Origin of the sequence: Paraburkholderia sp. RCC_158 (assembly GCF_041355255.1) — a bacterium.
Classification (GTDB): domain Bacteria; phylum Pseudomonadota; class Gammaproteobacteria; order Burkholderiales; family Burkholderiaceae; genus Paraburkholderia; species Paraburkholderia graminis.
In genome coordinates, this window is record NZ_JBFUPM010000007.1 from 112,433 (window position 1) to 225,813 (window position 113,381).

Consider the following 113,381-nt stretch of genomic DNA (forward strand, 5'->3'; position numbering starts at 1 on the left):
AGGCGATCATGAGCGGCCAGGGCTAAAGAGTGCAGGCAAAGCGCCGACGGTTCCTGCCGGCACGAAGAGTGGCAGAAGAATATCGCCGCTCGGCGACGCCGGACAATTCATTTTTGCGGTACGGCTATTCGCGTTTGGTATAGTCAGCCGTCCTAGTCGATTGGATTTCCTCTACATGACGCGGCCATTGAACTTCCAGCAGATTCAGGCGTTCCGCGCCGTCATGCAGATGGGTACGACGACCGGCGCCGCTGCGGCGCTCAATACGACTCAGCCGTCCGTCAGTCGCCGCCTCGCTGAACTGCAAAGCTCTTCGGGCCTGAAACTGTTCGAGATGCACCACGGCAGGTTGAGACCGACAAGCGAAGGACAACTGCTGTACAAGACGGTGCAGAAGCATTTCAACGGTCTGGAGAACATCGAGTCCGTGGTCTCGATTCTGCGCAATTCGGGTACGGGCGCACTGCATATCGGCTGCACGCCGACGCTCGGCAGCGGCCTTTTGCCGCAGGTCATCCGCGAGTTCCGCTCGCGTTTTCCGCAAACGTATCTGAACTTGCAGACGGCCGCTACGCCGCAATTGATCGATCTGCTGCGTCAGGATCTGTTCGATCTGATACTGACTACCGGCAAGCTCGACGAACTCGACTTCGAGACCGAGATCATCAAGACGGTGCCGGCCGTATGCGTGCTGCCGCCTGGTCATCGGTTGAAAGATCAGTCCACGGTTCATGTGGAGGCGCTGCGCGGCGAGCCCTTGCTCTCGCTTGGAGAGATGGACGACCTGACCATCGCGATCAAGGCGGTGCTGGCTGCGCACGATATGCCGGTCGACTTTGCGATCCAGACCACGTCGTCCATCACCATCTGTGCGCTCGTGAGCGCGGGCATTGGCGTGGCAATCGTCAATCCGTATGTGGCGAGCACCTATGCCGGTCAGTTGCTGGTGAAACCGTTCGAGCCGACGATCGATGTGCCGGTGCGCATGGCGATGCCCGCGCACACTGCGCCATCGCTATTGAGCCGGCATTTCATCGATGTTCTGCGCGCGCATCTGGACACGATCGCCGGGTCCGCGCTCGACGTCTCCGCACGCCGATAAACTTTCTCGTTGTTCCGTTTCATTGGACCTATGATGTTTTCACCGCTGTCTTTGCGACAGCGGTTGACACGTCGCGTGCAAACTTCGGAGACGATCAATGCCGTGGTGAGCGCAGAGCCATTACGAATCGAACAACAGGAGTGCTGTCATGAGCAATCAGCCTGCGATCTTGCTGGTCCACGGTTTTTGGGGAGGAGCCGCCCATTGGAGCAAAGTCATCGTCGAGCTTGCGCGTCAAGGTCACGAATCGATTCGCGCCGTTGAATTGCCGCTGACCTCGCTTGCTGACGACGTCGAACGAACCAGCAAGATGATCGCCCAGATCGGCGGACCGGTCTTGTTGGTCGGTCATTCGTATGGAGGCGCGGTCATCACGCAGGCGGGCAATCATCCGAACGTGACGGGGCTCGTGTATATCGCGGCGTTCGCGCCGGATACGGGGGAGAGTCCGGGCGGCATCACGCAGCAGCGTCCGCCAGAGGCGGCCCGCCAATCTCGAGCCGGACAGCGACGGTTACCTGTGGATCAAGCCGGAGAAATTCCGTCAAAGCTTCTGTCAGGACCTGAGCGCCGATGAGGCGCTTGTCATGGCCGTCACGCAGAAGGCGCCATTAGCGGGAACGTTCGGAGACCCAATCACTTCGGCGGCATGGGCGCGGAAACCATCGTGGTATCAGATTTCCAGCGAAGACCGAATGATTCATCCGGAGAACCAGAAGATGATGTCCGCGCGGCTCAACGCAAGAAAGATCGTGACGCTTGCGGCTAGTCACGCGTCGCTCGCGTCGCGGCCCACGGAGGTCGCGGCGCTGATTCACGAGGCCGCGACGCAGCCGACAAGCTGAGTTTACGGACGAGTCTTGCGGCCACGCGGTTCTGTCCACGCCGACTACGCGACAGGACCGCGTGTGTGCAAGCGACTATGCGCGCAGTGCTACTTTTGCGCGCTTCGCTTGAACGTCTTGCCCGAGCAGCGCACCGATATGCGGCGCCATGATGCGCGCCACTTCCTGCATGACCGGCACCACCACGCTGTTGCCGAACTGACGATACGCCTGGGTGTCGCTCACGGGAATCACGAAGTCGTCGGGAAAGCCCATCAGACGGGCGCACTCGCGCGGCGTCAAGCGGCGCGGCCGTTCGCCCTGGCCTTGCGCGAGAAGAATCTCGGAGCCGTCCTTGTGGTAACGCGCCGACAGCGTGCGTGTGACGCTTTGCGGTGTGACCAACCCGAAGCCGAACCCGTTGCCAGCGGCGCGATGTTTGTCGGCGTAGGCCTGCAAGTACGCCCACAGATTCGGCGTCAACGTGTACTTCGGCTGAACCTTGCGCTGAACGTGATCGAAGAAACGCTCGCCGTCGTGCGGCAACAGCGGCTCGCTGCCGTCGGTCTTGTGCAGGATCGACGCGAGGCGCGGCCCGATTGCGGGCAAGCGCAGGTCGTCGAAAGAAAATTCGGTGTCCGAACGAAACCCGATAATCACGATTCGCTCGCGATGCTGCGGCGTGAAATGCTGCCCGTCGATGACCTTATAGTGCACGTCGTATTTCAACTCGTCGCGCAATACTTCGAGAATCGTTCGAAACGTATTGCCCTTATCGTGCGACATGAGGTTCTTGACGTTCTCGAGCACGAACGCGGCCGGACGTTTTGCATCGATAATGCGTGCGACGTCATAGAAGAGCGTGCCTTGCGTCGTGCATTCGAAACCATGCGGGCGGCCGAGCGAATTCTTCTTGCTCACGCCCGCGATGCTGAACGGCTGGCATGGAAAGCCGGCGAGCAGCACGTCGTGCGGCGGAATCTCGTCTTCCGCGAACGAAACGATGTCGCCGACGAACTGATGCGAGTCGTCGGCGTCGCGATGATTCTGCTGATACGTCTTCTTCGAGAACTCGTTCCATTCGCTCGTGAAGACGCACTGACCGCCATGTGCTTCAAAGCCGCGCCGAATCCCGCCGATGCCGGCAAAGAGATCGATGAAGCGAAAAGCCGGCGCGCCTTGCGCGAGCCCGCTGCGTGATTTCGTTCGCAGCATTTCACGCAACGCCGCTTGCGCAATCCGCGGGCAACTCTGATCGGTCTTCCAGCGGCGAATGGTTCGAACGTTTTTTCCGCAGCGTGCCGCGATTTCGGCCTGGCTATAGACCTGCAACGCTTGAGTGAGCAGGTCGTGGCTCGTCGCCAGGGTCATGTCGCGTGTCATGTGTTTTTCGCTGGGAATTTTGGCGGACATTTTGACCGTTCGATAACCGCCTGTCCAGGAATTTTGGGGCGCGATGTGGCGCGCCGGAACGTCGGCGGCGAAATGCGCTTGTCACGGTTGGATGTGTACGCTAGCAGCGTGACGCGAAGTCCCTGCGTTGCGACGTGTTCAGGCCGCGGCATGGTTCGCGGCCGTTTTTTTAGGGCGAGAAGGTCGTCGGCGACGGCGCATCGCCGTCGTTCGCGCGGCGGGCCGCGTCAGGCCGGCTGCGCTAGGCCGGGCCGCGTGAGGCAAGCGCGATGAAGCGGCGGCTAGACGGGGTGCCCCGCGCCGGATTCGTGCGTCGGCGGAAAGAGCGCCGCGGTCGCGGGCGCGAGTTCGTCCCACGGGACGGGCGGCTCGGCCTCGAACTGGTCGAGTTGGAGCAGGAGGCTGTCGACTGCGCAGAGCTGCGGGTGCGTGAGGCTGCCCGTATCGAGCAGCTTGTAGAGGCGCTCGCGCCAGTAGGCCGGCGCCAGGATCGGTCCGGCGAGGTCGCCTTGCAGCGACAGTCGCATGACACGCGCGATGTGCGTGATGTCGCCGTCGATCAGCGCGGCTTTCGACGATGCCGACAGGTTGATGGGTGTGCGGTCCATGGCTCCTCCATGGCCGCTATTACGGCCGGCTGAAGGGAAACTTTAGGGCTTCCGCGAAAAATATTCCTGCGGTTGGCGGCGCGCGGGCATTTCGCCCGCTTATGCGTGGCCGTTTCGGTCCGAAGAATGGCGGGCATGGCCGTTGCTCGATCCGGTTACTGGCGCAATATCGCGTCGGCATTGCTTTCAACCGGAGTCGAAGATGAACAAGGACCAGGTAAAAGGGGTAGGCGAACAGGTGAAGGGCAAGATCAACGAAGCCGTGGGCAAGGCAACCGATAACCCCGGCAAGGAACTCAAGGGCGATCTCCAGCAGGGCGCGGGCAAGGTTCAGCAGAGCTACGGCGACGCGAAGGAAGACGCCAAGGACGCCAGGGACGAAGCCAAGCGCAACAACCCGTAATCCCGTGTGATGCGGTTTGACGAAAGGGCGCCTCGGCGCCTTTTCTCTTTGCAGCGCAGATCCGGCCTGGGAGTAACCCGGCTTTGGCGCGCAGAGCGCGCCGCGCAGGCTGCGTCGCCTTTAGACTGAATGCATCCAACACGGAGGCCGCGCCAATGACACCGGAAAAAGTCCTTTCGATGTTCGAACGCCAGTATCTGGAGGGCAAAGCGCCCGTCGACCTCGAGGAAACCTGCGCGAATTTCGCGGCCTGGGTCGCGTCGACGTGGGAGCAGCTCGACGCCGGGCACAGGTCGCTGCTGGTGACGGTGGGCGCCGCGTTGTGGCGCGAGGGCTATAACGTGCGCGCGGGCAGCGCGACGAAAGATTTGTGGTGAGCGTCGGCTGACGTCGGGGGCCTGCCGGCTTCCGCACACGTTGCGCCGACTCGGTTTATATTTGGCCGTCGCCGGATCGGGACGATGCATTGAGGCCGCGCATTACGCATTGCGTGCTGGGCGCCGTATCAGCGCCGGCCGTGCCGCCATGCCGCCGAACTGGCTCTGTCGATCGTCCCGATACCGTTTTCATCCGCCATTCCCGCACAGGGCTACACCATCACATGACAGATCTGTCCGCATTCCCGATCACGAAGAAATGGCCCGCCGCGCATCCCGAGCGCCTGCAGCTCTATTCGCTGCCGACGCCCAACGGCGTGAAAGTGTCGATCATGCTCGAGGAAACCGGCTTGCCGTATGAGCCGCATCTGGTGCGCTTCGACACCAACGATCAGTTGACGCCCGAGTTCATGTCGCTCAACCCGAACAACAAGATTCCGGCGATCATCGATCCGAACGGGCCGGACGGCAAGCCGCTGCCGCTCTTCGAATCGGGCGCGATCCTGATCTATCTCGCGGACAAGACCGGGCAGTTGATTCCGCAGGACGCCGCCGGCCGTTACGAGGCCATTCAGTGGGTCATGTTCCAGATGGGCGGCATCGGTCCGATGTTCGGCCAGCTCGGCTTCTTCCACAAATTCGCGGGCAAGGAGTACGAGGACAAGCGTCCGCGCGATCGCTACGTCGCCGAATCGAAGCGCTTGCTCGGCGTGCTGGAGCAGCGTCTGGAGGGACGCGAGTGGATTCTCGGCGATCAGTACTCGATTGCCGATATTGCGACGTTTCCGTGGGTGCGCAATCTGATCGGTTTCTATGAAGCCGGCGAGCTCGTCGCGATTCAGGACTTTCCCAACGTTCAGCGCGCGCTGGCCGCGTTCGTCGCTCGGCCGGCGGTGGTTCGCGGGCTGGATAGTCCGAAGCGGGGTTAGCGGGGAGCGGGCGGGCGCTGCGCTGCGGGCCGCGGTTTTTGGTCGATGCCAGGATTCTCCGCGGCGAGGCGCTTGGACTGGCCAAGACCCGTGCGATAGCAGAGTTGGCAGGAAAAGCGGCGGACTGTCTGGGATCAAACGGCAGCAATGCTTTGCCGAGCGGACCTGCGATTGATGAAGTCAATTGGGAGGAGTTGGAAGCGCTTTACCGGGCAGGTGTTCTACCCCGTAAGGCGCCCCAGGACGTTGCGGACAAGACCAGGTCTCACTTCGTAATGAATGCCTTGAGCGACATACTGCGAATGTCGACGGTTACATTCGAAGACGCTCAGATTCGATAACGAGTGAGTTGCGCGTCGGTCAGAGGTTGATCCGCCGAAGTTCATCCGGATCGTCAGCCAGGTGAGCGGTGAGTGGCGCAGCGATGCCCATGTTTGGTCACGGTCCATCCGATCACAAACGACGTTAGCTAGACGTGCAGGAAAACGTTAGTTCCGCTTCCTGCGGTGTCCATCCGCGGACGCCATGCGTCTGCATATCGACCTGATGCATCTGCTGACCCTGCTGGCGGCAATATTCGTCGGCGCGTTTGAGGCTCGATGCCTTTACTTCGCCCCACGGCGTCATGCCGCCGCGAACCTGCGTAGTGACGATGTAGCGACCGTTGCCGGCCGGCGTAACGTCGGATATGGTGGTGCACGCGGCAAGCATGGTCAACGCTGCCAAGGCGGTCTTCATTTTCATTGTCGTCATCCCCGTGGGCTGCAATTGTGCAACCAACAGCGCGCTGGGGCAACATCCCTGGATCGTGCCGGAGGTTCGCCGGCACAGTGCGACCGAAGGCGAACGCGGCGACGCAAATACTGGAAGGGTAGTTGGTCCCCCTGGCAGGAATCGAACCTGCATCTAGCGCTTAGGAGGCACTTGTTCTATCCATTGAACTACAGGGAGCGGATAGCTACAACGGGGCGGACCGGACCCCTGATCTGTGATTGCCGCGCCGAAATGACGCCGCAAGCGCTTGCGTTTTCAGCCATGCAAGCGAGGGCAAGAGTATAGCAAAACCGTCCGAAACGACGTCACGCCCAACCTCAAAACTCCACCACCGCGAACTCCGCCTTGCCGACGTCGCACAGCGGGCAGCGCCAGTCCTCGGGAATCGCGGCAAAGCGGGTGCCGGGGGCGATGCCTTCTTCGGGCAAACCTTCTTCTTCGTTATAGATCCAGCCGCAAATCAGGCAAACCCAGCTCTTGTACTCAGTCACTTCCGTTACTTCGCTCACGACGTACTCTTCTCTCTTCAATGCAATGATCCCGCGCAGTCTGCCCCTTTTTCGGGCATCCGCGGAGAGCCGCAATATTACCGGAATTCGTCAACGGCATCGGCAATCGGATCTGATGCAGGCACGCACCAGCTCCGTCACGCACCGCGTGTATGCTGCTGACTCGCAGCGGCGCTGCGCATCGTGCGTGGCTCACGTTTCTAACAAGGAGAAAACGATGTTCAAAACCAGATGGTTGACCGGCGCGGCACTGGCTGGATTGCTGGCGGCGTCCGGCGCGGCGCAGGCGGCAAGCGTGTCCTTCGTGCAGCCGACGGACGGCGCGACCGTCAGCAATCCCGTCCACGTGGTATTCGCCGTCGACGGCATGAAGATCGCCCCGGCCGGCACGATGACGGACGGCACGGGCCATCATCATCTGCTGGTGGATGGCAAGCCGCTGCCGAAAGGCGAGGTGATTCCCGCCAACGACAAATCGCTGCACTTCGGCAAGGGTCAGACGGAAACGGACCTGACACTGCCGCCGGGCGACCATACACTGACGCTGCAATTCGGCGACGGCGCACATCGCTCTTATGGTCCCGGACTCAGCAAGACCATCACCGTGCATGTGAAATAGCGCGCGCCGCCGGATCGCAAATGGCCGGGCGCGCGTCGGCATCGCCCGGCAGCCGCTTCATGCGCGCGTTCGCACGCTCGCAAGGAGATAAGAGCCGACGCAAGCCACCCGAGCCGACCGTCGACGCCAGGCATCGCGACGCGGCGCGTTCGTCCTATATCTTCCTGCATACAGGCACCCGCTCGCGCGCCCGGTACAATGAGCAGTTCCGAATCCTCGCTGTCTTCTCCAATTTCCCATGTCGCTTTACACCATTACCGGAGCGCAACTGGCGTTCGGTCACGTCGCGTTGCTCGATCACGCGGACTTCTCTCTCGAACCGGGCGAGCGGGTCGGTCTGATCGGCCGCAACGGCGCGGGCAAGTCGTCGCTGCTGAAGATCGTCGCCGATCTCGCGAAGCCCGACGACGGCCTCGTCACGCGCCAGCAGAGTCTGACCACGGTGTACGTGCCGCAGGAGCCGGAGTTCGATACCGACGACACCGTCTTCGAAGCCGTCGCGGCCGGCCTCACGCACGCCCGCGCGCTGCTCGACGAATACGACGCGGTCGCCAACCAGCTCGCGGATGAACCGGAAGGCGCGCAGCACGACGCGCTGATGGCGCGCATGAACACGCTGCAATCGTCGCTGGACACCACGAACGCCTGGAATTGGAGCACGCGCGTCGCCACCACGCTGCAGCAGATCGGCCTGAACGGCGAGGCGCGCGTGGGTTCGCTGTCGGGCGGCATGCAAAAGCGCGTCGCGCTGGCTCGCGCGCTGGTCGTGCAGCCGGACGTGCTGCTGCTCGACGAGCCGACCAACCACCTGGATTTCGACGGCATCCGCTGGTTGGAAGATCTGCTGGTGTCGCAGCGCGCGGCGCTCCTCTTCATCACCCACGACCGCGCGTTTCTCGACCGCGTCGCCACGCGCATCGTCGAACTGGATCGCGGGCGTCTGCTGTCGTATCCGGGCAACTTTTCGGCTTATCAGACGCGCAAGGCGCAGCAACTGGAAATCGAGCGCGTCGAAAACGAAAAGGCCGACAAGCTGCTCGCACAGGAAGAAGTCTGGATTCGCAAGGGTGTCGAGGCGCGGCGCACGCGCAGCGTCGGCCGCATCGCGCGGCTCGTCGAAATGCGCAACCAGCGCGCGGAACGCCGCAACGTCCAAGGCAACGTCAAGCTCGACGTCGGGCAGGGCGAGAAGTCGGGCAAGATCGTCGCGGAACTGACGGATGTCACGAAGCGCTACGGCTCGCGCACGGTGATCGACCGCTTCACCGGGACCGTCATGCGCGGCGACAAGATCGGCTTTGTCGGTCCGAACGGCGCGGGCAAGACCACGCTGCTGAAGATCATCCTCGGCGAATTGAAGCCGGACGAGGGCACGGTGCGCGTCGGCACCAATCTGCAGGTCGCGTATTTCGACCAGATGCGCGCGCAACTGGACCTGGACAAAAGTCTCGCCGACACCATCAGCCCCGGCAGCGAATGGGTCGAGGTCAACGGCCAGAAAAAGCACGTCATGAGCTATCTCGGCGACTTTCTGTTCGCGCCGGAGCGAGCGCGTTCGCCGGTCAAGTCGCTGTCGGGCGGCGAGCGCAACCGGCTGCTGCTCGCGCGTCTCTTCGCGCGGCCGGCCAATGTGCTGGTGCTCGACGAGCCGACCAACGACCTCGATATTCCCACGCTCGAACTGCTTGAAGAACTGCTCACGGACTATGACGGCACCGTGCTGCTCGTGAGCCACGACCGCGCGTTTCTGGATAACGTCGCGACGTCGGTGATCGCGTCGGAGGGCGGCGGCAAGTGGCGCGAGTATGTGGGCGGCTTCACCGACTGGCAGTTGCAAAGCGAGCGCTCGCAGCAGTTGGCGCAGGAAGCACAGAAAGAGGCGAGCAGGGACGCGGCTAAGGACACAACTAAGGACACAACGAAAGACGCGGCTAAAGACGCCAATAAAGACACAGCCAAAGACGCCTCCGCCAACGACAACACAGCCGGCCGCAATCCGCAGCGCGCGGCCAAGCTGTCGTTCAAGGAGCAGCGCGAACTCGAGGCATTGCCGCAGAAAATCGCCGCGCTGGAGGCCGAGCAGAAAACCATCGGCGCCCAGCTTGAAGAAGGCTCGATCTTCGCGAAGGACCCACAGGAAGGCACGCGTCTTTCCGAACGCTATGCCGCCATCGACGAAGAACTGCTGGTCGCGCTCGAGCGCTGGGACGAACTCGAAAACCGTCGCAAATGAGGCGGCAAGCGCCGGCGTCTTTCGTCGTCGGCGCTTTCGCTTGCATGTGGACCGCGCCTTGTCCGAATGGCCAATCGTGTGCGCCGTGAATTGCCGCCAGGTTCGAAATCAGTAAAATACCCCGCGAACAAGGCATCCCCGGCGTTTTCACCAGCGGTGGCGCTGGGCCGCGATGCAGCGCCCAATCAGGGGAATGCTGTAAATGCGCACGAACGCCGCGCGCTCATCACGCGGCGAACGAGCGCAACCCATGCGACAAACAGCTTGCCCGCATCGCGGGCATCCCACCTAACCACGTTGTTTCGTTTCGCTTTTTTTGAAAACTCAACGCATTGTCCACGGACTTATCAACCGGACCTGTGGACAACGATGAACCGACGCACCCGAGTCAACCATGTCCACGAAAAAGCCAAACGCCGCGTATAGCGAAGCGTCGATCAAGGTGTTGAAGGGTCTCGAGCCGGTCAAGCAACGGCCCGGCATGTATACCCGCACCGAGAATCCGCTGCACATCATTCAGGAAGTCATCGACAACGCGTCGGACGAAGCCCTCGGCGGCTACGGCCGGCAAATCACGGTCACGCTGCACGCGGATCATTCGGTGTCGGTCGAAGACGACGGCCGCGGCATCCCCTTCGGCCTGCATCCGGAAGAAGGCGTGCCGGTCGTCGAAATCGTGTTCACGCGCCTGCACGCGGGCGGCAAATTCGATAAAGCCGCTGGCGGCGCGTACACGTTTTCGGGCGGCCTGCACGGCGTCGGCGTGTCGGTCACCAACGCGCTGTCCACGCGCCTCGACGTCACCGTATGGCGTGACGGCAAGGTCGCCGCGCTCAGCTTCGCCAACGGCGACGTCGCCAAGCCGCTCGAAGTGCGCGCCGCAGCCAGGGGCGAAAAGAAGTCGGGCACGCGCGTGACCGCATGGGCGAATCCGAAGTACTTCGATTCGCCGAATCTGCCGCTCGGCGAACTGCAGCGTCTGCTGCGCTCGAAAGCGGTCTTGTTGCCGGGCGTCGAAGTCACACTCGTCAACGAGCGAACCGGCGAACAGCAAAGCTGGAAATACGAAGACGGCTTGCGCGGCTATCTGCTCGAAGGCATGAGCGGCAGCGACCTGCTGATTCCGCTTTTCGAAGGCGAGCGTTACGCCGAAAACTCGCGCGCGAACGAAGAGACGTTTGCCGAAGGCGAGGGCGCGGCGTGGGTCGTCGCGTGGAGCGAGGAAGGGCCGCTCACGCGTGAGTCGTACGTCAATCTGATTCCGACGCCCGCGGGCGGCACGCACGAATCCGGCTTGCGCGAAGGCTTGTTCCAGGCGGTCAAGAGTTTCGTCGAGTTGCACAACCTGCAGCCGAAGGGCGTGAAGCTGCTCGCCGAAGACGTGTTCGCGCGCGTGTCGTTCGTGCTGTCGGCGAAAGTGTTGGACCCGCAGTTCCAGGGGCAAATCAAGGAACGCCTGAATAGCCGCGACGCGGTGAAGCTCGTGTCGTCGTTCGCGCGTCCCGCGCTCGAATTGTGGCTCAACCAGCACGTCGAGCACGGCAAGAAGCTCGCGGACCTCGTCATCAAGCAGGCGCAGGCGCGCACGCGTGCCGGGCAAAAGGTCGAGAAGCGCAAGAGTTCGGGCGTGGCCGTGCTGCCCGGCAAGCTGACCGATTGCGAATCGACGGAAATCGGCCGCAACGAGTTGTTCCTCGTCGAGGGCGATTCGGCGGGCGGCTCCGCGAAAATGGGCCGCGACAAGGAGTTCCAGGCGATCCTGCCGCTGCGCGGCAAGGTGCTGAACACGTGGGAAACCGAGCGCGACCGTCTCTTTGCGAACAACGAAGTGCACGACATTTCGGTGGCGATCGGCGTCGATCCGCACAGCCCCGACGACAAGATCGATCTGTCAAATCTGCGCTACGGCAAGATCTGCATTCTGTCGGACGCGGACGTGGACGGCTCGCACATCCAGGTGTTGCTGCTCACGCTGTTCTTCAAGCACTTCCCGCAACTGATCGAACGCGGTCATGTGTGCATCGCGCGTCCGCCGCTCTTTCGCGTCGACGCACCCGCGCGCGGCAAGAAGCCCGCGCAGAAGCTGTACGCACTCGACCAAGGCGAGCTCGAGGCGATTCTCGACAAGCTGCGCAAGGACGGCGTGCGCGACACGCAATGGTCGATCAGCCGCTTCAAGGGGCTGGGTGAAATGAGCGCCGAACAACTATGGGATACGACGATGAACCCGGACACGCGGCGTCTCACGCCGGTGGCGCTCGGCGAGCTCGACTACGACGCCACGGTCGCGCGCATGACCATGCTGATGGGCAAGGGCGAAGCGGCGTCGCGCCGCAACTGGCTCGAAGAAAAGGGCAATGAAGTCGAAGCGGATATCTGAGCGGTGCAAGCCAGCGCTCCCGCACGAAACCTCACGCCAAACACGATACGGATTCTAGATGGACGACGATAACACTCTCGACCTTTTCACCGAGCCGCCGCCGCCCGAAGGCGACTTCCTGACGCTCGGCAATTACGCGGAGCGCGCGTATCTCGACTATGCGGTGAGCGTGGTCAAGGGCCGCGCGCTGCCGGATGTCTGCGACGGCCAGAAGCCGGTGCAACGCCGCATCCTGTTCGCGATGAACGACATGGGTCTGTCCGACAACGCCAAGCCGGTGAAGTCGGCGCGCGTGGTCGGCGACGTGCTCGGTAAGTATCACCCGCACGGCGACCAGTCGGCGTACGACGCGCTCGTGCGTCTCGCGCAGGATTTTTCGATGCGCTATCCGCTGATCGACGGCCAGGGCAACTTCGGCTCTCGCGACGGCGACGGCGCGGCGGCGATGCGGTACACGGAAGCGCGCCTGACGCCGATCGCGAAGCTGCTGCTCGCCGAAATCGACCAGGGCACCGTCGACTTCATGAAGAACTACGACGGCGAGTTCGACGAGCCGCGGCTCTTGCCCGTGCGTCTGCCGTTCGTTTTGCTGAACGGCGCGTCGGGCATCGCGGTCGGTCTCGCGACTGAAATTCCGTCGCACAATCTGCGCGAAGTCGCGGCTGCCACGGTCGCGATGATCCGCAATCCGAAGATCACGCACGCGGAGTTGATGGAGCATGTGCCGGGGCCGGACTTCCCAGGCGGCGGCCAGATCATTTCGAGCGAAGCAGAAATCTCGGCGGCGTATGAAACGGGCCGCGGCAGTCTGAAGGTGCGCGCCCGCTGGAAGATCGAGGACCTCGCGCGCGGCCAGTGGCAACTGGTCATCACCGAATTGCCGCCGAACACGGCCGCGCAGAAGGTGCTCGAGGAAATCGAGGAGCAGACCAATCCGAAGATCAAGCTCGGCAAGAAGGCGCTCACGCCGGAACAGTTGCAGGGCAAGCAGACCATGCTCGGCCTGCTCGACGCCGTGCGCGACGAGTCGGGCAAGGACGCGCCCGTGCGCCTCGTATTCGAGCCGAAGTCGAGCCGCATCGATCAGACGGAGTTCGTCAACACGCTGCTCGCGCATACGAGCCTGGAGTCGAACGCGTCGCTGAATATGGTGATGGTGGGCGGCGACGGCCGGCCGCGTCAGAAGGGCTTGAGCGAAATCCTGCACGAGTGGATCGCGTTCCGTTTCGCGACGGTCACGCGCCGCACGCGTCATCGTTTGACGAAGGTGGACGACCGGATTCACATCCTCGAAGGCCGGATGATCGTCTTCCTGAACATCGACGAAGTGATCCGCATCATTCGCGAGTCGGACGAGCCGAAGGTCGCGTTGATGGCCGCCTTTGGCTTGTCCGACCGGCAGGCCGAAGACATCCTCGAAATCCGGCTGCGTCAGTTGGCGCGGCTCGAGAAGATCAAGATCGAGAAGGAACTCGCGGAACTGCGCGACGAGAAGGCGAAGCTCGAAGAACTGCTCGGCAGCGAATCGGCGATGAAGCGTCTGCTCATCAAGGAAGTTGAAGCCGACGCGAAGCAATACGGCGACGAGCGCCGCACGCTGATCCAGCAGGAAAAGCGCGCGACGTACGAAGCCCGCGTGGTCGACGAACCGGTCACGGTCGTGGTCTCGCAAAAGGGCTGGGTACGCGCGCTGAAGGGCCACGGGCTCGACACCGCGGGCTTCACGTTCAAGGCCGGCGACAGTCTCTACGCGGCGTTCCAGTGCCGCACGCCGGACACGCTCATCGCGTGGGGCAGCAACGGGCGCGTCTATTCGGTCGCGGTGGCGTCGCTGCCGGGCGGCCGCGGCGACGGCGTGCCGGTCACGTCGCTGATCGAAATGGAGTCGGGCAGCCATCTGATGCATTACTACGCGGCGTCGGCGGATCAGGCGTTGCTGCTCGCGTCGAGCAACGGCTTCGGCTTCATCGCGAAGGTCGGCGACATGGTGAGCCGCGTGAAGGCAGGCAAGTCGTTCATGACGATCGACGCAGGCGCCGCGCCGCTCGCGCCCATGCCGATGCTGCCGGACGCGACGCAGGTTGCGTGTCTGTCGTCGGCGGGTCGCCTGCTGGTGTTCGGCATCGACGAAATGAAGACGCTGTCGGGCGGCGGCCGCGGCGTCACGCTGATGGCGCTCGACGACAAGGAAACGCTGGTGCAGGCGCTCGCCATCAACGCGGCCGGCGTGATGCTGATCGGCGCGCGCCGCGGCGGTCGGCTGGACGAAGAAAAGCTGAGCGGCGCCGCGCTCGCCGCGCATGTCGGCAAGCGGGCACGCAAGGGCCGTGCGCCGGAGAGCAAGCTCAAGCTCGAAGGCATGCGTCCGGTGCCGGTTGCCTGACGAAGATTCATGTTGAAAGCGGCCGACGTCTGCTAGCATGCAAGGCGCTGGCCGTGCAAGTCATTGCAGTACAGCGCATTGCAGTACAGCGCATTGCAGTACAGCGCGCGGCAAATTCGGGGGCGGCGTCGCGGTATCGAGTCGAAGTACCAGCGAAGTAGCAGGTCGCGGTACTTCGTCGAGACATCAGCCGCGCTGCAATAACAACAAGAAAAACGACGCAAGCCACGGGCGTTTTGGAACTGCACGCAGGGCGTGCGGTCGAACGCGCTCAATAGCCGCTGCTCATATCATTCGGCATAAGCGGTGTGGCGTCGTCGGAGAGGAATACAACATGAACAAGGCTATCGAACTCGCGCTCTTTCTACATCTGCTCGCAGTCGCGGTGTGGGTGGGCGGGATGATCTTCGCGCACTTCTGCTTGCGCCCCGCCATAGCCGATCTCTCGCCGCAATTGCGCTTGCCGTTGTGGGAATCGGTGTTTGGCCGCTTCTTCAATTGGGTGGCGGCTTCGGTGCTCGTCATTCTGCTGACGGGCGGTTTCCTGCTGATGCAATTCGGCGGCGGTCACGCCACCTGGCCGTTGCATGCAATGGCCGGCCTCGGCATCGTCATGATGCTGATCTTCGGGCATATCCGGTTCGCCGTATTTCCGCGCATTCGCCGCGCAGTGCAGGCGCAGAAGTGGCCTGACGGCGCGCAGGCGGTCGGCACGATCCGGCGTCTCGTGCTGATCAACATCGTGCTCGGTGTCGTGACGGTCGGCTTCGCGGTGCTGTCACGCGGATTCTGATCGCGCTAAGCCCACGCGCCATACGCAAGCCACAGCCCGCACGCAATCGCCACGGTGCCGTACACCGCATATACGGGCAGCTTGAGCTTCGCGAAGCACATCGCCGAGAACACGGCGGTCAGCAGATAGACCGGTTGCAGCGGCACATGTCCGGCGATACGCAGCACGGCCACCGCGAGGAACGCGGTGGTGACGGCGCGCAGAATCCGCATGCCATGCTCGAATCGCGGATTCATTTTCAACTGATGCAGATGCCGCTGCGCCAGCACGACGAGGCATCCCGACGGCACGAACAGCGCGAGCGTGGCGAGCAGCGCGCCCGCCCAGCCGTCGACGAGATAGCCGAAGAACGGCACCACGTTCAGCAGCGGTCCGGGCGAGATCGGCGACAACGAAAAAGCCAGCGTGAAGTCGTTGTCGGAGACGCCGATGGTCGGCGTGACGAACAGCGTCTTGAGCACCGGCAACGCGGAAAAGCCGCCGCCGAAGAGCGTCATGCCCGCGCCGGCGAGCCGCGGCCATAGCAGCGCGAGATCGTAGCGATGCGGCAGCGGCAGCGCGAAAAGCAGCACGAATACGCACAGCATGGCGAGTATCTGCCAGTCGCCTCGCGAGAACGACACGACAAAGCGCGTGTTGCGCACGGGGCTCACCACCCAGCCGGCGCCGAATGCCGCGCTCAGCATCAGCACATAAGCCGCCGGGCTGTGTGCATAGAAGAGCGCGAAGCAGCCGACCACCGCCGCCGTCCATTCGAGTTTGCCGCGCACGAGCGCGCGCGTCTGCTTGTACCAGGTGATGCCGATCAGCGTGGCGAGCACCACGCTAAAGTGATTCAGCAAGGTCTGCGACGCGAAGGTGCGCACGAGCGGCGTGCGGTAAAAGATCGCGAAGAGCGTCATCAGCATGAAGAAGGGCAGCACGCTCGCGATGCCCGCGACCCATGCGCCGGCACGTCCGCGCAGCGCGTGTCCGAGCTGCACGGCAACGTTGCAGCCCACCGGCCCCGGCACCATCCACGCAAGCGCGATCAGATCGGAGAACGCGACGCGCGAGAGCCGGGCCTCGCGCTCGACGTAGTGATTCTCGAGCTGCGCCATTAGCGCGAGGCCGCCCCATGACAACGCCGACAGGCCGAGCACGACCTTGAACAGCGTCCATAGCGGTTCCCGCTCCCCTCGTCTTGCAGCTTCGTGGCTTGTTATCGTGTGCATGGCGCCACGGGCGTCCGCGAGGCGGGCGCCCGTCCTGTGATCCTTTGATGTTGCGCGCGGCCGGCCGGTCCGACGGCATCGCGCGAGAACGCAATACAGCGAGAATGTAGCCGGTTTTGCGCGGCCGCGGTATGGATGGGCTTGCAAAGCCGCAGCGTTAGATGAAGCCCTCGGCGCGCGCCTTCTGCACCCTGTCTAACCGTTCGTGCTGGTGCTCGTGCTGTTTGCTTCCTGAACCGGGCGCCGGCCGGCCATGCCGCACACGCCGAAACGTTCGAGCAGCGCGGGAATCGCGTCGACCGGAACGGGGCGCGAAAACAGAAAACCTTGCGCTTCGATATGGCCGAGCGCGGCGAGCCACGCAATCTGCTCTTCGGTTTCCGTTCCTTCGACCACCACCGTGAGCCCGAGCGAGCGCGCCAGATTGACGATCGCGGTGACCATCACGCAGACGCTGCGGTCGCCCGGAATAGCCTGGACGAACGAGCGGTCCACCTTCAGCGTGTCCACCGAAAAACGGTTCAGATACGAGAGCGACGAATAGCCGGTGCCGAAGTCGTCGAGTGCAATGCGCACGCCGAGACGCTTGAGCGCAAAGATTTTTTCGGAGACGAGTTCGGGATACTCCATCATCGCCGTCTCCGTGATTTCGAGTTCGAGGCGGCGCGCGGAAATGCCGCTTTCCTCGATGGCGTGCGAGATCGTCTCGTACAGATCGCCGCGCCAGAACTGCACCGCCGAAATGTTCACCGCGAGCGACAGCGTGTCGTAGCCTTGCTGCTGCCAGACCGCGAGTTGCCGGCACGCGGTCTCGATCACGAAGTCGCCGATCGGCACGATCAGTCCCGTGGACTCCGCGACGGGAATGAACTCGTTGGCCGGAATCAGACCGTGCTGCGGATGATTCCAGCGCACCAGCGCCTCGAAGCCGGTGATGCAGCGGCGCGTCAGATCGATCTTCGGCTGATAGGCGAGAAAGAGTTGCCCTTCGGCGAGCGCCACGCGCAACTGCTGCTCCCACTTCATCAGATGGTCCGCGCGATGCGAGAGTTGCGGCGAATAGAACTGGTAGCAGTTCTTGCCCGCGTCTTTCGCGCTGTACATCGCGAGGTCGGCTTTTTTCAGCAGATCGATCTCGCTTTCGTTCGCCACCGAATAAAGCGCGATGCCGATGCTCGCATGCAGCACGAAGGAACTGCCGCGCACTTCGAACGGTTTCGCGAACGCTTCAGCCGCTGCTTCGGCAAGCGCCACCGCGCGCTTTTCCACGTCCTCGCCCTTGATCACGACCACGAACTCGTCGCCGCCGATGCGGCTCAACGTGCCGCCGTCCGCGACCGCCGTGGCGAGACGCGAGGCCGTCATTTGCAGCACGATGTCGCCGGCGTTGTGGCCGAGCGTGTCGTTGACCGTCTTGAAGTTATCGAGGTCGATAAAGAGAATCGCGAGATGGCCGAGGTTGTGCGGCTGCGCCACTTCCTGGCGCAGGGTGCGCAAGGTCGAATAGCGATTGCGCAGGCCGGTCAGCAGATCGTATTCGACCAGATGCGTCATTTCGCGCTCGCGGCCGAGCAGTTTGCCGATCAGACCGGTTGCGACCGCGAAGAAGCTCAGCATGGCGAGCGAGATGAAACCCGCCATCAGCAGATAGACGTTGCGCGTGTGGTTGTAGTCGGCGAATTCCTCGGCTTGCGACAGGCCCACGAGCACGCCGAGCGGATAGCCGTCGATATGCCGGTACGACACGATGCGCGTGACGTTGTCGAGCGAATCGACGTAGGTGCCCGACACGTGTTCCGAAGTCGGATACGAGCCGCTTGCCGAAAACGTGCCGCTCGCGTTCACGACGCTGCCGGTGCGCCGCGCGAGCACGGTGCCGTTGTCGGAGATCACCGCGATCACGCCTTCACGGCCGATTGCCGCGTTGTTGTAGAAGTCGCTCGTGAAATAGCTCGGGTCTTCCGACACGACCACGACGCCCGCGAACGAGCCGTCCGGATGATTCAGACGCCGCGTCATCTGCAAGGTCCAGTGGCCGGATACGCGGCCGAGCACGGGCTTGCTGATATACAACTGGTCGTCGTTTTCGTGCTCGTGAACCTTGAAGTGCTCGCGATCCGACAGATCGATACGCTTGGGATTGAGTTCGGCGGTGTTGGCGATGAGTTGGCCGTGCTCGTCGATCAACGACACCTGTACGAGCGTCTCGCTTTGCACGACGCCTTTTTCCACCGTGCTGGCAAGGTCGAAACGCCCCGGCGTTTTCTCGAACTCGTATTTGACGAAGCGCGTGATCTGATCGACCTGGTGAATCGCCTTGATCGTATGCTGTTCGAGCGCCGCTGAGAGAATTGCGGCAGACGCCATCGCTTCGCGATTGGTGGCTTCTTTTTCGACCGAAAGACGCGCGAAGATCACAGTCCACAGCAGGATCAAGACGAGCACGCCGAGCGCGGGAATGGCAAGCAGCGCGCGACGGCGCGATACAGCGGGATCGCGGCGGCTTCGGGCTTCGCGCTGATCGGAGAAGCGGGGTTTGCTCATCAGGCGGCCCGTGCCCAGCTGCCGGCCGGTTGCGAACGCGCGAGCGTGGACTGCGCTGTTTTCATGGGTGGCTGCATGGAGTTGCCGGAACTGCTGCGCAAGAAGAAACGGCGTGGTTTCGCGCCTGATCGTCTGCACCGGGCCGGGTACGTTTCGATATTACTTAATGCCACTGGATTAAGGAAGGGTCCCGGCATCGGGTATACGCGGGCGCGGTCCGCGGCCGTATAAGGGCTATTTTGCGGGCTGTTTTGCGCTTCGCTTATAGGTTTGCTTATAGGCTCGCTTTCAGGTTCGCTTTCGAATCCGCTCCATGCCCGGGCGGCCCGCGAATCCGGGCACGCGCGGGATCGGATGCTGGCGGTCGTTGTATTCGGATGATCCATCGGGATTCGGCGCTCCGGCATGGCGGCTTGTACCTGCGTGATCTTTTGGGCGGTTTGGTTATCCGTGCCGCATCGCGCGAGCGCGGCAAACGGCTTTTTGTGGCTAAACGTGCTTAAGCGTGGCTAAAAGAGGTGAGTCGCGTACGGCTTATCGTCACCGACTTGCAGCGGCATCGCCGTTGCTTTAGCTGGGCTCGCGGGAAGCCAGCAAACGACGGGCCGCTCACGGCATACGGAACGTGCCGTCGACGACCGTCACCGACGACCCGCCGATCCACGTCTTGCCGTTTGCGTCGTCGTAGCGCACGAACACCTGGCCGGCGCGTCCGAGCGCGGTGCCCTGGCGCGCGGTATAACTCGCGCCCGGCCGCAAATTCTGCGCGCTCAACAGACCCGCGAGCGCCGCATTGGCACTGCCGGTAACAGGGTCTTCGCCGACGCCGAACGCGCCGCCCACCATCAGGCAACGCACTTCGAAGGTGGCGGGGCCACCGGCATCGTGCGGACCGTACGCAGCGACGCCGTGTGCGCCGACCGCGCGGACGATTTGCGCGAGCGCGGCCGCGTCGGGCTCGAGCGCCAGACAATCGCGCGCCGAATTCATTCGCACGATGAGCCACGGCGCGCCGTTATCGACGGCAGACGGCGCGGCGCTGAAATCAATCGCGTTGCTGCGCATCGCCGCGGAAAGCGCGGCGTACTGCTGTTCGGGCAACGGCACGACGCGCGCGGGCGGCGCGGCGAACGCCCACGCGCCGTGCGCCTCGCCCGGACCTTCGCTGTCGGATTGCAACTCGACGAGCCCAACGCCGCATTGCTGGATGAGCTTGCCTGGCTGCTTCGGCTGATAGCCGCTTTCGAGCAGCGCGTGCGCGGTGCCGAGCGTCGGATGACCGGCAAAGGGCAATTCGCCGTGCGTCGTGAAGATGCGCACGCGATAGTCGGCGGCCGGGTCAGTCGGCTTCGACAGGAAAGTTGTTTCGGACAGATTGGTCCAGTGCGCGATCGCCTGCATCTGAGCGGCGCTGAGCGCGTCGGCGTCGAATACGACGGCGAGCGGATTGCCTTTGAACGGCACTGACGTGAATACGTCGACCTGCTTGAAACGAACTGTGTTGGCGGGCATCGGGCGTGGTCCGTCGATCCTGCGGTTGGTATGGTTCGCGGATTCTATCTGCTGCCGCCGGAACGATCCACCTCGCCACAAATGCAAAACGCGCCGCGGGTGCCTGACACCTCGCGACGCGTTCTGTCGAGCGCCCGGCCGAACCGCGCCTCGCGCTCGTAACGCTGCGTGAACTTATGCGACGCCGCGTTACTCGACTTCCGCGATCATCTCGATCTCGACGCATGCGCCGAGCGGAATCTGCGCGACGCCGAACGCCGAGCGCGCATGCTTGCCGCGCTCGCCGAACACGTCGGCGATCAGTTCGGACGCGCCGTTCGTGACCAGATGCTGCTCGGTGAAGTCGAGCGTGGAGTTGACGAGACTCATCAGCTTGACGATGCGCTTGACGCGGTTCAGGTCGCCCACGTGCGCGTGCAGGGTCGCGAGCAGGTCGATGGCGATCGAGCGCGCGGCCACTTTGCCTTCTTCAGTGCCGATGTCGGCGCCGAGCTTGCCCGCCCACACCTTGCCGTCTTTCTTCGCGATGTGGCCGGACAGGTACACCGTATTGCCGCTTTGCGCGCTCATCACATAAGCGGCGGCCGGCGCGCCGGCGTTGGGCAGTTCGATGCCCAGTTCCTTGAGCTTGTCGTACACATTCGTTTGAGCCATGTTGTCCTCGGTCGGTAGTGAAAAAACGGAAGAAGCGGAAGCGGGCGAAAACGCAAAAGCGGGCGATGGCCCGCTTGCCTTTATAGCTTCGCGCGGATCAGCGCCGCGAGACGCGCCACGCCTTCGTCGATCTTTGCCGGCGGCACCGTGACGAACGACAGACGCAGCGTGTTGTGCTGCGCCTCGTTCGCGAAGAACGGACCGCCCGGCACGAACGCGACATTCTGCGCGACGGCTTCCGCGAGCAGCTTCATGCTGTCGATCTGCGCGGGCAGATTCACCCACACGAACATGCCGCCTTCCGGCCGATTCCACGTCACGCCTTCGGGCATGTAGCGTTCGAGCGAGTTCAGCATGGCCGCGCACTGGTCGCGATACAGCTCGCGAATGGTCGGCACGTGCGTGTCCAGAAAGCCGTCCTTGATCACTTCATGGACGATGCGCTGCGTGAAGCTCGGCGTATGCAGATCGGTGGCCTGTTTCGCCTGCACGAGTTTGAAGATCAGCTCTTCGGGCGCGATGATGTAGCCGACCCGCAGACCCGGCGCCAGCACCTTCGAGAACGAACCGAGGTGGACGATGTGATCGGGCGCCATCGACAGCATGGTCGGCAGCGGTTCGCCCGCGTAATCGAGCGCGCCGTAGGGGTCGTCTTCGATCACCGGGAACGGCGCGGTTTTCGCGAACGCGGCGAGCGCGCGGCGGCGCTCGACCGGCAGGCGGCGGCCCGTCGGATTCTGAAAATTCGGTTGTGCGTACAACAGGCGCGCGCCGGCGGTGAGCTCGGGCGTGAGTGTTTCGGGGATCAGCCCGTGTTCGTCGGTCGGCACCTGGACGTAGCGCGGCTCGTACATCGAGAACGATTGCAGCGCGCCGAGATACGTAGGCGTTTCGACCAGCACGGGGCTTTCCGGACACACCAGCACCTTGCCGAGCAGATCGAGCGCCTGTTGCGAGCCGGTCGTGATCAGCACCTGACTGGCGCGGATCTGTGCGCCGTTCACCGAATAGCGCGCCGCGACCCATTCGCGCAGCGGCGCGTACCCTTCGGTCGCGCTGTACTGGAGCGCCGCGGCGGGCGCGTCGCGCAGAATGCGGTCGGACGCTTCGCGCATGCGTTCAGCCGGGAACGTGGCCGGCGAGGGCAGGCCGCCCGCGAACGAAATGACTTCAGGCCGTTCCGTGACCTTCAGAATCTCGCGGATCGCCGAGCTCGTGAGCTTGCGTGCGCGTTCGGACAATTGCCACGTGGGGGCTTTCAGGTCGCTTTGGTCCATGGTCTCCTCTGCTGGTGTCTCTGGAACCGGTCAAAACTTCGATTATCGCGCGAGTCGGCGACCCGCGCGCGCTGCTTATTTAAGGGTCCGTAGACCGCTCGGTGTTTCGAATTCGGCGACGAGCGCGGCGGGGCCGTCGGTGGCCTGCACGTCGATCAGATGCGCGGCGCCCAGCCACTGCAATTGCGCCGCCACCGTATCGGCTTGCGGATGCACGCCTTTGAGCGCTTTGAGCGCGATGCCGGTCTCGGGCAATACCGTCGACGGATGCCGCGCCGTGTCCCACTGGATCAGCGACGGCAGCACGCCGTCGCCGGCGCCTTGCCAGGCGGGGAAGGCGCCGTCTTCCGGCACCGACAGGCCCCACGCGAAGTCGCCGCGCGTGAGCGGCACGATCGGCGGAATGCGCTGCGGATATTGCGCCTGCCACGTCGGCAGATGCTTCGGCCGGTCGACGCGGGCCACCCAATGCGACAGATACGGGCCGTTTTCGAGGCGAGCGTGGGTCGCCGGGGCGTCGAGCGCGAAGAGGCGCGGGCGGGGCGCGGCGGTTTCCGTGGCTTCGCGGGCGACGTCGGCATGCGGGTCGGCGGCGATTACTTCCAGATACGCGCCGCCCCACAGGTTCAGCAGCCGGTTGTGCGTGCGCATTAACGGATGCGCGCCGCCGCCGGCCGGTTCGACCCCGAGGATATCGGCGACGTACTGCACGCCTTCGTCGAGCGTGCGGGCGGAAACGACGAGATGATCGAGACGTAGCGGATGTGCGGTCATTGCGGATCGGGAAACGGGTTTCTACGGTAGGTCTGGCCTGCGCCGCGTGCCGGTTGCGGCGTGCCGGTTGCGCGGGCGCCGGGGTCGTAAGCATAACCGTTCGCGGGCGCGGCGCATCGGCGGATTGGGCGATGGGCGGGCTGCGTGGGTTGCGCGGGTGAATTTCGCGCTGGCTTTGGTGGTTTGAGGTGCGTGCAGGCTCGGTTGTTTGCTTGCGCGCTCGTCGGCACTGTCTGCTGGTTGCTGACTCGCGCCCATGACGTTCCGGTGAGCGGATCGCCGACCTGATGCACGGTCCGCCAGGCGCTTTCGGTATGCTGATCGCCACCCAGCCTCACGCACCGCCCGCCAGCCGCTTACCGCCAGCCCGACCGCCTTCTGTCTCAAATGTACCGGCGACGACCTGCACAGTAACGGTACAATCGATTCGATACCGTTCGGTACAGTTGGAGCCCGTCATGTCCGTCCCGCTTACGCAGATTCCCGCCCCGCACGACACGGCGTCGCTGACGCTTGTCGAGCAGCTCGTGCAGTGGGCGCGCCGCCGCATCGAGGAGCGCGTGTTCCGTCCCGGCATGCGCATGCCGTCGATCCGCAAGCTCGCGCTCGACAAAGGCGTGTCGCGCTTCACCGTGGTCGAGGCGTATGAACGGCTCGTCGCGCAGGGTTACCTGGAGTCGCGGCGCGGCTCCGGTTTCTTCGTGCGCGAGCGATTGGCGGGCACGCCAGGCGCGGCGGTCGCGGACATTCGCCCGGCCGCGCACGCGAGCGCGCCGGCCACCATCGACGTCGTCTGGCTGCTGCGCAACATGCTGCACACCGGCGCGCGCCCGGAGCGCAGTCCGGGGCTCGGCTATCTGCCGGCGCGCTGGCTCGACGGCGAGCTGATCACCAACGCGCTGCGCACGCTCGGCCGGCAAAGCGGCGCGCAGATGCTCGGCATCGGCACGCCGCTCGGTTTTCTGCCGCTGCGCCAGCAATTGCAGACGCGTCTCGAGGAACTGGAGATCGGCGCATCGCCCGATCAGATCGTGATGGTGTCCGGCGTCACGCAGGCAATCGACCTGATCTCCCGCATTTATGTGAAGGCGGGCGACGCGGTGATCGTCGGCGATCCGGCGTGGTTCCAGATGTTCGGGCGCTTTGCGTCGCAGGGCGCGCGGCTCGTCGGCATGCCGTACACGCCGGACGGCCCCGATCTCGACGCGCTCGAATCGCTCGTGCAAACGTGGCGGCCCAAGATGCTGGTGATCAACTCGGTGCTGCAGAATCCGACCGGCACCTCGCTGACGGCCGCGCAGGCGTTTCGCATTTTGCGACTGGCGGAGGCTTACGATTTCATCGTCGTCGAAGACGATATTTACGGCGATCTATGCCCGCCGGGCTATGCGGGCACGCGGCTCGCGAGCCTCGATCAGCTAAAGCGCGTGATCTACCTGGGCAGTTTCTCTAAGACGCTCGCGCCGAATCTGCGCGTCGGTTTTATCGCGTGCGCGCCCGAGGTGGCCAAGGCCGTCAGCGACCAGAAGATGCTGGTCGGCATGACGAGTCCCGAGTTGAACGAGCGCGTGCTGTACAAGATTCTGACCGAAGGACACTACCGGCGCCATGTCGAGCGGCTGCGGGCGCGGCTTGACGGCGTGCGCGAAAAATCCGCGCGGATGCTGGAAAAGACGGGCCTCCGGCTGTTTCTAACGCCGACGGCGGGCATGTTCGTGTGGGCCGACACCGGAGTCGACGCCGACGGACTCGCCGCGGCCGGCCACGAAGCCGGCTTTCTGCTCACGCCCGGCAGCCTTTTTTCGCCGCAACAATCGCCGACCACGTGGATGCGCTTCAACATTGCCAATTGCGGCGATCCGGAACTGGCGACATTTTTATGCCGCTATCTCGACGGCGTTGCGCGCCGCGCCTCTTGAAACCGCGCGGATTGTCCTTATTTAGGCGGACAATCCGGCGGCATTCGCAAGAACCGATTGGCAAAAACCCGATTCGCAACAGAGAGGAAGTCCGACCATGGCACAAGAAACCATGAGCTTTCAGGCGGAAGTGAAACAGCTTCTGCACCTGATGATCCATTCGCTGTACAGCAACAAGGAAATCTTTTTGCGCGAGCTGATTTCCAATGCGTCCGACGCGGCCGACAAGCTGCGCTTCGAAGCCATTGAAAACAGCGGGTTGTACGAGAGCGATCCGAATCTGCGCATTCGCGTGTCGTACGACAAAGAGGCGCGCACCATCACGATCGACGACAACGGCATCGGCATGAGCCGCGACGAGGCGATCGCGAATCTCGGCACGATCGCGCGCTCGGGCACCAAGGAATTCTTCGGCAAGCTGTCGGGCGACCAGCAGAAAGACGCTGCGCTGATCGGCCAGTTCGGCGTGGGCTTTTATTCGGGCTTTATCGTTGCCGACAAGATCACCGTCGAGACGCGCCGTGCCGGCTTGCCGGCGTCCGAAGGCGTGCGCTGGGAAAGCGCGGGCGAGGGCGACTTCGCCGTCGACCAAATCGAGCGCGCCGCGCGCGGCACGACCATCACGCTGCATCTGCGTGCGGATGAAGACGAACTGCTGTCGTCGCATCGGCTGAAGTCGATCATTCAGCGCTATTCGGATCACGTCGCGCTGCCCATTCTGATGAAGAAGGAAGAGTGGGACGCCGAAAAGAGCGCGATGGTCACGAAGGACGAAGACGAGACCGTCAATCAGGCAAGCGCGCTGTGGACCCGCGCGAAGAACGACATCACGGACGAGCAGTACAAGCAGTTCTATCAGCACCTGTCGCACGATCACCAGGACCCGCTGACGTGGACGCACAACCGCGTGGAAGGCCGCAGCGAGTACACGCAATTGCTGTACGTGCCGACGCACGCGCCGTTCGACCTGTGGAACCGCGATCATCGCGGCGGCCTCAAGCTGTATGTGAAGCGCGTGTTCATCATGGACGACGCCGAGCAACTGCTGCCGTCGTATCTGCGCTTCGTGAAGGGCGTGGTCGATTCGAGCGATCTGCCGCTGAACGTATCGCGCGAAATTCTGCAGGAAAGCCGTGACGTCAAGGCGATCCGCGAGGGCGTGACCAAGCGCGCGCTGTCGATGCTCGAAGAGTTGGCCAACTCGGAGAACGAAGCCGATCGCGAGAAGTACGCCGGTTTCTGGAAGGAATTCGGCCAGGTGCTGAAGGAAGGCATCGGCGAAGACTTCGCGAATCGCGAGCGCATTGCCAAGCTCGTGCGCTTTGCCTCCACGCATACGGAGACGCCCGAGCAGACCGTGTCGCTCGCCGACTACGTGGCGCGCATGAAGCCCGAGCAGTCGAAGATCTACTACGTGACTGCCGACACCTGGCAGGCGGCAACGCACAGCCCGCACCTCGAAGTGTTCCGCAAGAAGGGCGTGGAAGTGCTGCTGCTGACCGACCGCGTGGACGAATGGATGCTGTCGTTCCTGAACGAATTCGACGGCAAGCCGTTGCAAAGCGTGGCGCGTGGCGACCTCGATCTCGGCGCGCTGAACGACGAGGAAAAACAGGCACAGGAAAAGGTCAGCGAAGAACTCAAGCCGCTCGTCGAGAAGATGAAGGACGCGTTGAAGGACAAGGCCAAGGATGTGCGCCTCACGTTCCGCCTAACCGATTCGCCGTCGTGCCTCGTTGCCGACGACGGCGAAATGAGCGGCTACCTGCAGCGCATGCTCAAGGCTGCGGGTCAGCAGGCGCCGTCGTTCCACCCGATTCTCGAAGTGAATCCGGAACACGCGCTCGTGAAGGGCTTGCACGCGGACAGCGCCAACTTCGACGACTGGTGTCATCTGCTGTTCGACCAGGCGTTGCTCGCCGAAGGCGGCGCGCTCGAAGATCCGGCCAGCTTTGTGAAGCGCACCAACACGTTGTTGCTCGCGCGCGCGAATGCCGCCTGATTGGGCGATGATTGCATAGCGTCGCGCAGACGCTTTATGTCCTCGCGACTCGGAATGCGCTGCTTCGGCAGCGCATTTTTTTCGCCTTCTCATTCGTGCGCGTGTTTTAACGCTCCAGTGTCAGCGCGTGCAAATGCCGCACTTGCGCAAGCACACTGCCGGCCAATTCCTTAGCCTCGAAACTCGAGTGGTGATCGGCGAGCACTTTTGCCGCGAGGCTGCCAATGGCTGCGCTGCTTTGCTTCGACGTGTGGTGCTGCGCGAGCGCCGAGCCGGCTAGCTCTTTCTCGATATGCGTGGCGCCCGGACGATGCAATACGACCGACGCAAGATGCGCGATCCGGTCAGATGTTTCCTTCGCGTTTGTAGTATTCAATCTGCCTCCCTGCTGCTAGTTGTTGATTTGCTGGACGCCCCTCGCCGTCTTCGACACAGGGCGGAATTCATTATGGTTAACTAACTAAAATTTATCAACGACCATAAATTGAGATTGGTTTATGAGATGCCGCGCGCGGCATTATCTTGGGAATCGCGCTTCGAACCGGAGGCTTGAAGAACCACCTTGGTTCCTTCGGGCCGCTTTGTGTACCTGGCCGCGCGCGTCGAATGTGGAATGTGTTTTGTGACTCAAGCGCATACACCTGCGCAGCGCGGCATCTTGTAAATTTTTATGTCCGATTCCGCTGTGGCCGCCCCGGCCGTTATGGTCAATGTGACAACGCGTCTGGAGACCGTGCATCTTCTGTGGTCGATACTGCGCGAAGAGGGTTTCGAGCCCGCCATATCGCGTGCCGCCGAGCTGGCCGCCGCGGGCGTGACGCCTCAATTGCACGCCGACCTGCACGCGAGCGCGGGGAATTTCGAGCTGGCGTATCACAGCGCATCGCAAGCACAAGCGGGCGAGAACGGCGCGCGCCATGCCCGCGTTGCGTTGTTCGCCGACGCACTCGGGCGCGGCGAAGTCGCGCGGCATCACAGTGAGATGGCAGTCGCCGCGCAGGCACCCGCCGTGACGCTTGAATGGGCCGCCTGGCTCATCAACGATTGCGGCGCGCATTCCGCGGCGGCGCACATGTTGCGCGCGTATCGGCAGCGCAAACCGGAGGACGCGCACGGGCCGTGGTGGCTTGCTATTTCGCTTGGCGCGCTAAGCGGCCCCGGTGTGCGCGACGAGCGGCGCGTGGCGCTCGCGCAAGCTTATACGCTCGACCCCGCTGTCGACCCCGCGTTGCCCTTGCAACTTGCATTGGCTTTGCGCGAGGCGCGCGACTGGGCCGCGCTCGAACATCTCTCCCGCGACATGCTGACGCGCAATCCCGCTGATGCGGAAATGGCCTGGCAGCTCAGTCACGCGCAATGGCAATGCAACGACGCGGCGGCCGCCGAGGCGACCATGCGCGCCGCTAACGCCGCTTCGCCTGGTAACGCAGACGTACTCGCCGCGATCGGCTTCTATCTGTGCGAGCAGGCGCGCTACGAGGAAAGCGAGGCCATGCTGCATCAAGCCCTCGCGGCGAACCCCCACGCGGTGACGCCCGCGGTCGATCTCGCCGATCTCGAACTGCGGCGCGGCTCCTGGACAAGCGGCTGGAAGCGTTTCGAGGCACGCCTCGCGCGCGACGACCGCGAGCCGAACAACATCGTTTCGGTCATGGCGCGCCTCTGTCCGCGTCGGCGCGGCGAGACGCTCGCGGGCAAGACGCTCGTGGTGCACAGCGAACTGGGCAATGGCGATGACATCCACATGGTCCGCTATGTGCCGCAACTCGCTGCACACGTGCGCGCGGAGGGCGGGCGGCTCGTGCTGTGCGTGCGCAAATCGTTGCAACCGCTGCTTGGTCGTTTCTACGAGGACTGCGTATCGATCGAGGACGGCCCGCTCGGCGCGCCCGATTACAGCCTGCCGATGATGAGCTTGCCGCTCGTTTTGAATTTGCAGCCACAGCAGGTGCGCGGCGGTGCCTATCTTCGCGCCGATCCGGGCAAGGCGGCGCTCTGGCGCGAGCGGCTTCGCGCGCACGCGCCGCACGCGCGGCTGCATGTGGGCCTCGTGTGGGCGGGCAGCCCGACGCATCGCCGCGATGACAAGCGCTCGATTGCGCGCGCTGCGCTCGAGCCGCTGCTGTCGCTCGCCGATGTCGCGTTCTATTCGCTTACGCCAGGACGCGCAGCCGACGTCGCTGTGATGACCGCGCAGGGGCATCGCGTGTTCGACATGACGGCGGATTATCAGACCGGCCTGGATGATGTCGCGGCTCACCTTATGGCGCTCGATGCGCTCGTCACGATCGACAGCGCGCCGCTGCATCTCGGCGGGGCGCTCGGGCGGCCGGTGTTGGGCATGCTCGATCACATGTCGCATTGGGCGTGGGGCAACGCGGAGACGCAAGCCTGGTACGACTCGCTGGAACTTTTCAGGCAGCCGCAGCCTGGGCAATGGGCGCCGGTGGTCGAACGCGTGACGGCGCGTCTGCAAACGCTGATGGCTGAGGACGCAAGCAAAGCTGTTTCTGGCGCCGTCGCGCATCCCGTTGCGAACGGTTGATGGCGAGCCAGTCATGAGTAGTCCAGCATCAGCGGGTTCGTCCCCGAGCCAGAAGCTGTCAGACGATGCCGACGCATTGCATCAACTCGGTCTTGCGTCTTTCCGCGACGGCGCGCTCGAGCTAGCCTGCGAGCAACTCGATCGCGCATTGAATGCCGCACCGGAGCGAGCCGACATCTGGGAGCACCGCGGGCTGCTTGCGGCGCTGCGCGGCGACCGGATTGCGGCCGAGGCGTTCTATTATCGGGCGCTCGGCATGAGCGGCGGCAGTGCCAGTCTGCATCGGAATCTCGCGGACTGCCTGAAGGTTTCTGCACGCCTCGGCGAGGCGCGCCGGCACTATGTGAGCGCGCTCAGTTTCGAGCCGACGCTGCATCATGCGGTTCGCGCACTCGCGGAAATCTGCACGCAGCGAGAGCAGCATGCCGAGGCAGCGGACTTTTGGCTGCGTGCCTGGGCGCTCGATGCGTCGAACGTTGCAGACGCGTCGGCGCTGGTCGAAGCATTATCCAAAGCTCAGCGTGATCCGGAACTCGACGCGCTATTGCCCGCGCTGCGCGCACGTTGTTCTGCCGATTCCGCGGCGCTTCGTCAACTCGCGTTCGCTTTGAACAGCGCGCAGCGTTTTGCCGATGCGCTCAGCGTCGCGAGGCAGGGCATCGGCGTCGATCCGCACGACGGCTGGCTGCATCACAACGCATCATTTGCACTCAACATGCTGGGCGAGTTCGAGCAGATGCACAGGCATAGCGCGGAGGCCGCACGCCTGATGCCCGGCAATGCGCTGATGCAGTTCAACCTCGCCGCGGCACAGCTTCGCGCGGGCGATTTCGGGCAAGGTTGGAAGCAGTATCGTTGGCATGACGAACTGCCCGAAAACCACAGTCTGGTTCGGCCGGCTTATCCGCAGTGGCAAGGCGAGCGGTTGCTCGGCTGCCGGTTTCTGCTGGTCGGCGAACAGGGACTGGGCGATCAGATCCAGTTTCTGCGCATGGCCGACTGGCTGCATCGGCGAGGCACGCAAGTGGACGTCTGGGTCGACGAGCCGCTCGGCGAAGTAGCGCGCCGCGCGGCCGGCGTGCATGCCGCGTGGACCACTGCGCCGCCTGGCCCATACGATTACTGGTGCCGCATGCTGCAGATGCCCGCGCGTATGGACCTGGAACTGTGCATGTTGCCGCTCGCCACGGCGTACCTGCAAGCGGAGCCCGCGAAGCTGCAGTTCTGGCGTAACCGAGTGCAGGCGCTAAGTACCGGGCAGGCGCATCGGCCATTGAGAAAGCGCGTGGGCATCGTATGGGCAGGCAATCCTGGATATGAACTCGATCGCTATCGGTCGATTCCGGTTCGGCAGTGGCGGACGCTTCTCGAGCAGGCTGGCGTGCGTTGGTTTTCGTTACAGAAGGGCGACGTGCAACACGACCCGGCGGTTGGGCCAGAGGGTATAGAGATACATATGTTCGGCCCTGAGATTCAAAGCTTCGCGGACACGCTCGCAATCATTCAATCTCTGGATCTCGTCATCACCGTGGATACAGCGGTTGCGCATCTGGCGGGCGCGTGCGGCACGCCGGTCTGGGTGCTGGTGCCCACATTCACGGATTGGCGCTGGATGGTCGCGCGCGACGATAGTCCGTGGTATCCGTCAATGCGCCTTTTCAGACAGCGCGAGTTGAACCAGTGGGACGCAGTGCTGGCTGATGTCGCGCAAGCGCTGCGGGAGTATGTCGGGGAATGAGCCGGATGCATGCGGCGCATCCGGCTTCAGATTTTCGACCCGGCGCGATGCCCCCGGTTCCGGGCGGCCGGGCCGAAGACGATGCCTTTACTTCTTGCCCATCAACGTTTCCATCGTCTCGCCGCGCACGACAATTTCCGTGCGACGGTTGAGCGCGCGTCCTTCCGGCGTGTCGTTGCTCGCGATCGGATTGTTGTACGCATTGCCCTTCGTGCGGACACGCTCCATCGGCACACCGCGTCCGACAAGCGCGTAACCCACGGCGACCGCTCGCGCTTCCGAGAGTTGCTGGTTGTATTCGAGCGTGCCGACATTGTCCGTATAACCTTCGACGATGATCGGCTTCTTGCTGCGCTTGAGCAGCACCGCGGAACGGTCGACGACCGCGCTCGCATCGGCGCGCACTGCCGACTTGTCGAAGTCGAACAGCGCTTTCTCGGGCAGCTTGACGGCGACGCCGTCCGCGACGGGCGCGACCTCGATGCCCGCGGCCCGGTTCAACGACGTCTCGGTGTCGCGGTTCAGCGGCGCGCTGCAACCTGCCATCAACAGTACCGACATTGCGCAGGCGCTGGCAGCCAGAAGTTTTTTCATGTTTGTCCTCTCGTTCGTTTGCGGATCAGGGGCGAGTCCGTCGACAGTGGGCGAATCGCCGGTTCGTAAAGCACGGAGGTTGTATCGTGCGTCGCGGTCGGCAGAGAATCGGACCTTTCCGAAATCGAGGGCATGATTCAGCGGTTTGATGCTTATGCGGCCGTTACCGCTGATTGGCGGAAAATGCGCGTGCGCGCTAGGGAATGGTCCGACAGGCGCGCCGTTATAATCCGAACCCATGTCTATCCGTTTCGATGCCGCCGACGCGCACTGGCGCGTCGCTCCCTTGCCTGGCTTTAGCGCTGCGCAGAAAGACTGGTTGACCCGCGGCGGTTCGTTGACCGCGCATCTGCGCGCGCTCGACGCGGTCGCGGTGCGCGTCACGCGTGAAGGCGTGGCCTTGCCGTGGGCCGACGAGCACGCCGCGCTGGGTCTTCGCATGCGCTCGCCGGTGTGGTTGCGCGAGGTCGTGTTGTCGGTCGATGCCGTGCCGTTCGTCGCCGCGCACAGCGTCGCGCCTCTCGCCGCGAGCGTCGGCGTGTGGCAGGCCACGCGGCGCTTGCGCACGCGGCCGCTCGCCGAACTGCTGTACAGCGATAGCGGGGTCGCGCGTTCGGCGCTGGTCAGCCGGCGCGTGACAGCGCGACATCCGCTGTACCGGCTCGCCGCGCGTGAAGTCGACGGGATGCCGCCGCATGCGTTGGTCGCGCGCCGCTCCGTGTTCGAGCGGCATGGCGCGCCGCTGATGGTCACCGAATGTTTTTTGCCGGCGCTGTGGGCGCATGTCGCCGCGCTCTCGAAGCGCGAGCGCGAGGTCCGTCCCGATTTGAACGCCACCGATGCGGCCCACGTGATTAACGCAGGCCATCCGCGCTGGCGCGAACACGGCCGCCCGCTCGAGCACACGGCTTCGCGCGCGCATCCCGCGACGCGTGCGGCCGGCGAACGGAGCCGCTGAATGTTGCGCGGCTTTCCTCCCGTCGTCGCGGCCGACACGCACACGCTGATTCTCGGCAGCTTTCCCGGCGAGGCGTCGCTTGCGGCGACGCAGTACTACGCGCATCCGCGCAATCAGTTCTGGCGCCTGCTTGGCGCGGTACTCGACGAGCCGCTCGCCGAACTCGCCTACGAAGAGCGGCTGCGGCGGCTCTTGTCGCACGGCATCGGCGTCTGGGACGTGCTCGCCGCGTGTCATCGCGAGGGCAGTCTCGATGCGGCGATCCGCAACGCGCAGCCGAACGACTTTGCTTCGCTGCGCGAGCACTCGCCGACGCTGCGCAAAGTCTGCTTCAACGGCAAGACCGCCGGCCGCTTCGCGCCCGTGATCGGCGCGGCGGGTTACACGACGCTCGTGCTGCCTTCGTCGAGTCCCGCGAATGCTATGCTCTCGTTCGATCAAAAATTGCGCCTGTGGCGCGACATCCTTACATGACGAAACTCATCAAGCGCGCGTCGGCTGAAGCGCGTGCATTCCGCAATCGCAACGCCGATGGCGCGGGCAAACACGCAACGGCGCGCAACAAGAAACGCGCGTCGCATAACAACGATCTGCGCGACGACCTCCACGACGCGCCGCAAATCGAAGCGCCGCGCAAGCCGCGCTTTGCGCCGGTCACGTTCTCGGAAGAGGGCGGCGTGCGCTATCTGCACTTCGGCACGGAATGGGTGCAAGGCGCGATGCGTCTGCGCAAGCCCGACCACATCGAGCTCGAATACGCGCAGCAAATGATGGCGTGGCTGCTCTTCATCCAAACGCCGAAGCGCATCGTGCAACTGGGGCTCGGCGCCGCAGCGCTGACCAAGTTCGCGCACCGCTTCCTGAAGCGCGCGAAGGTCGAGGCGGTCGAAGTGAACCCGGCCGTCGTAATCGCCGCGCGCACGATGTTCGAGCTGCCGCAAGACGACGCGCGCCTCACCGTGCACAAGACGGACGCGTGGGACTTCGTCAACGACCGCGCGAACCACGGCACGATCGGCGCGTTGCAGATCGACATTTACGATGCGACGGCGCGCGGTCCCGTGCTCGACAGCGTCGGCTTTTACCGTGCGGCGCGCGCGTGTCTGACCGATGCGGGCGTGGTCACGGTCAATCTGTTCGGCGATCATCCGAGCTTCGTGCGCAATATGAAACGCCTGAACGAAGCGTTCGACGGCCGCGTGGTCGCGCTGCCCGAAGTGCACGACGGCAACCGCATCGCGATCGCGTTCTCCGGTCCCGCGCTCGACGTGCCGTTCACGGCGCTGCAAGCGCGCGCGAAGCTGATCGAAGCCGAGCTCGGCTTGCCGGCGCGCAAGTGGATCAAGGGGCTGCAGGAGTCGACGGGACAGACGGGCGCGTCGTTCGCCATCTGATCCCGGCCAGTCGCAGGGAAGTGCCGGACCGCGAAGGTCCGGCATCGTAACCAGCCAACCGTCGCATTCCAGCGACACTTTGCGGGCCCGCCATCCATCGCGCATCGAAGCGGCGCGGGACTCGTTCGAAGATTCGGGGAAGGTCGCGAGAACCACCGGCGCAACCGCGCAAACCACGAGCGTTCGACCACGGCGCCGTGCATCGGCGTCGGCTGCTTCAGTTGTTTCCCCCTCCGCACCGGAATCCGCAGCGCCATCCGCCTCCGCTAAAACACCACCCCACGCACTCCAGCACCCGCGCCTTCGCCTCGGGGTCGTCCCTGCTTGACCGCACGTTCGCGGCTCCTATACTCTTTCGAAGCTTTCGGGGCACTCGTGTCCCATGCGGGGCGATCCTCCGCGGGCGTGCTACCGCGAGGCGGCTCTCCGCTTTGGGGGTTCACCACCCGTCGAACACGGGCCAACATTTCAATAATAGGGAAGAGGAGACGTCATGGCTCACGACGCCGACGCGAACAAGGCCAGCAAGCACTGGCTCTGGTTGTTGCTGTTGCCCTGGATCGCCATGGTCTGGGTGCCGTCGTATAACAAGGTCGAACCGGTGCTGTTCGATTTTCCGTTCTTCTACTGGTATCAGCTCCTCTGGGTGCTGATCAGCGCGGTCATCACGGCGATCGTGTACTTCAAGACCAAGACGCGCTCGGCGGGCCGTCCGCAAGGGGACGCACGATAATGAACGCCATCGCAACTTTCGTCTTCGTTCTGTTTTTCATCGGGGTCACGATTCTCGGCTTCGTCGCGGCGCACTGGCGGCGCGGCGATCTCGCTCATCTCGAAGAGTGGGGCCTGGGCGGCCGGCGCTTCGGCACCATCGTCACCTGGTTCCTGCTGGGCGGCGACCTGTACACCGCGTATACGTTCATCGCCGTGCCGGCGCTGGTATTCGGTGCGGGCGCAACGGGTTTTTTCGCGCTGCCGTACACGATCCTGATCTATCCGTTCGCGTTCGTCGTGTTTCCGAAGTTGTGGAGCATCGCGAAACGTCAGGGCTACGTGACGTCGGCGGACTTCGTGTCGGCTCGCTACGGCAGCCGCATGCTCGCGCTCGCAATCGCCGTGACCGGCATCGTCGCCACGATGCCGTACATCGCGCTCCAGCTGGTCGGCATCGAAGTGGTGATCGGCGCGCTCGGCTTCGATACGAAGGGCTTTGTCGGCGACCTGCCGCTGATCATCGCCTTCGCGATTCTTGCCGCCTACACGTACACGTCGGGCCTGCGTGCGCCGGCAATGATCGCGGTCGTCAAGGACGTCCTGATCTACATCACGATCTTCGCCGCGATCATCGTGATTCCGCCGCAACTGGGCGGCTTCAGCCACATCTTCGGCTCGGTGCCGCCGGCCAAGCTGCTGCTGAAAGCGCCGGACGTGTCGAGTCTGAACGGCTATAGCGCGTACGCGACGCTCGCGGTCGGTTCGGCGCTCGCGCTGTTCCTGTATCCGCACTCGATCACGGCGGTGCTGTCGTCGAAATCAGGCAACACGATCCGCCGCAACATGGCGATGCTGCCGGCTTACTCGCTGGTGCTCGGCCTGCTCGCGCTGCTCGGCTTCATGGCGCTCGCTTCGGGCGTGAAGGACATGCCGGAATTCGCGCCGTACTTCAAGGCGTTCGGCCCGAACTTCGCGGTGCCGGCGCTGTTCCTGCACTTCTTCCCGTCGTGGTTCGTCGGCGTGGCGTTTGCGGCGATCGGCATCGGCGCGCTGGTGCCGGCGGCGATCATGTCGATTGCGGCAGCGAACCTGTACACGCGCAACATCCACAAGGAGTTCGTGAACCGCAACATGACGCACGAGCAGGAGACCAACGTCGCGAAGCTGGTCTCGCTGATCGTCAAGGTCGGCGCGGTCGCGTTCATTCTGGCTTTGCCGCTCACGTACGCAATCCAGTTGCAGCTGCTCGGCGGTATCTGGATCATCCAGACGCTGCCGGCCATCGTGCTCGGACTGTACACGCGCGTGCTCGACTATCGCGGCTTGCTGATCGGCTGGGCAGTCGGCATCGCAACGGGTACGTGGATGGCGATTTCGCTGAAGCTCGCCGGCTCGATCTTCACGATTCACCTGTTCGGCATGGCGATTCCGGGCTATGCGGCGGTGTGGTCGCTGATCGTGAATCTGGTCGTGGCCGTGGTGGTGAGCCTGCTGGTGCGCGCGTTCGGCATGCAGCGCGCCGAAGACCGCACGCGTCCGGAAGACTATCTGGACGTCGTGGAAAGCTAAGACCCGACGCAACCTAACCCAGGCGCCCGCGGACGAAACTCCGCGGGCGTTTGTATTTGCGGCGCAGTCCAGGGCAGGATAGCGGAACTACCTTTGAAAGCGCTGCCGCTCCCGCCATGGCTTCTGCCGATTCCCGCACCGTCGTTCCGCGCCGCTCGGCGGTGAGCCGCATGGTTCGCGCGGTCACGTCGCCGTATTACCGCTACCGGCACGCAAAAGTGCTGCACAGTCTGCGCGTGGGACTGGCGATGCTGTTCTCGATTCTCGCGACCACCGGTATCGACATTCCGCACGGCATCTGGTCGTCGGTGACGTTGCTGGTCGTGATCGGCGGATTGCAGCATCACGGCAATATCCGCAAGAAGGCCGCGGAGCGCGCGGCGGGTACGCTGCTGGGCGCGTCGATCGGCTTGCTGCTGATCGTGCAGCAGAATCTCATCGGCTCGTTGCCGCTGACGTACGTGCTGATGTCGATCGTCGCCGCGATCTGCGCATGGTTCGCTATCGGCGCGTCGGGATATATCGGCCTATTGACGGCCATCACCATGTGCATCGTCGCGGGTCATGGCGACAATGTGATCGACGTCGGCCTGTGGCGCACGCTGAACGTGCTGATCGGCATCGTGATCGCGCTCGCCTTTTCGTTCGCGTTGCCGCTGCACGCGACGTATTCCTGGCGCTACGGGATCGCGGCCAATCTGCGCGAATGCGCGCGCATCTATACGCGTTTGCTGGAAGGCGAAACCATCGGCGACGAAGAGCAGGTCAAGCGCTTTCTCGAGATCAACCGGCGGCTCGTGCAACTGCGCTCGCTGATGCCTTCGGTGGCGAAGGAAATCGATGTGCCGCAGGCGAAGCTCGAGGAGATTCAGCGCTTGCATCGCTCGGTGCTCAGTTCGCTGGAGCTGCTCGCGACCGGTCCGCTGATGCAGGCCGACGCCGCCGCGCGCGCCGCGTATGCGCAGCGATGCGGCGCGGAAGTGCGGGCCGTGCGTACGATTTTGCTGGCGATTGCGCGCGGCCTGCGCTTTGGCCGCGCGACGCACTTTGGGATTCCGGTGAGTGGTACGTCGGCAAGCGGCGCTGCGTTGACCGATAGTGCGTCCGCGTCGCCGCCCGGCTCACCGCCCGCGCCGACGACGGGCAACGCGGCGCTCGCCTTGCCGCCCGATCTGCAAGGACCGTATTGGCTCGGGCAGCGGCTCGCGGAACAGATCGAGCGCTTACGCGCGGCGCTCCTCGAGACCGAGCCGAACTGGAACATCGAGCGGCACTCGCGGATTCTGCAGAAGACCTAGGCGATGGCGGCCGACGCTAGCGCACACCGCCGCTCACCGCGGTCTACCACCGCTCACTCATGCGGCGGCAGCGTCACCATCCACATCAGACCGAAGCGGTCCACCGCCATGCCGAAGCCCTTGCTCCAGAACGTTTCGCCCCAGGGCATGACGATCTGGCCGCCGTCGGCGAGCGCGTTGAAGTACTTTTGCGCCGACGCGGTATCGTCCGCGGTCAGCGACAGACTGAAGCCGCTCATCGGCTTCGCGTCCTGATCGCAGTTGCCGTCGGACGCCATCCATTGAGTCGAGCCCATCTGCACGTTCGCATGCATGATCTTTTCTTCGACGCCGGGGCGCGGCGTGTTCTGCGGGTCGGGCGGCGCGTCCTTGAAACGCATCATGAACGTGACTTCGGCGCCCAGATGCTGGCGGTAGTAATCGAGCGCTTCTTCGCAACGCCCGTTGAAGAATACGTACGGTTGGACTTCCATCGTTGCCTCCAGAAATAAGGATGTGAATGCCCGCGCTGCCAGACGGCAAAGGAAACTGCGGAAACCGCGGGCGTGCAGACCATTTTAGGCAACGGCGCTCGGGCGTTTGTGACTTTGTGTCGTGCGGAAAAGACGACTCGCACGATCACCGCGCTGCACAAAAAAACGAGTGAATCAGCCGATAAAACGACCGGCCGTAAACAGCAAACGGCCCCGAACCGCAAGGTTCGGGGCCGCATGATTGAATCGCACGATGGATGGCGGCGACTATGCCGCCCAGCGCCTTAACGCAGCGCTTCGATCAGCTTTTCCAGCTTGACTGCGTCCGCCGCAAACGCGCGGATGCCTTCGGCCAGCTTTTCGGTTGCCATCGCCTCGTCGTTGACGAGGAAGCGGAACGACGATTCGTCGACCGGCACGCGCTCGATATTGGCGTCCTGCGAGCTTTCCGGCGAGAGCTTGCGCTCCACCTTGTCCGTGCTTTCATGCAGCTTTTGCAGCAGATCCGGACTGATGGTCAGCAGATCGCAGCCGGCCAGTTCGAGAATCTGCCCCGTGGTGCGGAAGCTCGCGCCCATCACCTCGGTCTTGTAGCCGAACTTCTTGTAGTAGCCGTAAATGCGGCGCACCGACTGAACGCCCGGATCGTTCGCACCGCCGTCTTTCGCTTCGTCCCACGCGCTGCCGGCATTTTTCTTATACCAGTCGTAAATGCGTCCGACGAACGGCGAGATCAGCTTCGCGCCCGCTTCGGCACAGGCCGCAGCCTGGGCGAGCGAGAACAGCAGCGTCATGTTGCAGTTGATGCCTTCCTTTTGCAGCACTTCGGCGGCGCGCACGCCTTCCCACGTGGAAGCCAGCTTGATCAGCACGCGCTCGCGGTCGATGCCGTGGTCCTTGTACAGCGCGATCAGTTCGCGGCCCTTGGCGATCGAGGCCTGTACGTCGAACGAAAGACGCGCATCCACTTCGGTCGACACGCGGCCCGGGATGATCTTCAGGATCTCGGTGCCGAAGGCGATCAGCAACTGGTCGATGATCGCGCCCATCGGCTTCGACGCGTGATCTTTCACCGTCTTTTCGAGCAGCGGACGATAGTCGTCTTTCTGCACGGCTTTCAGAATCAGCGACGGATTGGTGGTCGCGTCCTGCGGCTTGTATTGCGCGAGCTGCTGGAAGTCGCCGGTATCGGCCACGACGGTCGTGTACTGCTTGAGTTGATCGAGTGCGGTTGTCATATTCGTGCCTTCAGGGCGCATGCGCCGTGGTTCAGGGGGAATGAGTCGCCGCCGGATTGAAAGACCGCTTCAGGCCGGCGGCCGCGAGTCACGCTGCAACGCTCACCCGATGTTGCCGGGAAACGCTGCCGGATGCTTCTATTTTATGGCGGATCGCCTGATGCAGTATTGACAGTGTGCGCCGCCGATCCGTTCACGGCTATTTCAGCGACCGTGCGCCGCGGCGCCGCACGGCTTGCGCCGCCGCGTGCTGCCGCCTGCCGCCTGCCGCCGTCTTGCGTCAGGCACGCCGCGCATTCAACACGATCTGCGTCACCACGCCCGCGACCAGGCCCCAGAACGCGGAGCCGATGGACAGCAGCGTCAGTCCCGACGCCGTCACCATGAAGGTCACGAGCGCCGCTTCGCGCTGCCTCGCGTCCTGCATCGCGTTGGTCAGGCCGCTCATAATCGAGCCGAAGAGTGCCAGCGCCGCCACGGAAACGACCAGCTCGCGCGGGAACGCCGCGAACAGCGCCGCAATCGTCGCCCCGAAAATGCCGGCGATCAGATAGAAAATGCCGCACCAGACCGCGGCCGTGTAGCGTTTGTCGCGGTTCTCGTGCGCTTCGCGGCCGGTGCAGATGGCCGCCGTGATCGCGGCAAGATTGATGCCGTGCGAGCCGAACGGCGCGAGCAGCAGCGACGCGATGCCGGTCGTCGAAATCAGCGGCGCCGAGGGCGTCGTGTAGCCGTCCGCGCGCAGCACGGCGATGCCGGGCACGTTCTGCGAAGCCATCGCGACCACGAAAAGCGGAATGCCGATGCTGATGCTCGCCGCCACCGAAAACGCCGGCATTGTGAACACGGGATGCGCGAGCGCGATCTGAAAGTGGCTGAAATCGAGCAGGCCGAACGCGCCCGCGGCAACGGTGCCGGCGATCAGCGTCGCCGGAATCGCATAGCGCGGCGTGACGCGTTTGACGATCAGGTAGGTCAGAAACATCGTCAGCACGAGCGCGGTCTGGAACTGCGCGGCGCGAAATATCTCAATGCCGATCTCGAACAGGATGCCCGCCAGCAAGGCCGACGCGATGCCCGCCGGAATTTTCTTCATCAGCGTATCGAACCATCCTGTCAGACCAACGACGGTCAGCAGCAACGCGCAGACGATAAACGCGCCGATCGCCTCCGCGTAAGGCACATGCGGCAGCGACGAGACGAGCAGCGCCGCGCCGGGCGTCGACCATGCAATGACGATCGGCGCGCGAAAGCGCAGCGACAGCCCGATGGTGCAAACCGCCATGCCGATCGACAACGCCCAGATCCACGAGGAAATCTGCGCGTTGCTCAGGTGCGCGGCCTGGCCCGCCTGAAACATCAGCACGAGCGAACTCGTGTAGCCCGTCATCATCGCGACGAAGCCGGCGACGATGGCCGATAGGGAGGTGTCGGCGAACGGATTGAAGCGACGCGGCGCGATGCCGGAGTTGGCCAGTTCAGGCGATGACGAGCGGTTCATGCCAATGCTTTCTTGTCGTTGAGAGTGGGGCGGGTGGGGCGGGTGCGTCTCGGTGGGTCTATTTGCTCAGCATGCGCATCGCGGACTCGAGGCCCGCGAGCGTGAGCGGATACATGCGGTGGCCGAGCACGTCGCGAATCGCGCTGACCGACTGGCGATACGCCCACAAGCCTTCCGGCTCGGGATTGAGCCACGCGTGATGCGGGAAATGATCGGCGAGACGGCGCAGCCACACGGCGCCGGCCTCGGTGTTGTTGTATTCGACGGAGCCGCCCGGTTGCAGTACTTCGTAAGGGCTCATGGTCGCGTCCCCGACGAAGATCAGCTTGTAGTCGGACGTGAACTTGTGCAGCACGTCCCACGTCGGCGTGCGCTCGGCGTGACGGCGGCGGTTGTTCTTCCACAGAAAGTCGTACACGCAGTTGTGGAAGTAATAAAACTCGAGGTGCTTGAACTCGGCCTTCGCGGCGGAAAAGAGCTCCTCGGTGCGCTTGATGTGATCGTCCATCGAGCCGCCGACGTCGAGCAGCATCAGCACCTTCACCTTGTTGTGCCGCTCGGGCACCATCTTCAGGTCGAGCCAGCCGGCGTTCGCGGCGGTGCTGCGGATCGTGTCGGGCAGGTCGAGCTCTTCGGCCGCGCCTTCGCGCGCGAAGCGGCGCAAGCGGCGCAGCGCCACCTTGATGTTGCGCGTGCCGATTTCGACCTGATCGTCATAATCGCGATAGGCGCGCGCTTCCCAGACCTTGACCGCCGCGCGATTGCCCGCCGAGTCGCCGCCGATGCGCACGCCTTCCGGGTTATAGCCGCCATTGCCGAACGGTGACGTGCCGCCAGTGCCGATCCATTTATTGCCGCCCTCGTGCCGCTCTTTCTGTTCGTCGAAGAGTTGCTTCAGGCGTTCCATCAGCTTGTCGATGCCGCCCATCGCTTCGATCTGCGCTTTTTCTTCCGGCGACAGATCGCGTTGCAGCTTCTTTTTCAACCAGTCGAGCGGGACGTCGAAGGCAAGCTCGGAAGCCTTGGCGACGCCGTTGAAATACGCGCCGAACGCCTGGTCGAACTTGTCGAAATACTGCTCGTCCTTCACGAGCGTCATGCGCGCGAGGTAGTAGAAATCGTCGAGCGACGGCGCGATCACGTTGGCTTTGAGCGCCTCGAGCAGCGTCAGGTATTCCTTCACCGACACGGGCAGCTTCGCGGCGCGCAGCGAGTAGAAGAAGTCGATCAGCATGCTGGGTCCTCTGCGGCGCGAGCACTCAGGAGCGCCCGATATCGCTCAATAGGGATTCAACGGTTATTGCGATTCATGAAAATGAGCCGCTCGAAGAGGCTCACGTCCTGCTCGTTCTTCAGCAGCGCGCCGGCGAGCGGCGGGATGATCTGCTTCTGATCCGACGAGCGCAGCGCTTCGGGCGGAATGTCTTCGGCGAGCAGCAGCTTGAGCCAGTCGAGCAATTCCGACGTGGACGGCTTCTTTTTCAGCCCCGCCACGTTGCGCAGTTCGAAGAAGCTCTGCATGGCCGCGGCCAGCAGGTCCTTCTTGATGCCGGGGTAATGCACCTCGACGATCTGCTGCATCGTGGCCGGATCGGGAAACTTGATGTAGTGGAAAAAGCAGCGGCGCAAAAACGCGTCGGGCAACTCTTTCTCGTTGTTCGACGTGATGATGACGAGCGGCCGCTGCTTCGCGCGGATCAGCTCGTGCGTCTCGTACACGTAGAACTCCATGCGGTCGAGCTCGCGCAGCAGGTCGTTCGGAAATTCGATGTCGGCCTTGTCGATCTCGTCGATCAGCAGCACGGTTTGCTCGTCCGACTCGAACGCCTGCCAGAGCACGCCCTTGACGATGTAGTTGCGGATGTCCTTGACGCGCTCGTCGCCGAGTTGCGAATCGCGCAGGCGCGAGACCGCGTCGTATTCGTACAGGCCTTGCTGCGCCTTGGTGGTCGACTTGATGTGCCACTGCAGAAGCGGCATGCCGAGCGCGGCGGCGACTTCTTCGGCCAGCATGGTTTTCCCGGTGCCCGGCTCGCCTTTGATCAGCAGCGGGCGCTTGAGCGTCATCGCGGCGTTGACCGCGAGCTTGAGGTCGTCGGTGGCGACGTACTGCGATGAGCCTTCGAAACGCATGGCGAGGTGCTCTCTGGCGTGGGAAAAAACCCAGTATAAGTCAGAAGCCCTGTTGCCCTGAAACCGCCTCGCGTAAGGTTGCAGCCGCGCTGTGGGCGGTGCTTCGCGTGGCCGCGCAAACGTGACGCAGCGTGGCGCGGCGCCGTGCGCAGGCAGCCGCGCCGGGCCGTGCGCCCCGCGCGGTGGACGTTCGGCGCGGCGTCGCGGTACAATTAGCCCGATTTTTTTGGCCTGCGTGGCTCCCTATAAGAAAAACGGCGCGGGCCGTTGCCTTTTTGGGCGCCCGTTTCCCCTCAAGCCAGGTTACATGCTATGAACAAATTCGTCGGCAAACACGTCGTGATCGCAGCGCTGTCGGTGCTCGCGGGCTATGCGGCCAGTGCGCAGGCAGCGGATGTCGTCGGCAACGCGAAAGCGGGCCAGGGCAAGGTCGCGATGTGTATTGGCTGCCACGGTATCCCTGAATATCGCACGGCTTATCCTGAGGTGTATCGCGTGCCCATGCTAGGCGGCCAGAACCAGGCGTACCTCGAAAACGCGCTGCGCGGCTACAAGAAGGGCGACCGCCACTTCGAAACGATGCACGCGATCACCGCGTCGCTATCGGATCAGGACATCGCCGACATCGCTGCTTACTACGCGGCGCAAAATTCCTCATCGAAAAACAATCCCGACAAGTGACCGGCTGCGGTTATCCAACCAGTCACACGGCTATTAAATTCGCGGGATAGGAGAATTCATGAATAAGCCCCAACAGGCACTCCACACGGTGTTCAAGGCTGCATGCGCGTCGGCGGCAGTATTCGGTCTGGTTGCAGCGAGCGTCGCCCACGCGGCCGACGCCGGCAACGGCAAGGTGCTGTCCGAGAGCCACAACTGCGCGGCATGCCACGGTCCGAACCTGAACAAGCCGGTGAGCCCGGAGTATCCGAAGCTCGCCGGTCAGCACGCCGATTACGTTTACTGGGCGCTGCGTCAGTATCAAATGGGCAACGGCAACCCGCACATGGGCCGCAACAACGCGATCATGCAGGCTCAGGTGCAAAGCCTGTCGCAATCGGACATGAAAGACATCGCCGCTTATGTCGAATCGCTGAAGGGCGATCTGGTGCAGAAGAAGTAAGCGCGCCGCCGTTTGAGCGATCGATTGCAAAACACCCCGCTTTTCGCGGGGTGTTTTGCTTTGGCGCACAGGTTTCAGGTTCGCGCTGTGCGGCGTTAGTCGCGTGTCGCGCGCCGTTCGATCCGTTGCAGATACGCGTCCGTGTCCGGCGGCAGGCCGGTGCGCTGCGCTTCCCAGATGGTCTCGCCGAGGCACTCCATGATCGCGTGCTGCGCGTCGTGTGCGGAGCCGAGGCGCGCGGCAAGGCGCTCGTGCGCCGCGCGGATGCCAGGCGGCTGATCGATCGACAACTGCTCGCTGATGGCCAGATGCATCGACAGATGCAGGAACGGATTGGTCTGTCCGCGCTCGGGCGAGTAGTCCTGCGCCTGGGCGGCCTCGGCATCGGTCAGCTCCGCGTGATACTCGGGATGCTCGGCGATCCAGTCGGCGGCCATCGCTTCGAGCGGCGTCAGGATCGCGCCTTCGCGCTGCTTGCGCCAAGTCTCGGTGAAGAATTGACGGACTTCGTCGCGGCTCGGATTGAACATCGTGGGACGGGTGTCTTGAGTGGGGAGTGAGAGTGGGAGAAGCAGGCGGCGCACAGCATGCGGCGCTGGCAAGCGATCATTTTACGCGCCGCTGCCGTGGTCCGCTGAGCGTGGGTTCGCTGAACGTGCGCCGGCTCAAAGATCGGGCGGTGGCGTCTTCGGCCGGAACTCGCACAGCGGTTCGATCGCGCAATGCCAGCACTCGGGCCGGCGCGCCTTGCAAACATAGCGGCCGTGCAGGATCAGCCAGTGATGCGCGTCCTTCTTGAACTCGTCGGGCGTGAATTTTTCGAGCGCCGCTTCGACCGCGCGGACGTCCTTGCCGGGAGCGAGCCCGGTTCGATTCGCAACCCGAAAGATGTGCGTGTCGACGGCGATGGTCGGATGACCGAACGCCGTATTCAGAATCACATTCGCCGTCTTGCGTCCGACGCCCGGCAGGCTTTCCAGCGCCTCGCGGTCCTCGGGCACCTCGCCGCCATACTGCTCGATGAGGATGCGGCAAGTCGCGATCACGTTCTTCGCCTTGTTGCGGTACAGGCCGATCGTCTTGATGTAGTTCGCGACGCCTTCCTCGCCGAGTTCAAGCACCTTCTGCGGCGTATTCGCGACCGGAAACATCTTGCGCATCGCCTTGTTGACCGACACGTCCGTGGCCTGCGCCGACAGCAGCACGGCAATCAGCAGTTCGAACGGTGTCGTGTACTCCAGTTCGGTGGTGGGATGCGGATTGACGCTCTGAAGCGTTTCGTAGATGGCGCGGCGTTTGTTCGCGTTCATGCTGGGCGGGCTGAGTGGGCAGAGGCGGTTGCAGTTGGCGTTAGCGTGGATTGCGCGTGCCGGCCGGGTTTGGCGGCGTGTCCGCGGCGGCGGTGTCGGCGTTGTTGGCGGTGTCGTTGTCGGCGAGTCCAAGGCGGCGTCGGCGCGCTTCCGCTGCGTCGATTTGCGCCTGCACGTCCGCGCTGACGTGCTCGGTGTTCAACGGCGCCTGGCCTTTGGCCGCCAGTTCTTCCTTCTTCTTGCGGGCGCGTTCGAGCGCGGCCTGGATGATCGCGCGCTTCTTCGCTTCGGCGTCGTCAGTTGCAGGTGCGGACGATGCCGCCGCCGCTGACGCAGACGCACCAGCCGGCGGCGCACTGGCCGGCGGTTCACCAACAGCCGTGCCAACAGCGCCCGCGCTGCTTCGCCGCGCCGCAACACGCGCTTCGGCGGCTTCGCGTTCCTGCGCGAGACGCGCGTCGCGTCGCTCGTGACGTTCGCGCGCCGCGTCGGCCTGCGGCTGGCTCCATGCGTCCCACCCGGTCGCCTCGCCGGTGACGGGCTGCATCGAAATGCAATCGACGGGACACGGCGGCACGCACAGGTCGCAACCCGTGCACAGCTCGGCGACGACCGTATGCATGTGTTTCGGTGCCCCAACTATTGCGTCGACGGGACACGCCTGCATGCACAACGTGCAGCCAATGCAGATGTGCTCGTCGATGACCGCGAGCGGCCGCGGCCGTTCGACGCCATTGGCGGGATTAAGCGGAATCACCGGCTTGCCGAGCAGGGCGGCAAGCCGCGCGACGCCTTCGGCACCGCCCGGCGGGCACTGGTTGTAGCTCGCTTCGCCGCACGCGACGGCCTCGGCATACGGACGGCAGGCCGGATAACCGCACTTGGTGCATTGCGTCTGGGGAAGCAGATCTTCGATGCGATCTGCGAGTGTTTTAATCAGTGTCACGGTCACAAGGTGGGGCGAAGCAAGGCCGGGCAGGGGACTCGCGGGGGACTAGCAAAGGACTAGCAGGCGACTAGCAGGCGACTCAAGCGCGTCTCGGCGGGCGGTCGCATAGCTTGAACTAAGCACCACATTATCGCCGATTTCCCCAATTGCCATCCGCAATCCATGTGCCATAATCGAAGCGCCTTTTTCGAAAGACCGCAGAAGGGTTTTCCCTCCAACCAGCCGTCCAGTGCTGTCGGTGCAAGGCCCGAGGAGAGGCCGGCGGTGCGATCCGGATAACGCGGCTCACGAAGACCATGCCACCATGAATCAGCCGAAAATCAAAAGAGATCCTGAAGGCACCCGGCGCCGCATTCTGCTTGCGGCAGCCGAAGAGTTCGCAAATGGTGGGCTATTCGGCGCGCGCGTCGATCAGATCGCCCGCCGCGCGGAGACGAATGAGCGCATGCTCTATTACTACTTCGGTAGCAAGGAGCAGCTTTTCACGGCGGTACTCGAGCACGCGTTCAGCGCGCTCAACGAAGCCGAGCGCACGCTCGAGCTGAACGGCATTGCGCCGGTGGAAGCCGTTACGCGCCTCGCGCATTTTGTCTGGGATTACTACCGCGACCATCCCGAACTGCTGCGCCTCGTCAACAACGAAAATCTGCACGAGGCGCGTTATATGCAGAAGTCCACGCGCATCCGCGAAATGATTTCGCCGATCGTCGCCACGCTCGGCAGCATTCTCGAGCGAGGCCAGCGCGCGGGTCTGTTTCGCACGAACGTCGATCCGCTGCGCTTCTACGTGACGCTGTCGGGCATGGGTTACTACATCGTGTCGAACCGCTTCACGCTCGAAGCCACGCTTGGCCGCGATTTCAGCAGTCCGGGCGAACGCAGCGAAGTGATTCAGATGAACACCGAACTGCTGCTTGCGTATCTGTTGCGGAAGTAGGGCGGCGGCTTGCGTTGGACTTGATAGACCCGCATTGCCTCGAGATGCACGCATAAGCAAACGGCCTCCGTCAGGAGGCCGTTTCATATGCTGCATAGCGTGAGCCGCGTTCAGACTTCGGCTTTTTCCTTCACGACCTTCGGCGCCTTGTTGTGCTCGAGGATGAAGTCGCGCAACTGCGGATAGATGATCGTGCGCCAGCGGCGGCCCGAAAAAATACCGTAGTGGCCGCACTTCTCGGCCGTGAAGTGACGCCTGTGCTTCTCCGGAATGCCGGTGCACAGCTCGTGTGCGGCATAGGTCTGGCCGTCGCCGGAAATATCGTCCAGCTCGCCCTCGATCGTGAAGAGCGCCGTCTTCGTGATGTCCTGCGGCCGCACGCGTTCGCCGGCCACGTCCCATGTGCCCTCGGCCAAACTGAATTCCTGGAACACGACGCGGATCGTGTCGAGGTAATAGTCGGCGTCCATGTCGAGCACCGCGTTGTACTCGTCGTAGAAGCGGCGATGCGCTTCGGCGTCGTCTTCGTCGCCGCGCAACAGGCTCTGATAGAAGTCCCAGTGCGAAGCCGCGTGACGTTCCGGGTTCATCGCGACGAAGCCGGTGTGCTGCAGGAAGCCCGGGTAGACCTTGCGGCCCACGCCCGGATAGTTCGGCGGCACGGTGAAAATCACGTTGTTCTCGAACCACTCGTACGAATGCTGCGTGGCGAGCGAGTTCACCGAAGTCGGGCTCTTGCGCGCGTCGATGGGGCCGCCCATCATCGTCATGGTGCGCGGCGTGTCTTCGCCGCGGCTCGCCATCAGCGAAATGGCGGCAAGCACCGGCACAGTCGGCTGGCACACCGAGATCACATGCAGATTCTTCGCGCCGATGTGGCGGATGAAATCCTGAATGTAGGCGACGTAATCGTCCAGATGAAACTCGCCGTCTTCCAGCGGGACCATGCGCGCGTCGATCCAGTCTGTCAGGTAAACCTTATGGTCCTGGAGCAGCGTGCGCACTGTGTCACGCAGCAGCGTGGCATGGTGGCCCGACAACGGCGCGCACACCAGCACGACCGGCTCGTCTTTCAGTTGCGTGACGGCGTCGCTGTCGTCGGCAAAACGCTTGAAGCGCAGCAGGCGGCAGAACGGCTTCTCGACGATCGTCTGTTCGATGATCGGGATGTTGTGGCCGTCCTTGACGATCTGATGGAGGTTGAACTCCGGCTTCTCATAGTCTTTGCCGAGCCGGTAGAGCAGTTCGTAACCGGCCGAGAGGCGGGTAGCGCCGGGCACGTAAGCCAGCGGGCTAGCAGGGTTCGCGAACGATTTCGACGCGGCCTGGGCCCAGGCGGTGAGCGGGCTCAGCATAGCCCGCTGGAATTCGTGCAGTTGATAGAGCATGGGTGCTCCGTTTTAAGCGGTTCGCATGGGGCTTCGCAAACACGCATGTGGCGTTGCGGCTGGCCATTCTTGGTTGTTGGTAGATCGGTTATAGGCCGACAGACAGTTCGATCATATAGAAAGCAGGGTACTTGTGCAATGCAGCATTCCGGCGGCGCCGATCCGTAAAAATGTCATCGAATCATGCTACTGGCGATGCTGCTGCGCCGCCATCAGGGCTTGCAGCAGCCTTAAGTTCAGCATCTTCCGTGCCGTTATGCGACGGCTGCCCGGTTGCGCGCGCCATCGCCTGTTCGTGCTTCATCAGGTTCAGGCCCGTGTTGACGAGCGCCACATGCGAGAACGCCTGCGGGAAGTTGCCGACGAGCCGCTTTGCCGCCGGATCGTATTCCTCGGCGAGGAGCCCGACGTCGTTACAGAGGCCGAGCAGCCGTTCGTACATGGCAATGGCTTCGTCGAGGCGGCCTTGCAGCGCCAGGTTGTCCACCATCCAGAACGAACAAGCCAGAAACGTGCCTTCCCCCGGCGGTAGGCCGTCGTCGAATTCGGTGGTGCGGTAGCGCATCACGAAGCCGTCGTGCATCAGGTCGCGCTCGATCGCCTCGACCGTGCCTTTCACGCGCGGATCGTGCGGCGGCAAGAAGCCGACGAGCGGCAGCAGCAGCAGGCTCGCGTCGAGCTGATCGCTGTCGTAGGTCTGCGAAAACGCATTGCGCGAAGCGTTCCACGCCTTGTCGCAGACTTCCGCGTGAATCTGCGCGCGGGTGGCGCGCCATTCGTCGAGCGGCCCCTCGAGATTGAACATTTCCGCCGATGCCAGCGCGCGGTCGAACGCGACCCACGCCATCACCTTTGAGAAAGTGAAATGCTGGCGTCCGCCGCGCGTTTCCCAGATGCCTTCGTCGGGTTGCTGCCAGATCGTGCCGAGGTGACGCAGCAGCGCGCACTGCACGTTCCACGCGGTGTCGTCTGCCTGCAGGCCGCCGACCCGCGCGAGATGCAGCGCGTTCATGACTTCGCCATACACGTCGAGCTGGAGCTGTCCGACCGCGTTGTTGCCGATCCGCACCGGCTTCGCGCCGCAATAGCCGGGCAGCCAGTCGACCTCGTACTCGGTCAGGCGCCGCTCGCCGGCCAGCCCGTACATGATCTGCAACTGGTCGGGCGCGCCGGCCATTACACGGCCGAGCCAGGTACGCCAGGCGCGCGCCTCGTCGTAGTAGCCGCCGCGCATCAGCGCGAGCAGCGTGATCGTCGCGTCGCGCAGCCAGCAGTAGCGGTAGTCCCAGTTGCGCGTGCCGCCGAGCTGTTCCGGCAGCGACGTCGTGGGCGCGGCGACGATCCCGCCGGTCGGTTCGTAGGCGAGCGCCCGCAGCGTGATCAGCGAGCGGCGAATCGGCTCGGCCCATTTGCCTTCGATGGTGCCGCGCGCCGACCATTCGAGCCAGTGATTCTCGGTGCGGGCCAGCGCCGTATGCGGATCGCGCGCGGGCGGCAGCCGCAGATGCGAGGCCGAGTACGCGAGCGAGAACGGCACGCGCTCGCCTTCGCTGACGGTGAACTCGGCAACCGTCTTCATGTTCTCGCCGCGCAGATCGACGGGCGTGCGCAGCACCGCGTTGTCCGGACCGACGATCGCGCGAATCCCGCTCTCGTGCTTCAGGCGGTCGACCCACGGAATCGAAAAGCCGTAGTCGAAGCGCAGCACCAGTTCCATCTTCATGCGCACGGTGCCGCGCTTGCCGACGACGATGCGCACCATCTCCGACCAGCCGTTGCCCGGCGGCATGAAGTCGACGAGCGTGACCGCGCCTTCGGGCGTTTCGAAGTCGGTCTCGAGGATCAGCGTTTCGCCGCGATAACGGCGGGTGATTTTCGGCGGCGTGTCGCTGCCGCTGTCGGCGTCGGTCTCGGTGCCGCTGCCGGTGTCGGGACAGATCAGCCAGCGGCCGTGGTCCGGCGTGCCGAGCAGCGCGGCGAAGCAGGCGCCGGAGTCGAAGCGCGGCCAGCAGAGCCAGTCGACGGAACCTTCGCGTGAGACGAGCGCGGCCGTGTGGCCGTCGCCGATGAGCGCATAGTCTTCGATGAGTGCGGGCATGGCCGTGCGTTTCGATACCTAATGTACGTTGATCGTTTTGAGTAGCGGGCGCGGCAAGTTCGGCTGCGCCCCACTGGTTTCTTCCGGACTTGCGGGTTGCAGTTTGGTTCACCGCACACAATGCGGCAAAACGCGGGTTGTAATTGTCAAATGGCTGCCTACAATCAGTAATCCAGCCGATGCCTAAAACTTTCGGGTTTGCGAAGCCGGCTTGCCCATCGCGCATGCACACGCCGTTTGGAGGACGAAAGCCATGCTGAATCCGTCAAAATCCGACTGCATCACGATTCTCTCCGCCGCGAGCCAACTCGCGGACGATTCCATGCTGCCACTCGATCATAGCCGCCTCGGTCTGAGCCGCAATGGCATGCAGACCGCCGCGAGCTTTCTGATCGAGCGCGCCTGCTTCCGGCGCTATCAGGAAGGTGACGGCCATTATGCCGTCGGCGCGTTGTCGCTGCAGGGGCGCTGGCGTCTCGAACAGCTTTCGAACGGCTGAGTCGCGTCTGCGACGCAGGTGTCGGCGTCCGGCTGCGGCCGGATGCGCTGTGCCGTTTGAACGCATGATATCTATCGCTTAACCCGCGACGATGAACGGTGCGGTAGCGCCGGCGCGCGTGCGTCTTCGCGCGCCGTTGCTCCCCCTACGGCATCCTTTCCCGCTGCATCCACGTCTCTTGCCAACGAGAAAAGCCGGGCCGTCCTGCGCCCGGCTTCTCCGTTCAGAAGTGCGACGAGCCCACGCCAAAAATACCAATGATCCCGATGATGATCAGATACAACGCGACGATGTAGTTCAACAGCCGCGGCATCACGAGAATCAGAATGCCGGCGATCAGCGAAACCAGCGGGCCCAGGCTCAATGTGATGTTCATGAAAACTCCGTAGTGTGGTGACACGCGATTAAAAACGTCCCCGAGAGGCAGGGCAATTGCTACCGATGCAGTCGTCATGCCGCCGACGATTCGCCGCGGCGACGCGGCGGGCCGCTTCACTGCATGATCCGTTGCAACGCTTTTATACTTGCCCGACAAGAATAACGCTCGACTTCGGCGCGGCAGACCAGAGGCACGATGACAACCGCTTTGCTTTCATAACCCACGTAGAGGAGGTCGTATGCTTCTTCGTCACCGGGACGCTGTGCCTGCCGCGCCAGCTCCTGACCGGTCTTCTTCACGACGCGTGCGCGCGTGGTCTCCCATGCACTCCGCCCGCTCGATCATAAAAGGTTTCGCGCTCATGGTCTCGATTGCCGCTTCGCCCGCGTTCGCGCAAGACGCCGGTTCGGGTGCCGGTTCCGCTCCCGCCGACGGCGTCTATAACCTGCTGGTCGGCACCTACACCGGCGGCAAGAGCGAAGGCTTGTACGTCTATCGCTTTGACACGAAGACGGGCGACGCCACACGCGTGTCCGTCGCGCAGACGGTGAACCCGTCGTACCTGGTGGTGAGCCGCGACCGCCGCTTCGTCTACGCGGTTAACGAGCTGCCCGGCGACAACGGACCGGCGAGCCAGCGCGGCGGCGTCAGCGCGTTTCGCTTCGACGCCGCGAGCGGCCAGTTGACCTTTCTCAACAAGGTTTCCGCCGATGGCAACGACCCGTGCTACCTGAGTCTCTCGCCGGACGGCAAATATCTGCTCGCCGCGAACTATTCGGTCGCGGCCGATCCGGGCGGCAGCTTCTCCGTTTTGCCGGTGCAGGCTGACGGGCAGCTCGGCTCGTCGGTGCTGACCGTGCATCATGAAGGCAGCGGTCCGGTCAAGGGGCGCCAGGACAACGCGCACGTGCACTCGACGGTGTTTTCTCCGGACGGGCACTATCTTTTCGCGCAGGATCTCGGCGCCGACAAGCTGTACTCGTACCGCTACACGGCCGACGGCAGCCGCGGTCTGTTCAGTCCGACCGACTGGCGCTACACGCAGGAGAAGCCGGGCACCGGCCCGCGGCACCTGGTTTTCGGCGCCGGCGGCAAGCACGCGTACCTGACGAGCGAACTCGCCGCGACCGTCAGCACGTTCAATTACGCCGACGGCAAGCTCACGCAGGTCCAGACCATCTCGCTGACCGAGCCGGGCTTCAAGGGCGCGGTAGGCGCGGCCGCGATTCATCTGTCGCCGGACGGGCGCTTTCTCTACGCGACCAATCGCGGCGATGCGAACGAGATCGTGATCTTCTCCGTCGATCCGACGAATGGACATCTGAAGAAGATCGGGCGTCAATCGAGTCTCGGCAAGTCGCCGCGCGAATTTGCAATCGATCCGACCGGCAAGTGGCTGATCGTCGGCAATCAGAACAGCGATACCGTTTATGTGTTCCGGCGCGATCAGCAGAGCGGTTTGCTGGAAGCGAATCCTAAGCGGATCGAGATCGGCTCGCCGGTGGACTTCAAGCTGGTGTCGCCGTCGTGAGGGAGGCGAGGCTGCAGGTTGAACGAACAGGGGCCGCTTCGAGCGGCCCCTGTTCGTGGCTGGTGGTTCATGCGGCGCCGCTAACCGGCGTCATGCACGCGCATGGCTGCTGCCGGCAATTTGCCGGCGGTCTGCGCGCTATTCCGCCGGCCCGGGCGCGAGCACTTCGCGGCTGCCGTTGATGCCCATCGCCGACACGAGCCCGGCCGTCTCCATCTGTTCGACAAGACGCGCCGCACGGTTATAGCCGATGCGCAACTGCCGCTGTACCGACGAAATCGACGCGCGCCGCGTGCGCACCACGAACGCGACCGCTTCGTCGTAAAGCGGATCGGCTTCCGCATCCGGCGAGTCGCCGAACAGGTCCTGCGCCGCGCCGCCGTCGGTCGCAGGGCCGTCGAGAATGCCTTCCTCGTATTGCGGCTCGCCGAACTGCTTCAGATATTCGACGATCGCATGCACTTCCTCGTCCGCGACGAACGCGCCGTGCACGCGCTGCGGATAGCCCGTGCCCGGCGGCAGGAACAGCATGTCGCCCTGGCCGAGCAGCGACTCCGCGCCCATCTGGTCGAGAATCGTGCGCGAGTCGATCTTCGACGACACCTGGAACGCGACGCGCGTCGGAATGTTCGCCTTGATGAGCCCGGTGATGACGTCGACGGACGGCCGCTGCGTCGCCAGAATCAGATGGATGCCGGCGGCGCGCGCCTTCTGCGCGAGCCGCGCGATCAGTTCCTCGATCTTCTTGCCCGCCACCATCATGAGGTCCGCAAGCTCGTCGATTACAACGACGATCAGCGGCAGCGGCGCGAGTGGCTCGGGCGCCTCGGGCGTCAGCGAAAACGGATTGCCGAGCTTCTTGCCTTTCGCTTCGGTATCGCGAATTTTCTGATTGAAGCCAGGGAGATTTCTCACGCCGACTGCGGACATCAGCCGATAACGCTTCTCCATTTCGCCGACACACCAGTTCAGCGCATTGGCGGCGAGCTTCATGTCGGTGACGACGGGCGCGAGCAGATGCGGAATGCCTTCGTAGACCGACAGCTCGAGCATCTTCGGGTCGATCATGATGAGGCGCACTTCCTCGGGCGTCGCCTTGAAGAGCAGCGAGCAGATCATCGCGTTGATCGCGACCGACTTGCCCGAACCCGTCGTGCCCGCGACCAGCATGTGCGGCGCCTTCGCGAGATCGGCGACGACCGGATGGCCGGTGATGTCCTTGCCCATCGCGAGCGTGAGTTGCGAGTGCGAATTCTGATAGACGCTCGCTTCGAGAATCTCGGACAGGCGGATCGTCTGGCGCTTCGCGTTCGGCAACTCGAGCCCCATGCAGGTCTTGCCGGGAATCGTTTCGACGACGCGGATCGACGTGAGTCCGAGACCGCGCGACAGGTCCTTCATCAGGCCGACGATCTGGCTGCCGCGCACGCCGAGCGCCGGTTCCACTTCGAAGCGCGTAATCACGGGACCGGCCGATGCGCCGACCACCGTGACCGGCACTTTGAATTCCTGCAGTCGTTGCTCGATCAGAAGGCCTGTCTCGATGAGCTTCTCCTCGGAGACGGGTTCGATGTGGGTGTCCGCGGGCGCGAGCAGGTCGAGCGTGGGCAGTTCGACCATCGACGCAGCCGGCGCGTGGAATTCGAAGCCGTTGGTTGGACCGTGGCCGCGCAGGGGCGTGCGTTGCGGTTCGGTGGTTGGTTGGGCCGGCGCCTCAGCGGGTGGTGCGGAGAGGCTTGGGTTTTGGGGCGGCGTCGGCTGGAATTCGGTGTTCGCTTGAGCTTGAGCTTGAGCTTGAGCGTGAGCCTGAGCGGACGATGCCAAGAGGCCCGGATTTTGGGCGGGCGTCGGCTCGCGCTCAGCGTTCGCTTGAGCGAGCGGTGCCAAGAGGCCATGACTTTGGCCAGGCGTCGGCTGAACGAGTGCAGCGGGCGGCGGCGCAGTGAAGCTATTGTGCTGGACCGGCGCGGCGTGCGTCGGTGCATGTGCCTCCGTCTGCGCTTGCATCGGCGTCGCGAGACCCGGGAAGCGCACGACGTTCGATGATGTCGGCGGTGCGATGGTTTGCTCGGGTGCGGCGGCGAGCTCGGCTACTTGCGGGCTGTCGACATCAGCGAGCCTCGGTTCGACGTGCGAGAGAGGAGGGGACGCGAGCGCGTCGCTATCGGCCGACGACGACGTGGCTGCGCCTGCCGCTGCGTCTTTGCTTGCACTTGCACTTGCACTTGCACTTGCGGCATGCGGCAGCGACGAACCGTTGTCTGATGCGATGAACCGTGCGTCGTCCGCAGGCGGCGCAGCGGGTAGTTCGCGTTGCGGATCGCGGTTCGGGTCCGTGTCGGGATTGGTGTCCGTGCTCGCGTTTGCGCTTGCTACACCGCGCGTGTCTTCTTGCGCGTCCTCTTCCCGTTCTTCCGTCGATGAACGTGCTTCATGTTCCCACGGCGGTGTCTCCGACGGCGCATCCGTTTGCTGCAACCGGCTCGCGAAGATTCCGAACGGCGTGCGAGCAAGCGGCGGGGCGACGTGCGTCGTTGGCGCAACCGGCGGGGCGACCGTCGATGCAAAAGCAGATGTCGGTTCAGCGACTGCTGTCCGCGCGGGCGCTTCTGCTGCGGGCTGTGTCGCTGGCGTGATAGACGCTGCCTGCTGGAACGCGGGCGCGGAAGGTACAGCTTGGTCGGTCAGTGCGCCAGCCGGTGTTTGAATGACAGGCGGTTCGATCGGCCATTGCACGACTGGCTCGGGACTGGCCGCAGCAGAGGGCTGCGTTTCAGTCCACGGCGCGCGAGTCGGCGTTTCGAGAGCCGTTTTCAGCGACGTTTCCGCGGGCGTAGGCGATGCCGATTGAACGGTCGGCGCGATAGAAGCGTCTTCGGCACGATGATCGGACTGCTGGCGCGACGCATCTCTCGTCGACGATGCGGATTCCGCAGCGTCGCGCGAAAGGGCGTGCGCGTCAGAGAACGGCGCGTCGACTCGCGCACGTCCCAAAGCGGCGTCGACTTCGACGCATGGTGAACCAGCGTCGGCTCCGGTGCGTGCCAAAGTGGCATCGACTCCGGTGCGTGCCAAAGTGGCATCGACTCCGTTGCTTTGTGAATCGGCCGCGACTCCGCCGCCTACCAAACCGGCATCGACGCTGGTGCCTCGTGAAGCAGCCTCGACTCCGGCGCGTGCCAAAGTGGCTTCGACTCCGCTGCCTTGTGAATCTGCAGCAGCTCCGCCACCTCCCAAAGCGACCCCGCCGCCTCCCGAAGCCGCCTCGCTCGCCGCGCCCACCAAACCCGCGCCCGTCAGCCCCTTCGACGCTACATTGACAGCCGCGATTTTCGCGCCTTCCGCGCCGCTACTGCGCGCGAGGCTGACGCCGGCCATATCCGTCCAACGTGCGGCGTTTTCCGCGATGCTGCGCAGCGTCTCCTGGACGCTGGCGGGCGGCGTGACTTTTTCGGCGGCGGCCATCGGCCTCGTAAAGGCCGGCGCCGTCGATGACGGACGGCGCACGCCCGAGGCCGCCGCGGCATCCTCCACGCGCGCAGCCGACGACAACCCGTGCGCTGGCGATACCGCGCGATTGAGCGGCGCGGTAGTTCGGTTCGCTAGCGGACGTGCAGTGACGTCCACGCTAGCCGGCGTCGCGCCCGTTGCTGCGCCTTCACGGGCAGCAAGGCCCGACGCGCCGTAGGCGGCAGTCGCGCCCGCACCTGAAACACCAGCGGCGGCTACGCTAAGCAACGATCCACCGCTTGCAGGCTCGCGAGCCGCGCGGCCAACGGCCACCGACGCAGCCCCACCAACGCCACCAACGCCACCGACGCCACCGACGCCACCGACGCCACCAACACCACCGACGCCACCAACACCACCAACACCACCAACGCCACCAACGCCACCAACGCCGACCTTCCCAACCGAACCCGCACCACCCGCCCCCGACCGCGGACTCCCCTCCCGCAACCACCCAGCGGGCGCAACCGGCTCAGCCGGCGACCAACCCGATTTCCCAGCACCGGACGCAGACACCGGCGTCTGCCCCGAAGCCTGCCGCACCGGCGCCGCACTACCAGTCCGCAACACCGGCTCAACCGGCGCAACCTGGCCCCGCGTCACACCTTGCCCGCCACGCCACCCTTGCGCAGCCGCGCGCGTCCCCGCGTCCCGGCCAGCAGCCGGTCCAGCCGCCACCGAACCCGCACCGCCGACAGCCGCACCACCCGCAGCTCGTCCCTTGACAGGCGGCCGCCACACGGTCGGCCGCGCGTAGCGCCCCTTGCTTTTGGGCGCCATCGTGTTCATCGAACTGGAGATGTGCGGCGGCGCGCCGTCGTCGAGCGCGCGATGGCGGCGCGCTTCGTCGTCGCGTTTCGCAAGACCGCGCGACGCGAGGCCGAGGCCGAACGCGCCGTCCGCCCACGCGAGGAACTCGCTCCAGTGAAAGCCGATCAGCCACGGCAGGCTGACGACCAAGAGCGCGAGCGCCGCGAGCGGCGTGCCGATATGCCCGAGCAGATGGCCGAAGCCCGCGGCAAGCGCGTGACCGATCGCGTTCATACCGGCCGCGCCGATCAGCGACGCCTCGAGCGTGCAGCTCGCCACCATCGCCGAGACGAAGCCGAGCCATAGCCGGATCGTGCCGGGGCCGCGCAAGCCCGCGCCGCCCGGCAACATCGACTTGATGAGCCGCCAGATGAGAGGAATGAACCAGACGGCCGACCCGCCGAACCAGCCGAAAACTACCGTGTGCATACTAGACATCGACGAATGACGGACTGGCAAAAACGCAATCCGTCGAGTTTAAACCGGCGAAGCGCAACGCTTCGAAGGCGGACGCAAGTATGCCTGCGTCCTCGTGCAAAGCGGGCGGCGCGCCGGACAACTCGAACTCACGCGCCGTTCGCTTCGCCACTATTTCCCGCTTATTTGTCACTACTGCCGCTGCGCTCGAACACCAGCGTATCGCCGTTGTCGAGCACGAGCTGCATCTGCTGCGGCGCGCGCATCTGCACGCCGGTTCGCGCGATATGCGTGAGCGCGTTCAGATAAGTGCTTTCGATCTGTCCGCCCGGCGTCGCGCAGGCCATGCGCGTGCCGCCGAGTGTGCCGAACGAGAGCTTGCCGTCCTTCAGCGCGTACGAGCCCATATAGCGGTTACAGCCGGAAAAGCCGCTCGCGTGCCGCTGGCCTCCGGCGGTCGAAAGCGTCAGCGTGATCGGCGTGCCGAGGTTCGCGAACGGAACCGTGCGCGCCGTGCCGTCCGACTGTTTCCACGCGGTGAGCGTCCAACTCGTGTCATCGAGCAATTGCGTCGCGGCGGGGTTGAACGGGTCAGGCGCGGCTGCTTCCGAATCCGGATGTTTCGGAATCGCGCATGCGCCGAGCAGCGCCGCGACGCTCAACGCGGCGAGGGCCGTGCGCGCGTAAGGGGCGATGCGCGCAAGACGTCGCGTGGACAAGCGTGGTTGCATGGCGTCGTTCCTCTTCAAACTGGCAAAGGCGTAAGGGTAACGCACTCGGCGCGCGGCGCGCTCGTGGACATTGGCGCGAACTGACTAGGCGCTGCCTGCGTGCGCCGCGCCGTGCGGCGTCATGTAGCGACCCGTTGCGCTTCGCGTGCGGATTAAAACCGGGCGCCGCGAGCAAGCCGCGGCGAGGGGTCCGCATGTTAACATCGTGTTCCACCCAATCCCACCCTCATCCGACTTTTATCTGGAGACCTCATGCAGATCGGCCAACGGATCGGCACGCCCCTTTCTGAATCCGCCACGCGCGTCATGCTGCTCGGCGCGGGCGAACTCGGCAAGGAGGTGATCATCGCGCTGCAACGGCTGGGCGTCGAAGTGATCGCCGTCGACCGTTATCCGAATGCGCCGGGGCATCAGGTCGCGCATCGCTCGCACGTGATCGACATGACCGACCGCGCCGCGCTGCGCGCACTTGTCGAACAGGAGCGTCCGCATCTGATCGTGCCGGAAATCGAGGCGATCGCGACAGACGCGCTGGCCGCGATCGAAAGCGACGGCATCGCCGAAGTGATCCCGACCGCGCGCGCCACGCAACTCACGATGAACCGCGAAGGCATCCGGCGCCTCGCCGCCGAGGAACTGGGCTTGCCGACCTCGCCGTATGCATTCGCCGATTCGCTCGATGAACTGCGCGCGGGCATCGCGAAAGTCGGTTATCCGTGCGTCGTGAAGCCGGTCATGTCGTCGTCGGGTAAAGGGCAGTCGGTACTGCGCAGCGACGCGGACGTCGAACCGGCCTGGCAATACGCGATGGCCGGCGGCCGCGTGAATCATGGGCGCGTGATCGTCGAAGGCTTTATCGATTTCGAGTACGAGATCACGCAGTTGACCGTGCGCGCGGTCGATCCGTCGAACGGCGAAGTCGCCACGTATTTCTGCGATCCGATCGGCCATGTGCAGGTCGCGGGCGATTACGTCGAATCGTGGCAGCCGCAGCCGATGAGCCCGCTCGCGCTCGAGCGTTCGCGCGAAGTCGCGCACAAGGTCACGGCCGCGCTCGGCGGGCGTGGACTCTTCGGCGTGGAACTTTTCGTGCGCGGCGATGACGTATGGTTCTCGGAAGTCAGTCCGCGTCCGCACGACACAGGCCTCGTCACGTTGTGCTCGCAACGCTTTTCGGAATTCGAACTGCACGCGCGCGCGATTCTCGGTTTGCCGGTGGACACGTCGTTGCGTGCGCCGGGTGCGTCGGCCGTGATTTACGGCGGGCTCGACGAGGCCGGCATTGCATTCGAAGGCGTCGCCGCCGCGCTTGCCGTGCCGAATGCGGACTTGCGTCTCTTCGGCAAGCCGGAGAGTTTCGTCAAGCGCCGCATGGGCGTTGCGCTCGCGACCGGCGAGAACATCGGCGAAGCACGCTCGCGTGCGAAAGAGGCTGCGGCGGCGGTGCATCCGGTGTCCGCGAAATCCGCGCGATGATGTGCGCCGGGCTTATGTCCGCAAAGCTGGTGTGAATGATCCGAGCCCATCGAACGAATCGCGGGTTCATTGAAGTCGAGGTAGGTATGTCGCAGGAATCCCCGCAGGAATCCAGTTACGAAGCGGCGCGCGTGGCAACGCGGCGCACCGCGGCCGGCTCTGTCCGCACGCTTGGTTCTCTCGGCGTGCTGCTCGCGCTGTGCGCCGGATTGACGGGCTGCGGACTCGCGGCCGCGCCGTGCCGCATTGCGTCGGCGGGGCTGAAGATCGTGCCGGTGGTCGGACACGTAGCCGCCGCACCGACCGACGCCTGCGCCGATGTCATCGACCCTTGATCCGCAACGACCGGGGCATCCAATGAAAAAAACGCTGCTTGCAGTGAGCCTCGCGGCGATCTGCGGCTATACGTTCGCCGCGCCCTCGCAACTCGACGAGGTTCAGGCCAAAAGCCGCCAGACGCGCAAATACACGTGCGCGACCGGCAAGATTCTGCACGTCACTTACTGGAACACGGCCAATGGCCAGAGCTTCGCGCTCGTGCCGGTGAAGGGCAAGCAACTGCTGTTCGTCAACACGATAGCGGCGTCGGGCGTGAAATATCAGGCCGGCAGCTATACGTGGTGGACCAAGGGCCCGCGCGCCGATCTCTACGACGTCATGGCCGGCGAGGACGCAACGCCGGTTTTGTCCGACTGTATTACGCTCAATCGCTGAGCTTAGGGTGAGCTTCGGCTGAACGCGCCCGCTCGACATCATCGAGCGGCGCGTCGAAGCCGCCTGTTTCTTTCTTCAGCCACGCAGCATTGCCAGCGTGCGCGCATCATTTCCCCCTGAGTAGTAAGCTGTCCGGCGTGACCTTCGGCGCGTCGCCGCGACGGTCGCCGTCGTCGCGATCATCACCGTCTTTGCAGTCGCCCCGAGTCTCCGAAAGTCCGTTTCCGCTCACCCACGGCCCGGCTTCACGTCCGCGTCCGTACCATCAAGCGAGACCCTCCATGAAAGCATCGGACCTGTTCGTCAAATCGCTGGAAGCCGAAGGTGTCGAGTACGTGTTCGGCATCCCCGGTGAAGAGAATCTCGATCTTCTAGAATCGCTGCGCCGCTCGAAAATCCGTTTGATCCTGACGCGTCACGAACAGGCGGCGGGCTTCATGGCCGCGACCTATGGACGCCTGACTGGCCGCACGGGCGTCTGTCTCGCGACGCTCGGCCCCGGCGCCACCAACTTCGTGACCGCGGCCGCGTACGCGCAACTGGGCGGCATGCCGATGCTGATGGTCACCGGCCAGAAGCCGATCAAGTCGAGCAAGCAGGGCCATTTTCAGATCGTCGACGTCGTGCGGATGATGGAGCCGCTCACCAAATACACGCGCCAGATCGTGTCCATCGCGAATATTCCGGCGGCCGTGCGCGAAGCGGTGCGGCAGGCGGAAGAAGAGCGCCCCGGCGCCACGCATCTCGAACTGCCCGAGGACGTCGCGCATGAAGAGGGCGACGGCAAGCCGATCCCGAAGAGCTACAGCCGGCGTCCCGTCGCGGAAGAAAAAGCGGTCGCGCGCGCGGTCGAGGCGATCACGAAAGCGAAGCATCCGTTGCTGATGATCGGCGCGGGCGGCAATCGCAAGACCACGACGAAGATGCTGCGCGAATTCGTCGACCAGACCGGCATTCCGTTTTTCACGACGCAGATGGGCAAGGGCGTGATCGACGAATCGCATCCGATGTGGCTCGGCAACGCGACCTTGTCCGATGGCGACTTCGTGCATCGCGCGATCGATCACGCCGACTGCATCATCAACGTCGGGCATGACGTGATCGAGAAGCCGCCGTTCTTCATGCGCAGCGGCGAGGCCGGCGAGAAAACGGTGATTCACGTGAACTTCCTCGGCGCGGAAGTGGACACGGTGTACTTCCCGCAGATCGAGGTGGTCGGCGACATCGCCAACGCGGTGTGGCAACTGAAGGAAAGCCTCAAGGAGCGTCAGGAGCATTGGGACTTCACGCGCTTCAAGGAGATCAAGGACCATTTCGAGGCGCATCTGGTGAAAGGCCAGCACGACGACCGCTTTCCGATGTATCCGGTGCGCGTGGTCAACGACGTGTACGAGACCACGCCGGTGGACGGCATCGTGTGTCTGGACAACGGCATGTACAAGATCTGGTTCGCGCGCTATTACCGCGCGCACGAACCGAATTCGCTGTTGCTCGATAACGCGCTGGCCTCGATGGGCGCGGGCTTGCCGTCGGCCATCGCCACCAAGATCGTGCATCCGGAGCGCAAGGTCATGGCCGTGTGCGGCGACGGCGGCTTCATGATGAACTCACAGGAACTCGAAACGGCCGTGCGTCTGAAGCTCGATCTTGTGATCCTGATCTTGCGCGACGACGCGTTCGGCATGATCCGCTGGAAGCAGGAGAACATGAACTTCCCCGACTACGGCATGACGCTGGCGAATCCGGACTTCGTCGCGTATGCGCAGAGCTATGGCGCAAAGGGGCATCGGATTGAATCGGCGGAGCAGTTCGCGCCCTTGCTGCGCGAGTGTTTCGCGACGCCGGGCGTGCATGTGATCGACCTGCCCATTGACTATTCGGATAACGAGCGCGTGCTGAACCGCGAGATCAAGCGGCTGTCCGCGCAATTGTGAGCGGCGCGGGTTCGGGCTCCTGCTCGTGCAAGAAGGCCCGAGTTGCCGCTGTCATCTATCGGAAGGAGAACGCGTGATGTTGAACAAGACCTACCCGTACTACCTCGCGAACGAAGCGGTGGCTGCGAATACGGATCTCGAAGTCACCGACAAATTCAGCGGCGAAGTCGCGACGCGCGTCGCGATGGCCGATGCGGCCGCGATCGACAAGGCGATCGGCTTCGCGGTCGATGCAATGCCCGCGCTGCGCGCGTTCCAGCCGTTCAAGCGCCAGGCGGTGCTCGAACATTGCGTGAAGCGCTTTCGCGAACGTTACGACGAACTCGCGCTCGCGCTGTGCATCGAGGCGGGCAAGCCGATCAACGATTCGAAGGGTGAAGTCACGCGGCTAATCGACACGTTCAAGGTCGCGGCCGAGGAAGCCGTGCGCATCGACGGCGAAATCGTCAATCTGCAGATTTCGCCGCGCGCCAACGGCTATCGCGGCTATGTAAAGCGCGTGCCGATCGGCCCGTGCTCGTTTATCTCGCCGTTTAATTTTCCGCTGAATCTGACCGCGCACAAGGTCGCGCCGGCGATTGCCGCGGGCGTGCCGTTCGTGCTGAAGCCGGCGAGCCGCACGCCGGTCGGCGCGCTGATCATGGGCGAAATTCTCGCGGAAACGGACTTGCCGAAGGGCGCGTTCTCAATTCTTCCCGCGCATCGCGACGGCGCCGATCTTTTCACCACCGACGAACGCTTCAAGCTGCTGTCGTTCACCGGCTCGCCGGCGGTGGGCTGGGAGCTGAAGAAAAAGGCCGGCAAGAAGAAGGTGATTCTCGAACTGGGCGGCAATGCGGCCGCGATCGTCGACGGCGATCAGGGCGGCAAGCTCGACTACGTGGTCGACCGGCTCGCGTTCGGCGCGTTCTATCAGTCGGGGCAAAGCTGTATCGGCGTGCAGCGCATTCTCGTGCACGCGAGCCTCTACGATGCGCTGCGCGAAAAGCTGATTGCCAAAACCAAGTCGCTGGTGATGGGCGATCCGAAGGACGAAAAGACCTTCGTCGGGCCGATGATCTCCGAATCGGAATCGAAGCGCCTCGCCGGCTGGATGGAAAGCGCGGTGCAGGCGGGAGCGAAAATCGTCGCGGGCGGAAAGGTGGAAGGCGCGATGTTCGAGGCGACGCTGCTCGAAGGCGTGAAGCGCGACACCGACCTGTATCGCAAGGAAGCGTTCGGGCCGGTCGCCATTCTGGAGCGTTTCGACGATTTCGGCGCGGCGCTCGCGACCGTCAACGACAGCGACTTCGGCCTGCAGGCGGGCGTCTTCACCGATTCGCTCGCGCACGCGCACCGCGCGTGGGACGAACTGGAAGTGGGCGGCGTGGTGATCAACGACGTGCCGTCGTTCCGCGTCGACAACATGCCTTATGGCGGCGTGAAGGACTCGGGGCTCGGGCGCGAGGGCGTGCGCTACGCGATCGAGGACATGACCGAGCTGCGTCTGATGGTGATGCGCGAGACGTGGTGAGGCATAAGAGTTGGTGAGGCACGCGAGTTGGCGAGGCGGCGAGATTCACGGGCGGCGCGCGCAGCGGCAATGCACGCGATTGCCTGTAGCGGCCGCAAAATGGGCCGAATAGCGGCGGCCAAGGTGTCGCTCGACGCTGCGCCTGCGTGGACCTGCTGCGACGACAGCAGCACGGTCCCGCAAAACCGCTTTTCCGCTCTGTCATGCGACTGTCGTTTCAACGCACTACGCTCGCCGGGCGAGGCGCACGGCGGCGCGCGCCGGGATGCGGCGCCGTGCCTTTGCCGCACAAGCAGAAAGCCGGCGCATGCGCCATGAGTGTTTTTGCTGAAGTGCTACAATACCGGCCTTTCCGGCGGGTATTTCCGCCGGCCGGAGCCGGCCGCATCCTTTCCCGCAATAGCGACGGGTCCCGTGCGGAACGCCGTGGCTCCGCCTTCATCCTGATGCCTTCTGCGGTTCCGACCGCTGCCGCGCGCACGCGCCAAGCGCATTTTTAGCGAAAGCCACCATGTCCGACACAGCCGTCACGCCCAGCACTGCGACTTTTGACCAATTCGGTCTCGCGCCCGACATCCTGAAAGCAGTCAAGGAATCGGGCTACACCACGCCCACGCCGATTCAGGCGCAGGCCATTCCTGTCGTGCTGGCAGGCCGCGACGTCATGGGCGCCGCGCAAACCGGCACCGGCAAGACCGCGAGTTTTTCGCTGCCGATCATCCAGCGGCTGTTGCCGCAGGCGAGCACGAGCGCGTCGCCCGCGCGCCATCCGGTGCGCGCGCTGATCCTCACGCCGACCCGTGAACTGGCCGACCAGGTCGCCGCGAACGTCCAGTCGTATGCGAAGCACACGGCGCTGCGCAGCGCCGTGGTGTTCGGCGGCGTGGACATGAACCCGCAGTCCGAGCAGTTGCGCCGCGGCGTCGAAATTCTGATCGCCACGCCGGGCCGTCTGCTCGATCACGTGCAGCAGAAAACCGCCAATCTGGGCCAGGTGCAGATCCTCGTGCTCGACGAAGCCGACCGGATGCTCGACATGGGCTTCCTGCCGGACTTGCAGCGCATTCTGAATCTGCTGCCGAAAGAGCGTCAGACGCTGCTGTTTTCGGCCACATTCTCCGGCGAAATCAAGAAGCTCGCGGCCACGTATCTGCGCGATCCGCAAACCATCGAAGTCGCGCGCAGCAACTCGACGGCGACCAATGTCACGCAGATCGTCTATGAAGTGGCCGAGGGCGACAAGACCGGCGCCGTCGTCCAGTTGATCCGCGAGCGCAGCCTCAAGCAGGTGATCGTGTTCTGCAACAGCAAGATCGGCGCGAGCCGTCTGGCGCGCAGCCTGGAGCGCGACGGCGTGGTCGCGACCGCGATTCACGGCGACCGAACGCAGAACGAGCGTATGCAGGCGCTCGACGCGTTCAAGCGCGGCGAGATCGAGGCGCTGGTCGCAACGGACGTCGCCGCGCGCGGTCTGGACATCGCCGAATTGCCGGCCGTGATCAACTTCGATCTGCCGTTCAACGCGGAAGACTATGTGCACCGTATCGGCCGCACGGGCCGCGCGGGCGCTTCCGGCGACGCGTTGTCGCTGTGCAGCCCGAACGAGCGCAAGCAACTGGCGGACATCGAGAAGCTCATCAAGCGTCCGCTCGAGGTGCTGCGTCTGACCGTGGACACGCCTGTGCGTCATCATCACGAAGAGCGCGCGCCGCGCCGTGAGCGCAGCGAAGGTCGCGAGGGCCGTGAGGGTCGTGAAGAGCGGGGCGCTCGCCGCCGTTCGGGTGCGCCGTCGGGTTCGTACGACCGGCCGCATCATCACCGCGCGCAGCCCGTGGACGATTTTTTCCTGAAGCCTTACGAGCCGTCGCCCGCTTCGGTTCGCAAGGTGGAAGAGGCCGAGGCCGCAGGGTCCGCGCCGCAGAAGCCGTCTTCGAAGCAGCCGCTCGCGGCGTTGCTGGGCGGGTTTGGCATGCCGCGGAAGTCGTCGTCGTAAGGTTGGTTGTTGCGGGCTCGTCGTGCGGGCTCGCCAGCTAGTTGACGCTGTTGCGGTGCTTCCCGTTTTGTCCGGGCCGCGGCTCCCCGTCAAGACTTCGCGCGAAGCCGTTTCGACCGCCGCGCACGCATTGCCAGGCGCGTTAGTTGGCCGTGACACGGCCAAGCGCATATCACACCGCCAAGCGCATTTTCTTCGACCATGCCGCAGTAGCTGCGGCGTAAAAATCATCCAGCGTGGCGTGCACTGAGCCGCTCGCGCCGCCATCCTCCAGATTCAATCCCAGGTGCGTTGCCGCCGCGTTAAGCGCTTCGAGCGGCTTGTCGCAGTCGAGCGCGGTCGCTCCGTTCTGCTTGCTCAGCTTTTCACCGTGCTCGTTCGTCACCACCGGTACATGCAGGTAGCGGGGCGTCGGCACGCCGAGGCATTGCTGAAGGTAAATCTGCCGCGCCGTCGAGTCCATCAGATCCGCGCCTCGCACAATGTGCGTGATGCCCGCGTCGGCGTCGTCGACAACCACGGCCAGTTGATATGCCCACTGGTCGTCCGCGCGTCTCAGCACGAAATCGCCGACTTCGGTGGCGAGATTTTGCGTCTGCCTGCCCTGCCAGCGATCTTCGAATGTGATGACAGCCGCGTCGCCGTCCGGCACGCGCAGCCGCCACGCGCGCGCCGGCTTGCCGTGCAGGCCGTTGCGGCACGTGCCGGGATAGGCGAGCGTCGTGTTGCGCGCATGCGCATGCAGCAGCGAGTCGGCGATTTCCTTGCGCGTACAGCCGCACGGATAGACGAAGCCGGCCGCCTTCAACTGTTCCAGCGCTTGGCTGTAACGCTCGATGCGGGTGCTTTGCCAGACGGGCGGCTCGTCGGCGCGCATGCCGAAGCGCTCGAGCGTGGTGAGAATGTCCTGCGCGGCGCCCGGCGCCGTGCGCGGGCCGTCAATATCTTCGACGCGAACGAGCCATGCGCCGCGATGCGCGCGCGCGTCGAGCCAGCTTGCGAGCGCGCTCACCAGCGAGCCGAAGTGCAGTGGTCCGGTAGGCGAGGGCGCGAAGCGTCCGCGATAGGTCATGAATCGATGCGTTGGAGATTGATTCCGTGCGCCGTGAGAAGCGGGCGGCGAAAAACGCCGCCGCGCCAAGCCGCTTAAGCCGCGCGCGCCGCCTTGCTGTCCGGATGGCAGTGCGGGCACGTCTTGCCCGCCACATACATCGGCGATTTTTGCTCTTCGGGCGTCACCACCGCACGGCAGCCGAAGCACTGCGCAGTCGCGGTCGGCTCGAGCTGCGGATTGAGGGCCGTGCGGTAATCGAACACAAAGCAGTCGCCGTGATAATGCGCGCCGCCCACTTCCTCGAAATATTTGAGGATGCCGCCTTCGAGCTGATACACGTGCTCGATGCCGACCTCTTTCATATGGATCGCGGCCTTCTCGCAGCGAATGCCGCCCGTGCAGAACGACACGACTGTCTTGCCTTCCAGGTCCGCGCGATTCTGCTCGATCACTTCCGGGAATTCGCTGAACTTGGTGATGCGATAGTCGAGCGCATTGTCGAAGGTGCCGACATCCACTTCGAACGCGTTACGCGTGTCGAGCATGACGACGGGACGGCCCTGGTCGTCGTGACCGCGGTCGAGCCATGTCTTCAGCGTGGAGGCGTCGACGAATGGCGCGCGGCCGAGTTCCGGGCGAATGGCCGGCTTCTTCATCGTGATGATTTCGCGCTTGAGCTTGACGAGCATGCGCGTGAACGGCTGCTTGTCCGACAGGCTTTCCTTGAACTGCAGGTTCGCGAACTTGCCTTCGAACAGCGGATCGTGACGGATGTAGTCGATAAAGGCGTCCGTGTTCTCGCGCGTGCCCGCGACGAACAGGTTGATGCCTTCGGGCGCGAGCAGAATAGTGCCGCGCAAGCCGAGCGCATTGCAGCGCTCGGTGACGTGCGGACGCCAGGCGGCGGTGTCTTCGATGGTCGCGAAATGATACGCGGCGAGATTGACGATACTCATGGGTGTCCAGCGGTAATAAGTGGCGGCGTGGGGCCAGGCGGGCGCGCGGTGCGACCGCGGGCGGCGCGCATGCCTCGCGAGCCCGAAAGCCTGTTGGATGCACTCGAACGCGTCAGAGCGTTTGAATGCCTTGCGCCGCAGCCACGTCGGATAGGCGAAACCCATATTATCCCTCAAGCCGGCGCTTTCCCCGATTCGGCCAAACGGCCAGCCGCTTGCGTTAGCGCAAACCACGGCCAAACTTACGCGCCTGTATGTCGCCGCACGATGCCGCCGCGCGAACAAAGCGACGCGCAGAAAAGCCTGGAAACTGTCGACGCCCGCGGCTCGCGCGTCAGCGTCTTAGGCCGGATGGCTAACGCGCGGTTTTGCGGCTGAAATCTCCGGGAGGCTGGGGTTACAATGTCGCCCATGTCAGATCCCCGCTTCGTCCATCTCCGCGTCCACTCCGAATTCTCGATCGCCGACGGCATCGTGCGTCTTGACGACGTCGTCAAGGCGGCCGCCAAAGACGGTCAGGGCGCGCTCGCTCTCACCGACCTCGGCAACGCGTTCGGTCTCGTTCGTTTCTACAAGGAAGCGCGCGGCAAAGGGGTCAAACCCATTGCCGGCTGCGACGTCTGGATCACGAATCCCGACGACCGCGACAAGCCTTCGCGCCTGTTGCTACTGGTGAAAGACCGGCGCGGCTATCTGAATCTGTGCGAGTTGCTAAGCAAGGCTTCGCTCACGAACCAGTATCGCGGACGCGCGGAAATCGAGGCCGGCTGGTTGGAATCCGGCCTCGGCGAAGGCTTGCTCGCGTTGTCGGGCGCGCAGCAGGGCGACATCGGCTTGGCGCTTGCCGCCGGCAATCAGGAGGCGGCAAAGCGCAACGCGCTGCACTGGGCGAAGGTGTTTCCGGGCGGCTTCTACATCGAGTTGCAGCGCTGCGGTCAGCCGGGCGGCGAGCAGTACGTGCAGCAGGCGGTCGCGCTCGCGGCGTCGCTGAAACTGCCGGTGGTCGCCACGCACCCGATGCAGTTCATGACGCCCGACGACTTCACCGCGCACGAAGCGCGCGTGTGTATTTCCGAAGGCGACATTCTCGCGAATCCGCGGCGTCAGAAGCGCTTTACGCCCGAGCAGTATTTCCGCACGCAAGACGAAATGACCGCGCTGTTCGCGGACATTCCGTCGGCGCTTGCCAATACGGTGGAGATCGCCAAGCGCTGCAATCTCACACTCGAACTCGGCAAGCCGAAACTGCCGCTCTTTCCGACGCCCGACGGCATGTCGCTCGACGACTACCTCGTGCATCTGTCGAAAGAGGGCCTGGAAAAGCGTCTCGAGCAGTTGTACCCCGATGAAGCCGAGCGCGCCGCGCAGCGCGACACGTATTACCAGCGGCTCGAATTCGAGTGCGGCACGATCATCAAGATGGGCTTTCCGGGCTACTTCCTGATCGTCGCGGACTTCATCAACTGGGCAAAGAACAACGGCGTGCCGGTGGGGCCGGGCCGGGGTTCGGGCGCGGGCTCGCTCGTCGCGTACGCGCTCGGCGTGACCGACCTCGATCCGCTGCGCTACAACCTGCTGTTCGAACGTTTCCTGAACCCGGAACGTGTGTCGATGCCCGACTTCGACATCGACTTCTGCCAGCACGGGCGCGACCGCGTGATCCAGTACGTGAAGGAGAAGTACGGCGCGGACGCCGTCTCGCAGATCGCGACCTTCGGCACGATGGCGGCGAAGGCGGCGGTGCGCGACATCGGCCGCGTGCTCGATCTCGGCTATATGTTCACCGACGGCATCGCCAAGCTGATTCCGTTCAAGCCGGGCAAGCACGTCACGATCGCCGACGCGATGAAGGAAGAGCCGCTCTTGCAGGAGCGCTTCGACAACGAAGACGAGGTGCATCAGTTGCTCGAGCTCGCGCAACGCGTCGAAGGTCTCACGCGTAACGTCGGCATGCATGCGGGCGGCGTGCTGATCGCGCCCGGCAAGCTGACCGACTTTTGCCCGCTGTACACGCAGGGCGACGAAAGCGGCGTCGTGAGCCAGTACGACAAGGACGACGTCGAAGCCGTCGGCCTCGTCAAGTTCGACTTCTTGGGCCTGACCACGCTCACGATTCTCGACTGGGCCGAGCGCTATATCCGCCGTCTCGATCCGTCGAAGAAAGACTGGTCGCTCGCGCAAGTGCCGCTCGACGATCCCGCGTCATTTTCGATTCTCAAGAAAGCGAATACGGTCGCCGTGTTCCAGCTGGAAAGCCGCGGCATGCAGGGCATGCTGAAGGACGCGCAGCCCGACCGCTTCGAAGACATCATCGCGCTCGTCGCGTTGTATCGTCCGGGCCCGATGGACCTGATCCCGAGTTTCTGCGCGCGTAAGCACGGGCGCGAAGTGGTCGAGTATCCGGATCCGCGCGTCGAACCTGTTCTGAAAGAGACCTACGGCATCATGGTCTACCAGGAGCAGGTGATGCAGATGGCGCAGATCATCGGCGGCTACTCGCTCGGCGGCGCGGACTTGCTGCGTCGCGCGATGGGCAAGAAGAAGGCCGAGGAAATGGCCCAGCATCGCGAGTTGTTCCGCCAGGGCGCCGCGAAGAATGGCCTGACCGGCGAGAAGGCCGACGAAATTTTCGACTTGATGGAGAAGTTCGCGGGCTACGGCTTCAACAAGTCGCACGCGGCCGCGTATGCGTTGCTCGCGTATTACACCGCGTGGCTGAAGGCGCACCATCCGGCGGAATTCATGGCGGCGAATATGTCGCTCGCGATGGACGACACGGACAAGGTCAAGATCCTGTTCGAAGACTGCATCACGAACAAGATGACGGTGCTGCCGCCGGACATCAACCTGTCGGCGTATCGTTTCGAACCGGTTGCGGAGCCTGACGGCAAGCGCTCGAAAACCATCCGCTACGGCCTGGGCGCAATCAAGGGCAGCGGGCAGAATGCGATCGAAGAAATTTTGCGCGCGCGCGAAGACGGTCCGTTTATCGACATCTTCGATTTCTGCAACCGGATCGACCGTCGCGTGGTTAATCGCCGCACGGTCGAAGCACTGATTCGCGCCGGCGCGTTCGATACTTTGCATCAGAATCGCGCGCAACTCATCGCGTCCGTTTCGCTCGCGATGGAAGCCGCCGAACAGGCGAGCGCGAATGCGTTGCAGGCCGGTTTGTTCGATATGGGCGACGCGCCGTCGCAAGGCCACGAACTCGTCGACGAACCCGAGTGGCCGGAAAAGAAGAAGCTCCAGGAAGAGAAGGCCGCACTCGGCTTTTATCTGTCGGGCCATCTGTTCGACGCCTACAAGGACGAAGTGCGGCGCTTCGTGCGGCAGAAGATCGGCGAATTGAAAGAAGGGCGCGACAAGCTGGTCGCGGGCATCATCGCGTCGCTGCGCACGCAGATGACCCAGCGCGGCAAGATGCTGATCGCGCTGCTCGACGACGGCACCGGTCAATGCGAAGTGACGGTGTTCAACGAGACTTTCGAGGCGAACAAGCAACTCTTCAAGGAAGACGAGTTGCTGGTCGTGCAGGGCCAGGCGCGCAACGACGCGTTCACGGGCGGCATCCGCTTCACGGTGGATACGGTCATGGACCTCGGCCGCGCACGCTGCCGTTACGCAGAGGCCGTGAAAGTGAAGATGAACGGCAACGCCGACGCGCTGGCGCTGCGGCGCGTGCTCGAAGCGCATAGCGCGGGCAAGGATGAGCCGCAGGCGGCGCCGGCACCCGCGGCTTCGGCGCGCGGCAACGGCGGCGGGCGCAATGGCGGTAGCGGCGGCTTCGGTGGCGGCTACGGCGGCGACAACGGACGCCAGCGTCAGCCGGTGCAAATCCCGAACGGGCTCGCGGTTCAGATCGTGTATCGAAGCGAGAATGCCGAGGGCGAAATGCGTCTTGGCGACGCCTGGCGCGTGAAGCCGACCGACGAATTGCTGGCCGATCTGCGCGGCCAGTTCGCCGGCAGCGCGATCGAGATTGTGTATTAAGGGTGTGTCGCTGCTACGGGCGTTGCTGTGAGCCCGGCTTCGAGCGCGACGCTTCCCCGAGTCGCGCAAGCTTCAGAAACCGGTAGTACACCGTCTCCGCGTTGAACATCGCGATCATGAAGCCGGCGCGGCCGTCCAGAAAGCCTCGGCGCAACAGGTAAGTCCGCACAAAGGCCCACGCGCCGCGGCCAAGCGCCTTGCCGAAGCTGCCGCGCTGGCCCGCCGCATGACGCTGCAGCGCGCCGGCGCTCGAATAGGCATCGAGTTTGCGCAGCACGGACTCGAAGTCCTCGTACGAGTAGTGCATCAGCTTGCCGGTGAGGCGTTGCGCGGGCGTGTCGAAGACAAGCCGTTCGTGAACGAGGTCGTCCGAGAAACGCGCGGCGCCGCGCTTGAAGAGGCGCGGAATCCAGTCCGGATACCAGCCGCTGTGATGAATCCAGTGCCCGCAAAAACTCGACAAACGGTCTACCGCATAGACGTCGGCGGCGGGTGCCGCGAGCGCCGCGCGGATCGACGCGGCAAGCTCCGGCGAAACGATCTCGTCGGCGTCGAGCGAGAGAATCCAGGCGGTGTTGAGCGCGTTCACCGCGCGGTTCTTTTGCGGGCCGAAGCCTGGCCAGTCGGTCTGTTCGATCACCTGGGCGCCGTGCGCGCGGGCAATGTCGGCAGTGCCGTCGACGCTGCCGCCGTCGATCACGACAATCTGGTCCGCAAAGGCCACGGACCGCAGGCATTCGGCGAGCCGCGCCGCCGCGTTTTTAGTGATGATGGCGACGCCGAGGGTAGTTTCTTGCATACCTGAAGTGGTGATGGCGAGTGGCGTGAAGGCGGAGCGACGCAAGGGATCGCGCGGTGAGGCGCAACGGGCCGCGCAAGTATACCCGGGCAATACGATGTTTCGGCAAGCGGCGCAACCCCCCAAAAACGTCGGCCGAGCGTCCACACCAACCGTTTACAATGCTGCTTTTCGATCTTCGCGCCGCGGGCAGCCGGTCGCCGGCGCGAATCTCGTTCCGCATTCCCAGAGGATTCCTTGAGCGCGAAGCCAACGTTAAGCAAACCCATCGGTGAAGGCGAAGCGTCGTCGCCCGCCGTCGTTTTCCGGCGCCTGTGGCCGTTCGTCAAGCCGCTCTTGTGGGTGATCATCGGGGCCATTATCGCGATGGCCGCAAGCGCCGCCACCGACGCCGCCATTCCCGCGTTGCTCAAGCCGCTGCTCGACAAAGGTTTCGGCGCGCATGCAAGCGATAACGCGAAATGGTTCGTGCCCGTCGCCGTGATCGGCCTCGCGCTGATTCGAGGCGTGTCGCAATATGCGTCCGGTTATCTGCTCGCATACGTCTCCAACAAGATCCTGCTCGAACTGCGGCTGCGCATGTTCGACCGCATGATTCACACGAGCGTCGCGTTTTTTCAGCGCGAAACCGCGAGCACGGTGATCAACGCGATCGTCTTCGAGGTCAACCAGATTCTCAACGTGCTGTTGAGCGTGTTGGTCACGCTGGTGCGCGACTCGCTCACGGTCGTCTTCCTGCTCGGCTATCTGTTCTATCTGAACTGGCGGCTCACGCTGATCGTCGCGGTGCTGCTGCCGGGCATCGGCTGGCTGGTCGGCAAGATCAATCGCCGGCTGCGGCGGCTGAACCGCGAGCATCAACTGCTGACCAACGAGCTGTCCTACATCGTCGAGGAAACCGTGGGCGGCTACAAGGTCGTCAAGGTTCATAACGGCGAGAAGTACGAGATGGACCGCTTCTCGTCGATGAGCAAGCGTCTGCGCGGCTACGCGATGCGCATGACGGTCTCGGGCGGACTCGCTCAACCGCTGACGCAGTTCCTCGCGTCCATCGCGCTTGCCGTCGTGATCACGATCGCGGTGGTGCAGTCGTCGTCGGATCAGACCACGGTCGGCGGCTTCGTCGCCTTCGTCACGTCAATGCTGCTGATCATCTCGCCGCTCAAGCATCTGATGGATGTGAACCAGCCGCTGCAGCGGGGCATGACGGCGGCCGAGCTGATCTTCGGCCTGATCGACGAACCGGCGGAGCCAGCGGGCGGCGGCAAGCCGCTCGAGCGCGCGCGCGGCGAAGTGGAGTTCCGCGACGTCTCGTTCATGTACAGCGCCAACGCGACGCACAATCGCCACACGCTGGACAAGGTTTCGTTCAAGGTGGCGCCGGGTGAAATGGTCGCGCTCGCGGGTCCGTCGGGCAGCGGCAAGACCACGCTGGTGAACCTGCTGCCGCGCTTTTTCGATCCGACCGGCGGCGAGATTCTCGTCGACGGCGTCGCGCTTCCCGAGTACGACCTGCACGCGCTGCGCAGCCAGATCGCGATGGTGAGCCAGGACGTCGTGCTCTTCAACGACACGGTGGCCAACAACGTCGCTTACGGCCAGACGGCCGATCGCGACAGGGTGACCGCGGCGCTACGCGCGGCCAACCTGTGGGACACGGTCGACGCGATGCCCAACGGCATCGACACGCTCGTCGGCGACAACGGCATGATGCTGTCCGGCGGCCAGCGCCAGCGTCTCGCGATCGCGCGCGCCATCTACAAGGACGCGCCGATCCTGATTCTCGACGAAGCCACGTCGGCGCTGGATTCGGAGTCCGAGCGCCACGTGCAGGCCGCGCTCGAAACGCTGATGAAAGGCCGCACCACGCTCGTCATCGCGCACCGGCTGTCCACCATCGAGCGCGCGAACCGCATCCTCGTGATGGAGGCGGGGCATATCGTCGAGTGCGGCAGTCATCGGGAACTGCTGGCACAGAACGGGTTGTACGCGCATCTGCATCGGATTCAGTTTCAGCAGAGTGCGGCATAAGTGTCCGGCAGTTGCGTCGCCTGCCAGCGGCGTCTCCGTTCCACGGTTCTGGTTACCCGACCGGGCCGCGGGACTTGCTGGAAGATGGCAACGCTGGCTTGCTAGTGCCGATCGGCGTGCCGTTGCCGGGTGATTGACGACAGACGCTCAAACACCGCCCGTGACCAGCGGCAGCACGGTCAAATCCGGATGCGTGCCATCGACAATGCTGCGTCCCACGTGCACGCCTTCGTACAGCGCGTCGTCCTTGCTGGCGAAGCTTTCCTCGCCGTCCGCATGAAACGGGACCGCGTGACCGGGAATCGACGGGTCCGCGCCCGGATGACAGACGTAGCCGACATACGTGTAGCGGTTATTCGCCTCGTTCGGCGGCGCGTAGGACGCGTTGCCTTCGTCCGGCTCATTCTTTGGCATGAGCGCCACGTGAATCTCGAAGCCCTCGTATTCGACCATTTGCCAAGGTGCGGTTTCGTCGGCCATGGCCCCCTCCGTCTTCGTCGCGCATATCGGAAAGTCTAGGCGATTTAGCGGCGAAGCGCGGGCCTCGACGACTACGGCAAAACCATTAAACGATTACGGCTTGACCGCGCCTCAGACGAATGGCCACCGACGCAGCACATTGCGGACTTTTCATGAAGCCCCAGCGGACATCGGCCAATTGGCCACCGCAGTTGCTTGACCAGCGCCGTCATATAGAATGACGCGCTTTGCCCGTCGGACATCTCGCCTATGTGGTTCAAAAACCTACAGCTTCACCGTCTTCCCGCTCCGTGGTCCGTCACGGCGGAACAAATGGAAAAGTGGCTCGCGCCGCACGCGTTCGCGCCCGGCAATAGCGTCGAAATGCAAAGCCACGGCTGGGCGTCGCCGCGCGATAACGACTCGCTCGTTTATGCGCTGAACGGCCAGTTGCTGCTCACGTTCCGCACGGAGAAGAAGCTGCTGCCGGCTTCGGTCGTCACGCAAGTGACGAAAGCGCGTGCCGCCGAACTCGAAGAGCAGCAGGGCTTCAAACCTGGCCGCAAGCAGATGCGCGAACTCAAGGAGCAGGTCACCGACGAACTGTTGCCGCGCGCCTTTAGCATTCGCCGCGATACGCGCGTGTGGATCGATTGCCGCAACGGCTGGCTGGTGATCGACGCGGCGTCACAGACGGTCGCCGACGAAGTGCGCGGCCTGCTGGTGAAGTCGATTGATCAGTTGCCGCTCGGCACGGTGCGCGTCACGCAATCGCCGGTCGCGGCCATGACCGAGTGGCTGCTTTCCGGTGAGGGGCCGAGCGGCTTCACCGTCGATCAGGATACCGAATTGCGCTCGCCGACCGAAGGCAACGCGACGGTCCGTTACGTCGGCCATACGTTGGACGCGGAAGATATGCGCCGTCACATCGAAGCGGGCAAGCAATGCATGCGGCTCGCGATGACGTGGAAGGACCGCGTGTCGTTCGTGCTGACGCCTTCGCTGACGATCAAGCGCATTGCACCGCTCGACGTGCTGAAGGAGGCGAGCGACCCAACCGCTCAAGGCGACGACGAGCTGTTCGATTCCGACTTCACGCTGATGACCGCGGAACTCGAGCGCATGCTGGGCGATCTCGTCGATGCGTTGGGTGGTGAAGAGGGCGATGCGATGGCGCGGGCGGCTTGAGAGAGGGGTGGTTTGCAGCGGGGAAAGTTACCCACAGTTTCTGTTTGCAAGGCTGTGCATAACTACCCCGCAATCTCCGCAACTCATTGACGCGCTGGCCGTTTTTGCAGAGACATCGAAGTTGGGCACGCTTGCGCGCGCCCGGCTTTATAACGGCCCACACCGACCATCGTCGCCAAACGGCAAAAGACGTTACTTCATTGCCGCCATCGCCTGCTCGATCTCTTCCTTGCTCAGATCGCGCTTGTGCGTGGCCAGCGACCAGCTATGCCCGAACGGGTCTTTCAACTGGCCGTAGCGGTCGCCCCAGAACATGTCGGTGACCGGCATCTTCACGGTCGCGCCGGCATTGACAGCTTGCTGAAAACTTGCGTCGACATCTTCGACATAGTGGTGAATCGTCACCGGCGTGCCTTGCAGATGATTCGGGCCGAACGCCTGGTGCTCCGGCCATTCGTCGGTGAGCATCAGCATCGAATCGCCGATTTTCAGGCACGCGTGCATCACCTTGCCGCCCGGCCCTGGCAAGCGGAACTGCTCGACGGCGTTGAAGGCTTTTGTATAAAACGCGATGGCTTCGGCGGCGTTGGCGCAAATCAGATACGGCGTGAGCGAGTGCATCCCGTCCGGGATCGGTTTGACAGCGGGGCTGCTCATGACGGCGACTCCTTGAAGTAACTGGTTCGTGGATTGAAAGTCCGACTGTTTCAGCGAGCCTTTCAACGTTACGACGAACGGGTCGCCACCGAATCGACACTCCGAAAAAAATATTTCGCGCACGTACGCACGTACGCACGTGCGCACGTCTGCGCCCCGGCTATTAGTCCTACGGATCGTTAGACGACGTTAGCCCGCCGGATTGTCCTCATCAGCCGGTGCGGCGGGCGTCGGCGCGGACCCTGGCGAAGGCGCAGTCGCGCCGGTCGGTGCACCGAGTATGCTGATCTGGAACGTCGGCGTGCCCGCGAGCGATTGCAGCGTTGCATCCTCGGGAATGTGTTCGAGGAGCGGCAGAATCACGGAGCCGCCGATCACCGCGCGCCGGCTGTTGTCGGACGGACGCAATCCCCAGATGTCCTGATAAACCACCGGCACGGTGACGCCGTTGCGAGTCGTATTGCCGATGTAAAGCATCACATGCCCGCCGATGTAGATCAGCGTGCGCAGCGGCACGCCATGCGCGGCCAGATAGTCAAGCCGTTGCGCGGGCGTCGACGCGGACAGATCGATCATGCGCCCGGCGCTCATCTGCGTGGACGAATGGCGCGGCAGCCACACGCCAAAGGTCGCGAAGATGCTTTGCAGTTCCGACGAACAATCGTTGTAGAGGCCGCTGTTGCCCCAGCCATAAGGCCGGCCGATCAGCGCTTTCATCAGCGTCGCGAGATGGCGCGGCGTGGCGGCGAGCGGCATCGGCGCAATCTGCGTGTCGTCGAGTTCGGCCGTGCGGATCAACGCCTCGCCTTCCGCGCCGCGCGCGGGCACGAGGACCGTGCGATGTGTCGGCGGTGGAGGCGCGGCATTGGCGTCCATGCCCGTCTCATTGTCGTTCGAACTCACATCGGACGCTGGCGCGGAAGCCCGCATCTTTCCAACCCGCATCGCGCGATCCGCCGACGCCGCCACCAACGGCAGCAGCGTGCCTGCGGGCGCCTCGAAGCGGAACACGCCGCGGCTATCGCGCACCGGCGTAAAAGCACCGATCACCGCACCGAGCGATTTCGCACTCGCGGCGCGCCAGCTATCGACGAAACGCTCGCTCGCCATGCCGACGCCGTCGCTGCGCACCCAGCCTTGCACATCGGGCGTCTGCACGTAATGCCATGCGCCGTCGACGCTCGTACCGAGCACATACAGCGGCGTGCCCGGCCGCACGGCGGAGATTTGCAGGTTGTCGAACGGATAGCCTTCGCCGGCCAGACGGTGATCGTAGAACGACGGGTCGGTGGTCGGCAGTTCGCGCACCATCAGATTGGTGGTCGCGATCGCGCGCCGCGCCGGCTGGTAGACCGGCGCGTCGGTGAACTGCGCGACGTTCATATTGCGCGCGATGGCGTCGATCCACGCCTTGTCGTGCGGACGAAAGTTCTCGCCATAACCGATGCCCGCGCCGCTCTTGCCGGTATTGTCGAAGCGGGCGATGCGGCGCTGCTGCAGCGCGGCGACATCCGCGCCTTGCTGGCGATAGACGCGCATCGTCACATACGCGGAGTTCCACGGCGACGGCGCGCTCGTCCCGGTGCCGAAGTAGCGGGCGTAAAGCGCCTGGAAATGCGCCTGCTGATCGGCGGGGCTCAGGAACGGCTTGTCGTAGCCGGCGCTGTCGGGCTCGAGCCAGTGATCGACGTTCTGGTCGTAGGCGGCGAGCGGAAAGAGCGTGAGGTTATCGGCGGCGATTCGCGCGTCATGCGTCTGGGACGGATTGCTGCAAGCGGCCAGAGCCGCGAGCGACGCGAGCGCCATGAACGACGCCACACGGCGCCAGGCATGCGGCAACGCGTGTGCAATGCGGGCAACGCGGACCATACGAACAACGCTCACAACGCGCCCAAAATAAACAACGCGCACAACGCGAAAAGGAACGGCTAAAGACATGAGTTCGGCAAAGAGAGTGCAAGGGAGACTGCAAGGGCACGATGATACGGCGTTGCGCCTTCCATTACACTTGACCGCCAGCTAAAGCAACACATCAGCGCTTCCCAAACTCCAAAGGAGCCCAACATGAAAACGAGCGCACGCAATCAGTTCGCAGGCGAAATAGTTCAGCTCACGCACGGCGCCGTCAACGACGAGGTCACGCTGCGAACCGCCGACGGCCTCGACATCGTCGCCATCATCACGCACGGCAGCGCTAAAACGCTTGGGCTCGCCGTGGGCAAGCAGGCGTTTGCGCTGGTGAAGGCATCGTCGGTGATCGTGATGGTCGACGTATCGAAGGACCAGGTGTCGGCGCGCAATTGCATCGCGGGCACGGTGACCGCCGTGACGACCGGCGCGGTGAATTCCGAAGTAACGATCGGCGCGGGCAGCGCGCAGATCGCCGCGATCGTGACCAACGAGAGCGTCGAGCGCCTCGGCCTCGCGGTCGGCCAGGCGGCGACGGGAATCTTCAAGGCGTCGAGCGTGATCGTCGGCGTCGAGTCGTAGTGGCCGCATTCCAGTGATCGAGCAAGCTGCTTGCTTTACACTGGAGCGCCACGTTGCATCGTTTCCCGCCTTCATCACGGACCCGTCATGTTCGAAGTCTCCTCCGCATCGCACTTGCCCAAGGCCGCGCAATACGAAGAACTCGTCGCGCAGGCGCGCGCGCTTCTCGCCGGCGAAACCGACTGGATCGCCAACGCGGCCAACTTCTCGTCGTTCGTGTTCCATTCGTTGAGCGATCTGAACTGGGCCGGCTTTTACTTTCATGACGGCCGCGAACTGGTGGTCGGGCCTTTCCAGGGCAAGCCGGCGTGCGTGCGCATTGCGCTCGGCAAAGGCGTCTGCGGCACGGCCGCGCAAACGCGCGAGACGCAGATCGTGCGCGACGTCCACGAATTCCCCGGCCACATCGCGTGCGATTCGGCGTCGCAATCGGAAGTTGTCGTGCCGCTCGTCGCGCCCGACGGCACGCTGATCGGCGTATGGGACGTCGATAGCCCGGTCCTCGCGCGCTTCGACGAAGAAGACGCGAAGGGCATGGAGGCGCTGTGCGCGGTATTCATCGAAGCGGCATTGCCGCGCGCGTCGTAGTCACCGCACAGACACCGCGTTTTGAACACGACCCACGCCGGCGGGACGCAAGCTGAGTCGCGTCTTGCACAAGAAGCGCCGGCCTCGGCACTAGCCGCCGCACTGACCGCCGCTCCCTTCGGCATGTTCATTTGCGACGAGCGCGGCACCTTTCAGTTCGTCAACGCGGCGCTAGAAAAGCTGACCGGATGGAGCGCCGACGAACTGATCGGCCGGCGCAGCTTCGAATCGCTGCACGATCCCGCCGAACTCGCGAGACGCCGCGCCGAACTGCCGTCGCTCGCGGACATCGACGCTCGCTACGAGGGCGAATGGACGTACCGGCGACGCAGCGGCACGCCGGTGCGCGTCGTACTCGCGCTGTCGCCGCTGCCTGCATGTTCCGACGCCACAGCCTGCCACGCGTCCGACGCGCGTTACGTCGGCGTGGTCGTCGACATGACGCGCTATGCGCAGTCCGAGGCGCGCCTCTGGTACGTCTCGCATCACGACGGCGTCACGCGTCTGCCGAATCAGACGCTCTTCACCGAACGCCTCGAACTGACGATCTCGCGCTGCGCACGCAGCCACACATCCTTTACCGTGCTGATCGCCGAACTCGATCATCTGCGCAAGCTCCGCGACGCGCTCGGCCTGCATGCGGCCGAACTGGTGCTGCAGATCGTCGGCGAACGCTTGCGTGGACTTTTTCCCAACGACGGCACGATCGCGTCGATCGGCGGCACGCAGTTCGCGCTGCTGATCAACGAAACGGGCGCCGCCGCCGACGCATTCGCCGCGGAGGCGCTCGCGCGCATCGCCGAGCCGATCGACTATGGCGGCACGGCGCTCAACATCGCGGCGAGCATCGGCATCGCCGCGTATCCGGACGACGGCGGCGACGCGGCCACGCTCATGCGGCGCGCGGGCGTCGCGCTGTCGGCGGCGTCGGCGGTGAACGGCAATGCGGTCCGGCGTTTTTCGACGGCGCTCGAAGGACAGGCCGCGCGCCGCTTCCAGATCGAGACGATGCTGCGCGAAGCGTTGGAGCGCCGGCAATTGCATCTCGTGTATCAGCCGCAGGTGACGCTCGCCAACGGACGCATCGCGCAAGTCGAAACGCTGCTGCGCTGGAATCATCCGCAGCGCGGCATGATCAGCCCCGCGGAATTCGTGCCGGTCGCCGAAGAGTCCGGCTTGATCGAGCAGATCGGCGAGTGGGTGATCCGCACCGCCTGTCGCGAAGCGGGCAGGCTGCTGCGGTTGACCGGCAACTTGCCGCGCGTGGCGGTCAACGTGTCGCCGCAGCAGTTCCGGCGGCCGGACCTGTTCGACACGATTCGCGACGCGCTCGACCAGGCCGCGCTCGATCCGTCTTACCTGGAAGTGGAGATCACCGAAGGCGCGTTGCTCGGCGATGTGGACCAGGCGCTGGAAACCTTGCACGCATTACGCGAACTCGGCGTCGAAATTGCCGTCGACGACTTCGGCACCGGCTATTCCAGCCTCGCCTATTTGACGCGTTTTCCGTTGAACCGCCTGAAGATAGACCGCTCGTTCGTCGCGCGCATGGGCAACGATCCGCAAAGTCTTGCACTGGTCGGCGCGATCATCGCGATGGCGCATGCGCTGGAGTTGCGCGTCACGGCCGAAGGCGTCGAAACACCGGAGCAGGCCGCACAATTGCAGACGCTCGGTTGCGACGAGGCGCAAGGCTTCTGGTTTTCGCGGCCGGTGACGGCATCGGGACTGCGGAATTTGCTCGGGCCGTAGAACCGCGTTCAAGCGCCGCCAAGTCGGAAACGTCTGCAAAAATTCATGCCAGGTGGGAATCGCAAGGGTAGTATAAACAACCACCCTCGCGATTCGAAACGCCATGCCGGCCAAGTACGCAATAAGCATTAGCCTGACGGAGCATCTCGCTTCGTTTATCAAAACAGAAATCGCCTCTGGCCGTTATGGCACGGCCAGCGAAGTCGTGCGCGCGGGCCTGCGCCTGCTGCAGGAACGAACCCCCGGCCGCGCGGTTGCGGACAATAGCGGCGACGCCGCGAGCCTCAAGCGCAAGCAGCGCGCCCGTGCGCGGGAACGCGCTCTGCTGGCGGAGAAGTCATGATGCCAGCAAATAACTTTCCAGTAGTGGGCGTGGGCGCTTCAGCGGGGGCTGTCGAAGCACTCGAAGGATTTTTCCGCGGCATGCCGCAAGCCCCCGGCCTTGCATTCGTGATCGTCACGCATTTGAGTCCGGACCGCGAAAGCCTGCTTCCGGAAATCATCGCGCGATTTACGTCGTTGCCGGTGCACGTCATTACCGATGGTATGCAGATCGAAGTCGATAACGTGTACCTGTTACCGACCGACGCCGTGCTGAGCGTCGAGAAACGCGCGCTTCATGTTCAGCCGCAGGACAGTCATCGGCGGGAACGGAAGCTGATCGACGTTCTGTTCAGCAGCCTCGCCGCGGAGTTCGGCGAACTGTCTGCCGGCGTCGTGCTGTCCGGCGGGGATTCGGACGGAACGCTGGGCATCAAGGCCATCAAGGAGCGTGGCGGACTGACGCTCGCGCAGGCGGCGGACGGCTTCGGCCCGCAGCATCCCGACATGCCGGGCAGTGCAATCGCCACTGGACTCGTCGATTTCGCCGTGCCGGTCGGGCAGATGGGCGAAAAGCTCGCCACCTTCGCAACGGGCGCCTTCATGCTCGACGGGCTGGCCGGAAACGCGACCGCGCAAGCTCAAACGTCGGAGTTCGACGTGGCGCGCGAAGCGATCTATGCGATTTTGCGCAACCAGGTCGGACACGATTTCAGCGGCTACAAGGTCAAGACTTTCGTGCGCCGCGTGCAGCGGCGCATGCAGGTCCTCGAGATCGGCACGCCCGACGCCTACGTGGCGCGGCTCTCCACGGACTCGCAGGAAGTCACCGCTTTGTTCCGCGACCTGCTCATCAACGTGACCAGTTTCTTTCGCGATGCGCAGGCGTTCGAGACGCTCGCGAGCGTCGTGATTCCCAAGCTGTTCGAGGGGCGCAGTTCGGCCGACACGGTTCGCGTGTGGGTGCCCGGTTGCGCGACCGGCGAAGAAGTCTATTCGATCGCGATTCTGATGCGCGAGCATTTCGACGGCCAGGCCGATACGCCGCGCGTGCAGATTTTCGCAACCGACATCGACGACGGCGCGCTCGCCGTGGCACGCGCGGCGCGTTATCCGTTAGCGCTGCTCGACGGCGTTTCCGAGGAACGCCGGCAGCGCTTTTTCCGGCTCGAGGGCAGCAGTTATGTACTGGCCAAGGACGTACGCGATCTCTGCATTTTCTCGCCGCATAGCGTGATTCGCGACCCGCCTTTTTCGCGTATCGACCTCGTGTCGTGCCGCAACCTGCTGATCTATCTCGGCGCCGACGTGCAGAACCAGGTGATCCCGACGTTCCACTATGCGTTGCGTCCAGGCGGCTACCTTTTTCTCGGCACGTCGGAGAACGTCAGTCAGTTCGACGAACTGTTCGTGGCTGTCGAGAAGAAGCACCGGATCTTCCGCCGTCGCGCCGACGTGTCGCCGCAGATCCGTTTGCCCATGACCGTCTCTGCGCTGCGCGTCGGGCATCCGGCCGCGCTCGCGCCCGGCCGGCCCGTGCTCGGCAGCGGCGCAATGCGTCATACGGTCGATACACACATGCTCGAGCGGTTCACGCCGCCGCACGTGCTTGCCACGCGCGACGGCGACGTCGTCTACTTTTCGAGCCGCACCGGCAAGTATCTGGAAGCCGCGCCCGGCGTCCCGTCGCGCCAGCTCTTTGCGATGGCGCGCAAGGGTCTCGGCCTCGACCTGCGCTCGGTGTTCCGCGAAGCGGTCGAATCGGGCAGAGCGGTGACGCGCGACGGCGTCGCGGTCGAGGGAGAAGACGGCCGCGTGCAGATTCTCAGTCTGACGGTCGAACCGCTGAACGGAAACCCGCAGAACGAGCGGATGTACCTCGTCGTGTTCGCGGATCAAGGCCCGGGTCTGAGCCGCGAAGAAGCCATCGCACGCGCGCAGTTGCCGCGCGACGGCACGGTGGCCGAAGCCGAAAAAGAATTGCGCGACACGCGCGAACGCTTGCAGTCGATGATCGAGGAATACGAAACCGCGCTCGAGGAACTGAAGTCGTCGAACGAGGAACTCGTGTCGGTCAACGAGGAACTGCAGTCGTCCAATGAAGAACTGGAGGCGTCGAAAGAAGAACTCGTTTCGCTGAACGAGGAACTGCATACCGTCAATCTCGAACTGAACGGCAAGATCGAAGCGCTCGACCGGGCGAACACCGATCTGCAGAATCTCTTTGAAAGCACGTCGGTTGCGACCGTGTTTCTCGATCGCGACCTGGTGATCCGTTCGTTCACGCCGGCGATGAACGGCATCTTCCACATTCGCCCGACGGATCGCGGCCGGCCGATCACCGAACTCGCGAGCCGCCTCGATTTGCCGGGGCTCGAGAAGGACATTGCGACCGTCTTTCGCACCAATGCGCCGCGCGAACGGCACGTGAGCAGTAACGACGGGCTGACGCACTTTCTGATCCGCCTCGCGCCGTATCGCAACGGCGACCGTGCAACGGACGGCGTCGTCGTCGCGTTCGTCGACGTCACGGGAATGATCCATGCTGAAGAAAGGCAGAGTGTCCTCATTGCCGAGTTGCAGCATCGCACCCGCAATCTGCTGGCTGTCATCCAGTCGATCGCACAGCAGACGCTTCCGGCCGCTCCCTCGCTCGAAACGTTCATCAGCCGTCTCGCGGCGCTCGGACGTTTGCAGGGACTTATCGGCGAAGCGAACGGCGATCTCATCAATCTGACCGACATCGTGCGGCTGGAACTGGAGGCATTGGGGGTCGCGGACAGCGAGCGGATCGCCGTGGCCGGTCCGCCTGTGCCGCTCGGATTCCGCAACGTGCAGACGGTCGCGCTGGTGTTGCACGAACTGGCGACGAATGCCGTCAAGTACGGCGCGCTCAAGGATTGCGAGGCGCGGCTCGAAGTCACATGGGACGTGCGCAATACGGCGTCCGGTGCCGCCTCGCTCGTGATCGACTGGACCGAGAGCGGTCTGCGCTCAGTGCCCGACTCGTCGAGAACGGGGTTCGGGCGGCGGCTGATCGAGAAAGCGCTGAAGTTCACGCTGCATGCAACGACTGAACTCGCGTTCAAGACCGACGGCGTCTCATGTCACATTGAGATACCGCTGCCATCGCCACGCGTGCGCAGCGGTTCGCAGGAGGGATAGAAATGGGCAGTGTCGCCAAATTGCTGCAGGGCCGGCGAGTCATGGTGGTCGAAGACGACTACCTGGTTGCGCTGGCGCTGTCGAGTGCGCTTGAGGACGCGGGAGCCAGTGTCGTCGGTCCCATCTCGGGCGCGCAGGAAGCGGTGGCCATGATCGAAGAAGGCAAGGAGCAGGTCGACGTCGCAGTTCTCGACGTCGATCTGAACGGCGAGAAGTCATACCGGGTCGCAGATGCGCTTGTGTCGCGCAATATCCGCTTTGTATTCGTGACCGGTTATGGCGCGGACGCCGTCGATGGAGAGTATCGTCAGTACGAGCGTTGTCAGAAGCCGTTCGACCATCAGATGCTTTTCAGGGCGCTGACAGTCGGCACGCGATAACGGGCGAATCCCGTAGCCGTAGTGCCGCAGGCAATGGGTTGAATCATCGAGGCAAGGACAATCCGTCAGGCGGTCATGACACTGGTTTTAAGCTGAGCTGATGGCGATTGCGCGCGTGCGCAGCCAAAAAGGCCGCGCGCGCCGGACGACAGGCTTGCCATTTGCTGCTCCTCTCCAGCGGAGGGCATTCATGGCAAAGATTTCGAATGGGCGGGACATCGTCGTCGTTGCAGCGTCGCTCGGCGGCCTTCAGGTGCTGAAGAAGATCGTCGGCGTGCTGCCGGCCGATCTTCCGGCGAGCGTGTTCATCGTCATGCACGTCGGCACGTGGCCGAGCCAGTTGCCACATCTGCTTGCGTCGGACAGCCGGCTACCGGTAGTCCATGCATCGGACGGCGAAGCAATCGAGAAGGGCACGATCTACGTCGCGCCACCCGACCGCCACATGTTGCTGCGCGACGATACGGTGGTGCTGTCGACCGGACCCAAGGAAAACTTCGCGCGCCCGGCCGCCGATCCGCTGTTTCGTTCGGCGGCGGTCAATTATGGCGCTCGCGCGATCGGCGTCGTGCTGACCGGCAAACTGGACGACGGCGCGGCGGGACTGAAGGCGATTCACGCGTGCGGCGGCTTCACCATCGTTCAGGACCCGTCGACTTGCGCGGCGCCCGACATGCCCGACGCTGCGCTTAAAGCTGTTCCCCCCGACGTGGTCGCGCCGATTGACGACATCGGTCCGGCCATCGTCAGGGCCTTGACAGACCGCACACCGAGGCGCATCGACATGGACGAAAGCGAGCGCGCCGCGCTGGAACTGAAGATTGCAGCGACCGGCTATTCTTCGCCCGCGGAAATGGAGCGGATCGGCCACCGAACGAGCCTGACCTGCCCGGAGTGCGGCGGCGTGATCTGGCGTATCGGCGAAGGGTATCCGCTGAGGTATCGCTGCCATACCGGGCATGCGTTTTCCGCGATGTCGCTCGAGTCGCGCCAGCGCTCCGGCGCCGAAGACGCGCTGTGGTCCGCTGTGCGGCGCCTCGAAGAAGAACTGCTGCTGGTACGCGAGCGGCTTTCGCTTGCCGAAGCGACGCACAGCGACGACGCCGAAGCGCTGCGCGACGAGATAGCTCCGCTCGAGGCAGCGGTCGAGGCCGTCAGGCGCCTGGCGCTCGAGTCGGCCAAGTCGACGCGCAGTCAAAAGGTCGGCTAAGCGGCGGGCAGTCGGCCACAACATTTCAGCCCGGTATGCGTTGAAAAATAGTCCGGGACCAGTTGCTATTGCTGCCACTAAAGCAGCGTGATCGACGCCGCCAGTTCGACGCACACGCCGCTTCCGCTTCGATCTCACCCTCATGCACGAATTTTGCTGGATGCGCCTCGAGTGCCTTGCAACGGGAGCGCATCATGGCGTGGGCCAGACCGGTACGGAACCTGATGGCGGCGTTAGCGGCGGCGTCGCTCGCCTATGGTTCGACGGCCTGCGCTCAGACCAGCGACGGCGACTGGCCGATGGCGGCGAAGAATTACCAGAACACGCGCTACAGCGAACTCGCTGAAATCAACACATCGAATGTGAGCCGGTTAAAGCCCGCGTTCACCTTCTCGACCGGCGTGCTGCGCGGCCAGGAAGCGGCGCCGCTCGTCGTGTCGAATACGATGTTCATCGTCACGCCGTATCCCAATCGCGTGTATGCGCTCGATCTGACGAAACCCGGCGCTCCCGTCAAATGGCAGTTCGATCCGGCGCCCAACGCGAGCGCGCAGGGTGTCGCGTGTTGCGACGTTGTGAACCGCGGCGCTGCGTATGCGGACGGTCGAATCTTCATCAACACGCTCGACGCACAAACCATCGCGCTCGATGCCGCGAGCGGCAAGGAATTGTGGCGCACGCGGCTCGGCGACATCAGCCGCGGCGAGACGACGACGATGGCGCCGCTCGTCGTCAAAGGCAAGGTGCTGGTCGGCAATAGCGGCGGCGAACTCGGCGTGCGCGGATGGCTGACCGCGCTCGACGCCGCGACCGGCCGCATCGTCTGGCGCGCGTATAGCACGGGGCCCGACAGCGACGTGCTGATCGGCGATCAGTTCAAGCCCTGGTACGGACAGGACAAGGGCAAGGACCTCGGCGTGACGACCTGGCCGTCCGGTGCGTGGAAGATCGGCGGCGGCAATGTGTGGGGTTGGATTTCCTACGACCCCGACGCCAACCTGATCTATTACGGCACCGCGAACCCCGGCCCGTGGAATCCCGAGCAGCGCCCCGGCGACAACAAATGGACGGCCGGCATTTTCGCGCGCGATCCCGACACGGGGCAGGCGCGCTGGTTCTATCAATGGAGCCCGCACGATCTGCACGACTACGACGGCGTCAACGAAAACGTGCTGCTGACGCTCACCGTCGGCGGCAAGCCGAGGCAAGTGCTCGTGCATCCGGATCGCAACGGCTATGTGTATATGCTCGACCGGTTGACCGGCGAAGTGTTGTCGGCGAAACCGTTTGTTCATATCACGACGAGCGAGGGCGTCGATCTCAGGACGGGGCTGTTGAAATACAACCCGGCAACCGAACCGAAGGTCGGCCATTCGGTGCGCAACATCTGTCCGGTGTCGCCTGGCGGCAAGGACTGGCAGCCGTCCGCGTGGTCGCCGCGCACGGGCCTGCTGTATATCCCGCACCAGAATCTGTGCGAGGACGCCGAGGCTTACGCGACGAGCTACATCGCGGGTACGCCGTACGTGGGCGTCGATACGAAAATGTACGCCGGGCCCGGAGGCAATCGCGGCGAGTTCTCGGCGTGGGACCCGATTGCGGGTAAGAAGGCGTGGTCGATCAAGGAAGACTTTCCCGTGTGGAGCGGGGCGCTTGCCACGGCCGGCGACGTCGTTTTCTACGGCACGATGGACGGCTGGTTCAAAGCCGTCGACGCGCGCAGCGGTGCGCTCTTGTGGCAGTTCAAGACAGGCTCCGGGATCATCGGCCAGCCGGTTGCGTATCGCGGCCCGGACGGCAAGGAATACATCGCGATCCTCGCGGGCGTCGGCGGGTGGGCCGGCGCGATCGTCTCGAACAATCTCGATCCGCGCGACGGCACCGGGGCGAAGGGCTTCGTCAACGCGATGCGCGATCTGCCGCAACGCACGACCAAGGGGGGCACGCTCTATGTGTTCGCGCTTCCTTGAAATGTGTGTTGCGCGGCGTTGCGGTGGGCTGCCGCGTGCGGTTATTTTCGGTGTGCTGGGTTTGCTCGCCGTTGCGCTTGGCGCATGCGCTCATCGACCTGTCGACGAAGCCGCGTCCGGCGCGACCGAACTGCGCGTGTGCGCCGATCCCGACAATCTGCCGTATTCGAAAGAAGACGGCAGCGGCTTCGAAAACCGCATCGCGCAGGTGCTCGCAAGCGACCTGCATCTGCGCCTCACTTACGCGTGGCTTCCGCAACGCCGCGGGTTCGTGCGCAAGACGGTCGGCGCGGGCTTATGCGATGTGTTCATCGGCGTGCCCGACGGCTTTGAGCGTCTGCTGCTGACGCGGCCTTACTATCGGTCGAGTTATGTGTTCGTGCAACGCGCGGCGGACCCGCCACTCGACGGCTTCGAACCGCGTGCGCTGTCGCAGCGCCGCATCGGCGTGCAACTGATCGGCGACGACCTCGCGGCGACGCCGCCCGCTTACGCGCTCGCGCGTGCGGGCGCGACCGACAACGTGACCGGCTATACCGTCTACGGCGACGGTCCCGCAAGCGAGCGCATGGTGAACGACATCGCGGCGGGCCGCATCGACGTCGCACTCGGCTGGGGCCCGCAGCTTGCCTATTTCGCGAATCGCGCCGCTGTGCCGCTGACGGTCGAACGAGCCCGCCCGCCGGCTGGTTCGGCGCTGCCGTTCGAATTCTCCGTGGCGGTCGGCGTGAACCGCGCGAAGCCGGCGTTGCGCGATGAACTGCAAGCGGCGCTCGATCGTCGGCACGCGGAGATCGATGCGATTCTCGCGGACTACAACGTGGTTCGCGTGGACGCGCCGCGCCCAGTGTCGTCGGCTGCGAGGGAGAGTGCGCGATGACAGCCGCCCGCTTTCGTCGACAGATGCCTCGGGCGCTCTGGCTCATCGCGCCGGCCGTGATCGCGAGCGTCGCGTGCCTCGCGGGCTGCGAACGCGAGCAGCGGCAATTGCACACGCCGCCTCCGGCTGCATCGGCGGCGTCCGCGGTGACCATGAGTTCGATACAACCCGTCGCCTCCGCCGTGACGACGAGCTCAACTCAACCCGTGGCCGCCGCTGTGAGCGCTACCGTTAGCAATCCCTATGAAAATAACGCGTACGCGGTCTCGCAAGGCAAGCGCCTGTTTCGCGCGTACAACTGCAGTGGTTGCCACGCGCAAGGCAGCGGCGATTCGGGTCCGGCGCTGATGGACGATAAGTGGATTTACGGCGCGGACCCGGCCAGCGTGTTCACGACCATCAAGCAAGGCAGGCCGAACGGCATGCCCGCGTTCGGCGGCCACGTTTCCGACGATCAGATCTGGCAAATCGTGGCCTACGTCCGTTCGATGAGCGGCCAGTTGCGCTCCGATATCGAACCGCCGCGCAGCGACAGTCTGCAGGCCGGCAAGCCCGAACAACGGCGCCCGCCGGAAGAGCCGAAGCGCTCTTCGGTGCCGCCCGCCGCGGAGCACTGACATGACTGCGCGAGTCGTTCTTCCGCTATCCGGCGCCGTCGCCATCGCAACCGCAACGGGAACCGTTCAGTCGGCGTGGGCCGCGCCATTGCAGGATGCGCTGCGACCGGCCGGTGTCCAGGCGAGCACCATCCTCGATCTGCTGAATCTGACGGTGATTGTCTGCACGGCAGTCTTCGCCGCCGTGCTGATCGCCTTCTTCTGGGCGCTGTGGCGCGCGCCGCGAGGCACGCGCGAAACGCCCGCCGATATGTCGACCGAGGCGGACTCCGCCGTGGGTCCGAAAGCGGTCGCGGAACCTGGCCTGAGAAGGGCGGTCATCGTCGCGACGATCGTGTCGACGGTATTGCTGTTCGGCCTCATTTTCGCCGACGTGCTGACCGACCGCGCACTCGCGCGGCTTTCGATGCGCGATGCCGTGCAGATCGAAGTGACCGCGCATCAATGGTGGTGGGAGATACGGTACAACGACCCGCAAGCGTCGAACGTGTTCATTACGGCCAACGAGATGCACATTCCGGTCGGACAGCCCGTGCTCGTCACGCTCAAATCGTCGGATGTGATTCACTCGTTCTGGGTGCCGAATCTGCACGGCAAAAAAGATCTGATTCCCGGCCGCACCGCGACGATCCGTTTTCGCGCGGACCACGCGGGCGAGTATCGCGGCCAGTGCGCCGAGTTCTGCGGTTACGAACATGCGTTGATGTCGTTCCTCGTGATCGCCGAGACACCGGATAAATACGCGGCCTGGCTCGCGCATCAGCGCCAGGATGCGCCGCCGCCGTCGAACGAACTCCAAACGCGCGGCGAGCAGATTTTCCTCACGCACAGTTGCGCGATGTGCCACACGGTGCAGGGCATCGGTGCGAACGCGGTGCTCGGGCCGGACCTGACTCATGTTGCAAGCAGGCAGACACTGGCTGCGGGCACGCTGCCGAATACACCAGGACATCTCGCCGGCTGGATCGTCGACGCACAGCGCATCAAGCCCGGCACCGTGATGCCTCCCAACCCGCTGGCGCCCGATGAACTGCACGCGCTGCTGGCCTACATGGCGACGCTCAGATGAATCATGCCTCGATGACGGACCGGTTCGACGTGATCGACGAACCGCAAACCGACCCGCAGGAAGCCGACAGGCTCGAAGCAACCTGGCGCGACCCGCCGGGCTTCCTGGGCGTGTTCGCCGCGATCAATCACAAGACGATCAGCCGGCGCTTCATGACCACGACGTTCGGCTTTTTCGTGGCGGGCGGCATCCTCGCGCTGGTGATGCGCCTGCAGCTCGCGCGTCCGGGCAACCGGCTCGTCGGCCCCGACATGTACAACCAGTTGTTCACGATGCACGGCACCACGATGATGTTCCTGTTCGCCGTGCCGGTCATGCAGGCGGTCGCCGTCTACCTCGTGCCGCTGATGATCGGCGCGCGCAGCGTCGCGTTTCCGCGCATGAACGCGTACGCGTACTGGGTGTTCCTGTTCGGCGGACTGATGCTGTATGTGGCCTTCGCACTCGACATCGGTCCCGACGCCGGATGGTTCGCCTATGTGCCGCTCTCGGGTCCGGACTATTCGCCGGGCAAGCGCATCGACTTCTGGGCGCAGATGATCACCTTCACCGAGTTGTCGGCGCTCCTCGAGGCTATCGTGCTGATCACCACGATCTTCAAGATGCGCGCGCCGGGCATGACGCTCAACCGCATGCCGCTCTTCGTCTGGAGCGTGCTCGTGACGTCGTTCATGGTGCTGTTCGCGATGCCGTCGGTGATGCTTGGCAGTACTGCGCTGATTCTCGACCGCCTCGTCGGCACGCATTTCTATAACCCCGGCGAGGGCGGCGACGTGGTGCTCTGGCAGCATCTCTTCTGGTTCTTCGGCCACCCGGAGGTGTATCTGATCTTCGTGCCGCCGCTCGGCTTTATCTCCAGCATCATTCCCACTTTCTCGCGACGGCCCGTATTCGGCTATCCGGCGATGGTGCTCGCGCTGATCGCGACGGCGTTTCTATCGTTCGGACTGTGGGTTCACCACATGTTCGCGACGAATCTGCCCGATCTCGGCAAGAGCTTTTTTACGGCGGCGAGCATTATGATCGCGGTGCCTTCGGCGATCCAGATTTTCTGCTGGATCGCGACACTGTGGACCGGACGCCTCAGCTTCAAGACGCCGATGCTCTTCGTCCTCGCGTTCTTTTTCATTCTGGTGCTGGGCGGGCTGACGGGCATCATGCTCGCGTCGGTGTCGCTCGATTATCAGGTGCACGACACGTATTTCGTCGTCGCGCATCTGCATTACGTGCTGATCGGCGGCGCGGTGTTTCCGCTATTCGGCGCGTTCTACTACTGGTTTCCGAAGTTCACCGGACGCCTGCTCGACGAGACGCTCGGGCGCTGGAATTTCTGGCTGTTCTTCATCGGCTTTAACGTCGCCTTCTTTCCGATGCATCTGCTTGGGCTGCATGGCATGCCGCGCAGGGTGTACACGTATCCGTCGGGAATGGGCTGGGACACGATGAATCTGACCGCGACGATCGGCGCGTCGATTATCGCCGTGAGCGTGCTGCTGTTTATCGTCAACGTGCTGCATAGCCGTCGACAAGGACTCGTTGCCGGCGACGATCCGTGGGGCGCAGGAACGCTCGAATGGAGCACCGCGTCGCCGCCTCACGCCGGCAATTTCGTGAAGGTGCCGGTCGTGCATAGCGGCTATCCGCTGTGGGACGCGCCGCGCGAACCTTCCACCGTCAGCGGACTGGATTCGAATAGCCGGCAGGTGCTGGTGACGAGCGTTCTCGACGCGATGCCGGATCATCGGCCGGTCTTTCCGATGCCCAACATCTGGCCGTTCGTCAGCGCCGTGGCGACCACCGTGTTGTTCATCGGCTCCATCTTCACGCCGTGGGCGGTGGTGTGGGGCACCGTGCCCGTCGCTATCGCGATGACCGCGTGGTTCTGGCCGCGGCGGCGCGAAACCGATCAGCATCTCGCGCTGGAGAAACGCCCGTGACTACCGTTGACGAGCGCTATGCCGAGGGTCGGCCGCGCGCGGCCCGCAAGGCGATCCACGTCGGAGAGCTGCCGACGTATGGCTTCAGCCATCGCAGCCTGATGTGGTGGGGCACGATGGGACTGATGGTGATCGAGGGGACGGTGTTCGCCATCGCCGTCATGATGTACTTCTATCTGCGCACGCTCGCCTCCGTCTGGCCGATGAACGCGCCAGGCCCCGGCCTGCTATGGGGCAGCGTGAATACGGCGATCCTCGTCGTGAGCATGTTGCCGAACCATCTCGCGAAGCGCGCGGCGGAGCGGGAGGATCGCGCGGCGTCGCGGCTCTGGCTGCTGGTGTGCCTCGCGTTTTCGTTCGCCTTTCTCGGCGTGCGGGCGCTGGAGTTCAAGGCGCTCAACGTGACCTGGTACGACAACGCTTATGGGTCCGTGCTGTGGATGCTGATGGGCTTGCATACCGTTCACCTGATCACCGATACGTTCGACACAGCCGTGCTCGACGTCCTGCTGTTCACGGGGCCAGTGGAAGGCAAGCGCTATGTCGACGTCAGCGAGAACGCCGCCTACTGGTACTTCGTCGTGCTTAGCTGGCTGCCGATTTATGCAGTTGTCTACTGGGCGCCGCGTTTGTGAGGAGATCGACATGGCAGTGTGGTCCGCGCTATTGCTCGCGCCTTTCCTGACGCTCTCGAATCTGTCGCTGACCTATGCGCTGGTGCCGCGATCGTGCGATGCCGGCACGACCTGGATGCTGCACGCCGTGACGCTTGCGAGCGCGGTGTTGAGCGCGGCGGCGACCGTCGGCGCGTGGCGGCATTGGATGGGCGGCCTGTTTCCACCGGATGCCACCGCGGAAAGCACCGCGCGCGCACATTTTCTCGCGCAGGTTGCGACGCTGGTCGGTCTGCTGTCGACGTTCGTGCTGTTCGCGCAGTATCTGCCGCAATGGGTGCTTCAGCCATGCGCGCAATGACGATCCGGCGATTTCCGTTGGCACGCACTGGTGGATGCGCGAGCGGGCTCGCGGCGCGGCGAGCCACGGTCGCTAAAGCGGCTCTTGCTTACGCGATGACGGGTCTCGCCGTCCTCATGCTGAGCGCGTGCGGACAACAGACGCCGCAACGCGAGCCGTTGACCGGCGGCGATCCGGCTCGAGGCCAGGCCTTGATCGTGCACGCCGGTTGTGGCTCGTGCCACACGATCGAGGGCGTGGAAGGCGCCAACAGCCTGGTCGGGCCGCCGCTCATGGGCCTTCGTCAACGGACGTACATCGGCGGAGTTGCGGCCAATTCGGCGACCAACCTCGAGCGCTGGCTAATGCATCCGCAAGCGTTCAGCCCGCGCACCGCGATGCCCGATCTCGGCCTCACCGAGGATCAGGCGCGCGACATTGCCGCTTATCTCTATCTGCATTGACGGGCTACAGGTGCGCCGGTTTGCATCGTGGCGCGCCGGCGTGGATGCGCTCGCAAAGATTCGGGGCTCGATCGTGAAGTGAGTCGCCACTGAGCCGCCTGTTACACTGCCGGGATTCGCGAGTCGTCCCAGTCATTCGGTAATCACGCTTGGGCTGTGCGGTCCACGGTTGGTATTTCGAGCGAAGACATTCCTGTTCTTAGGCAATCGGCGGCCGTCGCAACGGTCAAACGGCGGCTGCTGCACTTCGCTTTCCAACACTTACCACCGGTAGGGGACAACCTTTGAAACGCCTCAGCCTTGCGCTCATCGTGGCGTTGCTACGCACGCTTTCCGTACTTCCTTATAAATTCGTCGCACGGCTTGGAATCGTTATCGGCACGCTGCTGTATGCGCTTCCCGGCCGCCGCAAGCACATCGTGCTGGTGAACTTGCGGCTTTGCTTCCCCGAGAAGACGGCGCACGAACATCAACAGCTTGCGAAAGCGCACTTTCGTCATGTTGTCCGAAGCTATCTCGAGCGAGGCATCCAGTGGTTCGGCAGTGCGCAATCGATCCGGGACATCGTGCAGATCGAAAGCAAAATCGATCTCGACGACGAGTCCGCGCCGCCTACCATCTTCATGGGCTTTCACTTCGTGGGCATCGAGGTCGGCTGCATGCTGTACTCGACGCGCCTGCCGATTGCGTCGCTGTACACGCGCATGTCGAACGCAGGTCTATGTGAGCTGGCAAAGCGGCAACGCGGCCGGTTCGGCGCCGAGATGATCGAGCGCGGGTCGAGCGCCAAAAGGATCGTCGCGTTATTGCGTTCGGGCAAAGACGTGATGCTCGCGGCGGATATGGACCACGGCGTCGACAACTCTGTTTTCGTGCCTTTCTTCGGCGTTCCCGCCTGCACGCTGACGGCTGTTTCGCGTCTCGCGCGACTGGGGCGCGCGCGCGTCGTGCCGTTCGTGACCGAGGTACTGCCGGACTACGAAGGCTACAAGCTGACGATCTTCGAGCCGCTCGCCGACTTTCCCTCGGACAGCGATGAGGTCGATGCGCGTCGAATGAACGCGTTTCTCGAGGAGCAGGTCGTTAGGTTTCCGGAGCAATATTACTGGGTGCATCGGCGCTTCAAGCACCGGCCGCCGGGCATGGCACCGGTGTATTGAAGCGTTTGACTCGCTCGCGGCCTATCCACCTGGCGCGCGAGGCGGCGTGCCGTGACGCGCGAGGAAGCGGTCGAGTTCGCCCGCAAACGCTTTGCTGTCGCGTGCGGTGAAGGGCGCAGGGCCGCCCGTATCGATACCCGTATTGCGCAGTTGATCCATCACGTCGCGCATCGTCAGACGCTCCTGGATGTTTTCGCGTGTGAACCGGTTGCCGCGCGGATCAAGCACATGCGCGCCCTTGTCGAGTACCGCGGCGGCGAGTGGTATGTCAGCCGTAATCACGAGATCGCCTGACGCGGCGAGTTCGACGATGCGCGCATCGGCCACGTCGAAACCCGCCGGCACCTGGATCGACCTGATAAACGGCGACGGCGGCGTGCGCAGATATTGGTTTGCGACCAGCGTCACGAGTATTTCGGCACGCCGCGCGGCCCGAAACAACATGTCTTTGATGACGGCGGGACAAGCGTCGGCGTCGACCAGGACTTGCATGAAGGCCATTCCAGCAGGTTAAAACGCGATCATATATCAACGGTGGCAGCGGTCCTGTGGTTGTCTCGGCGTTGCTTCGGCGTTGCTTCGGCGTTGCTTCGGTGTACTTCGGTCGGCCGTCCTGTTTACGGTTTAGCGGCGGAACCGTCGTCGCGGCGTTGCTCATCTTGCTGCTGTGGCTGGACACCTTCGGCGCCGCCAGGCGCATCGTCCTCGTTCGTTAGTTCGACTATTCCTTCCTCTTCCTTGACGATCGACGTTTCAACCGCGGTCGGTTTCCCCGGCCCCGACGGGCTATTGGCGCGTCTTCCTGTGCTCATAGAAATCTCCAGGCTGGATCGTGGATGACTTGGCGTTGCCGGTTCGCTGGCGAGTTGCAGCGAGCACTTCCGGCTGATTTCTCGCCGCAACCGGTATGCCACGCGCACGCCGACGCTTGCTGGATGACGCAACCGATGCGGTGTAGCAAGTACACGTCGACTCGTAAATCCTTCAATTGCGCGGATCAACGGAGCTGGTTGCCGCCGCTATTACGCTGACTGCCCCTGCATGTGCCGCGAAAATCGCGCTCGGGTATCGCGCTTGCGGCGTAGCGGTATTTTGTAGTCGGGCGCAAAAAAGGAGGCGCAATGAATCGAACCAAGCAATCATCCATGCCGAGCCGTGGCGAAGCCGATAGGCAACAGGCAAGCGGCGTTCGCCGCGAGCCCTCCGAGCAGGCGCGCGAAGACGCACGACGGGAGCGGCAGCAAACGGAGCTGTCCGGAAAGTCCCCGACGAGCGGCAGCGGCAACTCGCTCGGATCGGGAACCAGTCAAGCGAAAGGACGCAGTTGAGTGCGTGCTTTTTAGCGAGGCGTCTATCGGTCCGCGGCTTCCGGCACTGGTGCGTTCGTGATGCGCGTTGCGGTCTGCGGATCGGGCCGAAGGTAATGCAGCGTCGCGAGCGCGGCGAGCACGGTCACGATGGCGAGCCCGTCTGCGAGCAACGAGAACGCGTCGACGTATTGTTCGCGTAAGAACGCTGCGCGAACGCCTGGCAGTCGCGCCGCGGCGCCGGCGAGATCGCCGGTCGCGAGCTGCTGAGCGGCGGCCGCAAGCCGGTCCCGGTCGATGCCGGGCAACGACGGCAATGACGACAACGACGACAACGACGACAGCGCCGCGCGCAACCGTGCACTGACCAACGCCGAGAGCGCCGCGCTGACCATCGCGAGCGCGAGCCCTTCGCCGGCCACGCGCGTCGTGCTGAAGATGCCTGTGGCCATGCCCGCGCGCTCCTTCGGCACGACGCTCACCGACAGTCCATCCATCAAGCCCCACGGCAGTCCCGCGCCGATGCCGATCGCGGCCATCGGCGCGAGCATCGCGAACGGGGTGGCGTCGGCGGGCAGTCTGCCGAGCCACACAAGCGCCGCCGCCGACATCAGCAAGCCCGCCGCCGACACGACGCCCGGCGACACATGACGCGTGAGCCACACCGCGAGTGAAGGAACGAACAGCATCGGACCGCAGAGCGCGAGCATCATCAGGCCGGAGATCAACGGCGTATGACCGTCGATGCCGACGAAGCGGATCGGCAGCAGCACCAGCAGCACAACGAAGCAATAGCAGGTCGCGATCGGCAGCATCTGCACGCCGATAAAGCGGCAATAGCGGAACAGCGACAGATCGAGCATCGGATGCGCGCTGCGCCGCTCGATCGCGACGAATGCCGCGAGCGCGAACACTGCCGCCACGAACAACGCGCGGATCGCCGGGTCCGACCAGCCGCGCGCGGGCGCTTCGAGAATGGCGACCGTGAACAGGCACAGCATCGCGGTGAAGCTGACGATGCCAGGCCAGTCGATCCGGCCCGCCGATGGATTGCGCGTCTCGCGCATCCACGGCGCCGCGAGTAGCAGGGCGATCACGCCGATGACCGCCGTCGACGCAAACACCGCACGCCAACCCGCTGCTTCGATCAACGCGCCCGCGAGTACCGGGCCGAATGCGAGTCCCACGCCGAAGGTCGTCCCGAGCAGGCTGAACGCGCGCGTTTGCGCGTGGCCGTCGAACTCCTGCGCGAGCGCGGCCGAGCCGCCCGCGAGCGCGCCGGCTGCCGCGATGCCTTGCGCGCCGCGCAGCACATCGATCCAGACGATGTCTGGTGCGATCGTCAGCAGCAGCGAAAAAAGCGCGAACGCGGCGATGCCCGCGAGGAACACGCGGCGCCGGCCGAACTGATCCGACAGCGCGCCGGCGGCCATCAGGCAACTGCCGAACGACAGCATGAACGCGTTGGTGATCCAATTCAGCGCGACAGGACTGCCGCCGAGCGCGCGGCCGATCGCGGGCGTTGCTATCGCTCCCGCCGAGAAACTGAGCGGCAGCACGACGGCTGCCGAGCACACTCCGAGCAGCACCATCCAGCGGGCTGACGCGGGTCGATCGATTGAAGAAGTCATGATGTGTCCATCCAGGCGTGACGTGATGCCGGGCAGTCTAGTTGCGGACATTCAATCGATAAATGCCCGACAGGTACAATCAATGCGGACTTTAATTCCGTAATCTGCTGAGCGCCTTCCATGGAAAATCTCACCGGTATCGTCGCGTTCGTTCATACGGTCGAAGCACAGAGCTTCGTCGGCGCTGCGCGGCGGCTCGGGCTGTCCGCGTCGGCGGTGGGCAAGAGCGTGGTTCGGCTGGAGACGCGGCTTGGCGTGCGGCTGCTGCAGCGGAGCACGCGGCGCGTCAGCGTGACGGAAGACGGCGAGCGCTTTTATGAACGCTGCCGTCGCATCCTCGACGCGCTCACCGATGCGGAAACGATGATGCTGCAAGCCAACGCCGCGCCGCGCGGCCGCCTTCGCGTCACGCTGCCGACCATCGGCTACCGCTTCCTGCTGCCGGTCGTCCCCGAGTTCATGCAGCGTTATCCCGACGTCGAGCTGGAACTGGATTTCAACGACCGCATCGTCGACGTGATCGCAGGCGGCTTCGACGCGGCCATCCGCAGCGGCGATCTCGCCGATTCACAGTTGACCGCGCGCCGTCTCGGACCTTTTCGCTTCGTGTTGTGCGCGACGCCCGCTTACTTCGCGCAACACGGTGTGCCGCGCGTGCCCGCCGATCTCGCGCAGCACGCTTGCATCCGCTTTCGCTTTCCGACGACCGGCAAGTTGCACGACTGGCAGTTTCGCGACCAGCCCGCGAACTTCGTGGCGTCGTTTCCGACGGTGCTCACCTGCAATAACATGGAGGCGTTGCGCGGCGCGACCGTGCTCGGACTCGGCATCGGCTATATGCCCGACTTCCTCGTGCGCGACGATCTCGCCGCCGGCACGCTGCGAACCGTACTCGACGCGCATCTGAAACACGAAGGCCAGTTCTCGGTGCTGTGGCCGTCGAGCAGGCAACTGTCGCCGAAGCTGCGCGTGTTCGTCGATTTCCTTGCTGAACGGCTGTTTGGCGGTCGCGAGGGTTAGCGGCAACCGGAGGAAGGCTCTTATATGCAACCTGTTTTCGAAACGCCTCGCTTGATATTGCGGCCGCGGACGCTAGCGGATACGGATGAATGTCTTGCGATGGATCGCGATCCGCTGGTCACGCGCTTCGTCGATGGGCCCTGGTCGGACGCACAGAAGCATCGCGCATTCGTCGAAGCGCGCACGCTCGGCCCGTATCCGGAGGGCATGGGCTATTGGACGATCGGAAGCCGGAATGATGCGGCGGATTTTCTTGGGTGGGTTCTCCTGATCCCCGCGGATGCTGTTGGACCGGAGATTGAAATTGGGTGGCGCTTGCCGCGAAAAGCGTGGGGCGCGGGCATAGCGACGGAGGCTGCAACAGCGGTGTTGCAGCATGCTTTCGCAACGCTGCGTTTGCACGAAGTGGTGGCTGAAATCGATCCGTTGAACCTGGCGTCTATTCGCGTTGCGGAGAAGCTTGGGTTGGTGCGGCGAGGGGATGTGGTGGGGCACGGAAGGAAGATGGTTCGGTATGCGTCGATGAACGATTAGCGGCCACTCACCCCATCAAAACTTATGCCGCATCCCTATCCGCACGACCTTGATACTGTCGGACGACGACGGTGTCAGCACGTTAATGGCTGCAACCGCCGGCCGGTTGGTCGAATCGGTGCCGGACGCATGCTGGTAGATTGCCGACAGGTACACGTCGGTCGTCTTGGATAGAAAATAATGCGTGCTCGCTTCCGCCTGATGGTAGGTCGCGCCGCCGTTGACGTTGTTCGCGTGGCCTCTCGTGTAATCGTAGGCGACACCGGCCATCCATGCCGGCGTGATCTGGTAGCTGAAGTTGGCTTCTGCGTTGTCGAACGTCGCGTTTCCGCTGTAGCGGGCGGGATTCGGCCCGGACGTGGTGTCGCCCATGTTGCGGAAGCTGATGTTCGAATACGTCGCGCCGAGTGTCGCCTTGCCGATCGTGTACGACGCGCCGACGCCGATGTCCTGATACGAGTGCGCCGACAGAAAGCCGCGATAGACAGGCGACGACGCATTGGCCGCCGTCGCGGCGGCAGTCGATGAGAGGTTGCTGGCGAACAGGCTCGTGTTGGGGTTGCGCACGTTCAGATAGGCCACGCCGATCGACAATGGGCCCCGCGTGTAGCCCGCGCCGACTGCCCAGATCTGGTTGCGAGTCTCGTCGCCGGCCGTGCCGCCGAAAGCATACGTGCCGCCGAACGAAAAGCCGTTGTAGTCCGCGCTCCTGAACTTCACCGAATTATTGCTGCGGAAGCTGTAGTTGAAGTTGTCCAGATCGCCCGGATGCGCGGAGATGTAGCCGCCCCACTGATTGCTGACTGAGTATTGGCTCACGAACTCGATCAGCGAATCATACTGGCGCCCGAAAGTGACTGTGCCGTACTGGCCCGCCAGGCCCACATAGGCCTGTCGGCCGAACAGCAGTCCGCCCTGGCCGAGCTTGCCGTTAGTGACGTCGAAGCCGTTCTCCAGGCGGAAGATCGCCTTCAGGCCACCGCCGAGATCCTCGCTGCCGCTCAGGCCGAAGCGGCTGCCCTGGTTGACGCCGCTCGTCATCGCGAAGAGGCGGCCGCCCGAGGCGTTCGACTGATAGTTCAGGCCGACATCCACGATGCCGTAGAGCGTGACGCTGCTCTGCGCGTGCGCGACCGTGCTTGCGGCAGCAGCAGCAGTGCTTGCGATCGCGACGGCGAGGGCGCGCGGGGAAAGTAAGCGTGATTTCATGCAAAGCCTCCGTGTGTATGTTTTGTTTATCGATGAAGCGTGCGTTGGGAGACGCGATGGCCGCGCGCAAGCGGCTCGCGCGCCGTGCGTGGGCTGCGTGCGTCAGGGAATGCGGTGGGGTTTGCGAGGCAGCGCTGGATGCGCGAAGCGTGGCGGTGCTACAAGAGCGCAAAGGCCGAGCAAGCCACGCAGGCCCACGCAAGGTCACGCAAGCCACGTATCAACGGCACGCGACGCTCTCCCGCCGCGCCACTCAGCGCCGCTGGCTGCTCGCGTCGTGCGGACCGACCGCAACAACGGTGATGGCGCCGATCAGCATCAGCGCTGCGAGGTAGTACTGGCCGGCCGCCATCGAGTGCGTCGTTTCGTTCAGCCAGCCCACAATGCCCGGGCTCACGAGGCTGCCCAGTCCCGCGAGTGTGCTGATCAGCGCGATGCCGCCGGCGGCCGCCTGCCGGCTCAGGTAGAGGCTCGGCATCGCCCAGAAGGGTCCCATTGCGGCGAACGTTCCGGCGGCCGTCACTGTCAGCGCGGCAACGGACAGTGCCGCGCTTCCGCCGACAAGCGGCAACGCCGCCCAGCCGATCGCAGCGGCCACCCCCGCGACTGCCGCATGCCAGCGACGCTCCTTGTGCGCATCCGAGTGACGCGCCATCAGATACTGGCAGACGAAGCCCGCCACGTACGGCAGCGCGGAGAGCATGCCGAGCGTCCACAGGTCGGTCACGCCGGTGCGTCGGATGATGGTCGGCAGCCAGAAGAAAACGTTGGCGGTTCCGGCAAGCAGCGCCACGCCCATGCCGGTCAGCAGATAAAAGCGCGGTGAGCGCAGCGCCGCGGCGAACGATTTATGTTCGGTGTGGCGCGTGCTTTCGCGGTCGGCACGCAGATCGCGCTCGATGATCGCCAGCTCATCGGCAGTGAGCCACGGCGCCGAAGCCGGCGTGTCATGCAGCATCCGCGCGACGAAGAACATCAGCACGAGCGGCGGAAGTCCTTCGATCAGAAACAGCCAGCGCCAGCTCTGCAGGCCGAGCACGTCGTGCATCGTATGCATGATGAGGCCCGACACCGGGCTGCCGATCACACCGGCAATCGGAATCGAAGCCATGAACAGCGCGGTGAAACGCGCGCGCCGGGAAATGGGCACCCAGTAGGTCAGATAGAAGAGGATTCCGGGGAACAGGCCCGCTTCCGATGCACCCAGCAGGAAGCGCCACAAGTAGTAGCTATTCTGTCCCGTCATCGCGGCGAGCCCGGCGGAGCACACCGCCCACAGCAGCATGATGCGCAAAAAGGTTCGTCGTGCGCCGATGCGGGCGAGCAGCAGATTGCTCGGCACTTCGAACAACATGTAGCCCGCGTAGAAAATGCCCGCGCCGATGCCGAACACCGACTCCGAAAGACCCAGGTCGTGCAGGAAGCTGAGTTTCGCGAAGCCCACATTGGAGCGGTCGATGAACGCGACGATGTACAGCAGCATCAGCATCGGCATCAGGCGCCATAGCAGCTTGCGATAGACCGTCTGCTCTGCGAGTGCGGCGTCAGGTGCCGAGCCGGCGCGCGGCGCTGCTGTGTTCGCCGTTGTGTCCGCCGCTGTATCCGCCGTTGCGTTCGCCGTTGCGTTTGTAGTCACGAATGTCTCCTGATGATTGCACGGCGCACCTGCTGATGCACTCGACAGGACGGATTACAATGCCGGCCGTCATAAAAGTCAATAACATGACCTTTAGGGTTTTCACGAAGCCATAAAGGTCATAAACATGGTTTAATAGGTAAAGGGCGCCGTGCCTCGCAGGCGGCACGACCTTCCCGGAACCAGCAACCAGCAACCAGACGGACATTCTCAATGAGCGGACCTCTTTCGCATATCCGCGTGCTCGATCTCAGCCGCATCATGGCCGGGCCCTGGAGCGGACAGATTCTCGCGGACCTGGGCGCCGACGTCATCAAGATCGAGCGGCCCGGCAACGGCGACGACACACGCAGTTGGGGGCCGCCGTTCCTCGCTGCGGCGGACGGCGCGCCCTCGAAGGAATCGGGCTACTTCCTGTCCGTGAACCGCGGCAAGCGGTCCGTGACTGTCGATCTGGCCACGGCCGAAGGGCAGGCAACGATCCGCGAGATCGCCGCGCACTGCGACGTGGTGCTCGAGAACTTCAAGGCCGGCGCGCTCAAGCGCTACGGTCTCGGGTATGACGACCTGAAGGCGGTCAAGCCCGACATCGTTTACTGCTCGATCACCGGCTTCGGCCAGGACGGACCGAAAGCCGACAACGCCGCCTACGATTTCATGATCCAGGCGATGGGCGGCCTGATGAGCGTGACCGGCGAGCGCGACGGCGAACCCGGAGGCGGCCCGCAAAAAGTGGGTGTGCCGATCGTCGACATCATGACCGGCATGTACGCCACCGTCGGCATTCTCGCGGCGCTCGCGAATCGCGCGCAGACAGGCGAGGGCGAATACATCGATCTCGCGATGCTCGACGTGCAGGTCGCGTTCCTCGCGAATCAGGCGATGAACTATCTCGTCTCGGGCAAGCCGCCCGCGCGTAACGGCAACAAGCATCCGAACATCCAGCCGCAAGACGTGTTCCGCTGCCGCGACGGCTATCTGGTGCTCGCCGTGGGCAACGACGGGCAGTTTCGTAAGTTTGCCGAAGTGATCGGCCATGCGGAACTCGCGGACGACGAACGCTTCGCGACCAACGCGCAGCGCGTGCGCAATCTGCCGGCGTTGCATGCGTTAATCAGCGCGGCTCTGGTCGAAGACGATCTGGCGGTCTGGCTCGCCAAATTGGACGCAGCGGCTGTGCCGTGCGGCCCCATCAACACGATTCCGATGGTGTTCGACGACGCGCAGGTCAAGCACCGCGAGATGCTGCGTCATCTGCCGCATCCTGTGTCGGGCACGGTGCCGCAGGTGGTGAGCCCGCTGCGTCTGCGCAATGCGCCGCTCGCCTTCGACCGCGCGCCGCCGACGCTCGGCCAGCACACCGACGAAGTGTTGCGCGAACTTGGCATCGCAGCGCGCTGACGCTGACGCGCACCGGCTTTCTGTTACGAGGACTTATCTTGGCTCGCATTCCCCTGTTTTCTCCCGATTCGATGACGCCTGAGCAGGAGCGCGTGTACCGCGCGGTGGTCGACGGTCCGCGCGGCACTGTGGTCGGGCCGCTGCGCGCGGCGCTGCATCGCCCGGAGCTGGCCGACCGCTGGCAACGCTTCGGCGAGATCCTGCGCTTCGGCACGTCGTTGCCCGCATGGGCGACGGAACTGGCGATCGTCGTGACGGCGCGGCGCTGGAACAGCCAGCTCGAGTGGCATGTGCACGCGCAGGCGGCGGCGTCGGCCGGGATCTCCGAGGCCGCGCTGGAGTCGATCCGTTGCGGCGGCGACGTGCGCTTCGACGATCAACAGCAGGCGGACATCTATGAATTCGCGCGTCAGCTTCAGCAGGGCGGCAACGTCGAGGAAGGCGTCTATCAGCGCGTGATGAACCGCTGGGGCACGGTGGGCGTCGTCGAACTCGGCGCGGTGATCGGCTATTACACGCTCGTGTCGATGACGCTCAACCTTCACGACATCCCGCTGCCCGAAGGCGTGCGTGCACCGCTTGAAGTGCTCGGCGCTCAGCACGGCGCGGACGCGGCGCAGGCGCCCGGCGAGCCGTCACTGCCCGTGCTCAAACCGGCACAGGTGACGCAGACTCAGCTTTGAGCGGGAAAGGACAATGCAGCGGAAGACCAGCGCAATGAGCCCAACGGAAACGGCAGGCATGACAACGGCAACCATGACAACAGCCAATAAGCTAGATGACCGGCTTTTTGCTTTAAACTGGCAAAGCTCATTCTTGCGCCCAGGCGCGTCGCGTAGTGCGGCGCGTCGGCAAGCGCATTCGACCTTTTCCGGAGTTGCAATGGCGACAGAGATTGCCGTCAGGTCTTCCCCTTCAGTTCCTATTGATTTCAGCCTCAGCGGCGTCGCGCGCTACATACAGCTCGCCACGCTGTTCCGGCGGCGCATCGAAGCCGGGCAATGGGCGGTCGGCCAGCAGATCCCGACGGTCGAGGAACTGGCCGACGAGTGCGCGGTCGCGCGCGCCACTGTGCGTCAGGCGCTCGACATTCTCGAAGCCGACAAACTCATCGAACGGTTCCGCGCGAAGGGCACTTTTGTGATCCAGAAACCGCAGAGCCAGTTGTGGTGCGCAGTGCCCACCGATCTGTCGGGTCTGCTGCTCGCGGCCGAAGGCGCGAGCATCGAGTTGCTCAAAACCGAGAAGGGCGTGATGCCGGCGCACGTGCAGCACGACATCGGCACGCTCGCGCCGTCGTACACGCATTGGCGACGGCGTCACTCGCGCGAAGGCCAGCCGTATTACATCGGCGACGCGTATGTCGACGAGCGGCTCACGCGGCGCATCCCCAAGTCGGCGTTCAAACGGCACACGACCATGCGAATTCTGCGTGACCTGCCAGGGCTCGAACTGAACGAGATCGATCAGACGCTCACGGTGAGCACGGCCGACATGGATCTGTCGCGCATGCTCGAAATTCCGCTGAACGCGCCTGTCGCACATGTGTACCGGACGGCGACCGACAAGGACGGCACGGTCGTGTTCGTCGGCAACGGCGTGTATCGCGGCAACGTCGTGCGACTCGATATCAAGGTGGAACTGTAGAGGCAGCGTCGCGATGGTATGCGACGCGCCGTCGCTATAGGTCATAAGCCTAACTGATTAGTTTAATTGCGGACGGCTGCGGCCGCCGCGTCGAACCCGAGGATTACCCGATGAAACTGCATTGGTCGCCGCGTTCGCCATTCGTCCGCAAGGTGATGGTGTGCGCCTACGAAACCGGCGTCGCGGACCGCATCGAATGCGTGCGCACGCCGGTCGCAATGGACACGCCGAATCTTTCGCTGCTGCGCGACAATCCGCTCAGCAAGTTGCCGACGCTCGTGCTCGACGACGGCAGCGCGTTGTTCGATTCGTCGGTGATCTGTGAATATCTCGACACGCTGCACGGCGGCGCGCCGCTCTTTCCCGCCAACGGCAGCGAGCGGTTCCGCGCGTTGCAGCAGCAGGCTTTCGCAGATGGCTTGCTGGACATCTATCTGCTGTGGCGTCAGGAGCGCAACAAGCCGCCCGCGCAACAGCGCGCGCAGTGGCTCGCCGCGTTCCGGGTGAAGTCCGACGCTTCGCTCGACGCATTTGAAACGCTTGCGCCTTCGCTGCGGCTCGATGCGATCCAGATAGGCGATATCGCGATTGCGTGCATGCTCGCGTGGCTCGACTTCCGCTTGCCTGATCTTGAATGGCGCGCGAATCGTCCGCGACTGGCCGCCTGGCACGCGCGCTTCGCCGAGCGCGGTTCGATGCGCCGCACCGAGCCTGCCGATGCCGAGTGACGCGATGAGTCCTCAGTCCGCGCATACCGATCCGCTGCGTCCGACCGACGTCGTACCCGCGAAGATGCCGCACGCGCCGGCCGCCGCGCTCCCGGCCAATGCATGCGACACGCACTCGCATGTGTTCGGCCCGTACGAGCGCTTCGCGTTTTCGACGGCGTCGAGCTATCCGCCGCCGCTCGCACCGTTCGACACCTATCTGGCGATGCTCGACACGATCGGCGCAGGCCGCGGCGTGCTGGTGCAGCCCGCACCGTACGGGACCGACAACACCGCGCTCGCCGATGCACTGGTGCGCGGCCAAGGCCGCATTCGCGGCGTCGCGGTGCTCGACGCGAACGCGGACGACGCGACGCTGACCGCGCTCGAAAACAGCGGCGTGCGCGCACTGCGCTTTAACGAAATGCCGGTTCCGCAGACCGGCAAACCTTATCCGGGCAGCGTCGGCATGAGCGCGGCGCTTGCGCTGGCGAGCCGCATGCGCGACATCGGCTGGCATGCACAGGTGTGGGCCCGTTGCGCGGACGTGCCGTCGATTGCGGACAAGCTTGCGAACGTCGGGCTGCCCATCGTGTTCGAGCACATGGGCTGCTTCGATCCAGCGCTCGGCACGCGACATGCCGACTTCCAGAACCTGCTCGCGCTGCTTCGCGAAGGACGCATCGTCGTGAAGCTCGCCGTTTGCCGTGTGTCGAACCAGGCGCCGCATTACACCGATCTGCGTCCGTTCCACGACAGCATGATCGAAGCGAATCCACGGCAACTGCTGTGGGCATCGGACTGGCCGTATGTGCGAATGGGCGATGCGGCGCCCGACGTCGGCGCGCTGCTCGATACCTTCACCGAATGGGTCGACGACGCTGCGATTCGCAAGGCAATTCTCGTCGACAACCCGGCGCGCGTTTACGGCTTCGAGCGCTGACGCACGTTCAAATTCCGGCAACAGACATCGACACGCAAACAGGAGGCAGCATGTCATTGAAACTCGAGAAGCGCGACGGCGTCGCCATTGTCACGCTTGACCGTCCGCCCGTGAACGCGCTCACGCTCGCGCTCTACGCCGAGATCGCCGATCTGTTCGAAGGGCTCGGCAAGGAAATGGATGTGCATTGCGCGGTGTTCACCGGCGCAGGCCGCCGCGCATTCTGCGCCGGTCTCGATCTCGACGAGTTCCTGCGCGCGACGCCCGAGGAAGACCCGGCGCGCGCGGCGATCGTGCGGCGCACGTTTTCGTCGGTCTATCGCTGCGCGATTCCGGTGATTGCCGCGATCAACGGTCCCGCGCTCGGCGCCGGCTCGGTGCTCGCTACCGTCTGCGACGTACGCATTGCATCGAGCGCGGCTCGCTTCGGCACGCCGGAAATCAACGTCGGACGCTGCGGCGGCGCGGCACATCATGGCCGCCTGATTCCGCAAGGCGCGTTGCGTCGGATGTACTTCACCGGTGAGCCGATCAGCGCGCAGGAGGCGTTCCGGCTTGGACTCGTCGATGAGGTTGTCGAGCCGGACGAAGTCATGCCGGCCGCGCTGGCGCTCGCGGCGAAAATAGCCAAAAAGAGTCCGCTCGGTTTGCGCTACGCGAAGCAGGCGCTCAACGACATCGAATCGATGCCGCTGGAGGCCGGGTACGAACACGAGCAGGGCTTCAGTACGAGGCTCATGTACACCGAGGATGCACGCGAAGCGACGCGTGCATCGGTGGAAAAGCGCGCGCCTGTATTCAAGGGGCGTTGAAACGCAGATCAGTCGATAACCGACCCCCTCAACCTGGAAGTCAACGACCGAAATTAACTTGCGACATGCAAGCGATGTTAGAATCCAGCCATGAAGACGACGTGTAAAGAAGACCTTCGGTCCCATTGCGCGGTCAATTACGGCGTGGAGATCTTCGGCGACCGGTGGTCGCTGCTGATCATTCGCGACATCGTGTTTGCTGGCAAGAAGACGTATGGCGAATTCCTGAAATCGGAAGAGGGAATCGCGACCAACGTACTGGCTACGCGCCTTGCGTTTCTTGAAGAGCAAGGCATTCTCTCGAAGGCGCCCAGCCCCGAGGACAGGCGCAAGGATTTCTACACGCTGACCGAGAAGGGCCTCGACCTGATTCCGATCGTGCTTAGCATAGTCGTTTGGAGCGCCAGGCACGATTCGAAGTCGTACGTGAGGCGCCGCAAGGACTTCGTTGCACGTTTGAAGGCAAGCCCGGTGCAGGTGAGCGAAGAGGTAAAGGAACTGGTCCGCAATGGCGGATGTATTTTTCCTGAGAGTAGGGAGTGAGCGGGAGGCAGTCCGCGACGGGACAATGAAGGCGTCGTTGCATCCATCATTCACTATCGCATCGACGGTGCTCAGATAGCTTCCCGTCACACGTCCCGTTCATTCATCAGTTCCACCACCCAATCAATAAACACACGCAGCTTCGCGCTGACGTGGCGGTTCGGCGGATACGCGATGTAAAGCGGCATCGGATCGAGTTGCCAGTCTTCGAATAGTGCGACCAGTTCGCGTCGTTTCAGATGCGCTTTCGACATATAACGCGGCAGCCACATGATGCCGAGCCCCGCGACTCCGGCCGCGAGATAGGCGTTGCCGTCATCCACCGCGAGCGCGTAGCGGCCTTGCACCTTTGCCGTTTCCCCTGCACGACGCATGACGGCCGGATAGAGATTGCCCGCGCGTCCCCACGAAAACCCGACAATACGGTGATGCGAGTTTTCCAGTTCCGCGGGATGCGAAGGCACACCCGCCAACGCCAGATATCCAGGCGAAGCGAACACGCCGAGCGCAAGATCCGCCACGCGCCGCGCCACCATCGACTGATCGTTCGGCTCGCCGCCACGCACGACGCAATCCACGTTCTCGCCGATCATATCGACGGTGCGGTCGCTGACGCCCATGTCGAGTTGAATGTCCGGATAGCGGGCGAGAAATGCCGGAAGCGCCGGGATGAGGATCAGGCGGGCGAGCGGACTCGGCACGTCCACGCGAAGGCGGCCTCGCGGTGCCGCCGATGCGCTCGAGAGACTCGTCTCGGCGTCGTCCATGTCGGCGAGCAATCGCGTCACGCGCTCGTAATACGCGATGCCGTCGGGCGTGACGTTGATCCTGCGCGTCGTCCGGTTCAGCAGCCGGACGCGCAAGCGCGCCTCCAGTTGCTGGACCAGATGCGTCACCGTGGTCTTGCTCATATGCAGCGTCTCGGCCGCTTTCGTGAAGCTGCCTGCCTCGACGACCCGGACGAAAGCGCGCATTGCGTCGAAGCGGTCCATGAACGTTTGCCTCGTGATTAGATTGTTTGCATTCTACAAATAGTCATGGACAGCGTTGACGGTTTATCGCGCACGCGTCGATCGGTAGAGTGAGCTGATCGAAACCAGCGATTGATCAATGGAGGCGAAAGTGGCAAAGCGCGATGTGGTATTTCCGCCGGGACGTCGGGCGCTTTACGAGCGTAACCGGTATTCACCGGCCGTGAGGGCGAACGGGTTGCTGTTCGTATCGGGTCAGGTCGGCAGCCGCGACGACGGCACGCCTGAACCGGATTTGCAGGAGCAGGTGCGCGTCGCGTTTAGGAACCTGAATGCGATCCTGCGCGAGGCCGGATGCACGTTCGACGATGTGGTGGACGTGACCGTGTTCATGGTCGACCCGCAATCGACATTCGAGCGCGTGTGGCAGGTCGTTCCCGAGTTCTGGGGCGACGCGCCGCATCCGGCGCTCACCGCAGTCGGAGTGACATGGCTCTACGGCTTCGACTTCGAGATCAAGGTAATTGCGAAGCTTCCTCTGAACGATTGATACGTCGGTCAGGCGCGTTGGCCGGCGTCGAGCGGAAAGCGCTGACCAGCGTGCGCAACGCCGCGCGGACCTGCGCGTCGGACGTCGACGAATACAACACGACTTCGCGCGACGGCAGCGGCGGCAAGCCGAGGCGCGGGCCGACATCGACCGTGCCCGGCGGCGCGACGCGCAACGCGAGGGCGGCGACCGCGAGCCCCGCTTGCGTGGCCGCGCCGATCGTCCCAATGCCGCCGCCGACGAATACCTCGACCCACGGCACGCGTGCTTCATCGAGCGCGCTCACGGCCATTGCCCGCACACGGCAGGGGTAAGCCTGAGTCGCGAGCCGCAGCGGCTGCCCCGCGTGATGAACCCAGTCCGGTGTCGCTATCCAGCCGAACGGTTCGTCGAGCAGCGTTTCGCCGTCGCGGCGGCTGTCGTCATGCCGCAGGACGAGCGCGGCGTCCAGTGCGCCGCTGTCGAATTGCGCTTCGATATCGCGCGAACTCGATACGCGCATCTCCACCAGCAGGCCTGGATCGGCGCGATGCATATGCCGCAGCAGCAGCGGCAATTCGCTGCCGACGATGTGATGACTGATGCCCACTTTGAGCGTGATGCGCTCGCGCGCCAGCGCGCTGAGCGCGTCGTCGTGCGCGCCGAGCAGATTGCGCGCGGCCTGCAGAAAGATTTCGCCCTTCGGCGACAGACGCACCATGCGCGGCGTGCGTTCGATCAGGCGGTGGCCGAGCCGTTCTTCGAGCCGTTTGAGCTTGATGCTGATTGCCGATTGCGTGCTGTTCAGCGCATCGGCCGCGCGCGTGAAGCTGCGTAGATCGGCGACCAGCACGAAAGCCTGTACCGCTTCGAAATCGAGTGTTTTCATGACGATCCATTCGATTATGTCATCACAGAAATACGCGGCAGCCGGTTTGAAAGCAGCACGTTTCGTGACACGCTAACGTCATCCGTTGCATTGCGCAAGCAGACGTGCGGCTTCCCGGCGTTTGCCGTTCGATGCATGGTCCACGATGGATCGATCACGAAGAAACGCCATGTCCGACATTGAACAGGCTCACTATGACGACGCTATTTATCCGCGCATTCCGCCGGATGGCGACCCCGTTACGTTCGACGCGCAGCAGGCATTGTTCGCGTACCTAACGGGTTTATGTTGTGGGGCATTGATCATTCTCGCGACGACCGCAGTGGTGTGCGAGGTAATGCGTTTGCTGTGAGACCGCGCGCAAGCTCACGTCTTGCGCAAATGCGGACGGAGCGCAAGCGCGAGTGGCAAGACCGCCAGCGCCGTGGCCGCGGTTGCAAGCGTGGCGCCGTGTGCGCCGATGCCGTCGCCGAGAAAACCATAAGCCACCGGAGACAGCGCGCCCGAGGCGATAGTGCCGGTATAGAAGAGCGCAAACGCCCGCTCGGTTCGCTCGACCGAAGTCAGTTCGGGCACCGTTCCATAAAGCACCGACGATGTGCCGTTGAGCATCGCGCCGAGCAGCGGCAACAAGACGAGGGCGGGCGTCAATGGCAGGTAAAGCACGGCAAGAATCAGCGCGGCCGTGCCGCCTTCGGTTGCAAACACAGTGCCGATGACGCCCATGCGTGCGCCGAGCCAGCCGCACACGAACTTGCCCGCCGCGCCACCGATGAAGACGAGCGCGAGCGCCGTGCC

Annotated in this window: 101 protein-coding genes, 1 tRNA gene and 1 pseudogene (2 of these 103 running past the window's edge); 61 read left to right on the plus strand and 42 right to left on the minus strand. The window is 64.0% G+C overall.

The features are described from left to right. A protein-coding gene (locus AB6809_RS16010; protein WP_029970013.1) for a hypothetical protein crosses the window boundary here: on the minus strand, positions 1–10 show its 5' end (the start). The gene continues 1,313 nt to the left of window position 1, outside the view; 10 of the gene's 1,323 nt are visible here — the first part of the coding sequence; the start codon lies at positions 8–10; its stop codon lies off the left edge, out of view. Positions 11–175: 165 nt separating this feature from the next. On the opposite strand from AB6809_RS16010, the gene AB6809_RS16015 reads away from it, so the two are divergent. Continuing rightward, a complete protein-coding gene (locus tag AB6809_RS16015) occupies positions 176–1,102 on the plus strand; it encodes a LysR substrate-binding domain-containing protein (protein WP_029970012.1) in 927 nt (308 codons plus the stop codon). Positions 1,103–1,250: 148 nt separating this feature from the next. Beyond that, positions 1,251–1,947 (plus strand): annotated as a pseudogene (locus AB6809_RS16020) (alpha/beta hydrolase). A gap of 75 nt (positions 1,948–2,022) precedes the next feature. Here the strand turns inward: AB6809_RS16020 and dcm are convergent. Then, positions 2,023–3,309 carry a DNA (cytosine-5-)-methyltransferase gene (dcm, locus tag AB6809_RS16025; RefSeq protein WP_029970010.1) on the minus strand — a complete coding sequence of 429 codons (1,287 nt, stop codon included), beginning with the start codon at positions 3,307–3,309 and terminating at the stop codon, positions 2,023–2,025. A gap of 311 nt (positions 3,310–3,620) precedes the next feature. Then, positions 3,621–3,947, minus strand: coding sequence for a hypothetical protein (locus tag AB6809_RS16030; RefSeq protein WP_006048405.1), 327 nt, complete (start codon positions 3,945–3,947; stop codon positions 3,621–3,623). Positions 3,948–4,149: 202 nt separating this feature from the next. Here AB6809_RS16030 and AB6809_RS16035 point away from each other — a divergent pair, with 202 nt between their 5' ends. The 3 genes from AB6809_RS16035 (at position 4,150) to AB6809_RS16045 (ending at position 5,656) form a co-directional block, all read left to right on the plus strand. Then, positions 4,150–4,350 (plus strand): CsbD family protein, encoded by a 201-nt coding sequence (locus AB6809_RS16035; RefSeq protein ID WP_006048404.1) that lies wholly within the window; start codon positions 4,150–4,152, stop codon positions 4,348–4,350. A 155-nt stretch (positions 4,351–4,505) separates the two neighbouring features. Beyond that, positions 4,506–4,727 carry a hypothetical protein gene (locus AB6809_RS16040; protein ID WP_029970009.1) on the plus strand — a complete coding sequence of 74 codons (222 nt, stop codon included), beginning with the start codon at positions 4,506–4,508 and terminating at the stop codon, positions 4,725–4,727. A 224-nt stretch (positions 4,728–4,951) separates the two neighbouring features. Next, positions 4,952–5,656 carry a glutathione binding-like protein gene (locus AB6809_RS16045; protein WP_006048402.1) on the plus strand — a complete coding sequence of 235 codons (705 nt, stop codon included), beginning with the start codon at positions 4,952–4,954 and terminating at the stop codon, positions 5,654–5,656. 465 nt (positions 5,657–6,121) lie between these two features. Here the strand turns inward: AB6809_RS16045 and AB6809_RS16050 are convergent, their stop codons facing one another. The 3 genes from AB6809_RS16050 to AB6809_RS16060 form a co-directional block, all read right to left on the minus strand. Beyond that, positions 6,122–6,394, minus strand: coding sequence for a hypothetical protein (locus AB6809_RS16050; RefSeq protein WP_029970008.1), 273 nt, complete (start codon positions 6,392–6,394; stop codon positions 6,122–6,124). A 138-nt stretch (positions 6,395–6,532) separates the two neighbouring features. After that, a tRNA-Arg gene (locus tag AB6809_RS16055) sits at positions 6,533–6,607 on the minus strand. 140 nt (positions 6,608–6,747) lie between these two features. After that, positions 6,748–6,939, minus strand: a complete 192-nt coding sequence (locus AB6809_RS16060; RefSeq protein ID WP_029970007.1) for a rubredoxin — start codon at positions 6,937–6,939, stop codon at positions 6,748–6,750. A gap of 217 nt (positions 6,940–7,156) precedes the next feature. On the opposite strand from AB6809_RS16060, the gene AB6809_RS16065 reads away from it, so the two are divergent. The 5 genes from AB6809_RS16065 (at position 7,157) to AB6809_RS16085 (ending at position 15,347) form a co-directional block, all read left to right on the plus strand. Next, the gene (locus AB6809_RS16065) at positions 7,157–7,558 is read left to right on the plus strand and encodes a DUF4399 domain-containing protein (RefSeq protein WP_029970006.1); all 402 of its coding nucleotides are present in this window, start codon (positions 7,157–7,159) and stop codon (positions 7,556–7,558) included. 238 nt (positions 7,559–7,796) lie between these two features. Beyond that, complete coding sequence (locus AB6809_RS16070; RefSeq protein WP_029970004.1) at positions 7,797–9,791, plus strand: ATP-binding cassette domain-containing protein; 1,995 nt, start codon at positions 7,797–7,799, stop codon at positions 9,789–9,791. Between the two features lie 394 nt (positions 9,792–10,185). Further along, positions 10,186–12,171 (plus strand): DNA topoisomerase IV subunit B, encoded by a 1,986-nt coding sequence (locus tag AB6809_RS16075; protein ID WP_006048396.1) that lies wholly within the window; start codon positions 10,186–10,188, stop codon positions 12,169–12,171. A gap of 58 nt (positions 12,172–12,229) precedes the next feature. After that, complete coding sequence (gene parC, locus AB6809_RS16080; protein WP_029970001.1) at positions 12,230–14,554, plus strand: DNA topoisomerase IV subunit A; 2,325 nt, start codon at positions 12,230–12,232, stop codon at positions 14,552–14,554. Between the two features lie 334 nt (positions 14,555–14,888). Continuing rightward, positions 14,889–15,347, plus strand: coding sequence for a CopD family protein (locus AB6809_RS16085; protein WP_029969999.1), 459 nt, complete (start codon positions 14,889–14,891; stop codon positions 15,345–15,347). A gap of 5 nt (positions 15,348–15,352) precedes the next feature. Here AB6809_RS16085 and AB6809_RS16090 read toward each other — a convergent pair whose 3' ends face one another. The 6 genes from AB6809_RS16090 to AB6809_RS16115 form a co-directional block, all read right to left on the minus strand. Further along, positions 15,353–16,561, minus strand: coding sequence for a chromate transporter (locus AB6809_RS16090; protein WP_029969996.1), 1,209 nt, complete (start codon positions 16,559–16,561; stop codon positions 15,353–15,355). A 195-nt stretch (positions 16,562–16,756) separates the two neighbouring features. Further along, positions 16,757–19,105: an EAL domain-containing protein gene (locus tag AB6809_RS16095; RefSeq protein WP_006048392.1), complete on the minus strand. Its 2,349-nt coding sequence runs from the start codon at positions 19,103–19,105 to the stop codon at positions 16,757–16,759. 609 nt (positions 19,106–19,714) lie between these two features. Then, positions 19,715–20,617, minus strand: coding sequence for a PhzF family phenazine biosynthesis protein (locus tag AB6809_RS16100; RefSeq protein ID WP_029969994.1), 903 nt, complete (start codon positions 20,615–20,617; stop codon positions 19,715–19,717). 189 nt (positions 20,618–20,806) lie between these two features. Then, positions 20,807–21,271 carry a RidA family protein gene (locus AB6809_RS16105; protein WP_006048390.1) on the minus strand — a complete coding sequence of 155 codons (465 nt, stop codon included), beginning with the start codon at positions 21,269–21,271 and terminating at the stop codon, positions 20,807–20,809. 80 nt (positions 21,272–21,351) lie between these two features. Continuing rightward, on the minus strand, positions 21,352–22,548 hold the full coding sequence (locus AB6809_RS16110; RefSeq protein WP_029969993.1) for a PLP-dependent aminotransferase family protein: 1,197 nt from the start codon (positions 22,546–22,548) through the stop codon (positions 21,352–21,354). A 75-nt stretch (positions 22,549–22,623) separates the two neighbouring features. Next, on the minus strand, positions 22,624–23,322 hold the full coding sequence (locus AB6809_RS16115; protein ID WP_029969992.1) for a VOC family protein: 699 nt from the start codon (positions 23,320–23,322) through the stop codon (positions 22,624–22,626). Positions 23,323–23,780: 458 nt separating this feature from the next. Here AB6809_RS16115 and AB6809_RS16120 point away from each other — a divergent pair, with 458 nt between their 5' ends. Then, positions 23,781–25,241 (plus strand): PLP-dependent aminotransferase family protein, encoded by a 1,461-nt coding sequence (locus AB6809_RS16120; protein WP_307252861.1) that lies wholly within the window; start codon positions 23,781–23,783, stop codon positions 25,239–25,241. Between the two features lie 97 nt (positions 25,242–25,338). Then, the gene (htpG, locus tag AB6809_RS16125) at positions 25,339–27,243 is read left to right on the plus strand and encodes a molecular chaperone HtpG (RefSeq protein WP_029969990.1); all 1,905 of its coding nucleotides are present in this window, start codon (positions 25,339–25,341) and stop codon (positions 27,241–27,243) included. Between the two features lie 106 nt (positions 27,244–27,349). Here the strand turns inward: htpG and AB6809_RS16130 are convergent, their stop codons facing one another. Continuing rightward, complete coding sequence (locus tag AB6809_RS16130; protein ID WP_006048385.1) at positions 27,350–27,619, minus strand: hypothetical protein; 270 nt, start codon at positions 27,617–27,619, stop codon at positions 27,350–27,352. 294 nt (positions 27,620–27,913) lie between these two features. On the opposite strand from AB6809_RS16130, the gene AB6809_RS16135 reads away from it, so the two are divergent. Both AB6809_RS16135 and AB6809_RS16140 read left to right on the plus strand, forming a co-directional pair. Next, on the plus strand, positions 27,914–29,788 hold the full coding sequence (locus tag AB6809_RS16135) for a glycosyltransferase family 9 protein (RefSeq protein ID WP_371026866.1): 1,875 nt from the start codon (positions 27,914–27,916) through the stop codon (positions 29,786–29,788). A 13-nt stretch (positions 29,789–29,801) separates the two neighbouring features. Then, positions 29,802–31,526 (plus strand): hypothetical protein, encoded by a 1,725-nt coding sequence (locus AB6809_RS16140; protein ID WP_051154029.1) that lies wholly within the window; start codon positions 29,802–29,804, stop codon positions 31,524–31,526. 87 nt (positions 31,527–31,613) lie between these two features. Here the strand turns inward: AB6809_RS16140 and AB6809_RS16145 are convergent, their stop codons facing one another. Further along, on the minus strand, positions 31,614–32,120 hold the full coding sequence (locus tag AB6809_RS16145) for an OmpA family protein (protein ID WP_006048382.1): 507 nt from the start codon (positions 32,118–32,120) through the stop codon (positions 31,614–31,616). Between the two features lie 238 nt (positions 32,121–32,358). Between AB6809_RS16145 and AB6809_RS16150 the strand changes: the two genes are divergently transcribed. From AB6809_RS16150 to AB6809_RS16175, 6 genes are all read left to right on the plus strand, one after another. Continuing rightward, the gene (locus AB6809_RS16150; RefSeq protein WP_371026867.1) at positions 32,359–33,078 is read left to right on the plus strand and encodes a chorismate lyase; all 720 of its coding nucleotides are present in this window, start codon (positions 32,359–32,361) and stop codon (positions 33,076–33,078) included. Continuing rightward, positions 33,079–33,552: a DNA-deoxyinosine glycosylase gene (locus AB6809_RS16155; RefSeq protein ID WP_029969986.1), complete on the plus strand. Its 474-nt coding sequence runs from the start codon at positions 33,079–33,081 to the stop codon at positions 33,550–33,552. After that, complete coding sequence (locus AB6809_RS16160) at positions 33,549–34,472, plus strand: spermidine synthase (RefSeq protein WP_029969985.1); 924 nt, start codon at positions 33,549–33,551, stop codon at positions 34,470–34,472. Before AB6809_RS16155 ends, AB6809_RS16160 begins: the two co-directional genes overlap by 4 nt. A gap of 493 nt (positions 34,473–34,965) precedes the next feature. Next, positions 34,966–35,205, plus strand: a complete 240-nt coding sequence (locus tag AB6809_RS16165) for a DUF3311 domain-containing protein (RefSeq protein ID WP_006048378.1) — start codon at positions 34,966–34,968, stop codon at positions 35,203–35,205. Beyond that, positions 35,205–36,755: a monocarboxylate uptake permease MctP gene (gene mctP / locus AB6809_RS16170; RefSeq protein WP_006048377.1), complete on the plus strand. Its 1,551-nt coding sequence runs from the start codon at positions 35,205–35,207 to the stop codon at positions 36,753–36,755. The genes AB6809_RS16165 and mctP overlap by 1 nt, the downstream gene beginning before the upstream one ends. Positions 36,756–36,871: 116 nt before the next feature. Continuing rightward, positions 36,872–38,053: an FUSC family protein gene (locus AB6809_RS16175; protein WP_029969984.1), complete on the plus strand. Its 1,182-nt coding sequence runs from the start codon at positions 36,872–36,874 to the stop codon at positions 38,051–38,053. A gap of 53 nt (positions 38,054–38,106) precedes the next feature. On the opposite strand, the gene AB6809_RS16180 is transcribed toward AB6809_RS16175, so the two are convergent. The 5 genes from AB6809_RS16180 to AB6809_RS16200 all read right to left on the minus strand — a co-directional run bounded on the left by AB6809_RS16180 (position 38,107) and on the right by AB6809_RS16200 (position 43,398). Then, positions 38,107–38,526 (minus strand): VOC family protein, encoded by a 420-nt coding sequence (locus AB6809_RS16180; protein WP_006048375.1) that lies wholly within the window; start codon positions 38,524–38,526, stop codon positions 38,107–38,109. Between the two features lie 284 nt (positions 38,527–38,810). Beyond that, a complete protein-coding gene (gene tal / locus AB6809_RS16185; RefSeq protein WP_029969983.1) occupies positions 38,811–39,764 on the minus strand; it encodes a transaldolase in 954 nt (317 codons plus the stop codon). A gap of 280 nt (positions 39,765–40,044) precedes the next feature. Continuing rightward, entirely contained in the window at positions 40,045–41,265 is a 1,221-nt protein-coding gene (locus tag AB6809_RS16190) for a benzoate/H(+) symporter BenE family transporter (RefSeq protein ID WP_029969982.1), read from the minus strand. A gap of 58 nt (positions 41,266–41,323) precedes the next feature. Continuing rightward, positions 41,324–42,499, minus strand: coding sequence for a VWA domain-containing protein (locus AB6809_RS16195; RefSeq protein WP_029969980.1), 1,176 nt, complete (start codon positions 42,497–42,499; stop codon positions 41,324–41,326). Positions 42,500–42,555: 56 nt separating this feature from the next. Beyond that, positions 42,556–43,398: a MoxR family ATPase gene (locus AB6809_RS16200; RefSeq protein ID WP_006048371.1), complete on the minus strand. Its 843-nt coding sequence runs from the start codon at positions 43,396–43,398 to the stop codon at positions 42,556–42,558. Positions 43,399–43,710: 312 nt separating this feature from the next. On the opposite strand from AB6809_RS16200, the gene AB6809_RS16205 reads away from it, so the two are divergent. Continuing rightward, entirely contained in the window at positions 43,711–44,079 is a 369-nt protein-coding gene (locus tag AB6809_RS16205; protein WP_006048370.1) for a c-type cytochrome, read from the plus strand. A 58-nt stretch (positions 44,080–44,137) separates the two neighbouring features. Continuing rightward, entirely contained in the window at positions 44,138–44,521 is a 384-nt protein-coding gene (locus AB6809_RS16210; protein ID WP_006048369.1) for a c-type cytochrome, read from the plus strand. Between the two features lie 95 nt (positions 44,522–44,616). On the opposite strand, the gene AB6809_RS16215 is transcribed toward AB6809_RS16210, so the two are convergent. The 3 genes from AB6809_RS16215 to rsxB all read right to left on the minus strand — a co-directional run bounded on the left by AB6809_RS16215 (position 44,617) and on the right by rsxB (position 46,783). After that, positions 44,617–45,051, minus strand: a complete 435-nt coding sequence (locus tag AB6809_RS16215; protein WP_006048368.1) for a DUF1841 family protein — start codon at positions 45,049–45,051, stop codon at positions 44,617–44,619. Positions 45,052–45,186: 135 nt separating this feature from the next. After that, a complete protein-coding gene (nth, locus tag AB6809_RS16220; protein ID WP_029969978.1) occupies positions 45,187–45,831 on the minus strand; it encodes an endonuclease III in 645 nt (214 codons plus the stop codon). Between the two features lie 40 nt (positions 45,832–45,871). Beyond that, entirely contained in the window at positions 45,872–46,783 is a 912-nt protein-coding gene (gene rsxB / locus AB6809_RS16225) for an electron transport complex subunit RsxB (RefSeq protein WP_029969976.1), read from the minus strand. 301 nt (positions 46,784–47,084) lie between these two features. Between rsxB and AB6809_RS16230 the strand changes: the two genes are divergently transcribed. Further along, on the plus strand, positions 47,085–47,717 hold the full coding sequence (locus AB6809_RS16230; RefSeq protein ID WP_006048365.1) for a TetR/AcrR family transcriptional regulator: 633 nt from the start codon (positions 47,085–47,087) through the stop codon (positions 47,715–47,717). A gap of 110 nt (positions 47,718–47,827) precedes the next feature. Here the strand turns inward: AB6809_RS16230 and AB6809_RS16235 are convergent, their stop codons facing one another. Both AB6809_RS16235 and AB6809_RS16240 read right to left on the minus strand, forming a co-directional pair. Beyond that, a complete protein-coding gene (locus AB6809_RS16235; protein ID WP_029969975.1) occupies positions 47,828–49,105 on the minus strand; it encodes a polyhydroxyalkanoate depolymerase in 1,278 nt (425 codons plus the stop codon). Positions 49,106–49,286: 181 nt separating this feature from the next. Next, a complete protein-coding gene (locus AB6809_RS16240) occupies positions 49,287–51,203 on the minus strand; it encodes a glycoside hydrolase family 15 protein (RefSeq protein ID WP_029969974.1) in 1,917 nt (638 codons plus the stop codon). A gap of 253 nt (positions 51,204–51,456) precedes the next feature. Here AB6809_RS16240 and AB6809_RS16245 point away from each other — a divergent pair, with 253 nt between their 5' ends. Further along, entirely contained in the window at positions 51,457–51,702 is a 246-nt protein-coding gene (locus AB6809_RS16245; RefSeq protein ID WP_006048362.1) for a hypothetical protein, read from the plus strand. A gap of 223 nt (positions 51,703–51,925) precedes the next feature. On the opposite strand, the gene AB6809_RS16250 is transcribed toward AB6809_RS16245, so the two are convergent. Beyond that, positions 51,926–52,078 carry a DUF3096 domain-containing protein gene (locus AB6809_RS16250; protein WP_006048361.1) on the minus strand — a complete coding sequence of 51 codons (153 nt, stop codon included), beginning with the start codon at positions 52,076–52,078 and terminating at the stop codon, positions 51,926–51,928. A gap of 116 nt (positions 52,079–52,194) precedes the next feature. Further along, a complete protein-coding gene (locus AB6809_RS16255) occupies positions 52,195–52,380 on the minus strand; it encodes a hypothetical protein (RefSeq protein WP_171800279.1) in 186 nt (61 codons plus the stop codon). Here AB6809_RS16255 and AB6809_RS16260 point away from each other — a divergent pair. Beyond that, positions 52,320–53,612 carry a lactonase family protein gene (locus AB6809_RS16260; protein WP_029969973.1) on the plus strand — a complete coding sequence of 431 codons (1,293 nt, stop codon included), beginning with the start codon at positions 52,320–52,322 and terminating at the stop codon, positions 53,610–53,612. The two genes, AB6809_RS16255 and AB6809_RS16260, sit on opposite strands and share 61 nt — an antisense overlap. 138 nt (positions 53,613–53,750) lie before the next feature. Here the strand turns inward: AB6809_RS16260 and AB6809_RS16265 are convergent, their stop codons facing one another. Beyond that, positions 53,751–58,361, minus strand: a complete 4,611-nt coding sequence (locus AB6809_RS16265; RefSeq protein ID WP_371026868.1) for a DNA translocase FtsK — start codon at positions 58,359–58,361, stop codon at positions 53,751–53,753. Between the two features lie 170 nt (positions 58,362–58,531). After that, complete coding sequence (locus AB6809_RS16270; protein WP_006048358.1) at positions 58,532–59,080, minus strand: META domain-containing protein; 549 nt, start codon at positions 59,078–59,080, stop codon at positions 58,532–58,534. Between the two features lie 252 nt (positions 59,081–59,332). On the opposite strand from AB6809_RS16270, the gene purT reads away from it, so the two are divergent. From purT to AB6809_RS16300, 6 genes are all read left to right on the plus strand, one after another. Then, positions 59,333–60,556 (plus strand): formate-dependent phosphoribosylglycinamide formyltransferase, encoded by a 1,224-nt coding sequence (gene purT, locus AB6809_RS16275; protein ID WP_029969970.1) that lies wholly within the window; start codon positions 59,333–59,335, stop codon positions 60,554–60,556. Positions 60,557–60,642: 86 nt separating this feature from the next. Beyond that, positions 60,643–60,891 (plus strand): DUF6726 family protein, encoded by a 249-nt coding sequence (locus AB6809_RS16280; protein ID WP_029969968.1) that lies wholly within the window; start codon positions 60,643–60,645, stop codon positions 60,889–60,891. 22 nt (positions 60,892–60,913) lie between these two features. After that, positions 60,914–61,270, plus strand: a complete 357-nt coding sequence (locus AB6809_RS16285; protein ID WP_029969966.1) for an MliC family protein — start codon at positions 60,914–60,916, stop codon at positions 61,268–61,270. A gap of 281 nt (positions 61,271–61,551) precedes the next feature. Then, a complete protein-coding gene (locus AB6809_RS16290; protein WP_006048354.1) occupies positions 61,552–63,204 on the plus strand; it encodes an acetolactate synthase large subunit in 1,653 nt (550 codons plus the stop codon). A 76-nt stretch (positions 63,205–63,280) separates the two neighbouring features. After that, complete coding sequence (locus AB6809_RS16295) at positions 63,281–64,717, plus strand: aldehyde dehydrogenase family protein (RefSeq protein WP_029969964.1); 1,437 nt, start codon at positions 63,281–63,283, stop codon at positions 64,715–64,717. Between the two features lie 511 nt (positions 64,718–65,228). Next, entirely contained in the window at positions 65,229–66,710 is a 1,482-nt protein-coding gene (locus tag AB6809_RS16300) for a DEAD/DEAH box helicase (protein ID WP_006048352.1), read from the plus strand. A gap of 172 nt (positions 66,711–66,882) precedes the next feature. On the opposite strand, the gene gluQRS is transcribed toward AB6809_RS16300, so the two are convergent. Continuing rightward, complete coding sequence (gene gluQRS, locus AB6809_RS16305) at positions 66,883–67,782, minus strand: tRNA glutamyl-Q(34) synthetase GluQRS (RefSeq protein WP_029969961.1); 900 nt, start codon at positions 67,780–67,782, stop codon at positions 66,883–66,885. A 74-nt stretch (positions 67,783–67,856) separates the two neighbouring features. After that, positions 67,857–68,720, minus strand: a complete 864-nt coding sequence (locus AB6809_RS16310; RefSeq protein ID WP_029969960.1) for a sulfurtransferase — start codon at positions 68,718–68,720, stop codon at positions 67,857–67,859. A 402-nt stretch (positions 68,721–69,122) separates the two neighbouring features. Here AB6809_RS16310 and dnaE point away from each other — a divergent pair, with 402 nt between their 5' ends. Then, positions 69,123–72,713, plus strand: coding sequence for a DNA polymerase III subunit alpha (gene dnaE / locus AB6809_RS16315; RefSeq protein WP_006048349.1), 3,591 nt, complete (start codon positions 69,123–69,125; stop codon positions 72,711–72,713). A gap of 13 nt (positions 72,714–72,726) precedes the next feature. Here the strand turns inward: dnaE and AB6809_RS16320 are convergent, their stop codons facing one another. Further along, complete coding sequence (locus tag AB6809_RS16320) at positions 72,727–73,512, minus strand: glycosyltransferase family 2 protein (RefSeq protein ID WP_006048348.1); 786 nt, start codon at positions 73,510–73,512, stop codon at positions 72,727–72,729. A gap of 237 nt (positions 73,513–73,749) precedes the next feature. On the opposite strand from AB6809_RS16320, the gene msbA reads away from it, so the two are divergent. Then, positions 73,750–75,543, plus strand: coding sequence for a lipid A export permease/ATP-binding protein MsbA (gene msbA, locus AB6809_RS16325; protein WP_006048347.1), 1,794 nt, complete (start codon positions 73,750–73,752; stop codon positions 75,541–75,543). A gap of 147 nt (positions 75,544–75,690) precedes the next feature. Here msbA and AB6809_RS16330 read toward each other — a convergent pair whose 3' ends face one another. Then, on the minus strand, positions 75,691–76,023 hold the full coding sequence (locus tag AB6809_RS16330; RefSeq protein WP_006048346.1) for a hypothetical protein: 333 nt from the start codon (positions 76,021–76,023) through the stop codon (positions 75,691–75,693). 249 nt (positions 76,024–76,272) lie between these two features. Between AB6809_RS16330 and AB6809_RS16335 the strand changes: the two genes are divergently transcribed. Then, positions 76,273–77,190 carry a recombination-associated protein RdgC gene (locus AB6809_RS16335; RefSeq protein WP_029969958.1) on the plus strand — a complete coding sequence of 306 codons (918 nt, stop codon included), beginning with the start codon at positions 76,273–76,275 and terminating at the stop codon, positions 77,188–77,190. A gap of 192 nt (positions 77,191–77,382) precedes the next feature. On the opposite strand, the gene AB6809_RS16340 is transcribed toward AB6809_RS16335, so the two are convergent. Then, positions 77,383–77,847 carry a VOC family protein gene (locus tag AB6809_RS16340; RefSeq protein WP_006048344.1) on the minus strand — a complete coding sequence of 155 codons (465 nt, stop codon included), beginning with the start codon at positions 77,845–77,847 and terminating at the stop codon, positions 77,383–77,385. A 189-nt stretch (positions 77,848–78,036) separates the two neighbouring features. After that, positions 78,037–79,716 carry an SH3 domain-containing C40 family peptidase gene (locus AB6809_RS16345; RefSeq protein WP_029969957.1) on the minus strand — a complete coding sequence of 560 codons (1,680 nt, stop codon included), beginning with the start codon at positions 79,714–79,716 and terminating at the stop codon, positions 78,037–78,039. Between the two features lie 195 nt (positions 79,717–79,911). Here AB6809_RS16345 and AB6809_RS16350 point away from each other — a divergent pair, with 195 nt between their 5' ends. From AB6809_RS16350 to AB6809_RS16425, 16 genes are all read left to right on the plus strand, one after another. Further along, positions 79,912–80,337 carry a molybdopterin-binding protein gene (locus AB6809_RS16350; RefSeq protein WP_006048342.1) on the plus strand — a complete coding sequence of 142 codons (426 nt, stop codon included), beginning with the start codon at positions 79,912–79,914 and terminating at the stop codon, positions 80,335–80,337. Between the two features lie 87 nt (positions 80,338–80,424). Then, positions 80,425–80,925, plus strand: coding sequence for a GAF domain-containing protein (locus AB6809_RS16355; protein ID WP_006048341.1), 501 nt, complete (start codon positions 80,425–80,427; stop codon positions 80,923–80,925). A 102-nt stretch (positions 80,926–81,027) separates the two neighbouring features. Next, on the plus strand, positions 81,028–82,677 hold the full coding sequence (locus AB6809_RS16360; RefSeq protein WP_051154042.1) for a bifunctional diguanylate cyclase/phosphodiesterase: 1,650 nt from the start codon (positions 81,028–81,030) through the stop codon (positions 82,675–82,677). Positions 82,678–82,780: 103 nt separating this feature from the next. After that, on the plus strand, positions 82,781–83,020 hold the full coding sequence (locus tag AB6809_RS16365) for a type II toxin-antitoxin system ParD family antitoxin (protein WP_029969953.1): 240 nt from the start codon (positions 82,781–82,783) through the stop codon (positions 83,018–83,020). Then, positions 83,017–86,163, plus strand: a complete 3,147-nt coding sequence (locus AB6809_RS16370) for a CheR family methyltransferase (RefSeq protein WP_029969952.1) — start codon at positions 83,017–83,019, stop codon at positions 86,161–86,163. Before AB6809_RS16365 ends, AB6809_RS16370 begins: the two co-directional genes overlap by 4 nt. A 2-nt stretch (positions 86,164–86,165) precedes the next feature. Next, a complete protein-coding gene (locus tag AB6809_RS16375) occupies positions 86,166–86,543 on the plus strand; it encodes a response regulator (protein ID WP_006048337.1) in 378 nt (125 codons plus the stop codon). A gap of 190 nt (positions 86,544–86,733) precedes the next feature. Then, positions 86,734–87,753: a chemotaxis protein CheB gene (locus tag AB6809_RS16380; RefSeq protein WP_029969951.1), complete on the plus strand. Its 1,020-nt coding sequence runs from the start codon at positions 86,734–86,736 to the stop codon at positions 87,751–87,753. A 194-nt stretch (positions 87,754–87,947) separates the two neighbouring features. Next, positions 87,948–89,723, plus strand: coding sequence for a methanol/ethanol family PQQ-dependent dehydrogenase (locus tag AB6809_RS16385; protein WP_029969950.1), 1,776 nt, complete (start codon positions 87,948–87,950; stop codon positions 89,721–89,723). Positions 89,724–89,775: 52 nt separating this feature from the next. Further along, positions 89,776–90,603, plus strand: coding sequence for a substrate-binding domain-containing protein (locus AB6809_RS16390; RefSeq protein WP_310034585.1), 828 nt, complete (start codon positions 89,776–89,778; stop codon positions 90,601–90,603). After that, positions 90,600–91,220, plus strand: coding sequence for a c-type cytochrome (locus AB6809_RS16395; protein ID WP_006048333.1), 621 nt, complete (start codon positions 90,600–90,602; stop codon positions 91,218–91,220). Before AB6809_RS16390 ends, AB6809_RS16395 begins: the two co-directional genes overlap by 4 nt. 1 nt (position 91,221) lies before the next feature. Beyond that, entirely contained in the window at positions 91,222–92,289 is a 1,068-nt protein-coding gene (gene coxB / locus AB6809_RS16400; RefSeq protein ID WP_310034584.1) for a cytochrome c oxidase subunit II, read from the plus strand. Positions 92,290–92,300: 11 nt separating this feature from the next. Further along, positions 92,301–94,226 carry a cytochrome c oxidase subunit I gene (gene ctaD / locus AB6809_RS16405; RefSeq protein ID WP_029969945.1) on the plus strand — a complete coding sequence of 642 codons (1,926 nt, stop codon included), beginning with the start codon at positions 92,301–92,303 and terminating at the stop codon, positions 94,224–94,226. Then, positions 94,223–94,861 carry a cytochrome c oxidase subunit 3 gene (locus AB6809_RS16410; protein ID WP_029969943.1) on the plus strand — a complete coding sequence of 213 codons (639 nt, stop codon included), beginning with the start codon at positions 94,223–94,225 and terminating at the stop codon, positions 94,859–94,861. Before ctaD ends, AB6809_RS16410 begins: the two co-directional genes overlap by 4 nt. Positions 94,862–94,871: 10 nt before the next feature. After that, positions 94,872–95,201: a hypothetical protein gene (locus AB6809_RS16415; protein ID WP_029969942.1), complete on the plus strand. Its 330-nt coding sequence runs from the start codon at positions 94,872–94,874 to the stop codon at positions 95,199–95,201. Between the two features lie 17 nt (positions 95,202–95,218). Then, positions 95,219–95,644: a c-type cytochrome gene (locus tag AB6809_RS16420; RefSeq protein WP_310034577.1), complete on the plus strand. Its 426-nt coding sequence runs from the start codon at positions 95,219–95,221 to the stop codon at positions 95,642–95,644. 284 nt (positions 95,645–95,928) lie between these two features. Further along, positions 95,929–96,804 (plus strand): lipid A biosynthesis lauroyl acyltransferase, encoded by an 876-nt coding sequence (locus AB6809_RS16425; RefSeq protein ID WP_029969940.1) that lies wholly within the window; start codon positions 95,929–95,931, stop codon positions 96,802–96,804. Positions 96,805–96,825: 21 nt separating this feature from the next. On the opposite strand, the gene AB6809_RS16430 is transcribed toward AB6809_RS16425, so the two are convergent. The 3 genes from AB6809_RS16430 to AB6809_RS16440 form a co-directional block, all read right to left on the minus strand. After that, positions 96,826–97,296, minus strand: coding sequence for a YaiI/YqxD family protein (locus AB6809_RS16430; RefSeq protein WP_006048326.1), 471 nt, complete (start codon positions 97,294–97,296; stop codon positions 96,826–96,828). 125 nt (positions 97,297–97,421) lie between these two features. Continuing rightward, entirely contained in the window at positions 97,422–97,616 is a 195-nt protein-coding gene (locus AB6809_RS16435; RefSeq protein WP_035570246.1) for a hypothetical protein, read from the minus strand. Between the two features lie 539 nt (positions 97,617–98,155). Then, positions 98,156–99,742, minus strand: coding sequence for an MFS transporter (locus AB6809_RS16440; protein WP_371026869.1), 1,587 nt, complete (start codon positions 99,740–99,742; stop codon positions 98,156–98,158). A gap of 120 nt (positions 99,743–99,862) precedes the next feature. Here AB6809_RS16440 and AB6809_RS16445 point away from each other — a divergent pair, with 120 nt between their 5' ends. Further along, positions 99,863–100,762, plus strand: coding sequence for a LysR family transcriptional regulator (locus AB6809_RS16445; protein ID WP_029969938.1), 900 nt, complete (start codon positions 99,863–99,865; stop codon positions 100,760–100,762). A gap of 24 nt (positions 100,763–100,786) precedes the next feature. Continuing rightward, positions 100,787–101,296 carry a GNAT family N-acetyltransferase gene (locus tag AB6809_RS16450; RefSeq protein WP_029969936.1) on the plus strand — a complete coding sequence of 170 codons (510 nt, stop codon included), beginning with the start codon at positions 100,787–100,789 and terminating at the stop codon, positions 101,294–101,296. 15 nt (positions 101,297–101,311) lie between these two features. Here the strand turns inward: AB6809_RS16450 and AB6809_RS16455 are convergent, their stop codons facing one another. Both AB6809_RS16455 and AB6809_RS16460 read right to left on the minus strand, forming a co-directional pair. Next, positions 101,312–102,505 (minus strand): porin, encoded by a 1,194-nt coding sequence (locus tag AB6809_RS16455; RefSeq protein WP_371026870.1) that lies wholly within the window; start codon positions 102,503–102,505, stop codon positions 101,312–101,314. Between the two features lie 253 nt (positions 102,506–102,758). Continuing rightward, the gene (locus AB6809_RS16460) at positions 102,759–104,141 is read right to left on the minus strand and encodes an MFS transporter (RefSeq protein WP_029969933.1); all 1,383 of its coding nucleotides are present in this window, start codon (positions 104,139–104,141) and stop codon (positions 102,759–102,761) included. Positions 104,142–104,354: 213 nt separating this feature from the next. On the opposite strand from AB6809_RS16460, the gene AB6809_RS16465 reads away from it, so the two are divergent. The 7 genes from AB6809_RS16465 (at position 104,355) to AB6809_RS16495 (ending at position 110,194) form a co-directional block, all read left to right on the plus strand. Beyond that, positions 104,355–105,542, plus strand: coding sequence for a CaiB/BaiF CoA-transferase family protein (locus AB6809_RS16465; RefSeq protein WP_029969931.1), 1,188 nt, complete (start codon positions 104,355–104,357; stop codon positions 105,540–105,542). A 38-nt stretch (positions 105,543–105,580) separates the two neighbouring features. Then, the gene (locus AB6809_RS16470) at positions 105,581–106,225 is read left to right on the plus strand and encodes a carboxymuconolactone decarboxylase family protein (RefSeq protein WP_029969928.1); all 645 of its coding nucleotides are present in this window, start codon (positions 105,581–105,583) and stop codon (positions 106,223–106,225) included. 199 nt (positions 106,226–106,424) lie between these two features. Continuing rightward, positions 106,425–107,189, plus strand: coding sequence for a GntR family transcriptional regulator (locus AB6809_RS16475; RefSeq protein ID WP_371026871.1), 765 nt, complete (start codon positions 106,425–106,427; stop codon positions 107,187–107,189). Positions 107,190–107,299: 110 nt separating this feature from the next. Continuing rightward, the gene (locus AB6809_RS16480) at positions 107,300–107,917 is read left to right on the plus strand and encodes a glutathione S-transferase family protein (protein WP_029969925.1); all 618 of its coding nucleotides are present in this window, start codon (positions 107,300–107,302) and stop codon (positions 107,915–107,917) included. Between the two features lie 4 nt (positions 107,918–107,921). Next, positions 107,922–108,839 carry an amidohydrolase gene (locus AB6809_RS16485; RefSeq protein WP_051154040.1) on the plus strand — a complete coding sequence of 306 codons (918 nt, stop codon included), beginning with the start codon at positions 107,922–107,924 and terminating at the stop codon, positions 108,837–108,839. Positions 108,840–108,889: 50 nt separating this feature from the next. Further along, positions 108,890–109,651, plus strand: coding sequence for an enoyl-CoA hydratase-related protein (locus AB6809_RS16490; RefSeq protein ID WP_029969922.1), 762 nt, complete (start codon positions 108,890–108,892; stop codon positions 109,649–109,651). Between the two features lie 90 nt (positions 109,652–109,741). Then, positions 109,742–110,194: a helix-turn-helix domain-containing protein gene (locus AB6809_RS16495; protein ID WP_006048319.1), complete on the plus strand. Its 453-nt coding sequence runs from the start codon at positions 109,742–109,744 to the stop codon at positions 110,192–110,194. 86 nt (positions 110,195–110,280) lie between these two features. On the opposite strand, the gene AB6809_RS16500 is transcribed toward AB6809_RS16495, so the two are convergent. Next, on the minus strand, positions 110,281–111,186 hold the full coding sequence (locus AB6809_RS16500) for a LysR family transcriptional regulator (RefSeq protein WP_029969921.1): 906 nt from the start codon (positions 111,184–111,186) through the stop codon (positions 110,281–110,283). A gap of 130 nt (positions 111,187–111,316) precedes the next feature. Between AB6809_RS16500 and AB6809_RS16505 the strand changes: the two genes are divergently transcribed. Then, a complete protein-coding gene (locus tag AB6809_RS16505; RefSeq protein WP_371026872.1) occupies positions 111,317–111,715 on the plus strand; it encodes a RidA family protein in 399 nt (132 codons plus the stop codon). Here AB6809_RS16505 and AB6809_RS16510 read toward each other — a convergent pair. After that, positions 111,681–112,583 carry a LysR family transcriptional regulator gene (locus tag AB6809_RS16510; RefSeq protein ID WP_371026873.1) on the minus strand — a complete coding sequence of 301 codons (903 nt, stop codon included), beginning with the start codon at positions 112,581–112,583 and terminating at the stop codon, positions 111,681–111,683. The two genes, AB6809_RS16505 and AB6809_RS16510, sit on opposite strands and share 35 nt — an antisense overlap. A 169-nt stretch (positions 112,584–112,752) precedes the next feature. Here AB6809_RS16510 and AB6809_RS16515 point away from each other — a divergent pair, with 169 nt between their 5' ends. Further along, positions 112,753–112,935: a hypothetical protein gene (locus tag AB6809_RS16515; protein ID WP_029969916.1), complete on the plus strand. Its 183-nt coding sequence runs from the start codon at positions 112,753–112,755 to the stop codon at positions 112,933–112,935. 14 nt (positions 112,936–112,949) lie between these two features. On the opposite strand, the gene AB6809_RS16520 is transcribed toward AB6809_RS16515, so the two are convergent. Next, positions 112,950–113,381: the 3' portion of an MFS transporter gene (locus tag AB6809_RS16520; RefSeq protein WP_029969914.1), read on the minus strand. 783 nt of this gene lie beyond the right edge of the window; 432 of the gene's 1,215 nt are visible here — the last part of the coding sequence; the start codon falls outside the window, past its right edge; its stop codon occupies positions 112,950–112,952.

What these genes read in the sequence shown, in the direction of transcription:
- AB6809_RS16415 (WP_029969942.1), top strand. Translation starts at nt 94,872, where the DNA reads ATGGCAGTGTGGTCCGCGCTATTGCTCGCGCCTTTCCTGACGCTCTCG.
- AB6809_RS16205 (WP_006048370.1), top strand. Translation starts at nt 43,711, where the DNA reads ATGAACAAATTCGTCGGCAAACACGTCGTGATCGCAGCGCTGTCGGTG.
- mctP (WP_006048377.1), top strand. Translation starts at nt 35,205, where the DNA reads ATGAACGCCATCGCAACTTTCGTCTTCGTTCTGTTTTTCATCGGGGTC.
- AB6809_RS16515 (WP_029969916.1), top strand. Translation starts at nt 112,753, where the DNA reads ATGTCCGACATTGAACAGGCTCACTATGACGACGCTATTTATCCGCGC.
- htpG (WP_029969990.1), top strand. Translation starts at nt 25,339, where the DNA reads ATGGCACAAGAAACCATGAGCTTTCAGGCGGAAGTGAAACAGCTTCTG.
- AB6809_RS16370 (WP_029969952.1), top strand. Translation starts at nt 83,017, where the DNA reads ATGATGCCAGCAAATAACTTTCCAGTAGTGGGCGTGGGCGCTTCAGCG.
- tal (WP_029969983.1), bottom strand. Translation starts at nt 39,764, where the DNA reads ATGACAACCGCACTCGATCAACTCAAGCAGTACACGACCGTCGTGGCC.
- AB6809_RS16155 (WP_029969986.1), top strand. Translation starts at nt 33,079, where the DNA reads ATGTTGCGCGGCTTTCCTCCCGTCGTCGCGGCCGACACGCACACGCTG.
- AB6809_RS16235 (WP_029969975.1), bottom strand. Translation starts at nt 49,105, where the DNA reads ATGCTCTATCAACTGCACGAATTCCAGCGGGCTATGCTGAGCCCGCTC.
- AB6809_RS16065 (WP_029970006.1), top strand. Translation starts at nt 7,157, where the DNA reads ATGTTCAAAACCAGATGGTTGACCGGCGCGGCACTGGCTGGATTGCTG.
- AB6809_RS16110 (WP_029969993.1), bottom strand. Translation starts at nt 22,548, where the DNA reads ATGGACCAAAGCGACCTGAAAGCCCCCACGTGGCAATTGTCCGAACGC.
- AB6809_RS16450 (WP_029969936.1), top strand. Translation starts at nt 100,787, where the DNA reads ATGCAACCTGTTTTCGAAACGCCTCGCTTGATATTGCGGCCGCGGACG.
- AB6809_RS16465 (WP_029969931.1), top strand. Translation starts at nt 104,355, where the DNA reads ATGAGCGGACCTCTTTCGCATATCCGCGTGCTCGATCTCAGCCGCATC.
- AB6809_RS16150 (WP_371026867.1), top strand. Translation starts at nt 32,359, where the DNA reads ATGTCTATCCGTTTCGATGCCGCCGACGCGCACTGGCGCGTCGCTCCC.
- AB6809_RS16480 (WP_029969925.1), top strand. Translation starts at nt 107,300, where the DNA reads ATGAAACTGCATTGGTCGCCGCGTTCGCCATTCGTCCGCAAGGTGATG.
- AB6809_RS16310 (WP_029969960.1), bottom strand. Translation starts at nt 68,720, where the DNA reads ATGAGTATCGTCAATCTCGCCGCGTATCATTTCGCGACCATCGAAGAC.
- AB6809_RS16285 (WP_029969966.1), top strand. Translation starts at nt 60,914, where the DNA reads ATGAAAAAAACGCTGCTTGCAGTGAGCCTCGCGGCGATCTGCGGCTAT.
- AB6809_RS16200 (WP_006048371.1), bottom strand. Translation starts at nt 43,398, where the DNA reads ATGCGTTTCGAAGGCTCATCGCAGTACGTCGCCACCGACGACCTCAAG.
- AB6809_RS16095 (WP_006048392.1), bottom strand. Translation starts at nt 19,105, where the DNA reads ATGAGCAAACCCCGCTTCTCCGATCAGCGCGAAGCCCGAAGCCGCCGC.
- AB6809_RS16240 (WP_029969974.1), bottom strand. Translation starts at nt 51,203, where the DNA reads ATGCCCGCACTCATCGAAGACTATGCGCTCATCGGCGACGGCCACACG.
- AB6809_RS16040 (WP_029970009.1), top strand. Translation starts at nt 4,506, where the DNA reads ATGACACCGGAAAAAGTCCTTTCGATGTTCGAACGCCAGTATCTGGAG.
- AB6809_RS16160 (WP_029969985.1), top strand. Translation starts at nt 33,549, where the DNA reads ATGACGAAACTCATCAAGCGCGCGTCGGCTGAAGCGCGTGCATTCCGC.
- AB6809_RS16195 (WP_029969980.1), bottom strand. Translation starts at nt 42,499, where the DNA reads ATGCTGATCGACTTCTTCTACTCGCTGCGCGCCGCGAAGCTGCCCGTG.
- AB6809_RS16215 (WP_006048368.1), bottom strand. Translation starts at nt 45,051, where the DNA reads ATGTTCAATCCGAGCCGCGACGAAGTCCGTCAATTCTTCACCGAGACT.
- AB6809_RS16340 (WP_006048344.1), bottom strand. Translation starts at nt 77,847, where the DNA reads ATGAGCAGCCCCGCTGTCAAACCGATCCCGGACGGGATGCACTCGCTC.
- AB6809_RS16090 (WP_029969996.1), bottom strand. Translation starts at nt 16,561, where the DNA reads ATGCACACGATAACAAGCCACGAAGCTGCAAGACGAGGGGAGCGGGAA.
- coxB (WP_310034584.1), top strand. Translation starts at nt 91,222, where the DNA reads ATGACTGCGCGAGTCGTTCTTCCGCTATCCGGCGCCGTCGCCATCGCA.
- AB6809_RS16120 (WP_307252861.1), top strand. Translation starts at nt 23,781, where the DNA reads ATGTCCGTCCCGCTTACGCAGATTCCCGCCCCGCACGACACGGCGTCG.
- AB6809_RS16475 (WP_371026871.1), top strand. Translation starts at nt 106,425, where the DNA reads ATGGCGACAGAGATTGCCGTCAGGTCTTCCCCTTCAGTTCCTATTGAT.
- AB6809_RS16490 (WP_029969922.1), top strand. Translation starts at nt 108,890, where the DNA reads ATGTCATTGAAACTCGAGAAGCGCGACGGCGTCGCCATTGTCACGCTT.
- AB6809_RS16280 (WP_029969968.1), top strand. Translation starts at nt 60,643, where the DNA reads ATGTCGCAGGAATCCCCGCAGGAATCCAGTTACGAAGCGGCGCGCGTG.
- parC (WP_029970001.1), top strand. Translation starts at nt 12,230, where the DNA reads ATGGACGACGATAACACTCTCGACCTTTTCACCGAGCCGCCGCCGCCC.
- AB6809_RS16495 (WP_006048319.1), top strand. Translation starts at nt 109,742, where the DNA reads ATGAAGACGACGTGTAAAGAAGACCTTCGGTCCCATTGCGCGGTCAAT.
- AB6809_RS16145 (WP_006048382.1), bottom strand. Translation starts at nt 32,120, where the DNA reads ATGAAAAAACTTCTGGCTGCCAGCGCCTGCGCAATGTCGGTACTGTTG.
- AB6809_RS16265 (WP_371026868.1), bottom strand. Translation starts at nt 58,361, where the DNA reads ATGCACACGGTAGTTTTCGGCTGGTTCGGCGGGTCGGCCGTCTGGTTC.
- purT (WP_029969970.1), top strand. Translation starts at nt 59,333, where the DNA reads ATGCAGATCGGCCAACGGATCGGCACGCCCCTTTCTGAATCCGCCACG.
- AB6809_RS16045 (WP_006048402.1), top strand. Translation starts at nt 4,952, where the DNA reads ATGACAGATCTGTCCGCATTCCCGATCACGAAGAAATGGCCCGCCGCG.
- AB6809_RS16135 (WP_371026866.1), top strand. Translation starts at nt 27,914, where the DNA reads ATGTCCGATTCCGCTGTGGCCGCCCCGGCCGTTATGGTCAATGTGACA.
- AB6809_RS16250 (WP_006048361.1), bottom strand. Translation starts at nt 52,078, where the DNA reads ATGAACATCACATTGAGCCTGGGCCCGCTGGTTTCGCTGATCGCCGGC.
- AB6809_RS16075 (WP_006048396.1), top strand. Translation starts at nt 10,186, where the DNA reads ATGTCCACGAAAAAGCCAAACGCCGCGTATAGCGAAGCGTCGATCAAG.
- dcm (WP_029970010.1), bottom strand. Translation starts at nt 3,309, where the DNA reads ATGACACGCGACATGACCCTGGCGACGAGCCACGACCTGCTCACTCAA.
- ctaD (WP_029969945.1), top strand. Translation starts at nt 92,301, where the DNA reads ATGACGGACCGGTTCGACGTGATCGACGAACCGCAAACCGACCCGCAG.
- AB6809_RS16500 (WP_029969921.1), bottom strand. Translation starts at nt 111,186, where the DNA reads ATGGACCGCTTCGACGCAATGCGCGCTTTCGTCCGGGTCGTCGAGGCA.
- AB6809_RS16050 (WP_029970008.1), bottom strand. Translation starts at nt 6,394, where the DNA reads ATGAAGACCGCCTTGGCAGCGTTGACCATGCTTGCCGCGTGCACCACC.
- AB6809_RS16165 (WP_006048378.1), top strand. Translation starts at nt 34,966, where the DNA reads ATGGCTCACGACGCCGACGCGAACAAGGCCAGCAAGCACTGGCTCTGG.
- dnaE (WP_006048349.1), top strand. Translation starts at nt 69,123, where the DNA reads ATGTCGCCCATGTCAGATCCCCGCTTCGTCCATCTCCGCGTCCACTCC.
- AB6809_RS16375 (WP_006048337.1), top strand. Translation starts at nt 86,166, where the DNA reads ATGGGCAGTGTCGCCAAATTGCTGCAGGGCCGGCGAGTCATGGTGGTC.
- AB6809_RS16015 (WP_029970012.1), top strand. Translation starts at nt 176, where the DNA reads ATGACGCGGCCATTGAACTTCCAGCAGATTCAGGCGTTCCGCGCCGTC.
- AB6809_RS16085 (WP_029969999.1), top strand. Translation starts at nt 14,889, where the DNA reads ATGAACAAGGCTATCGAACTCGCGCTCTTTCTACATCTGCTCGCAGTC.
- AB6809_RS16245 (WP_006048362.1), top strand. Translation starts at nt 51,457, where the DNA reads ATGCTGAATCCGTCAAAATCCGACTGCATCACGATTCTCTCCGCCGCG.
- AB6809_RS16300 (WP_006048352.1), top strand. Translation starts at nt 65,229, where the DNA reads ATGTCCGACACAGCCGTCACGCCCAGCACTGCGACTTTTGACCAATTC.
- AB6809_RS16105 (WP_006048390.1), bottom strand. Translation starts at nt 21,271, where the DNA reads ATGGCTCAAACGAATGTGTACGACAAGCTCAAGGAACTGGGCATCGAA.
- nth (WP_029969978.1), bottom strand. Translation starts at nt 45,831, where the DNA reads ATGAACGCGAACAAACGCCGCGCCATCTACGAAACGCTTCAGAGCGTC.
- AB6809_RS16335 (WP_029969958.1), top strand. Translation starts at nt 76,273, where the DNA reads ATGTGGTTCAAAAACCTACAGCTTCACCGTCTTCCCGCTCCGTGGTCC.
- AB6809_RS16100 (WP_029969994.1), bottom strand. Translation starts at nt 20,617, where the DNA reads ATGCCCGCCAACACAGTTCGTTTCAAGCAGGTCGACGTATTCACGTCA.
- AB6809_RS16270 (WP_006048358.1), bottom strand. Translation starts at nt 59,080, where the DNA reads ATGCAACCACGCTTGTCCACGCGACGTCTTGCGCGCATCGCCCCTTAC.
- AB6809_RS16210 (WP_006048369.1), top strand. Translation starts at nt 44,138, where the DNA reads ATGAATAAGCCCCAACAGGCACTCCACACGGTGTTCAAGGCTGCATGC.
- AB6809_RS16320 (WP_006048348.1), bottom strand. Translation starts at nt 73,512, where the DNA reads ATGCAAGAAACTACCCTCGGCGTCGCCATCATCACTAAAAACGCGGCG.
- AB6809_RS16485 (WP_051154040.1), top strand. Translation starts at nt 107,922, where the DNA reads ATGAGTCCTCAGTCCGCGCATACCGATCCGCTGCGTCCGACCGACGTC.
- AB6809_RS16260 (WP_029969973.1), top strand. Translation starts at nt 52,320, where the DNA reads ATGCTTCTTCGTCACCGGGACGCTGTGCCTGCCGCGCCAGCTCCTGAC.
- AB6809_RS16180 (WP_006048375.1), bottom strand. Translation starts at nt 38,526, where the DNA reads ATGGAAGTCCAACCGTACGTATTCTTCAACGGGCGTTGCGAAGAAGCG.
- AB6809_RS16355 (WP_006048341.1), top strand. Translation starts at nt 80,425, where the DNA reads ATGTTCGAAGTCTCCTCCGCATCGCACTTGCCCAAGGCCGCGCAATAC.
- AB6809_RS16430 (WP_006048326.1), bottom strand. Translation starts at nt 97,296, where the DNA reads ATGCAAGTCCTGGTCGACGCCGACGCTTGTCCCGCCGTCATCAAAGAC.
- AB6809_RS16175 (WP_029969984.1), top strand. Translation starts at nt 36,872, where the DNA reads ATGGCTTCTGCCGATTCCCGCACCGTCGTTCCGCGCCGCTCGGCGGTG.
- AB6809_RS16140 (WP_051154029.1), top strand. Translation starts at nt 29,802, where the DNA reads ATGAGTAGTCCAGCATCAGCGGGTTCGTCCCCGAGCCAGAAGCTGTCA.
- AB6809_RS16365 (WP_029969953.1), top strand. Translation starts at nt 82,781, where the DNA reads ATGCCGGCCAAGTACGCAATAAGCATTAGCCTGACGGAGCATCTCGCT.
- AB6809_RS16445 (WP_029969938.1), top strand. Translation starts at nt 99,863, where the DNA reads ATGGAAAATCTCACCGGTATCGTCGCGTTCGTTCATACGGTCGAAGCA.
- gluQRS (WP_029969961.1), bottom strand. Translation starts at nt 67,782, where the DNA reads ATGACCTATCGCGGACGCTTCGCGCCCTCGCCTACCGGACCACTGCAC.
- AB6809_RS16435 (WP_035570246.1), bottom strand. Translation starts at nt 97,616, where the DNA reads ATGAGCACAGGAAGACGCGCCAATAGCCCGTCGGGGCCGGGGAAACCG.
- AB6809_RS16230 (WP_006048365.1), top strand. Translation starts at nt 47,085, where the DNA reads ATGAATCAGCCGAAAATCAAAAGAGATCCTGAAGGCACCCGGCGCCGC.
- AB6809_RS16345 (WP_029969957.1), bottom strand. Translation starts at nt 79,716, where the DNA reads ATGGTCCGCGTTGCCCGCATTGCACACGCGTTGCCGCATGCCTGGCGC.
- AB6809_RS16115 (WP_029969992.1), bottom strand. Translation starts at nt 23,322, where the DNA reads ATGACCGCACATCCGCTACGTCTCGATCATCTCGTCGTTTCCGCCCGC.
- AB6809_RS16455 (WP_371026870.1), bottom strand. Translation starts at nt 102,505, where the DNA reads ATGAAATCACGCTTACTTTCCCCGCGCGCCCTCGCCGTCGCGATCGCA.
- AB6809_RS16510 (WP_371026873.1), bottom strand. Translation starts at nt 112,583, where the DNA reads ATGAAAACACTCGATTTCGAAGCGGTACAGGCTTTCGTGCTGGTCGCC.
- AB6809_RS16295 (WP_029969964.1), top strand. Translation starts at nt 63,281, where the DNA reads ATGTTGAACAAGACCTACCCGTACTACCTCGCGAACGAAGCGGTGGCT.
- AB6809_RS16350 (WP_006048342.1), top strand. Translation starts at nt 79,912, where the DNA reads ATGAAAACGAGCGCACGCAATCAGTTCGCAGGCGAAATAGTTCAGCTC.
- AB6809_RS16385 (WP_029969950.1), top strand. Translation starts at nt 87,948, where the DNA reads ATGGCGTGGGCCAGACCGGTACGGAACCTGATGGCGGCGTTAGCGGCG.
- AB6809_RS16380 (WP_029969951.1), top strand. Translation starts at nt 86,734, where the DNA reads ATGGCAAAGATTTCGAATGGGCGGGACATCGTCGTCGTTGCAGCGTCG.
- AB6809_RS16190 (WP_029969982.1), bottom strand. Translation starts at nt 41,265, where the DNA reads ATGAACCGCTCGTCATCGCCTGAACTGGCCAACTCCGGCATCGCGCCG.
- AB6809_RS16440 (WP_371026869.1), bottom strand. Translation starts at nt 99,742, where the DNA reads ATGACTTCTTCAATCGATCGACCCGCGTCAGCCCGCTGGATGGTGCTG.
- AB6809_RS16030 (WP_006048405.1), bottom strand. Translation starts at nt 3,947, where the DNA reads ATGGACCGCACACCCATCAACCTGTCGGCATCGTCGAAAGCCGCGCTG.
- AB6809_RS16395 (WP_006048333.1), top strand. Translation starts at nt 90,600, where the DNA reads ATGACAGCCGCCCGCTTTCGTCGACAGATGCCTCGGGCGCTCTGGCTC.
- AB6809_RS16070 (WP_029970004.1), top strand. Translation starts at nt 7,797, where the DNA reads ATGTCGCTTTACACCATTACCGGAGCGCAACTGGCGTTCGGTCACGTC.
- AB6809_RS16330 (WP_006048346.1), bottom strand. Translation starts at nt 76,023, where the DNA reads ATGGCCGACGAAACCGCACCTTGGCAAATGGTCGAATACGAGGGCTTC.
- AB6809_RS16035 (WP_006048404.1), top strand. Translation starts at nt 4,150, where the DNA reads ATGAACAAGGACCAGGTAAAAGGGGTAGGCGAACAGGTGAAGGGCAAG.
- AB6809_RS16290 (WP_006048354.1), top strand. Translation starts at nt 61,552, where the DNA reads ATGAAAGCATCGGACCTGTTCGTCAAATCGCTGGAAGCCGAAGGTGTC.